Origin of the sequence: Herbaspirillum sp. SJZ106, from assembly GCF_006715495.1 — a bacterium.
Taxonomy (GTDB): domain Bacteria; phylum Pseudomonadota; class Gammaproteobacteria; order Burkholderiales; family Burkholderiaceae_D; genus Herbaspirillum.
In genome coordinates this window covers 978780-1093269 of the sequence record NZ_VFNI01000001.1, presented here as the reverse complement: position 1 = coordinate 1093269, position 114490 = coordinate 978780, and the positions used below count along the sequence as shown (strand labels likewise).

Annotated in this window: 101 protein-coding genes, 2 tRNA genes and 1 riboswitch (1 of these 104 running past the window's edge); of the genes, 48 read left to right on the top strand and 55 right to left on the bottom strand. The window is 64.3% G+C overall.

Annotated elements, in window-relative coordinates; all coding sequences use genetic code 11:
* The 6 genes from FB598_RS04780 to FB598_RS04755 form a co-directional block, all read right to left on the bottom strand.
* Window positions 1-345, bottom strand: partial view of an FAD:protein FMN transferase gene (locus FB598_RS04780; protein WP_141913227.1) — the start only. It extends 669 nt beyond the left edge of the window; 345 of the gene's 1014 nt are visible here — the first part of the coding sequence; the start codon lies at window positions 343-345; its stop codon lies beyond the left edge, outside the window.
* A 114-nt stretch (window positions 346-459) separates the two neighbouring features.
* Complete coding sequence (locus FB598_RS04775; protein ID WP_141913226.1) at window positions 460-1290, bottom strand: DUF4198 domain-containing protein; 831 nt, start codon at window positions 1288-1290, stop codon at window positions 460-462.
* Window positions 1291-1368: 78 nt separating this feature from the next.
* Window positions 1369-1929, bottom strand: coding sequence for a DUF2271 domain-containing protein (locus tag FB598_RS04770; RefSeq protein ID WP_141913225.1), 561 nt, complete (start codon window positions 1927-1929; stop codon window positions 1369-1371).
* A gap of 78 nt (window positions 1930-2007) precedes the next feature.
* Complete coding sequence (locus tag FB598_RS04765; protein ID WP_141913224.1) at window positions 2008-2682, bottom strand: PepSY-associated TM helix domain-containing protein; 675 nt, start codon at window positions 2680-2682, stop codon at window positions 2008-2010.
* Window positions 2683-2805: 123 nt separating this feature from the next.
* Entirely contained in the window at window positions 2806-3786 is a 981-nt protein-coding gene (locus tag FB598_RS04760; RefSeq protein ID WP_141913223.1) for an alpha/beta hydrolase, read from the bottom strand.
* The gene (locus FB598_RS04755) at window positions 3786-5864 is read right to left on the bottom strand and encodes a TonB-dependent receptor domain-containing protein (RefSeq protein ID WP_183405817.1); all 2079 of its coding nucleotides are present in this window, start codon (window positions 5862-5864) and stop codon (window positions 3786-3788) included. Before FB598_RS04755 ends, FB598_RS04760 begins: the two co-directional genes overlap by 1 nt.
* Before the next feature lie 238 nt (window positions 5865-6102).
* Here FB598_RS04755 and FB598_RS04750 point away from each other — a divergent pair, with 238 nt between their 5' ends.
* From FB598_RS04750 to FB598_RS04740, 3 genes are all read left to right on the top strand, one after another.
* Window positions 6103-6855 carry a response regulator gene (locus FB598_RS04750; RefSeq protein WP_141913222.1) on the top strand — a complete coding sequence of 251 codons (753 nt, stop codon included), beginning with the start codon at window positions 6103-6105 and terminating at the stop codon, window positions 6853-6855.
* Window positions 6852-8186, top strand: coding sequence for an ATP-binding protein (locus tag FB598_RS04745; protein ID WP_255463977.1), 1335 nt, complete (start codon window positions 6852-6854; stop codon window positions 8184-8186). The genes FB598_RS04750 and FB598_RS04745 overlap by 4 nt, the downstream gene beginning before the upstream one ends.
* Before the next feature lie 120 nt (window positions 8187-8306).
* Entirely contained in the window at window positions 8307-9749 is a 1443-nt protein-coding gene (locus FB598_RS04740; protein ID WP_141913221.1) for a PLP-dependent aminotransferase family protein, read from the top strand.
* Between the two features lie 140 nt (window positions 9750-9889).
* Here the strand turns inward: FB598_RS04740 and FB598_RS04735 are convergent, their stop codons facing one another.
* The 3 genes from FB598_RS04735 to FB598_RS04725 form a co-directional block, all read right to left on the bottom strand.
* The gene (locus FB598_RS04735; RefSeq protein WP_141913220.1) at window positions 9890-10126 is read right to left on the bottom strand and encodes a helix-turn-helix domain-containing protein; all 237 of its coding nucleotides are present in this window, start codon (window positions 10124-10126) and stop codon (window positions 9890-9892) included.
* A 5-nt stretch (window positions 10127-10131) separates the two neighbouring features.
* Window positions 10132-12456 (bottom strand): FdhF/YdeP family oxidoreductase, encoded by a 2325-nt coding sequence (locus FB598_RS04730; protein WP_183405816.1) that lies wholly within the window; start codon window positions 12454-12456, stop codon window positions 10132-10134.
* A 185-nt stretch (window positions 12457-12641) separates the two neighbouring features.
* Window positions 12642-13130: an Lrp/AsnC ligand binding domain-containing protein gene (locus tag FB598_RS04725; protein ID WP_141913218.1), complete on the bottom strand. Its 489-nt coding sequence runs from the start codon at window positions 13128-13130 to the stop codon at window positions 12642-12644.
* A gap of 108 nt (window positions 13131-13238) precedes the next feature.
* Between FB598_RS04725 and FB598_RS04720 the strand changes: the two genes are divergently transcribed.
* Window positions 13239-14594, top strand: a complete 1356-nt coding sequence (locus FB598_RS04720) for a D-amino acid dehydrogenase (RefSeq protein WP_370454639.1) — start codon at window positions 13239-13241, stop codon at window positions 14592-14594.
* A 170-nt stretch (window positions 14595-14764) separates the two neighbouring features.
* Here FB598_RS04720 and FB598_RS04715 read toward each other — a convergent pair whose 3' ends face one another.
* From FB598_RS04715 to FB598_RS04700, 4 genes are all read right to left on the bottom strand, one after another.
* Window positions 14765-16024: an MFS transporter gene (locus FB598_RS04715; protein WP_370454638.1), complete on the bottom strand. Its 1260-nt coding sequence runs from the start codon at window positions 16022-16024 to the stop codon at window positions 14765-14767.
* A gap of 137 nt (window positions 16025-16161) precedes the next feature.
* Complete coding sequence (alkB, locus tag FB598_RS04710; RefSeq protein WP_141913216.1) at window positions 16162-16812, bottom strand: DNA oxidative demethylase AlkB; 651 nt, start codon at window positions 16810-16812, stop codon at window positions 16162-16164.
* A 234-nt stretch (window positions 16813-17046) separates the two neighbouring features.
* Window positions 17047-18171, bottom strand: a complete 1125-nt coding sequence (ada, locus tag FB598_RS04705) for a bifunctional DNA-binding transcriptional regulator/O6-methylguanine-DNA methyltransferase Ada (protein ID WP_141913215.1) — start codon at window positions 18169-18171, stop codon at window positions 17047-17049.
* A 110-nt stretch (window positions 18172-18281) separates the two neighbouring features.
* Window positions 18282-18800 carry an Lrp/AsnC family transcriptional regulator gene (locus tag FB598_RS04700; protein WP_141913214.1) on the bottom strand — a complete coding sequence of 173 codons (519 nt, stop codon included), beginning with the start codon at window positions 18798-18800 and terminating at the stop codon, window positions 18282-18284.
* 246 nt (window positions 18801-19046) lie between these two features.
* Here FB598_RS04700 and hppD point away from each other — a divergent pair, with 246 nt between their 5' ends.
* The 10 genes from hppD to FB598_RS04650 all read left to right on the top strand — a co-directional run bounded on the left by hppD (window position 19047) and on the right by FB598_RS04650 (window position 30991).
* Entirely contained in the window at window positions 19047-20153 is a 1107-nt protein-coding gene (hppD, locus tag FB598_RS04695) for a 4-hydroxyphenylpyruvate dioxygenase (protein WP_141913213.1), read from the top strand.
* Window positions 20154-20457: 304 nt separating this feature from the next.
* Window positions 20458-21450: a sugar-binding transcriptional regulator gene (locus FB598_RS04690; protein ID WP_141913212.1), complete on the top strand. Its 993-nt coding sequence runs from the start codon at window positions 20458-20460 to the stop codon at window positions 21448-21450.
* The gene (gene glpD / locus FB598_RS04685; protein ID WP_141913211.1) at window positions 21447-23024 is read left to right on the top strand and encodes a glycerol-3-phosphate dehydrogenase; all 1578 of its coding nucleotides are present in this window, start codon (window positions 21447-21449) and stop codon (window positions 23022-23024) included. The genes FB598_RS04690 and glpD overlap by 4 nt, the downstream gene beginning before the upstream one ends.
* 149 nt (window positions 23025-23173) lie before the next feature.
* Window positions 23174-24226, top strand: a complete 1053-nt coding sequence (locus FB598_RS04680; protein WP_141913210.1) for an ABC transporter ATP-binding protein — start codon at window positions 23174-23176, stop codon at window positions 24224-24226.
* A gap of 116 nt (window positions 24227-24342) precedes the next feature.
* Entirely contained in the window at window positions 24343-25638 is a 1296-nt protein-coding gene (locus FB598_RS04675; protein WP_141913209.1) for an ABC transporter substrate-binding protein, read from the top strand.
* A 148-nt stretch (window positions 25639-25786) separates the two neighbouring features.
* A complete protein-coding gene (locus FB598_RS04670) occupies window positions 25787-26662 on the top strand; it encodes a carbohydrate ABC transporter permease (RefSeq protein ID WP_141913208.1) in 876 nt (291 codons plus the stop codon).
* Window positions 26659-27492: a carbohydrate ABC transporter permease gene (locus tag FB598_RS04665; RefSeq protein WP_141913207.1), complete on the top strand. Its 834-nt coding sequence runs from the start codon at window positions 26659-26661 to the stop codon at window positions 27490-27492. Before FB598_RS04670 ends, FB598_RS04665 begins: the two co-directional genes overlap by 4 nt.
* 135 nt (window positions 27493-27627) lie before the next feature.
* Entirely contained in the window at window positions 27628-28503 is an 876-nt protein-coding gene (locus FB598_RS04660; RefSeq protein WP_141913206.1) for an endonuclease/exonuclease/phosphatase family protein, read from the top strand.
* Window positions 28500-29291, top strand: coding sequence for an HAD-IIB family hydrolase (locus tag FB598_RS04655; RefSeq protein WP_141913205.1), 792 nt, complete (start codon window positions 28500-28502; stop codon window positions 29289-29291). Before FB598_RS04660 ends, FB598_RS04655 begins: the two co-directional genes overlap by 4 nt.
* The gene (locus tag FB598_RS04650; protein ID WP_141913204.1) at window positions 29288-30991 is read left to right on the top strand and encodes a Na/Pi cotransporter family protein; all 1704 of its coding nucleotides are present in this window, start codon (window positions 29288-29290) and stop codon (window positions 30989-30991) included. The genes FB598_RS04655 and FB598_RS04650 overlap by 4 nt, the downstream gene beginning before the upstream one ends.
* A 127-nt stretch (window positions 30992-31118) precedes the next feature.
* On the opposite strand, the gene bamE is transcribed toward FB598_RS04650, so the two are convergent.
* Window positions 31119-31640, bottom strand: a complete 522-nt coding sequence (bamE, locus tag FB598_RS04645) for an outer membrane protein assembly factor BamE (RefSeq protein WP_255463976.1) — start codon at window positions 31638-31640, stop codon at window positions 31119-31121.
* An 86-nt stretch (window positions 31641-31726) separates the two neighbouring features.
* Here bamE and FB598_RS04640 point away from each other — a divergent pair, with 86 nt between their 5' ends.
* The 4 genes from FB598_RS04640 (at window position 31727) to FB598_RS04625 (ending at window position 34620) form a co-directional block, all read left to right on the top strand.
* Window positions 31727-31930: a DUF3460 family protein gene (locus FB598_RS04640; RefSeq protein WP_141913202.1), complete on the top strand. Its 204-nt coding sequence runs from the start codon at window positions 31727-31729 to the stop codon at window positions 31928-31930.
* A gap of 10 nt (window positions 31931-31940) precedes the next feature.
* A complete protein-coding gene (locus FB598_RS04635) occupies window positions 31941-32840 on the top strand; it encodes a ScpA family protein (protein WP_141913201.1) in 900 nt (299 codons plus the stop codon).
* 68 nt (window positions 32841-32908) lie between these two features.
* Window positions 32909-33748 carry a pantoate--beta-alanine ligase gene (panC, locus tag FB598_RS04630; RefSeq protein WP_141913200.1) on the top strand — a complete coding sequence of 280 codons (840 nt, stop codon included), beginning with the start codon at window positions 32909-32911 and terminating at the stop codon, window positions 33746-33748.
* A gap of 2 nt (window positions 33749-33750) precedes the next feature.
* Window positions 33751-34620 carry a cobalamin-binding protein gene (locus FB598_RS04625; protein ID WP_141913199.1) on the top strand — a complete coding sequence of 290 codons (870 nt, stop codon included), beginning with the start codon at window positions 33751-33753 and terminating at the stop codon, window positions 34618-34620.
* Window positions 34621-34670: 50 nt separating this feature from the next.
* Here the strand turns inward: FB598_RS04625 and FB598_RS04620 are convergent, their stop codons facing one another.
* From FB598_RS04620 to FB598_RS04605, 4 genes are all read right to left on the bottom strand, one after another.
* Window positions 34671-35348: a porin family protein gene (locus FB598_RS04620; protein WP_141913198.1), complete on the bottom strand. Its 678-nt coding sequence runs from the start codon at window positions 35346-35348 to the stop codon at window positions 34671-34673.
* A gap of 162 nt (window positions 35349-35510) precedes the next feature.
* Window positions 35511-36284, bottom strand: coding sequence for an ABC transporter ATP-binding protein (locus tag FB598_RS04615; protein WP_141913197.1), 774 nt, complete (start codon window positions 36282-36284; stop codon window positions 35511-35513).
* On the bottom strand, window positions 36281-37264 hold the full coding sequence (locus tag FB598_RS04610) for an iron ABC transporter permease (RefSeq protein WP_141913196.1): 984 nt from the start codon (window positions 37262-37264) through the stop codon (window positions 36281-36283). Before FB598_RS04610 ends, FB598_RS04615 begins: the two co-directional genes overlap by 4 nt.
* Window positions 37265-37290: 26 nt before the next feature.
* Window positions 37291-39285: a TonB-dependent receptor gene (locus tag FB598_RS04605; protein WP_255463975.1), complete on the bottom strand. Its 1995-nt coding sequence runs from the start codon at window positions 39283-39285 to the stop codon at window positions 37291-37293.
* A gap of 67 nt (window positions 39286-39352) precedes the next feature.
* Window positions 39353-39635: riboswitch (cobalamin riboswitch) on the bottom strand.
* A gap of 474 nt (window positions 39636-40109) precedes the next feature.
* Here FB598_RS04605 and FB598_RS04600 point away from each other — a divergent pair.
* Both FB598_RS04600 and FB598_RS04595 read left to right on the top strand, forming a co-directional pair.
* Complete coding sequence (locus FB598_RS04600; RefSeq protein WP_141913195.1) at window positions 40110-40841, top strand: protein phosphatase CheZ; 732 nt, start codon at window positions 40110-40112, stop codon at window positions 40839-40841.
* Window positions 40841-42682 carry a chemotaxis protein CheA gene (locus tag FB598_RS04595; RefSeq protein WP_141913194.1) on the top strand — a complete coding sequence of 614 codons (1842 nt, stop codon included), beginning with the start codon at window positions 40841-40843 and terminating at the stop codon, window positions 42680-42682. Before FB598_RS04600 ends, FB598_RS04595 begins: the two co-directional genes overlap by 1 nt.
* A 100-nt stretch (window positions 42683-42782) precedes the next feature.
* Here FB598_RS04595 and FB598_RS04590 read toward each other — a convergent pair whose 3' ends face one another.
* The gene (locus tag FB598_RS04590; protein WP_141913193.1) at window positions 42783-44531 is read right to left on the bottom strand and encodes a chloride channel protein; all 1749 of its coding nucleotides are present in this window, start codon (window positions 44529-44531) and stop codon (window positions 42783-42785) included.
* Between the two features lie 91 nt (window positions 44532-44622).
* A complete protein-coding gene (locus tag FB598_RS04585; protein WP_141913192.1) occupies window positions 44623-45564 on the bottom strand; it encodes a CysB family HTH-type transcriptional regulator in 942 nt (313 codons plus the stop codon).
* Window positions 45565-45741: 177 nt separating this feature from the next.
* On the opposite strand from FB598_RS04585, the gene FB598_RS04580 reads away from it, so the two are divergent.
* The 8 genes from FB598_RS04580 (at window position 45742) to FB598_RS04545 (ending at window position 53233) form a co-directional block, all read left to right on the top strand.
* Entirely contained in the window at window positions 45742-46515 is a 774-nt protein-coding gene (locus FB598_RS04580) for a sulfite exporter TauE/SafE family protein (RefSeq protein ID WP_141913191.1), read from the top strand.
* Between the two features lie 76 nt (window positions 46516-46591).
* Window positions 46592-48292 (top strand): nitrite/sulfite reductase, encoded by a 1701-nt coding sequence (locus FB598_RS04575; protein ID WP_141913190.1) that lies wholly within the window; start codon window positions 46592-46594, stop codon window positions 48290-48292.
* Window positions 48285-48812 carry a DUF934 domain-containing protein gene (locus tag FB598_RS04570; protein ID WP_141913189.1) on the top strand — a complete coding sequence of 176 codons (528 nt, stop codon included), beginning with the start codon at window positions 48285-48287 and terminating at the stop codon, window positions 48810-48812. The genes FB598_RS04575 and FB598_RS04570 overlap by 8 nt, the downstream gene beginning before the upstream one ends.
* Before the next feature lie 50 nt (window positions 48813-48862).
* Entirely contained in the window at window positions 48863-49594 is a 732-nt protein-coding gene (locus tag FB598_RS04565) for a phosphoadenylyl-sulfate reductase (protein WP_141913188.1), read from the top strand.
* A gap of 69 nt (window positions 49595-49663) precedes the next feature.
* Entirely contained in the window at window positions 49664-50599 is a 936-nt protein-coding gene (cysD, locus tag FB598_RS04560; protein WP_141913187.1) for a sulfate adenylyltransferase subunit CysD, read from the top strand.
* A complete protein-coding gene (locus tag FB598_RS04555; RefSeq protein ID WP_141913186.1) occupies window positions 50599-51933 on the top strand; it encodes a sulfate adenylyltransferase subunit 1 in 1335 nt (444 codons plus the stop codon). The genes cysD and FB598_RS04555 overlap by 1 nt, the downstream gene beginning before the upstream one ends.
* A 49-nt stretch (window positions 51934-51982) precedes the next feature.
* Window positions 51983-52744: a uroporphyrinogen-III C-methyltransferase gene (cobA, locus tag FB598_RS04550; RefSeq protein WP_141913185.1), complete on the top strand. Its 762-nt coding sequence runs from the start codon at window positions 51983-51985 to the stop codon at window positions 52742-52744.
* A gap of 117 nt (window positions 52745-52861) precedes the next feature.
* Window positions 52862-53233, top strand: coding sequence for a tRNA-binding protein (locus FB598_RS04545; RefSeq protein WP_141913184.1), 372 nt, complete (start codon window positions 52862-52864; stop codon window positions 53231-53233).
* A gap of 768 nt (window positions 53234-54001) precedes the next feature.
* Here FB598_RS04545 and FB598_RS04540 read toward each other — a convergent pair.
* The 3 genes from FB598_RS04540 to lptF are packed head-to-tail and all read right to left on the bottom strand — an operon-like array spanning window position 54002 to window position 56658.
* Complete coding sequence (locus tag FB598_RS04540) at window positions 54002-54388, bottom strand: sirohydrochlorin chelatase (RefSeq protein WP_141913183.1); 387 nt, start codon at window positions 54386-54388, stop codon at window positions 54002-54004.
* 4 nt (window positions 54389-54392) lie between these two features.
* Window positions 54393-55526, bottom strand: coding sequence for an LPS export ABC transporter permease LptG (gene lptG / locus FB598_RS04535; RefSeq protein ID WP_141913182.1), 1134 nt, complete (start codon window positions 55524-55526; stop codon window positions 54393-54395).
* Window position 55527: 1 nt separating this feature from the next.
* Window positions 55528-56658, bottom strand: a complete 1131-nt coding sequence (gene lptF, locus FB598_RS04530) for an LPS export ABC transporter permease LptF (protein WP_141913181.1) — start codon at window positions 56656-56658, stop codon at window positions 55528-55530.
* Window positions 56659-56787: 129 nt separating this feature from the next.
* On the opposite strand from lptF, the gene FB598_RS04525 reads away from it, so the two are divergent.
* From FB598_RS04525 to xth, 3 genes are all read left to right on the top strand, one after another.
* A complete protein-coding gene (locus FB598_RS04525; protein ID WP_141913180.1) occupies window positions 56788-58308 on the top strand; it encodes a leucyl aminopeptidase in 1521 nt (506 codons plus the stop codon).
* 496 nt (window positions 58309-58804) lie between these two features.
* Window positions 58805-59566: a MipA/OmpV family protein gene (locus FB598_RS04520; protein ID WP_141913179.1), complete on the top strand. Its 762-nt coding sequence runs from the start codon at window positions 58805-58807 to the stop codon at window positions 59564-59566.
* Between the two features lie 77 nt (window positions 59567-59643).
* Complete coding sequence (xth, locus tag FB598_RS04515) at window positions 59644-60411, top strand: exodeoxyribonuclease III (RefSeq protein ID WP_141913178.1); 768 nt, start codon at window positions 59644-59646, stop codon at window positions 60409-60411.
* A 48-nt stretch (window positions 60412-60459) separates the two neighbouring features.
* Here the strand turns inward: xth and FB598_RS04510 are convergent, their stop codons facing one another.
* From FB598_RS04510 to prpB, 7 genes are all read right to left on the bottom strand, one after another.
* Window positions 60460-60729, bottom strand: coding sequence for a hypothetical protein (locus FB598_RS04510; protein ID WP_141913177.1), 270 nt, complete (start codon window positions 60727-60729; stop codon window positions 60460-60462).
* Entirely contained in the window at window positions 60726-61232 is a 507-nt protein-coding gene (locus FB598_RS04505) for an arsinothricin resistance N-acetyltransferase ArsN1 family B (protein WP_141913176.1), read from the bottom strand. The genes FB598_RS04510 and FB598_RS04505 overlap by 4 nt, the downstream gene beginning before the upstream one ends.
* A gap of 85 nt (window positions 61233-61317) precedes the next feature.
* Entirely contained in the window at window positions 61318-62343 is a 1026-nt protein-coding gene (locus FB598_RS04500; protein ID WP_183405815.1) for a porin, read from the bottom strand.
* Between the two features lie 206 nt (window positions 62344-62549).
* Window positions 62550-64436 (bottom strand): propionate--CoA ligase, encoded by a 1887-nt coding sequence (locus tag FB598_RS04495; protein ID WP_141913174.1) that lies wholly within the window; start codon window positions 64434-64436, stop codon window positions 62550-62552.
* 290 nt (window positions 64437-64726) lie between these two features.
* On the bottom strand, window positions 64727-65155 hold the full coding sequence (locus FB598_RS04490) for a hypothetical protein (RefSeq protein ID WP_141913173.1): 429 nt from the start codon (window positions 65153-65155) through the stop codon (window positions 64727-64729).
* 177 nt (window positions 65156-65332) lie between these two features.
* Entirely contained in the window at window positions 65333-66499 is a 1167-nt protein-coding gene (prpC, locus tag FB598_RS04485) for a 2-methylcitrate synthase (RefSeq protein ID WP_141913172.1), read from the bottom strand.
* A 75-nt stretch (window positions 66500-66574) separates the two neighbouring features.
* Window positions 66575-67465 carry a methylisocitrate lyase gene (gene prpB, locus FB598_RS04480; RefSeq protein ID WP_141913171.1) on the bottom strand — a complete coding sequence of 297 codons (891 nt, stop codon included), beginning with the start codon at window positions 67463-67465 and terminating at the stop codon, window positions 66575-66577.
* Between the two features lie 313 nt (window positions 67466-67778).
* Here prpB and prpR point away from each other — a divergent pair, with 313 nt between their 5' ends.
* Together prpR and FB598_RS04470 are read left to right on the top strand one after the other, a co-directional pair.
* On the top strand, window positions 67779-69437 hold the full coding sequence (gene prpR / locus FB598_RS04475) for a propionate catabolism operon regulatory protein PrpR (protein WP_141913170.1): 1659 nt from the start codon (window positions 67779-67781) through the stop codon (window positions 69435-69437).
* A gap of 291 nt (window positions 69438-69728) precedes the next feature.
* Window positions 69729-71012, top strand: a complete 1284-nt coding sequence (locus FB598_RS04470) for an MFS transporter (protein WP_141913169.1) — start codon at window positions 69729-69731, stop codon at window positions 71010-71012.
* A 174-nt stretch (window positions 71013-71186) separates the two neighbouring features.
* On the opposite strand, the gene ntrC is transcribed toward FB598_RS04470, so the two are convergent.
* The 4 genes from ntrC to glnA all read right to left on the bottom strand — a co-directional run bounded on the left by ntrC (window position 71187) and on the right by glnA (window position 76010).
* Complete coding sequence (gene ntrC, locus FB598_RS04465) at window positions 71187-72677, bottom strand: nitrogen regulation protein NR(I) (protein WP_141913168.1); 1491 nt, start codon at window positions 72675-72677, stop codon at window positions 71187-71189.
* 132 nt (window positions 72678-72809) lie between these two features.
* Window positions 72810-73883 (bottom strand): nitrogen regulation protein NR(II), encoded by a 1074-nt coding sequence (gene glnL / locus FB598_RS04460; protein ID WP_141913167.1) that lies wholly within the window; start codon window positions 73881-73883, stop codon window positions 72810-72812.
* A gap of 164 nt (window positions 73884-74047) precedes the next feature.
* Window positions 74048-74482, bottom strand: a complete 435-nt coding sequence (locus FB598_RS04455) for a DUF4124 domain-containing protein (RefSeq protein WP_141913166.1) — start codon at window positions 74480-74482, stop codon at window positions 74048-74050.
* A 112-nt stretch (window positions 74483-74594) separates the two neighbouring features.
* Entirely contained in the window at window positions 74595-76010 is a 1416-nt protein-coding gene (gene glnA / locus FB598_RS04450) for a type I glutamate--ammonia ligase (RefSeq protein ID WP_141913165.1), read from the bottom strand.
* Between the two features lie 123 nt (window positions 76011-76133).
* Between glnA and FB598_RS04445 the strand changes: the two genes are divergently transcribed.
* A complete protein-coding gene (locus tag FB598_RS04445) occupies window positions 76134-76385 on the top strand; it encodes a hypothetical protein (RefSeq protein ID WP_141913164.1) in 252 nt (83 codons plus the stop codon).
* Between the two features lie 41 nt (window positions 76386-76426).
* On the top strand, window positions 76427-76888 hold the full coding sequence (locus FB598_RS04440; protein ID WP_141913163.1) for a rhodanese-like domain-containing protein: 462 nt from the start codon (window positions 76427-76429) through the stop codon (window positions 76886-76888).
* Between the two features lie 95 nt (window positions 76889-76983).
* Here the strand turns inward: FB598_RS04440 and FB598_RS04435 are convergent, their stop codons facing one another.
* From FB598_RS04435 to FB598_RS04425, 3 genes are all read right to left on the bottom strand, one after another.
* Window positions 76984-77667: a response regulator gene (locus FB598_RS04435; protein ID WP_141913162.1), complete on the bottom strand. Its 684-nt coding sequence runs from the start codon at window positions 77665-77667 to the stop codon at window positions 76984-76986.
* A 33-nt stretch (window positions 77668-77700) separates the two neighbouring features.
* Window positions 77701-78393, bottom strand: coding sequence for a response regulator transcription factor (locus tag FB598_RS04430; protein WP_141913161.1), 693 nt, complete (start codon window positions 78391-78393; stop codon window positions 77701-77703).
* A 179-nt stretch (window positions 78394-78572) separates the two neighbouring features.
* Entirely contained in the window at window positions 78573-79832 is a 1260-nt protein-coding gene (locus FB598_RS04425; protein ID WP_141913160.1) for an EAL domain-containing protein, read from the bottom strand.
* A gap of 229 nt (window positions 79833-80061) precedes the next feature.
* On the opposite strand from FB598_RS04425, the gene FB598_RS04420 reads away from it, so the two are divergent.
* The 7 genes from FB598_RS04420 to FB598_RS04390 all read left to right on the top strand — a co-directional run bounded on the left by FB598_RS04420 (window position 80062) and on the right by FB598_RS04390 (window position 88575).
* The gene (locus tag FB598_RS04420; RefSeq protein WP_141913159.1) at window positions 80062-80721 is read left to right on the top strand and encodes a DUF1120 domain-containing protein; all 660 of its coding nucleotides are present in this window, start codon (window positions 80062-80064) and stop codon (window positions 80719-80721) included.
* Window positions 80722-80765: 44 nt separating this feature from the next.
* Window positions 80766-81449, top strand: coding sequence for a DUF1120 domain-containing protein (locus FB598_RS04415; RefSeq protein ID WP_141913158.1), 684 nt, complete (start codon window positions 80766-80768; stop codon window positions 81447-81449).
* A 150-nt stretch (window positions 81450-81599) separates the two neighbouring features.
* Window positions 81600-82331, top strand: coding sequence for a fimbria/pilus chaperone family protein (locus tag FB598_RS04410; RefSeq protein WP_221292363.1), 732 nt, complete (start codon window positions 81600-81602; stop codon window positions 82329-82331).
* A 10-nt stretch (window positions 82332-82341) separates the two neighbouring features.
* On the top strand, window positions 82342-84915 hold the full coding sequence (locus tag FB598_RS04405) for a fimbria/pilus outer membrane usher protein (protein ID WP_255515724.1): 2574 nt from the start codon (window positions 82342-82344) through the stop codon (window positions 84913-84915).
* On the top strand, window positions 84902-85480 hold the full coding sequence (locus tag FB598_RS04400) for a hypothetical protein (protein ID WP_141913156.1): 579 nt from the start codon (window positions 84902-84904) through the stop codon (window positions 85478-85480). Before FB598_RS04405 ends, FB598_RS04400 begins: the two co-directional genes overlap by 14 nt.
* A gap of 271 nt (window positions 85481-85751) precedes the next feature.
* Entirely contained in the window at window positions 85752-87254 is a 1503-nt protein-coding gene (locus FB598_RS04395) for a DUF1800 domain-containing protein (protein ID WP_183405814.1), read from the top strand.
* 7 nt (window positions 87255-87261) lie between these two features.
* Entirely contained in the window at window positions 87262-88575 is a 1314-nt protein-coding gene (locus FB598_RS04390) for a DUF1501 domain-containing protein (RefSeq protein WP_141913154.1), read from the top strand.
* Between the two features lie 86 nt (window positions 88576-88661).
* Here FB598_RS04390 and iscX read toward each other — a convergent pair whose 3' ends face one another.
* From iscX to iscR, 9 genes are all read right to left on the bottom strand, one after another.
* Window positions 88662-88856 carry a Fe-S cluster assembly protein IscX gene (gene iscX / locus FB598_RS04385; RefSeq protein WP_141913153.1) on the bottom strand — a complete coding sequence of 65 codons (195 nt, stop codon included), beginning with the start codon at window positions 88854-88856 and terminating at the stop codon, window positions 88662-88664.
* Window positions 88857-88872: 16 nt separating this feature from the next.
* Complete coding sequence (gene fdx / locus FB598_RS04380) at window positions 88873-89211, bottom strand: ISC system 2Fe-2S type ferredoxin (protein WP_141913152.1); 339 nt, start codon at window positions 89209-89211, stop codon at window positions 88873-88875.
* Between the two features lie 34 nt (window positions 89212-89245).
* Window positions 89246-91111, bottom strand: a complete 1866-nt coding sequence (hscA, locus tag FB598_RS04375) for a Fe-S protein assembly chaperone HscA (protein WP_141913151.1) — start codon at window positions 91109-91111, stop codon at window positions 89246-89248.
* Window positions 91112-91129: 18 nt separating this feature from the next.
* Entirely contained in the window at window positions 91130-91753 is a 624-nt protein-coding gene (locus FB598_RS04370) for a LysE family translocator (RefSeq protein WP_141913150.1), read from the bottom strand.
* Window positions 91754-91773: 20 nt separating this feature from the next.
* Window positions 91774-92289 (bottom strand): Fe-S protein assembly co-chaperone HscB, encoded by a 516-nt coding sequence (gene hscB, locus FB598_RS04365; protein ID WP_141913149.1) that lies wholly within the window; start codon window positions 92287-92289, stop codon window positions 91774-91776.
* Window positions 92290-92375: 86 nt separating this feature from the next.
* Complete coding sequence (gene iscA, locus FB598_RS04360) at window positions 92376-92699, bottom strand: iron-sulfur cluster assembly protein IscA (RefSeq protein WP_141913148.1); 324 nt, start codon at window positions 92697-92699, stop codon at window positions 92376-92378.
* Between the two features lie 67 nt (window positions 92700-92766).
* Window positions 92767-93168: a Fe-S cluster assembly scaffold IscU gene (gene iscU, locus FB598_RS04355; RefSeq protein ID WP_141913147.1), complete on the bottom strand. Its 402-nt coding sequence runs from the start codon at window positions 93166-93168 to the stop codon at window positions 92767-92769.
* Window positions 93169-93250: 82 nt separating this feature from the next.
* A complete protein-coding gene (locus FB598_RS04350) occupies window positions 93251-94504 on the bottom strand; it encodes an IscS subfamily cysteine desulfurase (RefSeq protein WP_141913146.1) in 1254 nt (417 codons plus the stop codon).
* 16 nt (window positions 94505-94520) lie between these two features.
* A complete protein-coding gene (gene iscR, locus FB598_RS04345; protein ID WP_141913145.1) occupies window positions 94521-95015 on the bottom strand; it encodes a Fe-S cluster assembly transcriptional regulator IscR in 495 nt (164 codons plus the stop codon).
* Between the two features lie 312 nt (window positions 95016-95327).
* Here iscR and FB598_RS04340 point away from each other — a divergent pair, with 312 nt between their 5' ends.
* From FB598_RS04340 to FB598_RS04325, 4 genes are all read left to right on the top strand, one after another.
* Complete coding sequence (locus FB598_RS04340; RefSeq protein WP_141913144.1) at window positions 95328-96101, top strand: FadR/GntR family transcriptional regulator; 774 nt, start codon at window positions 95328-95330, stop codon at window positions 96099-96101.
* A gap of 179 nt (window positions 96102-96280) precedes the next feature.
* Window positions 96281-97195 (top strand): 5-dehydro-4-deoxyglucarate dehydratase, encoded by a 915-nt coding sequence (gene kdgD, locus FB598_RS04335; protein ID WP_141913143.1) that lies wholly within the window; start codon window positions 96281-96283, stop codon window positions 97193-97195.
* A gap of 76 nt (window positions 97196-97271) precedes the next feature.
* Entirely contained in the window at window positions 97272-98375 is a 1104-nt protein-coding gene (locus tag FB598_RS04330; RefSeq protein WP_141913142.1) for a mandelate racemase/muconate lactonizing enzyme family protein, read from the top strand.
* An 80-nt stretch (window positions 98376-98455) separates the two neighbouring features.
* Entirely contained in the window at window positions 98456-99733 is a 1278-nt protein-coding gene (locus tag FB598_RS04325; RefSeq protein ID WP_141913141.1) for an MFS transporter, read from the top strand.
* Between the two features lie 105 nt (window positions 99734-99838).
* Here the strand turns inward: FB598_RS04325 and FB598_RS04320 are convergent, their stop codons facing one another.
* From FB598_RS04320 to FB598_RS04305, 4 genes are all read right to left on the bottom strand, one after another.
* A complete protein-coding gene (locus tag FB598_RS04320; protein WP_141913140.1) occupies window positions 99839-101608 on the bottom strand; it encodes a methyl-accepting chemotaxis protein in 1770 nt (589 codons plus the stop codon).
* A gap of 251 nt (window positions 101609-101859) precedes the next feature.
* Window positions 101860-102972, bottom strand: coding sequence for a beta-propeller fold lactonase family protein (locus FB598_RS04315; RefSeq protein ID WP_141913139.1), 1113 nt, complete (start codon window positions 102970-102972; stop codon window positions 101860-101862).
* Between the two features lie 139 nt (window positions 102973-103111).
* Window positions 103112-104677 carry a galactarate dehydratase gene (garD, locus tag FB598_RS04310; RefSeq protein ID WP_141913138.1) on the bottom strand — a complete coding sequence of 522 codons (1566 nt, stop codon included), beginning with the start codon at window positions 104675-104677 and terminating at the stop codon, window positions 103112-103114.
* Between the two features lie 61 nt (window positions 104678-104738).
* The gene (locus FB598_RS04305; RefSeq protein ID WP_141913137.1) at window positions 104739-106082 is read right to left on the bottom strand and encodes an MFS transporter; all 1344 of its coding nucleotides are present in this window, start codon (window positions 106080-106082) and stop codon (window positions 104739-104741) included.
* Between the two features lie 697 nt (window positions 106083-106779).
* On the opposite strand from FB598_RS04305, the gene FB598_RS04300 reads away from it, so the two are divergent.
* Window positions 106780-107841 (top strand): permease, encoded by a 1062-nt coding sequence (locus tag FB598_RS04300; protein ID WP_141913136.1) that lies wholly within the window; start codon window positions 106780-106782, stop codon window positions 107839-107841.
* A 14-nt stretch (window positions 107842-107855) separates the two neighbouring features.
* Here the strand turns inward: FB598_RS04300 and mnmH are convergent, their stop codons facing one another.
* From mnmH to FB598_RS04275, 5 genes are all read right to left on the bottom strand, one after another.
* Window positions 107856-108947 carry a tRNA 2-selenouridine(34) synthase MnmH gene (gene mnmH / locus FB598_RS04295; RefSeq protein ID WP_141913135.1) on the bottom strand — a complete coding sequence of 364 codons (1092 nt, stop codon included), beginning with the start codon at window positions 108945-108947 and terminating at the stop codon, window positions 107856-107858.
* Window positions 108947-109978, bottom strand: a complete 1032-nt coding sequence (gene selD, locus FB598_RS04290) for a selenide, water dikinase SelD (RefSeq protein WP_141913134.1) — start codon at window positions 109976-109978, stop codon at window positions 108947-108949. The genes mnmH and selD overlap by 1 nt, the downstream gene beginning before the upstream one ends.
* A gap of 186 nt (window positions 109979-110164) precedes the next feature.
* Window positions 110165-110240: transfer RNA gene (locus tag FB598_RS04285), tRNA-Asn, on the bottom strand.
* Window positions 110241-110452: 212 nt separating this feature from the next.
* Window positions 110453-110528: transfer RNA gene (locus tag FB598_RS04280), tRNA-Asn, on the bottom strand.
* 135 nt (window positions 110529-110663) lie between these two features.
* The gene (locus FB598_RS04275; RefSeq protein WP_141913133.1) at window positions 110664-111881 is read right to left on the bottom strand and encodes an amino acid aminotransferase; all 1218 of its coding nucleotides are present in this window, start codon (window positions 111879-111881) and stop codon (window positions 110664-110666) included.
* A gap of 332 nt (window positions 111882-112213) precedes the next feature.
* Here FB598_RS04275 and uvrB point away from each other — a divergent pair, with 332 nt between their 5' ends.
* Window positions 112214-114295 carry an excinuclease ABC subunit UvrB gene (uvrB, locus tag FB598_RS04270; protein ID WP_141913132.1) on the top strand — a complete coding sequence of 694 codons (2082 nt, stop codon included), beginning with the start codon at window positions 112214-112216 and terminating at the stop codon, window positions 114293-114295.
* Window positions 114296-114490 lie beyond the last annotated feature (195 nt).

The window sequence follows — 114490 nt, the reverse complement described above, 5'->3', positions numbered from 1 at the left end:
CCCGATGGTCGGGTCGAAAGCGCCGCCGCTGTCGGCCGCCATCGTCAACGCGGCATCAAGCACGGTATGGAAAGCCTCCGGCAAACTGTGCCAACTGCCGGCCGGCGCGCGGTTGAAGCGCGACAGGCTGGAATCTTCCTCCCAGGTGCTCATCTCGCGGATCACCCGCTCCAGCTGCGCCTGCACGGCAGCCGCAATCGATGCGCGCGCCACGCCCTTGGGCGCCAGCGCCTGCACATTCCAGGAAGTCCCCATGGCGGCGCCGGACAGGCGATACTCGACGACGCCCGGCGGCAATACCGGCGGCTCGTCCAGGTCAAGCGGAATCAATACACGGTTGGACATCGGCTGACAAACCCAATGCAAGGGGGAGCGCTTGCCGCGCTCCCCGGAAACAAAAACGGCACCCGCAATGCGGGTGCCTGGAACGATCGGCGCCTCAAGGATTCAAGGCCGGCCTCAGGGCAGCACTTCCACGGTCGCGATGTAGCTGGCGCGGCGCTGCGCGGCCTGCGGCAGCGTGGTTTTCTGGTCGGACACGCTGGCTTGCATCCAGTACATGCCCGGGCCGCCCCACTTCACGCTGAACTTGCCATCGCCATCGGTCGTGACCTTGGTATCTTGCAGCTTGTCGCGGTAACGAATGCCGCCCGGCACCACTTCCACTTCGATGCCCGAAGCCGGCTTGCCATCCAGCAGCAACTGGAAGCTGGCCGTGTCGCCCGCCACCAGGTCGGTCGGATGGGTGACCGGCTGCAATTCGAGGCCGGCGCCGGTGATCGCCAGCGCGGTCCTGGTCGGCTTGCCCGCCGTCACGAAGGTTTCCACGCGGCCGTTGACCTGGGTCACTTTCAGTTCCTGCGCATTGGCCGGAATTTCCTTGGCCAGGGCGTCGGCGCTACCGCGCCAGCGCTTCTGCTGGCCGTCCACCTTGTAGCTGGCAAACACGCCGTTGTTGACCACGGCGATCTTGTAGGTGCCCGGCTGGCTCAACTGCACATCGAACGTGCTGCGATATTTGCCGGTGGCGGCGTTGACCGCCTGCACCGGCTTGCCCTCAGGGCCGGTCACCACCAGGCCATCCAGGCGCAGCGGGAAATGTTCAAAATAGAACAGGTCGTTGGAAACGGCGGCATCCACCGTCACCCAGGCTGCATTGCCCGACAGCACGGTGGACGACGGCAGCAGCCACTGGCGATGCGCATGGGCCGACAGCGGCAGGCTGATCGCCAGCGCCAGGGCGGCGACCTTCATCGAGGCGCGTACGGTGCGTTTGAGGGAAAAATTCATGTTGGCTCCTTGGTCTGGATTCTTTGATGATGGAAATGAAAAACTGGACTCGATTCAGGACTTGAATCGGCGCCGCAATCAGGGTTTCAGTTCGAGCGAGACGGCCCCAAGTTCGCTGCTGCCTTGCGCCCTGGCGGTCTGGAGCGACTTCGGCGGCCACTGGAACGGCAGCTTCACCAGCTCGCGGCCGCCGACTTCGCGCGCGGCTTCCACCAGCAGCACATAGTCGCCCGGCGCCAGGCTGGCCAACGGGCCCTTACCGGAACCGAAGTTCAGTTTCTGTTCGCCGGCCGGACGCGTCGCGCCGCTGACGCCATCTACCGGCATCTGCAGTTCGCGGCCGCTGCGGCGCCACCACTGGCGGATATCCTTGAGCCACTTTTCGCCCTCCTTGTCCTTCTTCTTGAGGTCGTACCAGACCGCCAGGTTGGCGGCCACGCTCTGGTCGGCACGCTCGATCCAGGCCGCCAGGTAAGGACGGTGGTACTCGGCCACATTGAGCGTGGGGATCTCGATCTTCAGGTTCATGTCGGCCGCGCCGGCCGGAGCCGCCGCCGCGAACAGGGCCGCCATGGCCAATGCCAGGACGGTGGGCTTGAGCAGTGCGGATTGTCTTGCCGGATCTTGCTGGTGTTTCATAAGACGGGCCTCGCTAACGGATTCGGATGAAAACGACAGATAAAAAACAAGTGAAACCAGCCCGGCTGCACGCCGGACTCAATGAATAAACAGGATCGCCAGCAACAGCGGCGCCACCAGTCCAAGCACAACCAGCGGCCAGGTGGCAGGACGCTTGCCCGCATGCATCTGCAGCAAGAACAGGCCGGTGATGCAAAACACCAGGCAGGCCATGGCGAAGATATCGATGAACCAGCTCCACGCCGTGCCGGTATTGCGTCCCTTGTGCAAATCGTTGAAGTAGGAAATCCAGCCGCGATCGGTTTTTTCGTATTCGACCTGGCCGTCCTCCAGCGCCACCCTCAGCCAGGCATCGCCACCCGGGCGCGGCAGCGAGACATACACCTCGTCGGCCGACCATTCCGCCGCCTGCGCGCCCACCGTCACCGACAACTGTTGCGCGATCCAGTCGCGCACCGGCGCCGGCAATTCGTCCTTCGCGCCGCCGCCCTTGCTATCGGCAGCTTCAGCCTGCCGCCGCAAAGGCGCCAGCAGCGCCGCGGGCAATTGCGCCTTGCGCTGGCTGACCTGCGGCTTGGCCTCGATCTGCGCCGCATGGTTCAACGTCAACCCGGTCACCGCGAAGGCCAGCATCGCCACCAGGCAGATGCCGGAACTGATCCAGTGCCATTGGTGCAAGTGCTTGAGCCAGAAGGCGCGGCGTTTCTGGTCCGGTAGTTGCTCGGCTGGCTTGGCTGCGTTGGCTTCCTTCATGGCGCGCGATGGCTCCCCGCCACCTCTTTCAAATAATAATGATTCTCAATTGAAACGAAAACACCCGCGCATGGCACGGCCGCGGCCGCTCTTTTACTTTGCGATACATAACGGTACAAACCCCTATTCCCCCGGATAAGGCGGCAACCCGGCGGCAATGCGCAAGGCCGGCTCCAGCGACGCAGGCAGCATCGGCCCATGCGCCATGCCGGGGAAACTGCGCAAGGAAACCTCCAGGCCGCTTTTCCCCTGGAGGCGAGCAATCATGTCCGGCAAGGCCTGGGCCGGCATTGCGCCGCGCGACGCCAGCATGGACTGCGCGCGGGCGTCGGCCTGGGCATCGCCTTGCGAAACAGCCTTGCGCTGGCGCCCCTCCGCTTCCCCCACCATCACCCACAGGCGGACGCCTGGCGCAGCCTTGGCATGCACGAAGTTCTTTTCCTCATCCAGGATCACCCCGCGCTGCCACCATAGCGATGGGCTGGCGGCGATGTAGTTGCGGAACAATTGCCCGCGTGAAAACAGCGTATGCAGCACGAACAATCCTCCGTAGGAGTGCCCCCACAAGGCCAGCCGGCCATCGTCGAGCGGCGCCCTGGCGCGCACGCGCGGCATGACCTGCCGCTCAAGCAGATCGAGGAATACGTCCGCCCCGCCGCCTTTGCGACCGCGCGCGGCTTCCTCATCGACCTGCCCCTGCGGGAATGGCGGGGTGTAGTCGTAGGCGCGCGCCGTGACGTCGAAACGCAGCTCGGTGTCGTAGCCGATGGCCACGATCACCGGCGGCTGCGCGGCATCCAGCGCCTGCAACTGGCGTTCGTCGATGGCGGCCATCGCAGCATTGCCGTCGAGCAGGAAGATCGCCGGATAGCCCGCCGCCGGCGCGGCGCGGCGGGGAATGCCGAGCATCACGCGGTAGCTGCGCCCGCCATCGTCCGAACGCAGATCGAAGCGCTCGAAACGATAGAAGGCCGAGCCGCTGTCGGCGATGGTCGGGCCAAGCTTTTTCGACAAGTCCGGCTGGGCCCGTACCAGGCCGGGAAGCAAGGCGCACAATGAGGCGGCCGCCAGCAGGCGGCGGCGCCAATGCAGGATATCGTTCATCAGAAACGTTGGGTCAGGCTTACCCACAGGCGGCGGCCATCGCCGACGGTGTTGAAGCTTTGCTCGTCCAGGCGCTTGTCGGTGATGTTGTAGATCGCCGCCGCGATGCTGGTGAGCTTGCCGATGTCATAGGTGGTGCCGATGTCGGCCAGCGCATAAGCCTTGTACTCCTTCACGCCGGACGACGAGATGGTGGTGCCGGCGGTCCCCACGCGTGCCGCGGCATTGACTTCCTTGCCGTGGTAATTGAACGCGGCCCACAGCCGCCAGGCATCCGATTGCGTCCAGTCGGCGCGGAGGTTGAACATGTGCCTGGGCGTGCGCGCCAGCGCATAGCCGTCATAGCTGCCGCCCTTCTGGCGCGAGTCGGTGTAGGTGTAGTTGGACTTCAACGCCAGGCGGCTGGTGGCTTGCCAGCGGCCGGTCAATTCCACTCCCTTGATGGTGGCGCGATCGACGTTGTAGCTGTACCAGAGGCGGTAGTTGGGATCCTGCGACCAGCGCGCGATGGAGCCGTCGGCGTTATAGACCAGGGCGTTGCTGACCTTGTCCTTGAAGTCGGTATAGAACAGCGTGGCGCCGCCGGACAAGCCGGCCTTGTTGTCCCACAGCGCGCCCAGCTCGTAGCTGGTGCTGGTTTCCGGCTTCAGGTCGGGGTCGCCGATAATCACGCCGCAGGTGCCGGTGGGGCCATAGGTGCATCCGGCGCCGCCGGTGGTGTAGGCATAGCCCGGCGCGATGGTGCGGATATCCGGCGCGCGGAAGCCGCGCGAGACGCCGCCCTTGACGGTGAGGTTGGCGGTGGTATGCCACACGCTGTAGAGGCGCGGGCTCCAATGGTTGCCGTAGACCTCGTGGTTGTCCAGCCGCAGGCCGCCGGTGAGCGACCAGGCCTCGGCCAGCTTCCATTCGTCCTCGACGAACAGGGCTTTTTGCGTGATGCGGAAACTCTGGTCGATCCCGGTGCGCAGCCCCGGATTCTGGTCGGTCAGCTTGCCTTCGTTCCATTGCCCCCCCAGCACCAGCCAGTGCGATCCCAGCGGCATGCTTAATTTCCCGTCCAGCACGGCATTCTCGATCTTGGGCGCGCGCGCGGCCTGGGCATAGCGATCGCTGCCGGCCGGGCTCTCGGTGTAGCTCTTGCGCTGCGCCTTCTCGTACGAGAATGTCACATCCGATGTCGCCCAGCCATAGCGGCCGGTATGCGACAACGAGAAATGGTCGCGCGGGTTTTCGGTATAGCTGTCGGCAGTCGTCGCGGTGGCCGCCAGCGTATGGTAGGAAGAGGCGTCGCGACGCACCTGGGTGGTGCCGGCTTCCAGCAGGATGTCGTGATCCTTGTTGGGCCTGAGCGCCAGGCGCGCGGTAAAGTCGGTATCGAGCGCCTTGGTGTTGCCGTTGAGGATGCGGTCTTCCTGGCGCTTGTAGACCTTGCCCCACAATTGCAGGCCCAGCACGTCGGCGGCGATCGGCCCGTTCAGGTAGAACTGGCCCTGGTAGGAATCGCCGGAGTCGCCATGCTGTTGCAGCGTGGTGTCGAACGTCACCGCGCCGCCCCACTTGCTGGCGATCTTCTTGGTGATGATGTTGATCACGCCGCCCATGGCGTCGGAACCATACAGGGAAGACATCGGGCCGCGTACGACCTCGATGCGCTCGATGGCTTCCAGCGGCGGGATGTAGGACTGCTCGAAACCGGAGTTGCCGTTGGTGCGCGCGTCGCGCGTGCTCTGGCGCTTGCCGTCCACCAGGATCAGCGTATAGGCGCCGGGCAGGCCGCGGATGAAAATATCCTTCTCGGTCGCGGTGCCGGTGACGGTCACGCCTTCCACATCGGAAAGCGCATCGGTCAGGTCGCGGAATTGCTTCTTCTTCAATTGCTCCTGCGTGATCACGGTGATGCTGGCCGGCGCGTCGACCACTTCCTGCTCGAAGCCGGTGGCGGTCACCACCACTTCCTTGAGCCCCGACGCCGCCGACGCCGACTGCGCCTGGGCCGCGCCCCCTGTCATCGCCAGCGCCGCGGCCACAGCCAGGGCCGCACGGGTCGGCATGAATTCCTGTTTCGATTGTTGCATGGTGCTGTTCCCCCATCGTGTTGGTTGCCCACCCCTCGCAATACGCAGGCGCAAGCGATCCCCTGCGAGGAAAGTCCCCGCAAAGCCGCACCGGCGCCGGATTGTGGTCGGGTTGGAGTTTTATTGCATTTGCAAATGAGAATTATATTCATTTAAAATCAGGAAAAGTTTGTCAATATGTGGCAACTTCCTGCGCCCCTGCGCCAGGCCTCCCGATGCAATACAAGAAGGGCAATACGTGGAATACCCACCCGATGCCGACCGCCACATCCTGGTGGTCGACGATCATCTCGACATCTGCGAACCGCTGGCTGCCTACCTGCGCCGCCAGGGCATGCTGGTGAGCATGGCGTTCAACGCCGCCCAGGCGCGCCGCCTGCTGCAGCGGCAAGCGTTCGACCTGGCGCTGCTGGACGTGATGATGCCGGGCGAAGACGGCCTTTCGCTGTGCCGCCACATCGGCGAGCGATACGGCACCCCGGTGATCCTGCTGACGGCGATGTCGTCCAGCGCGGACAAGGTCAATGGTCTTGAAACCGGCGCCGACGACTACATCGTCAAGCCCTTCGAACCGCAGGAACTGGTGGCGCGCATCAAGACCGTGCTGCGCCGGATCGCGCGCAGCCTGCCGGCCGCGACAAATCCCGGCCATAGCGCCATCCACCGCTACCGCTTCGGCCAATGGACGCTCGACCTCGAACGCCGCGAACTGCGCGGCCGCGACGGCACGGCCACGCCCCTTTCCAGCGTCGAATACCGCCTGCTGTGCGCCCTGGTGGCCCATCCCAATACCGTACTCTCGCGCGACAAGCTGCTGGACCTGACCGCCGGCGCCGATGCGCAGGCATTCGACCGCAGCATCGACAGCCAGGTCAGCCGCCTGCGCAAGAAGCTCGAAGCCGATCCGCGCCACCCCAGCCTGCTCAAGACCGTATGGGGCAACGGCTACCTGTTCGCCGCGCAGGTCCGCGCCGAACCGCACCTCCCATGAGACTGTGGCCGCGCACCATGGCCGGCCAGTTGATCGGCCTGCTGCTGCTCGGACTGGTGGCCGCGCACGCCATCGGCCTGTCGATGGTGCTCACCAATGGGGCAACCATCCACGCCATCTCGCGCGACCAGATGGTCGAGCATGCCGCCGCCGCATGGCGGCTGGGCGCCTTGCCGCAGGCGCAGGCGCGCCGGGCGCTGGAGGCCATACGCGACGACCATTCGGATTACGCGCTGGACAAGGCGGCCGCCATCGACGAAGGCAGCCAGCAAGGCTACGACCAGGATGTCATCAGGGAAAAACTGCAAACCCGGCTGGGCCTGCAAGCGAGCGACATACGCGTGAGCCTGGTGCGCCACAGCGCGCGCCAGGGCGACCTGCGCATCGCCATGCGCGTGCCGGACGGACAATGGATCAACACCTTGCAGCATCCCGTGATGTCGCAGGCATGGATGCGGCCGCTGCGCTTCTCGGTGCCGGTCAGCACGCTGCCGGTGCTGGTGATCGTGTTCCTGTTCGTGCGCCGCATCCTGCGTCCCATCAAGGCGCTGGCGCATGCCGCCGAACGCGTCAGCCGCGGCGAGCAGCTCGGCCCGCTGCCGGTCAGCGGACCATCGGAAGCGCGCGAAGTCACCGCCGCCTTCAATCTCATGCAGGAGCGCCTGACGCGCTTCGTCGAAGACCGTACCCGCCTGCTGGCCGCCATCAGCCACGACCTGCGCACGCCGATCACCTCGCTGCGCCTGCGCGCGGAGATGGTGGAAGATGCGCAGCTGCGCGCAGCCATGATCCGTACCCTGGAAGAGATGCGCGTGATGGTGGAAGAAACCGTGCGCTTCGCGCGCGACGATGCCCGCAATGAAGACACCCGCGAAGTCGACCTGCACGCGCTGCTGCGCGACGTGGCGCAAGAGCAACTGGCCCAGGGACACGACGTGCACTTGCGCAGCGATGCCCCGGGCGCGCTGCCCTACCGCTGCCGCCCGGTGGGCCTCAAGCGCGCCATCGGCAACCTGGTGGACAATGCGGTGCGCTACGGCCAGCGCGCCCGGCTGGCCGTGTTCCCGGCAGCCGGCGGTTCCCTGCTGATCCATGTGGACGACGACGGCCCCGGCATTGCCGCCGACCAGTTGCCGGAAGTCTTCAAGCCCTTCGTCCGCCTGGATGCCGCGCGCCATCGCGGCACGGGCAAGGATGGCGGCAGCGTCGGCTTGGGACTGGCGATTGCGCGCTCATGCATCGAAGCCCACGGCGGACGGCTGGAACTGGAAAATCGCGACGGCGCGGACCGGCCATCCGGCCTGCGCGCGGTGATCAGCCTGCCGGCCTGAGGCGGTATCCGGCCCGTGACGCCACTTGTCACCGGCCGCCATCGTCGCCATGGCCCGCGCCTTGTAAAATACGGGCCGACAGCTCCTGACACTTAACCTCGGTCCCAAGCCCGCCCTGCCATGGCCGCCATCCCCCTGTACCAGCAATTCGCCGACCAGTTGGCGGCTTCCATCCATGACGGCGTGCTGCGCCCGGGCGAGCGCATCGCCTCGGTACGCATCGCCAGCCAGCAGCACAAGGTCAGCGTAACCACCGTGGTGCGCGCCTACGAATTGCTGGAAAGCCGCGGCATCATCGAAAGCCATCCGCAATCCGGCTACTTCGTGCGCGAGCAGGCGCCGACGGGCGACAAGCCGGCCGCCAGGCGCAGCGCGCGCCAGGACAATCCGGCCTACCAGCAATCCACCGAGGTCGACGTCAGCCGGCTGGTGCTGGCCACCTTGAAGACCATCCAGCAAGACGGCACCGTACCGCTGGGTTCGCCCTACCCCAATCCGGCGCTGTTTCCCTCGCAACGGGTGACCCAGTACGCCGGCAGGATCACGCGCAGCGCCAGCCACTCCAGCGTGTTCGACGACCTGCCGCCAGGCCACCCCGACCTGCTGCGGCAGATCGCGCGACGCTACCTGGAAAACGGCCTGAAGGTCAATCCCGAGGAAATCGTGGTGACGGTCGGCGCCACCGAAGCCATCAACCTGTGCCTGCAGGCGGTGGCGCGTCCGGGCGACACCGTCGCGGTGGAGACGCCGACCTTCTACGCCATGCTGCACGCGATCGAGCGCCTGGGCATGCGAGCCCTGGAGATCCCGACCGATCCCCGGCGCGGCATCGATGTCGATGCGCTGGAGCGGATCATGGCAACGCAGCCGGTGGCGGCCTGCATGGTCATGCCCAATTTCCAGAACCCGCTCGGCTTCCAGATGCCCGACGGCGAGAAGGAAAGGCTGGTGCGGCTGGCCGAACGGCGCCAGATGCCGCTGATCGAAAACGCCGTCTACAGCGAGCTGTACTACGGCAATGCCCACCCCTCGTCGCTGAAGAACTACGACCGCACGGGCCTGGTGCTGCACTGCTCCTCGTTTTCCAAAAGCCTGACGTCGGCCTACCGTATCGGCTGGGCCATGCCCGGCCGATACCGCGAGCAGGTGGAAAAACTCAAGTTCCTCAACACCCTGACCACGCCCACCGTCCCGCAACGGGCCATCGCGCAATACCTGACCCAGGGCGGCTATGAGCGCCACCTGCGCCGGGTGCGCCGCGCCTTCGCCCAGCAACGCGACCTGATGCGCCATTTCGTGCTGCGCTTCTTCCCCGCCGGCACGCAAGTGTCGGAACCGGAAGGCGGCTATGTGCTATGGGTGGAATTGCCGGCCGGGGCGGATGCGATGGAACTGTACCGGCGCTGCCTGGCGCTGGGCATTACGGTGGCGCCGGGGCGCATCTTCGCGGCGACCAACCGCTACAGCCATTTCATCCGGCTCAACTACAGCTATCCGTGGTCGCGCGAAATCGAGCAGGCTTTGAAACTGGTGGGGAAACTGGTGGAGGAACTGGCCGCCTGAGAAAGCCTGAGAAATATGGAGCGCCTTCGATACGGCGCTGACGCGCCTACTCAGTCCGAACGGCTATTCTTATCTTCAGTACGATATCGACCGTTCGGGCTGAGTAGGCGCATCGCGCCGTATCGAAGACGCGCCGACAATCAGGCGCCGGGCAGCAACAATTGCACGCTGCCGGTGCCGTCCTCATTCAACTCCACCTTGACCACGCCCGCCTCTTCCAGGGCCGAGAGAAAACGCCGCAGCGTGCTCATGCGCAGCTGCGTGCGCTTGGACAGCCGCGCCAGCGACAACGGCGCGCCGCCGCTGCGCTCATGGTCGGCTTGCAGCTCGCCGAGGATGGCCAGCACTTCCGGCGGCAAGGCCTCTTCGGCGTCCATGGCGATCAGGCCGTGGCCGGCTGCGCCGCCGAGCGCGACAACAGCACCGGAATGGATTTGGAAGTCGGCGTGCGGGCGCGGTCGGCGAAACTTTCCAGCGGCACCAGCGGGTTGGTTTCCGGGTAGTAGCTGCCGATGCAGCCGCGCGGGATGTCGTATTCGACCAGCAGGAAGCCGTCGGCACGGCGTTCCACGCCATCGTCCCATACGCTCACCATGTCGACCCACTCGCCGTTCTTCAGGCCCAGCATCTTCAGATCCTCGGGATGGATGAACACCACCCGGCGCTGGCCGAACACGCCGCGGTAGCGGTCATCCATGCCGTAGATGGTGGTGTTGTACTGGTCGTGCGAACGCGTGGTCATCAGCGTCATCAGCTTGTCGCCATGGATCTTGCGGGCGCGGTGGATCGGCGTGTCCTTGGGAATCGCATGGACGATGAAGTTGGCGCGGCCGGTATCGGTCTTCCAGACGCGCTCGCGCGAGGCCACGCCCAGGTGGAAGCCGCCCGGGCGGGCGATGCGCTCGTTGTAGCCCTTGAAGGCGTCGTACACCTTTTCGATGGCGTCGCGGATGCGCGAATAATCCTCGGCGTACCACAGCCAGTCGATCTTCTTGCCGTTGTGGCGCGACTTCATGGTGGCTTCGGCCATGTGGGCCACGATCGCGGTCTCCGACATCAGGTCGGGCGAAGCCGGCTTGTTGATGCCGTAGGAGACGTGCACCATGCTCATCGAGTCTTCCACCGTCACGCCTTGCGGGCCGGACTTCTGCACGTCGATCTCGGTGCGGCCCATGGTCGGCAGGATCAGGGCATCCTTGCCGTGCACCAAGTGGCTGCGGTTGAGCTTGGTGGTGATGTGCACGGTCAGGTTGCACGAACGCATCGCCTCGAAGGTGCGATAGGTATCGGGCGTGGCCATGGCGAAGTTGCCGCCCAGGCCGATGAAGACCTTGGTGCGGCCTTCCAGCATGGCCATCACCGAACCCACGGTGTCGTTGCCGTGATGGCGCGGCGCCTTGAATTCAAAGACCTGCTCCAGGCGGTCGAGGAAAGCCTCAGTCGGCTTTTCGTCGATGCCCACGGTGCGGTCGCCCTGCACGTTGGAATGGCCGCGCACCGGGCACAGGCCGGCGCCGGGACGGCCGATATTCCCGCGCAGCATCATCATGTTCGACAGCAGCTGGATCGCGCCCACCGCATGCTTGTGCTGGGTCAGGCCCATGCCCCAGGTGGCGATCACGGCCTTGCCCTTCACATACACCTGCGACAGCTTTTCGATGTCTTCGCGCGAGACGCCGGACTCTGCCACGATCTCGCTCCAGCTTTCGGCACGCGCGTCGGCGGCGAACGCCTCAAAGCCAAAGGTATGTTCTTCGATGAACTTGACGTCCAGCACGCGCTCGCGGCCGGCGGCAACGGCTTCGTCGTCCAGTTCGATGGTGCGCTTGATGACGCCCTTGATCAGCGCCAGGTCGCCGCCCAGTTTGGGATGGATGAACATGGAACTGATCCGGGTGCTGCCCAGCGTGAGCATCTCGACCTTGCTTTGCGGATCGGCAAAGCGCTCCAGGCCGCGTTCCTTCAAGGGGTTGATGGCGACGATGGCGGCGCCGCGCTTGGATGCGTGGCGCAGCTCGCCCATCATGCGCGGGTGGTTGGTGGCCGGGTTCTGGCCGAACAGCAGCAGCGTGTCGCACAGGTCGAAGTCGTCCAGCAGCACCGTGCCCTTGCCGATGCCGACCGTGCCCGGCAGGCCGACGCTGGTCGGCTCGTGGCACATGTTGGAACAGTCGGGGAAATTGTTGGTACCGTACTGGCGCACGAACAGCTGGAACAGGAACGCCGCCTCGTTGCTGGCGCGGCCGGAGACGTAGAAATCGGCCATGTCCGGATCGGGCAAGGCATTGAGGTGCTTGCCGATCAGATCGAACGCGCCCTGCCAGTCGATCTTGCGGTATTTGTCGGTGGCGGCGTCGTACACCATCGGATGGGTCAGGCGGCCGTGTTCTTCCAGCTCGTAGTCGGACTGCTGCATCAGTTCGGCGACGGTGTGCTGCTCGAAGAACTCGGGCGTGACGCGCTTCTTGGTGGCTTCGGCCGCCACCGCCTTGACGCCGTTCTCGCAGAATTCGAAGGTGGACGTGTGTTCGCGGTCCGGCCAGGCGCAACCGGGGCAGTCGAAACCGTCGGGCTGGTTCTGCGACAACAGGGTGCGGAGGCCCTTGCCGTCGGCCACGTGTTCCTTGACCAGGTTCAGCGCCACATACTTCAGCGCGCCCCAGCCGCCAGCGGGTTGGTTGTACTGCTCGATTCTCGGTTTAGCCATGATCTCGGTGCGAACGGATTGATTCCAGGATTCATCAGTCTAGGACAGGCGCCCGCGCGGCTGCATGTACAGTCGCGACAGCAGGGACAGAGTACAGTGCGGCCGAACCTGGCGGATCAACTGTCCTTGCCATTGAGCGTATTCTTCCACGCCATTTCTCCATTTCGCCATTCCCTTTCTTGCGCTCACTCGTCGACCGGCAGCGCCAGGGTTTCCTTGATTTCTTCCATCACCACATAGCTCTTTGACTGCGCCGCGCCCGGCAGCTGCAGCAGGATATCGCCCAGCAGCTTGCGGTATTCGGCCATGCCGCGGATGCGCGCCTTGATCAGGTAATCGAAATCGCCCGACACCAGGTGGCATTCCTGCACCTCGGGAATGCGCAGCACTTCGCGCCGGAACTGCTCGAACATGTTGCCCGACTTGTGGTTCAGCGTGATTTCGACAAACACCAGCAAGGTCGCCCCCAGCGACTCGGGATTGACGCGCGCGTAGTAGCCGGTGATCACGCCGTCGCGTTCCATGCGGCGCACCCGCTCGATGCAGGGCGTGACCGACAGGCCAACCAGCTCGCCCAGCTCTTTCATGGAAATACGGCCGTCTTTCTGGAGCGCGGCGAGGATGCGGTGGTCAAGCTTGTCGAGGGTGCGGATCGATTGCTGCTGGGTTCTCATGGGCTTTCTCGCTGGCTTTCTCGTTAATGGTTATTTTTCACTATTTATTCCCGAATTTACAAATAAATATAGAAACAACCACTACATATTCATCAATATCATAGCGGAATACTCTACTCAACAAGCTGTTCTTCAGCACATACACATTCAGCGGGGGTTGCCATGCGTGTCGTCATTCTCGGAAGCGGTGTCATCGGCGTCACCAGCGCCTGGTACCTGGCCCGCGCCGGCCACGAAGTCACCGTGCTGGAGCGCCAGGACGGCCCGGCGCTGGAAACCTCGTTCGGCAACGCCGGCCAGATTTCCCCCGGCTACGCCTCGCCCTGGGCCGCGCCCGGCATTCCGCTCAAGGCCATCAAGTGGATGTTCCAGGAACACGCCCCGCTGGCCATCCGTCCGGACGGCACGCTGCGTCAACTGCGCTGGATGTGGCAGATGCTGCGCAACTGCAATGCCGCCAGCTACGCGGTCAACAAGGAACGCATGGTACGCCTGGCCGAATACAGCCGCGACTGCTTCCGCGACCTGCGCGCCGCTACCGGCATCCCTTATGAAGGCCGCCAGCAAGGCACGCTGCAACTGTTTCGCACGCAGGAGCAACTGGACGGCGCCGCCAGGGACATCGCCGTGCTGGAAGAAGCCGGCGTGCCGTATGAACTGCTCTCTTCCGACCAGCTCGAGCGCGCCGAACCGGCGCTGGCCAAGGTGCGCGGCAAGCTGGCCGGCGGCCTGCGCCTGCCCAATGACGAAACCGGCGACTGCCAGCTGTTCACCACCCGCCTGGCGGCGATGGCGCAAGAACTGGGGGTGAAGTTCCGCTACGGCGTTGCCATCGACGCGCTGGCCATGGCCGGCGGCAAGATCGCCGGCGTGGTATGCGGCAAGGAACTGGTGCAGGCCGATACCTATGTGGTGGCGCTCGGCTCCTACTCGCCGCAACTGCTGCGCGACGTGCCGGCCTTGCCCGAGATCCCGGTCTACCCGCTCAAGGGCTACTCGATCACGGTGCCGATCGTGGATGCCGCCGCCGCGCCGGTGTCGACCATCCTGGACGAAACCTACAAGATCGCCGTCACCCGTTTCGACGACCGCATCCGCGTGGGCGGCATGGCGGAGATCGTGGGCTACGACAAGACCCTGCGCGCCAAGCGCCGCGCCACGCTGGAACTGGTGGTCAACGACCTGTTCCCGGGCGCCGGCGACACCGCCCGGGCCAGCTTCTGGACCGGCCTACGCCCGATGACGCCGGACGGCACGCCGATCGTCGGCGCCACGCCGGTATCGAACCTGTACATCAACACCGGCCATGGCACGCTCGGCTGGACCATGTCGTGCGGCTCCGGCCAACTGCTGTCGGACCTGATGTCGGGCCGCCGCCCGGCCATCGCGTCGGCGGATCTCTCGGTGGCGCGCTACATGGATGGCGCAAGCCACCGCCACACGCCGCGCCTGGCCGGCGCCTGAGGCGCGCCGCGGCAAGGTTTCATCTCTTCTGCTTCCCTCGCAGAACGGTTGGCCGGAGTGCTATGCGCTCCGGCCTTTTTTCTTGCGCGCCGCCCCAAAACAACACGGCCGGGGCAAGGAAGCATCATGCTTCCCCGCACCCGGCCGTGCCGTGCGTACAGGCTTAAACGTCAGGCTGCGGCGGGCGCCGCCTCCACCTTTTGCATCTTCGGCAGGAACGCCGCCAGCAAGCCGATCAGCGGCAGGAAGGCGCATACCTGGTAGACGAAGTAGATGTCGGTCAGGTCGGCCAGCTTGCCCAGCAAGGCCGCGCCGATGCCGCCCATGCCGAACGCGAAGCCGAAGAACAGCCCCGAGACCGTGCCGATCTTGCCCGGCATCAGTTCTTGCGCGAACACCAGGATGGCCGAGAATGCCGAAGCCAGGATCAGGCCGATGATCACCGACAGCACGCCGGTCCAGAACAGGTTGGCATACGGCAGCATCAAGGTAAACGGCGCCACGCCCAGGATCGAGGTCCAGATCACCGCCTTGCGGCCGATGCGGTCGCCGATGGGGCCGCCGGCCACGGTGCCCACCGCCACCGCGAACAGGAAGGCGAACAGGTGGATCTGCGCATCCTGCACCGACAGCTGGAATTTGCTGATCAGGTAGAAGGTGAAGTAGCTCGACAGGCTGGCCATGTAGAAGTACTTGGAAAAGATCAGCAGCAACAGGATGCCGACCGCCTGCATGACCTTGTTTTTAGGCAGCGGCACATAGGCCGGCCCCTTCTTCTTCGCCTTGCCCTTGGCGGCGCTTTGCTGGCGCGCATACCAATGGCCGATCTGGCGCAGCACGACGATCGCCACCAGCGCCGCGATCGAAAACCAGGCGATGCTGGCCTGGCCGCCGGGAATGATGATCCACGCCGCCAGCAACGGCCCCATGGCGCTGCCGGCATTGCCGCCGACCTGGAACAGCGACTGCGCCAGGCCATGCCGTCCGCCGGACGCCATGCGCGCCACGCGCGAGGCTTCCGGATGGAACACCGAAGAGCCGGTACCCACCAGCGCCGCCGCCACCAGCAGCACGCCGAAGTTGGGCGCCACCGACAACAGCAGCAGGCCGCACAGCGTGGAGCCCATGCCGATGGCCAGCGAATACGGCTTCGGATGCTTGTCGGTGTACAGGCCGACCAGCGGCTGCAGCAGCGAGGCGGTGACCTGGAAGGTCAGCGTGATCAGGCCGATCTGGGCGAAGCTGAGATGGAAATTGCCCTTCAACAGCGGATAGATCGCCAGCAGCAGCGACTGGATCATGTCGTTGAGGAAGTGCGAGAAACTGATCGCGCCGAGTACCCGGAACCCGGTCTTCTCGGCCGGCTGCGGAGCCGATGCGGGCGGCATGGCCGGCGGATTGTCCGGCACGTTGTCGAGTGCTGTCTCCATAGTCATTATTTATTTTCCTGCAAGATGGAATGGATGACTCCGTCGCCGGCGACTTGGGCCTTGGATCGGAGGAAAACCGCAATTTTATGCCTGTCGGCGCGACTTGTCTTTTGAGGTCGACATTTGCGCCCGATGCCTCAGCGCGCGCGCCGGAACGTGAGGTTGTAGCGGCAGCGTCCGGTCAACGGATGCTCGCCCTCGGCCAGCGGATCGACGCCATGGAACAGCAGCCGCGCCGGGCCGCCCCACACCACCACATCGCCGCTGTCCAGCCGCATGCGGCGCGGCCGCTCGGAACGCTCCATGCCGCCGAACAGGAAGGTGGCCGGCAAGCCGAGCGACAGCGAGACGATCGGCTGCGCCATATCGAGTTCGTTCTTGTCCTGGTGCAGCGACATGCGCGCGCCGGGTTCGTAGCGATTGACCAGGCAGGCGTCCGGTGCGAAGTCGGCGAAGCCGGCTTCCTGCGTCGCGCTCGCGGCCAGTTGCGCAAACGCCGGCGGCATCGCGGGCCAGGCTTGTCCCGAGAGCGGATCCTCATGCTGGTAACGGTAGCCGCGGCGATCCGTCACCCAGCCGTATTGGCCGCAATTGCTCATCGCCACCGACATGCGAAAGCCGCCCGGCGTCTGCATGTGGCGCAATGGCGACTGCGCGATGACCAGCTCAATGGCTTGCAACAGTTCCCTCGCTTGCGCTGCCGCGAATGCGCGCAGCAGTACCGCCCCTTCCGTGATCGGCTCGCGAGAAGGCTGGGCGGGCAGGTCGGCGAACAGGTCGAAGGTCATCCTAGATCCGGCAGTTGAATGCGTTCGCCGGTGCCGTGATCGGCGTGCCAGGCAAGGCGCGACGACGCGGCGCACCGCTGTGCGCAAGGAGGAGCAACGCCGCATGGTGCGGCGAGCGCGGTGCCGGCGAATGCATAGCGCTCTCTCCATCAAGAGGAACGGTATTGATACGGACAATGCTTGTGTTCATACGGCTCTCCAGGGATAGCAAGCGGTCAACTGCCGGATCTAGGATCACGGCTTGGCGACGCGCTCCTTCTCCAGCAGCGCCTGCTTGCGCTCCACGCCCCAGCGGTAACCGGAGAGCGAGCCGTCCAGCCGCACGATGCGGTGGCAAGGAATCAGCAAGGCGATCTCGTTATTGGCGCAGGCGCTGGCCACGGCGCGCACCGCGGCCGGGCTGCCGATGCGCTCGGCCAGCGCCGAATAACTCAGGGTAACGCCGGGCGGGATGCTGCGCAGCGCTTGCCACACGCGCTGCTGGAACGCCGTGCCGCGCACATCCAGCGGCAAATCCAGCCCGCGCTCGGGCGCCTCGATGAAACCCAGCACCTGCGCCAGCATCCGCTCGAATTGGGCATCGCCGCCCACCAGTTCGGCCTTGGGGAAACGATCTTGCAGTTCCTGCACCAGCACCTCCGGATCGTCGCCCAGCGCGACGGCACAAATGCCCTTGGCGGTAGCCGCCACCAGCAACGCGCCCAGCCAGCATTGCGCCACCGCGAAACAAATGCGTTCGCCGCTGCCGCCCTGGCGATAGGCGCTGGGTTTCATGCCCAGCCGCTCGCCGCTCTGTTCGTAGAAACGGCCGCTGGAATTGAAGCCGGCGTCGTACATCGCTTCGGTCACGCTGGCGCTGCCCGGCAGGCGGCTGCGCATGCGCTCGGCGCGCTGGCCGTCGGCGTAGGCACGGGGCGTGACGCCGGTGTGCGCCTTGAACAGGCGATGGAAGTGGTAGCGGCTCAGGCCCACCGCGTCGGCCAGCGTTTCCAGCGCAAGCGGCGCCTCGGCCTGCTCGATCAGGCGGCAGGCTTGCGCCACCGCCTGCGCCTGGCGTTCTTCCAATCTAGGCTGGTTCGGCTTGCAGCGCTTGCAGGCGCGAAACCCCGCCGCCTCGGCGGCCGCGCAACTGTCATGGAAAGCCACATTCTTGCGCAAGGCCAAACGCGCCGCGCACGAGGGCTTGCAATAGACGCCGGTGCTGCGCACCGAATAATAGAATTGGCCGTCGGCCGCCTTGTCGCGGCGCTGCACGGCTTGCCAGCGCAGCTCATCATCGGCGCAGGCAGGCGCCGCCGCCGGCATTGGCGGGACGGCTGGGGCGTTGCGGCGGGAATGTCGGGTAGCCATGGTATGCATGATGCGCTCCTTTGATCGCGACTGGTGATGCATGCAGTCTATGGATCGCCGGAGCATGCCGCACTCCGGCGCTTGCTTTCAAATTCGCGCCGGGGAAGCGACAATAAAGCTTACTGCGAAAACCGGATGCGCTGGCGCGACTTCACCGGCTGCATCACATGTTCCAGCGGCAGTTCGTGCGATTGCTTGACCTTCTTCAGGGTGATGTTGGACTTCACGTTGGTCACCCCCGGCAAGCGCAGCAACTGGGTCATCATGAATTCGGAAAAGCTCGCCAGGTCGGGCGCCACGATGCGCAGGATATAATCGGCTTCGCCAGTGATGGAAAAACATTCGGTCACTTCCGGCATGCCTTCCACCGACTTTTCGAACAGTTCGCCGCGGGTTTCGCCCTGGCGGTCCAATGTGACGGTGGTAAAGGCGGTCACCCCCAGGCCGACCACGGCGGCATCGAGCACGGCGGTGTAGCGCTCGATCACGTGGGCCTCTTCCAGCCGCTGCACGCGGCGGCTGATCTGCGATGTGGACAGGTGCACCTTCTGCCCCAGGGCGCTGTTGGTGATGTGTCCGTCGCGTTGCAGCTCGGTCAGCAAGGCGAGGTCATAGCGGTCGACATTGATGATGCTCATTTATCTCTCCAATCTCTGAATTTAAGAATTATTTGTGCGTATTATCGGTGTTATTGCGCAAAAAACAATCACATATTGCATCAACGGCACAATAAACTCCCCCCATGGGCTGGCAATATCGCAGCTCTCCCTTTAAAACACAGGGAATCGGCCTGCCGCCACCGCCTATCCATGCCAAAACGGCAATCATGGCGCCCCGCGATCCGGGAAGCGGCTACCCGATTCCCCACCACAAGGAGACAACTCATGGGCCACGCAGACAGCAATCTCATCCCCGCCGCCAAGCCGCAGGACCTGTTCGACAATCCCATGGGCACCGACGGTTTCGAGTTCGTCGAATACGCCGCTGCCGACACCAGCGCCATCTCTTCCGTGCTGGAACTGATGGGCTTCGTTGCCGTGGCGCGCCACCGCTCCAAGAACGTCACCCTGTATCGCCAGGGCCAGATCAACTTCATCCTCAACGGCGAACCCGACAGCAACGCCGCCGCTTTCGCGCAGGTGCATGGCGCCTCGGTCAACGCCATGGCGTTTCGCGTCAAGGATGCGGCCTTCGTCTACAAGCGCGCACTGGAGCTGGGCGCCGAAGGCGTGGAGGCCAAGCTGGGGCCGATGGAACTGAACATCCCGGCCATCCGCGGCATCGGCGGCTCGCTGCTGTACCTGGTGGACCGCTATGGCGATAACGGCAATAGCGGCTCGATCTATGACATCGACTTCCAGTTCCTGCCCGGCGTCGACCGCAATCCCAAGGGCGTGGGCCTGACCTATATCGACCACCTCACCCATAACGTGATGCGCGGCGCCATGGACACCTGGTCGTCGTTCTACACCCGCCTGTTCAATTTCCGCGAGATCAAGTACTTCGATATCGAAGGCAAGATGACCGGCCTGAAGTCGCGCGCCATGACCAGCCCCTGCGGCAAGATCCGCATTCCCATCAACGAGAGCGCCGACGACAAGTCGCAGATCGAGGAATTCATCAAGCAGTACAACGGCGAAGGCATCCAGCACATCGCGCTGGGCACCGACGACATCTACCAGACCGTGCGCAAGCTGCGCGGCCGCGGCGTGCCGCTGCAGGACACCATCGATACCTATTACGACCTGGTCGAGCGCCGCATCCCCGGCCACGGCGAAGACCTGGATGCGCTGCGCGAACTGAAGATCCTGATCGACGGCGCCCCCACCGCCGGCCAGGGCCTGCTGTTGCAGATATTTACCCAGAACGTGATCGGCCCGGTGTTCTATGAAATCATCCAGCGCAAGGGTAACGACGGTTTCGGCGAAGGCAACTTCAAGGCCTTGTTCGAATCGATCGAACTCGACCAGATGCGCCGCGGCGTGATCTGATCCCCGCCCCCCAAGGCGGCGCGAACCCCGAGCGAGGCAAACCGCCTCGCTTTTTTTTCATCGGCTGCGCCGCTTGCGACTTACCCTCAGGAAATTCCAGTACATGGCCACCTGCGGCAAGGCCCGTCCTGCACTGGGATGGATGCCACACTCTGCCCGGAACATCCGTTCATCAAGCCGTAACAAAAGCTCATTACTATCCCCGACTGCTGCACAGCCACATCGATAAGCCTTTACTTATCGCGTCAATTTCATTATTGTTACAAACGTTCAATATTGATGATCATACGTTCAAACGAGAAAAATGGCTAACGGGGACCGCCAGGAAACAGCGTACATGGCCGTGCGCGTCGCGCGCCTGTACTACTTCCAGAACATGACCACCGCCGCGATCGCCGAGGAAATCGGCACGTCGCGCGCCACGGTATCACGCCTGCTGTCCTATGCCCTGGACCGCGGCCTGGTGGAAATCCGCGTGCACGATCCGCAGGAAGTCTCCGGCAACCTCGAAACCGCCATCGCCGAACGCTACAGGCTGCGCTCGATCCAGGTAGTGCCGGTGTCGGCCGCCGCCACCGAGAAGGAAACCCTGCAGCGCGTGGCCGGCCATGCCGCAGCCTACGTCAGTTCGCTGGTGGCGCCGTCCACCGTGATCGGCCTGGCCTGGGGCACCACCGTGGCCGAGATCGCCGACAGGCTGCTGCCCAAGCAGGTGCATGACGTCGACGTGGTGCAGTTGAACGGCTCGGGCACCGGCATCAACTTCGTCAATACCATCGGCGAATCCATCGTCTCGCGCTTTGCGCAGAACTACGGCGCGCGCGCCCATCACTTCCCGGTGCCGGCGTTTTTCGACTACGCCGACACCCGCACCGCGCTGTGGCGCGAAAGAAGCATCAAGTCCATCCGCGCGCTGCAGGACAGCGCCTCCATCCTGCTGTTTTCCATCGGCGCCGAAGCCACCGGCAGCCACGTCCACACCGGCGGCTATTTGTCCGACGAAGAGCGCAAGCAGATCCGGGAAGAAGGCCTGGTCGGCGATATCGCCACCGTGTTCTTCCGCGAAGACGGCAGTTGGCGCGACGTCGCGCTCAACGCGCGCAGCAGCGGCCCCGACATGGATTGCTTCCAGCGGGCCGCGCATTCGATCTGCGTGGTATCGGGCAAGGGCAAGATCCCCGGCCTGCGCGCGGCGCTGCAAGGCGGCTTCATCAATGAACTGGTGATCGACGAGCCGAGCGCGCGCCTGCTGGTGGAGCAGATCCGCGCAGCCGACGGCAAGGAAAGCGCAGCATGAATACCAACACCCCCTACGACATCCTGGTCATCGGCGGCGGCATCAATGGCGCCGGCGTGGCGCGCGACGCCGCCGGACGCGGCCTGTCGGTGGCCCTGTGCGAACAGGGCGACTTCGCCGGCGCGACCTCCTCGGCCAGCACCAAGCTGATCCACGGCGGCCTGCGCTATCTCGAATACTACGAATTCCGGCTGGTGGCCGAAGCGCTGTCCGAGCGCGAACACCTGCTCGACATCGCGCCGCACATCGCCTGGCCGCTGCGCTTCGTCATGCCGCACGTGGCCGGCCTGCGGCCGCGCTGGATGATCCGCCTGGGCCTGTGGCTGTACGACCATATCGGCGGGCGCATCAGCCTGCCCAAATCGCAGGGCGTGCAACTGGACCGCATGGCGCATCCCAGCGGCCTGAAAAAGAGCATCACGCGCGGCTTCGCCTATTCCGACGCCTGGGTCGATGACGCCCGGCTGGTCATCTTCAACCTGCTCTCCGCGCAGGAACACGGCGCCGAGATCATGGCGCGCACCCGCCTGGTCGAGGCGCAGCGCCATGAATCCCAGGACGGCGGCGACAATCATTGGCTCTGCACGCTGGAAAACACCCGCAGCGGCGAACGCCGCACCGTGCAGGCGCGGGCCATCGTCAATACGGCCGGCCCCTGGGTGGCAAAGATGGACCACCTGCTCAATGCCGGCGCCGGCGGCAACGCCAAGCATGCCGCCGTCAAGCTGGTGCGCGGCAGCCATATCGTGGTGCCGCGCCTGTTCGACGGCGAGCACGCCTACATCCTGCAAAACGACGACAAGCGCATCGTCTTCATGATTCCTTATGAAGAGCGCTACACCCTGATCGGCACCACCGACGTCCCGCAGGAAAACATGGACCACGGCGCGCAGATCAGCGCCGAGGAAGAAGCCTACCTGCTGCGCGCGGTCAACCAATACCTGGAACAGCCGATCGGCGCACAAGACATCGCCTGGCGCTACGCCGGCGTGCGTCCGCTGTTCGACGACGAATCCGACAACCCCTCGGCCGTCACCCGCGACTACACGCTGGTGCTGCAGGCCGAACGCGAACTGCCTTGCGTCTCGGTCTACGGCGGCAAGATCACCACCTATCGCCGCCTGGCCGAGTCGGTCATGGACAAGCTGGCGCCGTGGATGCAAAGCCGCGCCCGCCGCGCCTCCTGGACCGCGACCGAAGCCCTGCCCGGCGCAAAATTCAAGCGCGCCGACCGCGCCGATGAAGTGGCGCGGCTGCAAAAGAAATATGCGCAGCTCGATGCCGGCTACCTGGCGCGCCTGTTCTCCCGCCACGGCTTGAAGAGTCACAACATCCTGCGCGAAGCGCAAACCCCGGCCGAACTGGGGCGCGATTTCGGCGGCGGGCTGCGGCAGCGCGAAGTGGAATACCTGGCCATGCATGAATGGGCCTGCGAAGCCGACGATGTGCTGTGGCGCCGCACCAAGTGCGGCCTGCACATGAGCGAGCAGCAGCGGCAGGCGTTCAAGGCCTGGTTTGCCGAGTTCAGCGCCAATCGCTTTTGCCCGAGCCGCATGCAGGCCAGGAACGAATGAGCAGGATTTCACGCCGCGCGTGAAAACGATTACAGCCGTTCAGCGCAGCCCTGCTGCAATGAACGGATCAGCACCAACAGACCCAGGCGGACGCCAGCCAACGGCCGGCCATCCGCTTATTGAGACAGAGATAGCAAGGGGAACGCGGGATGGCAGCAATTTCGTTGCAAGGCATTACCAAGAGCTGGGGCGAAGCCCAGGCCGTCAAAGGCATCGACTTCGAAGTGAAGTCGGGCGATTTCACCGTCCTGCTGGGGCCGTCCGGCTGCGGCAAGTCGACCACCCTGCGCCTGATCGCCGGGCTGGACATCCCCACCACCGGCATCATCCGCATCGGCGAGCGCGACGTCACCAACCTGCCGCCGGCGCAGCGCAAGATCGCCATGGTGTTCCAGTCATACGCACTGTTCCCGCACCTGAACGTGCGCGACAACATCCTGTTCGGCGTGCGCGTGCGCAAGGAACCCAAGCAGGAGTTTGAACCGCGCCTGAAACGCGTGGCCGACATCCTCGGCCTGTCGCACCTGCTGGATCGCCGCCCCGGCCAACTGTCCGGCGGCCAGCAGCAGCGCGTAGCGCTGGGCCGGGCGATCATCGCCGACGCCCCGGTATGCCTGATGGACGAGCCGCTGTCCAACCTCGACGCCCAGTTGCGGCAAGAGATGCGGCGCGAGATCCGCGCCCTGCAGCAGCAACTGAACATGACCATGATCTACGTCACCCACGACCAGACCGAGGCGATGAGCATGGCCGACCAGGTGATCCTGCTGCGCGACGGCAAGATCGAACAGAACGCGCCGCCGGCCGAACTGTATGCGCAGCCGGCCACGGTCTTCGCCGCGCGCTTCATCGGTACGCCGCCGATGAACATCCTGCCGCTGGCGCAGGGCGCGGGCGGCCTGGTCATCGCCGGCAGCGATGGCCCGGCGGTAACGGCCGGCAGCGGCGGCGAGCAATGGCAGTTGGGCCTGCGCCCGGAACACATCGTCCTGGCCGAGACCGGCGTGGCGGCGGTCGTGGAGACGGTGGAATATTTCGGCGCCGACACCATTATCGGCGCCCGGGTCGGCGAGGCCGCCTTGCTGGTGCGCGTACCCGGCCAGTTGTCGCTGCGCGCGAGCGACCGCGTCCGGCTCAACTGGGACGCAAAGGATCAGTATTTCTTCGACAGGCAGACCGGGATGCGACGTCATCCCAATTAAGAACCCGTTTCATTGTGAAACGAGTTCTTTACCGGCCCACGCCGGCAGAGTGAGACCCAACAATAGCAACCGCCAAGTTGCAGCCAACTTTTCAACCTTATGGGAGAGACGCAATCATGCGTAGAGCAATTCTGAAATCCGCGGCCGCCCTGGCCGTCAGTGCCGCTATCGGCGCCTGCTTCAGCACCAGCGCCTTCGCCGCCAACCCGGTCGAAATCAGCTTCTACTACCCGGTCGCCGTCGGCGGCGCCGTCACCAAGACCATCGACAGCATGGTGGCCGACTTCGAAAAGGCCAACCCGGACATCAAGGTCAAGGCGGTCTATGCCGGCACCTACCAGGAAAGCATCGTCAAGGCGCTGACCGCATTCAAGAGCGGCACCCCGCCGACGCTGGCGGTGCTGCTGTCGACCGACCTGTTCACCCTGATCGACGAAAACGCCATCGTGCCCATCGACGGCCTGGCCAACGACAAGGCCTGGATCGACGGCTTCTACAAGGGTTTCATGGAGAACAGCCAGACCGGCGGCAAGACCTGGGGCGTGCCGTTCCAGCGCTCGACCATCGTCATGTACTACAACAAGAACCTGTTCAAGGAAGCCGGCCTGAACCCGGACAAGGCGCCCGCCACCTGGACCGAAATGGTGGAAGCCGCCAAGAAGCTGACCAAGCGCGACGCTGCCGGCAACGTCAGCCAGTGGGGCGTGAAGATCCCCTCGACCGGGTTCGGCTACTGGATGTTCCAGGCCATGACCGCCTCCAACGACACCATCCTGATGAACAACGCCGGCACCAAGACCTACTTCGACAAGCCGGGCGCGGTCCAGGCGCTGCAGCACTGGGTCGACCTGGCCGCCAAGGACAAGGTGATGCCGTCCGGCACGATCGAATGGGGCACCACGCCCAAGGATTTCCTGGAACAGAAGGCCGCCATGGTGTGGACCACCACCGGCAACCTGACCAATATCCGCAGCAACGCGAGCTTCCCGTTCGGCGTGGCCATGCTGCCGGGCAACAAGCACCCGGGCAGCCCGACCGGCGGCGGCAACTTCTACGTCTTCAACAAGACCTCGCCGGAGCAGCAAAAGGCGGCGATGAAGTTCATCCGCTTCGCCACCGAACCGGCGCGCGCGGCGCAATGGTCGATCGCCACCGGCTATGTGGCCCCGCGCCAGGACGCCTGGGATACGCCGGAAATGAAGAAGTACCTGCAGGAAGTGCCGGCCGCCGATGTGGCGCGCGAACAGATGAAGTACGGCGTGGCCGAGTTGTCGACGCATGACAACCAGCGTGTGACCAAGGCGCTCAACGACAACCTGCAAGCCGCCCTGTCCGGCACCAAGACGCCGGAAGCGGCGTTGAAGGATGCCCAGCGCGAGTCGGACCGCATCCTGCGTTCCTACGGCCGTTAAGCCTGTGCCGCACCTGCCGTAAAACCGGCCTGCCGCAGTCCCCGGCCCTTGCGACCGGGACTGCCTGGCGGGCCGGGGTTTCAAACTTTGAATGTTCCGGCGCACGCCGCTGCGCCCTTGCCGTCCGGACAAGGCATAAAGGTCACCGATGAACCGTACCCATTCTTCCGTCACACCCTGGCTGCTGCTGTTGCCGGCCATGGTGCTGCTGGTCGCCTTCACCCACTACCCGGCCGTGGCCACCATCTGGCACAGCTTCTTCTCCACGCCCAAGGGCGCCAACCCGTCGGTGTTCGTCGGCCTGGAGAACTATGCGCTGATGGCCGACGACCCGGTATTCTGGCGCGCCTTCTTCAACAACCTGTGGTTCGCGCTGGGCACCATCCCGGTCTCGATCGCGCTGGCCATCATGATGGCGCTGTGGGTCAACGACCGCCTGTTCGGCCGCGGCCTGCTGCGCCTGGCCTATTTCACGCCGACCGTGCTGCCGATGATCGCGGTGGCCAACATCTGGCTGTTCTTCTACACGCCGCAATACGGCCTGCTGGAACAGATCACCGCCGCGCTCGGCCTGCCCTCGCATAACTGGCTGGGCAATCCCAACACCGTGCTGGGCGCCATGATGGTGGTGGCGATCTGGAAGGAAGCCGGCTTCTTCATGATTTTCTACCTGGCCGCGCTGCAACAGATCTCGCCGGTGCTGGCTGAGGCCGCCGGCCTGGAAGGCGCAAGCCGCTGGCAGTATTTCTGGAAAGTGCAGTTCCCGCTCCTGATGCCGACCACGCTGTTCGTGCTGATCAACGCGCTGATCAACTCCTTCCGCCTGGTCGACCATATCGTGGTGATGACCAAGGGCGGGCCGGACAACGCCAGCTCGCTGCTGCTGTACTACATCTATGAAGTCGGCTTCGCCTTCTGGGACTCGTCCTACGCCGCCGCGCTGACCGTGGTGCTGCTGGCCATGCTGGGCATCATCGCCTTCGTCAAATTCCGTATCCTCGACCGCAGGACCCATTATCAATGATCTCGCAGACCTCCAATCCCTTCGGCGAGCGCAACCGGGCGCTGGAAACGATTTCGGCCTGGGTGCTGGGCTTCCTGTGGCTGCTGCCGCTGCTGTATGCGGTGTGGACCGCCTTCCACCCGTCCGAATTCGCCACGCGCTTTTCGCTCTCGGCCCCGCTGACGCTGCAGAACTTCGCCAACGCCTGGGATGCCGCGCCGTTCCCGCGCTACTTCCTCAATACCTTCCTGCTGGTGACCATGATCCTGGCGGCGCAGATGCTGCTGGCCACGCTGGCGGCCTATGCCTTCGCCCGTTTCGAGTTCCGCGGCAGCAATGTGATGTTCATGCTGGTGCTGCTGCAGCTGATGGTGATGCCCGACATCCTGATCGTCGAGAACTACAACACCATGAACCTGCTCGGCCTGCGCGACACCATCCTGTCGATCGGCCTGCCCTACTTCGCCTCGGCCTTCGGCATCTTCCTGCTGCGCCAGACCTTCAAGACCGTGCCGCGCGAGCTGGACGAGGCCGCCACGGTGGAAGGCGCCTCGGCGCTGCAGGTGCTCATGCAGGTCTACGTTCCGCTGGCCAAGCCGATCTACATCGCCTTCGGGCTGGTTTCGATCAGCACCCACTGGAACAACTTTCTGTGGCCGCTGATCGTCACCAACTCGGTCGAATCGCGCCCGCTCACCGTCGGCCTGCAGGTGTTCTCCTCGACCGACCAGGGCGTCGACTGGTCCATCATCACCGCCGCCACCCTGATGACCTCGGCGCCGCTGCTGCTGGCTTTCCTGCTGTTCCAGCGCCAGTTCGTGCAATCCTTCATGCGCGCCGGCATCCGTTGAGAAAAAATGTTATAAATAATATATATACAAACAATGACGGGCCCGCAGAGGCCCGCTTCGCAAGACCATAAAACGGCATCGCCTGCATCGCGCGACATCGCAACATCGCAGTCGGCAACAGAGCAAGGAAGACCAATGAAACTCATCAGCTGGAACATCCAGTGGGCCCGCGGCATCGACGGCCGCGTGGATCCGGCCCGCATCGTGCGCGACGCGCGCGCCATGGGCGACTTCGACGTGCTGTGCCTGCAGGAAGTGGGCGCCAACTATCCGGCCCCGGGCCTGGCCGGCAGCGCCGGCGAAAACCAGTTCGAACAGTTCGCGCAATTGCTGCCGGATTTCACCCCCGTGCCCATCGCCGGCGTCGACGTGATCGCCGCCGACGGTTCGCGCCGCTGCTTCGGCAACATGGTGCTGTCGCGCTATCCGGTGCAGCGCGTGCTGCGCCACCAGTTGCCGTGGCCGGTCGACCCGAACGTGATCAGCATGCCGCGCACGCTGCTGGAAGTGACGCTGGACACGCCGCTGGGCCCGCTGCGGGTGATGAACACGCACCTCGAATATTATTCCGCGATGCAGCGCAAGGCACAGGTCGAAGCGATCCGCCGCTGCCACGAAGAGACCTGCGGCCGCGCCGCCGGCGAAATGGCCGCGGATCGCCGCGGATCGCCCTATCACGCCTTCCCGCACGCCACCCGGACCATCCTCGCCGGCGATTTCAACTTCCGCCCGGAAGACCCGCTGCATGCGCGCCTGCAGGAACCGTTCGCCGGCCGCGACGGCAATGCGTCGCAACATGTGCCGCGCCTGGTCGACGCCTGGCAGCACCTGCACGGGAACCAGGCGCATCCGATCAATGTCGGTCAATATGACCGCGAGCAATGGCCCGAGGCGTTCACCTGCGACTTCATCTTCGCCAGCGAAGACCTGCTGCCGCATCTGCGCGCCTTCGAAGTCGACGGACATACGCAGTCCTCCGACCACCAGCCGCAATTGCTGGAGCTGCGATGAGACCGCTAGAACAGATGCCGCAGGCGCAAGTCGCCACCGTGTTCACCGATATCGACGATACGCTGACCACCGACGGAAAACTGAGCGCCCTGGCGTATGAAGCCCTGGAGGAATTGCAGCAGGCGGGGCTGCGGGTGATCCCCGTGACCGGGCGTCCGGCCGGATGGTGCGACCAGATCGCACGCCTGTGGCCGGTGGACGGTATCATCGGGGAAAACGGGGCGCTTTATATGTGGCACGACGCGCACACCGGCAAGCTGCGCACCCGCCATCTTCTTGATGAAGAAAGCCGCGCCGGCAATGCCGCGCGCCTGGCGGCGGTATGCCAGCGCATCCTGCGCGAAGTGCCCGGATGCGCGGTGGCGTCCGACCAGTTCTGCCGGCAGTACGACCTGGCGATCGATTTCTGCGAGGATGTGCCGCCGCTGCCGCGCGCTGCGGTCGACCGCATCGTGCAAATCATGGAGGAATCGGGCATGACCGCGAAAATCAGTTCCATCCACGTCAATGGCTGGTTCGGCGATTACGACAAGCTGAGCATGGCGCGCCTGATGATGCGCGAGCGCTATGGGATCGACCTGGCCGACAAGGCCGAGCGCGACCGCTGCGTGTTCGCCGGCGACTCGCCCAACGACGCGCCGATGTTCGCCTACTTCCCGCTGTCGGTGGGCGTGGCCAATGTGCTCGAATTCGCCGACCGCCTGGCGCACGCGCCGCACTTCATCACCCGCCAGCCCTGCGGCGCAGGTTTCGCGGAACTGACCCGGCATCTGCTGGCCCGCCCGTGATTACCCTACTGCACCTGATGTCGGCGCTGGCCCTGCTGGTGTGGGGCACGCACATCGTGCGCACGGATGTCCTGCGGGTCTATGGCGCGCAACTGCGCCGCATCCTCTCCACCAGCATCACCCGCCGCTGGATGGCCTTCGCCGCCGGCGTGGGCGTGACCAGCCTGGTCCAGAGCAGCAATGCCACCGCCGTCATCGTGTGCTCCTTCGTGGCCCAGGGCCTGGTGGGCCTGACGCCGGCGCTGGCCATCATGCTGGGTGCAGACGTGGGCACCGCGCTGATGACGGGCGTGCTCAGCTTCGACCTCTCGTGGGTGTCGCCGCTGCTGATCTTCGGCGGCGTGGTGGTCTACCTGTCGCGCCGCCATACCTCGGTCGGCCGCCTGGGCCGCGCGGTGATCGGCCTCGGCCTGATCCTGCTGGCCCTGGAACTGATCGGCGCGGCCACGCAGCCGATGATGCACGCGGCCGGCATCAAGGTGCTGTTCTCTTCGCTGACCGGCGACGTGCTGCTCGATGCGCTGATCGGCGCGCTGTTCGCCATGCTGACCTATTCCAGCCTGGCCGCGGTGCTGCTGTCGGCCACGCTGGCCACGTCCGGCATCATCTCGCTGAAGGTGGCGCTGTGCCTGGTGATCGGCGCCAACCTGGGCAGCGGCGTCACCGCCTTGCTCTCGGCGGCCAGCCAGAACGTGGCCGGGCGTCGCGTGGCGCTGGGCAGCATGCTGTTCCGCCTGTCGGGCGCCATCGTGGTGCTGCCCTTCATCAACCAGCTTGAGCTGGTGATCGCGCAGTTCAGCCACGACCTGCGCTTCGGCGTGGTGGCATTCCATGTGATCTACAACAGCGTGCGCTGCGGCCTGCTATTGCCCCTGGTGGAACCGATGGCGCGCCTGTGCGTTCGCCTGCTGCCCGAGAACCCGCTGGATGACGATGCCATCCATTCGCGCCACCTCGACCCGGGCGCCATCGATACGCCCACCCTGGCGCTGGCCAATGCCTCGCGCGAAGTGCTGCGCATCGGGGATTTGATCGAAAAGATGCTGCACTGCCTGTTGCCGGTCATTCGTGAAAACGATACCATCCGCGCCCAGCAGATTCGCCGGATCGACGATGACGTCGACAAGCTCTATACCGAGGTGAAGATGTACATGGCGCGCGTCTCGCGCGAAGAGCTGTCGGCACGCGAAGTGCGGCGCTGGACCGATGTCATCACGCTGACCATCAATCTGGAACAGGCCGGCGATATCATCGTGCGCATCGTCAAGGGCCTGGAGAGCAAGAAGATCGCGCCGCAGCGCACCTTCTCCGAGGCCGGCATGCAAGAGGTCTGCGAGATGCATGCGCGCCTGCTGGCCAGCCTGCAACTGGGGCTGTCGGTGTTCCTCGAAGGCGACTTGCGCAGCGCCCAGAAACTGCTGGCCGAAAAGGAATCCTTCCGCGACCTCGAACGCGCCTACGCCCAAAGCCACCTGGTCCGCCTGGCCGGCCAGACCCAGCAAAGCATCGAGACCAGTTCGCTGCACCTGGACCTGATCAGCGACATGAAGCGCATGCACTCCCTGTTCTGCTCGACCGCCTATTCGGTACTGGACGAGGCCGGGCTGCTGCGCCGCAGCCGCATGGAAAACAAGCAGGAAGCCGGGGAACGGCACCGCATGATGGAAAGCCAGGACGGCGACTATTCGCATCCGCCCTGACAGCGGCGGCAAAAACAGCGCGCAACAGACAAGGCCGGCATCCGATGCCGGCCTTTTTCATGTTTTTTATGCTTTTTTTATGCTTTTTCGTGCCTGTTCACCTCTGCGCGCCAACAGGCATTGCATCTCAATGCCCGGAAATCTCGGAGAATGAGGTGCGCACCACCTGCTTCGTGCCGATATCGAAATGCACGTTGAAGAGGCGGTCTTCATGCACATAGCGGTACTTCCAGTCCCACACCTCTTCGTTCTTGCGGACGAACTGCACCACGCTGCGCGGCCGGCCCAGCATGCGCCGCACTTCATCGGCCGACATGCCGGGGCGGATCGTGTCGAAGTTCTCCTGGGTCAGGACTTGCCTGTAGTCAACCAGCGTGCCGGAGGCGCCGATGGCGAACATCCAGGTACGGATGCCTTCCGGCCCCTTGGGATATTCCAGGGTGCGGGCGCCGTTGCCGTCGTCCCAGACGGTGTCGGGCTGGCCCATCACGCCGCGCACGTCGGCCTCGGTGGAAATGCCTTTTTGCAGCTTGTCCAAGCCGAACTCCTCGATAGGATTGCCGTTGCGGTCACAGCCGAACATTGCCACGGCGGCAACAAGGGCGCCCATGGTCGCGGCGCAACGGCGGGTAAATTCGAAAAATCGCATGCTCATTCCTGGCGCATCCTTTTGATTATCCCTGATCAAGAAAGGGTAAAATAAGCCCTCTGTGTTTCATTTGGCTTGAAAATATCATGCTCTTCGGAAAAAAGACCACCTACGTATCTGAAATCACCCAGTTCATCGACGAACTGAAGCAGAAGAATCCGAAGCTGGAAGAGTCGCAGCGCGCCGGCCGCGCCCTGCTGTGGGACAAGGAACCCATCGACCTGGACAAGACCGCCCGCGACAAGGCTTCGCGTGTGGCCCAGCAGCCCTACGTCTACCAGTCGCACTGATCAAGGCGGCATGACGGCACACGCAGGCGGCGGCGATCCGTCCGGCAGCGCCGGCGAGCAACAGCGCAACGCCGACGCCCTGGAAATTACCCCCGCAGGACAACCTGACACCACGCCCGATGTGATCGACGGCGTGGCATTGGCGCGCCTGTACGGCGAGCCGCTGTTCCAGCTGCCCAACGACCTGTACATCCCGCCGGACGCGCTGGAAGTCTTCCTCGATGCCTTCCAGGGCCCGCTGGACCTGCTGCTCTACCTGATCCGCAAGCAGAACTTCAACATCCTGGACATCCCGATGGCCCAGGTCACCCGCCAGTACCTGGAATACGTCGAGCAGATCCGCAAGCAGAACCTGGAACTGGCGGCCGAATACCTGCTGATGGCGGCCATGCTCATCGAGATCAAGTCGCGCATGCTGCTGCCGGCCAAGAAGGCCGACACCGGCGAGGAACCGGAAGATCCGCGCGCCGAGCTGGTGCGGCGCCTGCTGGAATACGAACAGATCAAGCTGGCCGCGCAGGAGCTGGACGCGCTGCCGCAGGTCGGCCGCGACTATGTGCGTACCCAGGTCTATATCGAGCAGACCGTGGTCACGCGCTGGCCTGAGGTCGACATGAACGACCTCAAGGCGGCCTGGGCCGACGTGCTCAAGCGCGCCAAGCTGACCGCGCACCACCACATCAGCCGCGAAGAACTGTCGGTGCGCGAACACATGACCGGCATCCTGCGCCGGCTGCAATCGGCCCGCTTCGTCGAGTTCTCCGACCTGTTCGATCCCTCGCGCGGGGTGCCGGTAGTGGTGGTCAACTTCATCGCCTTGCTGGAGCTGGCCAAGGAGACACTGATCGAAATCACCCAAGCCGAGGCCTTCGCCCCCATCTATGTCAGACTGTCGTACTCGCCGAGCTGAGCGCGACGAGTGCGATTCCCCGCGCTGATACCGGCGGCGCTGCGCCGCCTTCCAACCCGAGAACCCGCATGAAAATCATTTCCTCCATCGAAGAACTCCGCGACCACCTGCGCGGCCAGTTGCGCACCGCCTTCGTCGCCACCATGGGCAACCTGCACGAAGGGCACCTTTCGCTGATGCGCCTGGCGCGCACCCATGGCGACCCGGTGGTGGCCTCGATCTTCGTCAACCGCCTGCAGTTCGGCCCGAACGAGGACTTCGACAAATACCCGCGCACCTTCCAGAACGACGTCGAGAAACTGGAAAAGGAAGGCGTCTACGTGCTGTTCGCGCCGACCGAAAAGGACATGTACCCCGAGCCGCAGGAATACCGCGTGCAGCCGCCCAACGACCTGGGCAACATCCTGGAGGGCGAATTCCGCCCCGGCTTCTTCACCGGCGTATCGACCGTGGTGATGAAGCTGTTCTCCTGTGTGCAGCCGCGCGTGGCGGTATTCGGCAAGAAGGATTACCAGCAGCTGATGATCGTGCGCAACATGGCGCGCCAGTTCGCGCTGCCCACCGAAATCATCGGCGCCGAGACCTACCGCGCCGAAGACGGCCTGGCGCTGTCTTCGCGCAACGGCTACCTGTCGGCCGACGAACGGGCCGAGGCGCCGCTGCTGTACCGCGTGCTCAACGATGTGGCAGAGGAAGTCCGCGGCGGCCAGTTGAATACCTCGGAAGTCGAACGGAAAGCCATGTCGATCCTGACCGCGCGCGGCTGGACGCCGGACTATGTGTCCGTGCGCAAACGCATCGACCTGCAGCCGCCCTCGGCCGGCGACATGGCGCAAGGCGCGCCGCTGGTGGTGCTGGCCGCCGCCAGGCTGGGCACCACGCGCCTGATCGACAACCTGGAAATCTGAAGATGCGCCCTGCGGCGCTTGCCCTGCTGCTCGGCGCCACGCTCGCATCGGCCGCCTGCGCCGCCGTCACCGTCAAGGACGATCTCGGCAATGAGGTCACGCTGGCGCAGCCGGCCCGGCGCATCATCACCCTGGCGCCGCACGTCACCGAACTGCTGTATGCCGCCGGCGCCGGCGACAAGCTGGTCGGCGCCAGCAACTTCAGCGACTTCCCTGCCGCCGCCATCAGGCTGCCTTCGGTCGGCAGCTTCGCCGCCCTCGACCTGGAACGCGTGCTCAACCTCAAGCCGGACCTCATCGTCGCCTGGCACAGCGGCAACAAACCCTCGCAACTGGCGCGCCTGCGCGGCTTCGGCATCCCCATCTACGAAAGCCAGCCGGCGGATTTCGACACGATCGCCGATTCGCTGGAAAAACTGGCGCGCCTGGCCGGCAGCGAAAGCGTCGGCACTACTACCGCACAGGATTTCCGCGCGCGCTGGCAAGCGCTGCAAGCCCGATATGGCAATCGCCCCGAAGTCAGCGTGTTCTACCAGATCTGGAGCCAGCCGCTGATGACGCTCAACGGCCGCCACATGGTGTCGTCGGTGCTGAAGCTATGCGGCGGCCGCAACATCTTCGCCGACCTGCCGCAACTGGCGCCCACCGTCACCATGGAAGCGGTATTGGCCGCCGATCCGCAAGTCATCCTCGCCCCCGGCGATGCCACAGACCAGCCGCTGGAACGCTGGCGCCAGTTTGGACGCCTGCAGGCAGTGCGCAAGAACCACCTGTACCAGGTCAACGCCGACTGGCTCAACCGCGCCGGGCCGCGCATCCTGGAGGCGGCAAGTGAAGTATGCGAACGGCTGGACGCGGCGCGGGCAGACTGACATAAAAAATCCCTCCGCGAAGGAGGGATCGGTCTTGCTGCCAGGCAGGATCAGAAGCGATATTTCAGGCCGGCGCCCAGTACGTTGGCGTTCAGGTTATCTACGCTGCCGACGCGCTGGTAACGGGTGTAGGCAAGATTGGCGCTCCAGTTGCGGGTGAAGTCGTACTCATAGCCCAAGCCCAGCAGGTATCCCATGCCCGATGCGGACTGAGAACCGTCGCTGAACTGAATCCCGGAACCCGATACCTCGGCGTAACTCACACCGGCTTTCAAAAACAGACCGGGTACGCCCGCGGTCAATTTGTAGATGGCCGTGAAGTCTGCGCCGGACGCCTTGTATTTGGCGTTGTAGTTGCTGCTACCGTTGGTGCCGCTCTGCTTGAAATCCCCGGTGCCGAAGTAGCCAAGCTCCCAGGCCCAGTTAGGGGTCAGGTGATACCCCAGCGCGCCACGGATGAAACCGGCATTTTTTGTTTCGGAAGTAACCCGATGATTGGCGGGCGATGCAAGTGACGGGACATTGGCAAAACCACCGTCGACGCCGACATAGACGCCTTGGTTGGACTTGACGGCTTGCGCGGAAGCAGAGACGGAAACAGCCATTGCCAGCATGGCGCCGGCGGTCATCGATACGTATTTTTTCATGGAGAGTGACAGGGAATCTACGGAAGGTTTCAACAAGGCCGATATCGCCATGGAAGGCGACGCTGCAGCCCAGAGCTTCATCGCATGCCATGTTGAGGCTCCGATGAAGTCCGCTGCGGATCATAAGAAAGTATCTGCCGCCAAGTCCCGCGGACCCTGCAATTTCGTGGATTTCCCCATGCTTTCAAAAGAAAGCCCGCCAGTCGGATGAGACGCCTCTCAAAAACCTTTCGATTGCCTTGATCAGTTCGCCTCGGATACGAACAGTTCATGGCCGCCGGCATCCACGCTGCGGAAACGGCAACCGAAGGCCTCTCCCAGCATATCGGCGCGCATGACCTCGGCGACCTTGCCCTGGCTGGCCTGCTGTCCCAGCAACAGCACATGGCTGGCAAATCGGCGCGCAAGGTTGATGTCGTGGCAACTGGCAACCACCGCCTTGCCTTCACCGGCAAGGGAACGCAGCAACGCCATCATCTCCAGCTGGGCGGCAATGTCCTGGTGCGAGGTCGGCTCGTCCAGCAGGTAAAGCTGCGGCGCCTGCACCAGCAAGGTGGCCAGGCCCACGCGCTGGCGTTCGCCGCCGGACAGTTTGAGCAGGTCGGCCTGCGACAGATGCGCCAGCCCGACGCGCGCCAGCGCCTGCAGCGCAGCGCCGCGCGTGTCTTCCTCATCGGCCCAGCCGCCGCCACTGGGAAAACGCCCCGCCATCACGGCGTCGACCACCGGCATCGAAAACGCGTCATGCTGCTGTTGCAGCAACAAGCCGCGATGCTGCGCCATTTGCAGGGCAGACAGCGAAGACAACGGCGAACCGCACAGGAGCATATCGCCCTGCGCCGGCCGCAGCAAACCTGCCGCAACATGCAGCAGGCTGCTCTTGCCAATGCCGTTGCGGCCCAGAACACACCAGAATTCGCCCGCGCGCACCTGCCAGTCGAAATCCTCCAGCAAGCTGCGTCCCGGTACGCGCAAGGCCAGTTGCCGCGCTTGCAGCACGATGTCGCCGGCACTCACATCCGGCTCCGCGCCAACAGCCACAAGAACACCGGCACTCCGACCAGCGCCGTGATGACGCCCACCGGCAGTTGCGTCGGGGCGACCACGGTACGTGCGGCCAGGTCGGCCAGCGTCAACGCCGCGCCGCCGGCCAGCACCGATGCCGGCAGCAGCAGGCGCTGGTCGTTGCCGACCAGCAGGCGCAACGTATGGGGCACTACCAGGCCGACAAAGCCGACGGTGCCGGCCATGGCGACGGCAGCGGCGGTCGCCGCCGACGCCGCGCACAGCGTCATCACGCGCAGGCGCAAGACCGGCACGCCCAGCAGTTGGGCGAAACTGTCCCCGCGCGCCAGCAGGTTCAATGCCGGCGCATGGCGCACGGCCCACAGCAGCGCCAGCAGCAAGACCGTCGCCGCCAGCGGCAGCAGGCGAGCATCGTCCAGATCGCCGATCAGCCAGAACACCATGCCGCGCAACTGCGAATCGGGGGCGATCGACAAGGCCAGGGAAATGATGGCGCCGAAGCCGGCGGCCAGCATCACGCCCGTCAGCAACAGGCGCTGGCTCGACAGCAGCGGCGACAAGGCCAGATGCCGCAGCGACTGGCGCACCAGCCCGAACAGCAGCAGCACCGCCAGCGCGGCGCCGAGCAACGCGCCCGGCGCGGTGACCAGGCGCGGCGGCAAGCCGAACTGCAGCGCCGCCAGCATCGCCAGCAAGGCGCCCGCGGCCGATCCGCCCGACAAGCCCAGCACATACGGGTCGGCCAGCGGATTACGCAACAGCACCTGCATCAGTGCGCCGGCCAGGGCCAGCAGCGCGCCCACCGCGAAAGCGGTCAATGCGCGCGGCACCCGCAGCGACAACATCAGGGAAACGGCATCGGCCGACGCCGATGGACGCAGGCAGCCGCTGCTGCCGCACAGGGCTGCGGCCGCCAGTGCGGACACGGACAGCAGCAGCAAGGCGGATAACGGCCAGAGGTAACGTCGCATCGGCGATAGCGGTCAGGAGTGCATCATCAGAAGTCGTAACGGGCGGTGAATTTTACCGCCCGGCCATTTTCTGGATAAATGCTGCCTTGGCAGGAGAAAGCCTGCGAGTAGTAATCGCGGCCGGCCAGGTTGGTGCCGGTCAGTGCGAACTCCCAGGCATTCACCCGGATTGCATAACGCGCGTCCAAGGTGGTGTAGGACGGTATGCGCGCCGCGCAAGTATTGGAAAAGTCGCTGCCGTAGCGCTGGCTGTCGACCCAGCGCAAGCCAGCGTCGGCGCTCTGGCTTCCAGACTTCCAGTTGACCCGCGTGGACAGCATGTTGCGTGGCACCAGCGCCAATTCCTTGCCGGCATTCACGCCTTCAGTGAACTTGGCTTCGACGTGCTGGTAAGTGGCACTGACGGTGACGGCCTCGGTCACGCGCAACTTGCCCTCAAGTTCCACGCCTTGATGCTTGGTGGGATCGAGGTTGGAATTGGCCCCAAAGCCGAAGGCGCCGCCGGTCGGGTCGTAATAGATCTCGTCACGCACGCGGTGGCGGAACCACTTGGCGGTCAGTTGCCGATCCACCGAGCCCCAGGTCGCACCGATCTCCAGGTCATGCGACACCTGCGGCTTGAGGATCTGGCCAGTCGGCAGGCCGTTGAATCCGTTCTCATCGGCCGTCGCCAGGCGGTAACTCTGCCCGGTCTTGGCGAAGGCGCGCAGCGATGGCACCAATGCATAGCTGGCCTGCAAGTCCCAGGCGTTGACGCCGCTATTCATCCCGTAGACGCCCGATACGCTGCTTTGCGTGAAAATCTCGCGGCGCACCCCTGCGGCGATGCGGGCATTCTTGTCGAATTCGATCTCGTCGCGCAGGTAAAACGCCTTGGAGCGCTGGGCGGCATCGCTATTGCCATAAGAAGCGACGGTATTGAGGTTCCACTCGGCAAGATCGATCCCGGCAATCAGTTCGTTCTTGATCGGCCCGGCTTCCAGCACGTGGCGGATGCGCGGCGAAAATTGCGTGTTGCGCACATTGGTCTGCAACGTGGTGGCCGTACTGGCGTAATTGGCGCGCGCGATCTTCTCGCGGTGCGACAGTTCAGCGGCGACATCGAAGGCGCCGAAACGGCGCTCCAGGAAAGCGGTAATGCTGTCGTTGTCATACGAACCGTAATCGAACGGCGTTTTCGCCTGGCGCGGGTTGGCGTTGAACTGCGCCAGCGAGAGCCCGCCAGCCAGGCCGTAATCGGCACGCGCGATATTGGCGCGCAAGCCGAAACGCCAATCGCTGGCGAACCATTGCACCGTGGTGCTGAAATTCTCCTGGTTGGACTTGGTGTTGTCGCGCCAGCCATCGTTATGCGCCTTGGCGTAGCTGGCGTCGATCGACATGTTGTCCCAGCCGCGTGCAACAAAGGCGCGCCCGGCGCGCTGGCCGTCGGTGCCGACTTCGGCGACGACGGAGCCATGTCCGGCATTGGCCTGCGGGCGCTTGGTGATGATCTGGATGGTGCCGCCGGTGGCGCCGCTGCCGTACAGCACGCTGCTGCCGCCGCGCACGATTTCGATGCGTTCGATGGTTTCAATCGGAATCGAGGACAGCAGCGGCGTGGTCAATTCATTCTCGGAAATGCGCACGCCATCCACCAGCACCACCATGTTCTGGTCGCCGTTGCTGCCGAAGCCGCGCAAGTCCAGTGGAAAGTCGTTAGGACCGGCCGAGCTCTGGCGACCATAGACGCCACCCAGCTTGCGGATCGCCTCATTGGCATTGTCGATGCCGGCTTCGCGGATCTGCTCGGCGGTGATGACGGTGGCGGCCACCGGCGGAAATGCCGGGTCGTTCGGGAAACGCGAAGCCGACACGACCACCGGCGCCAATGCGCCGTCGGCGGCGGCATTGGCGCTGGCCTGGGCATGCGCCGGGGTGTAGCTCCATGCGGCCAACGCGGACAGGGTGAATGAAACGGCGGCGCGCATGGCGGCCGGTTGGCCGGCCGTGCGGCGCGGATTGGATTGGTATCGCTTCATGAAGGGTATCTGAATAAGAATTCTCCGGCCTGCCTCCCCGCAAGCCGGATTCCATGGAAGCCGCTGGGCGGTCTCCCCCTGTCTTGGCCGGTATCCGGGCTTCAGGCTGCGCCATCGTGCCTTCCCATGCAGCAGCTCGCGCCGCAAGCACAGTGGCTTGGAGATGGATGGCCGGCCCTGTTGCCTGATGCATCAACATCCGGGAGCCGGCGCCTGATTACCGTTGCGGGGGCAGCACACGTTATATTTTCGACAATACGGATGCGGGCATCCGATATGCGTCCATTCGTGTTTCCCGTTTAACTGCCGACGCGGACGCGCCAGCGGGCACCAAAACCGCGCAATTGTAAGCGCGATACCCACTGGCAACAAGGTCGGGTACGATCCATGATAAAAATCACGGCAAAGATTGCTTTTAAGAAAAAGCTCGTTAAAATCTGACGCGACGTCGCAAAAGAATGGAAAAATATCGCTGACTGAGCCGGGTCGAGGGGCCCCGGAGCGCCGGAGAAACGGGAACAAATGGGGGATTTCACTCGCTGTTTAGCCGATGACCCGGCTGGCGCGCGTCCTATACTCAACCATCTGCTAACGTGGGATCGGTTCGGCGACAGCCTGTGCCGCCCGACGATGCTGCCGAATCGCTGTCGTGGCCTGTGCGGCCTTCAGACTCCGATGGCTGGTGCCGATAAGCATTGGATACCCTGTCCCCAAACTGGGCCGGGCGGTTCAGGCATGCGGCTCGGCTTCAAGGGACAACCCGCTCGATCTGCCGGAGCGGGCAACATGGAAGTGCACCAAATTTGTAGGGGGAACCAGAAATCATGAGCGACGACGTTGATTTGGAAGCATTGTTCGACGAAATTTCCGCCCAGGCGCTGCCCGCGACGGTTGCCGGCGCGGCCCCTGCCGCCGCCGCAAGCGATGCGCAACCGGCCGCGGCGGAAGACCAGTCCGACAAGCCGATGTACGAGCGCCTGGGCGGCATTGTGCGCCTGCTGCACGACTCCATGCGCGAATTGGGCTACGACCGCTCGCTCACCGATGTGGCTACCCAGATCGGCGATGCGCAAAGCCGCCTTGAACATGTCGCCACCCTGACCGAACAGGCAGCCAACAAGGTGCTCAACGCCCTGGACTCGGGCATGCCGGCGCAAGACCGCCTGCAGGAGCACGCCAAGGACATCAACGACCGCTGGGCCAAGCTGTATGCGGGCCAGATGAGCATCGACGAATTCAAGCAACTGGCCGGCGATTCGCAGAAATTCTCCGCCGCCGTGCTGGAATCGACCGAAGCCGAAAAAGCCCGCATGCTGGAAATCATGATGGCCCAGGACTTCCAGGACATCACCGGCCAGTTGATCAAGAAGATTGTCGGCATCACCACCACCGCCGAACATGAACTGGCGCAGTTGTTGCGCGACAATGCGCCGCCTGAAGTGCGCGCGCAGATCGAAGCGGAAAAACCGGTTTCCCTGCTCAATGGCCCCGCCGCTCCCGGCGCCGCCATGGGCCAGAACGACGTGGACGATTTACTCGATAGCCTGGGGTTCTAATGGATGACGAAATGCTCAAGGACTTTGTCGTTGAAGCGTTGGAGCTCGCCTCCAACGTGGAAGAGCATCTGCTGACGCTCGAACGGCATCCTGACGATCTGGAAATCCTCAACGCGGTTTTCCGCGCATTCCATACCATCAAAGGCGGGGCCGGGTTCGTCAACCTGCCCGCCATGGTGTCGGCCTGCCATCTCACGGAAAACCTGTTCGACGCGCTGCGCACCGGCAAGGCGCCGGTCACGCCGCTGGCGATCGAAGCCGCGCTGCAAGCCAGCGGCTTCGTGGCCGACCAGTTGAACGAACTGTCCAACGGCGCCGCGCCCGACAGCCTGGCATCGATGCCGTCGGACCTCGAAGGCATCCTGACCCAAGCCATCGAAGGCAAGGGCAGCGCCCCTGTCGCCGCTGCCGCCGCGCCCGTCACACCCCCTGCGTCTGCGCCTGCATCGGCCTCCACCGGCGGCGCCGGGGCCAGCGTCATGAAAGACGGCCAGCTGGATTGGGAATCGATGTACCAGGCCGTGACCGGCGCCCCTGGCAGCACGCCGGCCGGCAACTCCCCGGCCGCAGCGCCGGCAGCCGGAGCCGGCGACGAGCCCCGGACTGCCGCGGCGGCGCCGGCCCAACAACCCAACCGCCGCGCCTCGGACAACGCCAAGGAAGAAAGCATCCGTATCGATGCCGGCAAGCTGGATGCGCTGCTGGAAGTGGCGGGCGAATCGGTGCAGGCGGCCAACCAGGCCGCCGTGCTGCTGGAAAAGCTGCAGCAATTCAAGTTCGAAGGCACCGCCGCCGCCTTGATGTCGACGCTGGCCGAGACGCTGGGCCGCGCCTCGCGCTACTCCAGCGAGCTGCAGCGCGCCACGCTGTCGACCCGCATGCAGCCGGTCGGCCGCCTGTTCCAGAAATTCCCGCGCCTGGTGCGCGAACTGGCCAAGGACCTCGGCAAGGATGTCGACCTGGTCATTACCGGCGCCGAAACCGAAGTCGACCGCGTGGTGGTGGACAGCCTCTACGACCCGCTGGTGCACATGCTGCGCAATTCGCTGGACCACGGCATCGAAGTCGATCGCGCCGCCGCCGGCAAGCCGAGCAAGTCGACCATCTCGCTGCACGCCTGGCAGGCCGGCAGCAGCGTCATGATCGAAGTGTTCGACGACGGCAAGGGCATGGATCCCGAAATGCTGCGCAACAAGGCGCTGGCCAAAGGCCTGATCACCGAGCACCAGGCGCTGACCACCGACGAGGCGCTGCAACTGGTGTTCCTGCCCGGCTTCTCAACCAAGGAAGTGGCGTCCAGCGTGTCCGGCCGCGGGGTCGGCATGGACGTGGTCAAGACCGCGGTGGAAAAGCATCGCGGCACCATCCGCATCGACTCCACCATCGGCAAGGGCACCAAGTTCTCGATCCGCCTGCCGATCGAACTGTCGATCATCCCGACCATGCTGGTGCGCTGCGCCGGCGCGCCGCTGGCGCTGCCGATGGCGGTGGTGGAACGCGTGGTCGAGTTGCCGGAAACCTTCGACGAAGTCGGCGGCGCGCCGGTCATGCGCGACCAGGGCCGCCCGCTGCCGGTGCATTCGCTGGCCGGCGTGCTGGGCTACGAACCGGGCAACGAGCGCGTGGGCGTGGTCATGGCGGTGCCCCATCCTTACATTCTCAGCGTGCAATCGGTGGAAGGCACGGCCGACCTAGTGATCAAGCCGCTGACGGCGATCCACACCAGCGGCATCACCGGCACGGCCCGCTCGGCCGAGGGCGAACTGGTGCTGGTGGTGGGCCTGTCCTTCCTGCTGGACGGCTGCAACGACACCGAGCGTTCGGCGGTGGCGCAGGTCTGACGGCCGATCACGCCTTGGCGGCGCCAAACAAAACGGCCGGGTCTGTACAGACCCGGCCGTTTTTCATTGGGCGGCTGGTGGCTGGCTGCCGCCGCTCCCGTCACATCTCGTCGAACAGGTCGCCCTGGCGATAGACCTTCCTGGATGCCCTGGGCGACGGCGGGCCGGCTTCCTCCGGGGGCGCGACGTGCGCATCGGCAGCGCGGGCCGACGGCGCTGCCGGCACAACCGCCGCGGATGGTTGCTCTGTTTTTGCCTCCTGCAGCTTGCGCTTTTGCGTCGGCTTGCCGGGCGCGACTTTTTTATCGGCGCTTGAGGATGGCTCAGAAGCGCCGGCAACCGGCGTTTGCGATGGGATTTGCGCTTGCGGTTCGGCCTGCGCTGCCGCTGCCCCTGCCGCTGCCAATTGCACGTCCGGTTCCTCGCTTTGCAGTACAACGGGTACGGGACCTGCAGCCTGCTGCGCAGGTACTTCCGCTTCCGGCACAACCGCCGGGACAGATACCGGCTCGGCTACCGACGTGGGCGCCGGCACAACATTGTGGGGCTTATGGGAGTAACGCTCCGACAGCGCCTCATACAACGGCGGCGCGAAGAAGCGCGATACGCGGCTGGCCAGCAAGGCGGTGGCCATCAGGGAGATCACCAACGCGTGGCCGTTGATCATTTCCATCACGATCACAAAGGAAGTGATCGGCGACTGCGTCACCGCCGCCAGATAGCCGACCATGGCCAGCGCGATCAGCACCGGCAAGGAAATGTCGCCGAACAGCATGTGCAGCAGGTTGCCGAACCCGGCGCCGATGGACAGCGATGGCGCGAAAATGCCGCCGGGGGTGCCCGGCAGGTAGGAGCCGACCATCGACGCCATCTTGGCCAGCGGATAAATGCCCGACAGTTCCTGCTGCCCGGTGAGCAGCCCCTTGGCTTCGACATAGCCGCTGCCGAAAGTAGCGCCGCCCGCGGCCACGCCGATGACCGCCACCAGCAGGCCGCACAGCGCGCCGAAAACCACCGGGCGCTGCGTGCGCATGTGCAGCAGCGGCGCCGGAATCCATTTCGGCGTATTGAGCAGCAGCCAGCAGAAGCAACCGCCGGCCCCGCCCATGAGCAGTCCGCACAGGATCACCGCCACGATCACCTCGCGCGCGCTGTCGACGCCGGTGGTGATGGTGCCGAAATAGGTGTAGTTGCCGGTCAGGCCCAGGGCCACCACGCCGGCAAAGATGATGGTGGTGATCACCACGCCGCTGGCGCGCTGCTCGAAGCTGCGCGAGAGTTCCTCGATGGCGAACACGATGCCTGCCAGCGGGGTATTGAAGGCGGCCGCCAAGCCCGCTGCGGCGCCGGCCAGGATCAGGCGCTTTTCCAGGATGGCGCTCGGGCGCGGGTAGAAGCGGCGCATGTTGTACATCAGCGCCGCCCCCACCTGCACCGTCGGGCCTTCGCGGCCGATGGTGAAACCGGAGAGGATGCCGAGGAAAGAAATGCCGATCTTGCCCAGCACGATGCGCACGGTCAGCAGTTTTTGCGCCAGCTTGGACGTGTGCTCGCCCTGCTCGGCCAGGGAGGCGATCACCTGCGGGATGCCGCTGCCTTCCGAGCCCGGGAAATACTTGCGCGTGAGCCAGACGCACAGCGCGCCCATGGCCGGCGTCAGCAGCAGCGGCAGCCAGTGGTGGCGGCTTTGCATGCCCTGGAACAGTTCGAAGCCGAGATCGATCAGGCGCGCATACATCACCGCCACCAGGCCGGTGACCACCGCTCCCGTCCACAGGATCCCGTATTGCAGCCACAGGCGGCGCAAATGACGCTGCGGCCGTGATGCGGCCGCCCATACTTTCCTCATTGGTCGATTTTCCCTGTTCTTGCCGCCGCCGTGCCCGCGGGCATGGCGGCTTACCACGCTGCCTCAGCGGATGGCCGGCGGCCTTCCGCGATTACAGCTCGTACATGTCCTTCTCGCCTTCCATCACCTGCGAGATCAGCTTGCGGTTCAGGGTGGGCGTGAGCAATTCGATGAAAGTGTAGACGTAGCCGCGCAGGTAAGCCCCCTGCTTCAGGGCCACGCGCGAGACGTTGGTGCCGAACAGATGGCCGACCGGGATCGAACGCAAGCCGCGGTCGCGTTCGGCATCGAAGGCGATGCCGGCGATGATGCCCACGCCCATGCCCAGCTCGACATAGGTCTTGATGACGTCGGCGTCGATCGCCTCCAGCACCACGTCCGGCTTGAGGTGGCGCAGCGAAAAGGCATGGTCGATCTTGCTGCGGCCGCTGAAGGCCGAATCGTAGGTGATCAGCGGATAGGCCGCGATCTCTTCCAGCGTCAGGCTCTTGGATTGCAGCAGCGGATGCTCGGGCGGCACCACCACCACGTGCTCCCACTGGTAGCACGGCAGCGAGACCAATCCCTCGCCCGAGGCCAGCGTTTCGGTGGCGATGGCGATGTCGGCCTGGTCGTTGCGAACCATCTCGGTGATCTGCTTGGGGTTTCCCTGCAGCAAGGACAGGTGCACCTTGGGGTATTTCTGGGTAAAGGCCTGCACCACCTTGGGCAGCGCATAGCGCGCCTGGGTGTGGGTGGTGGCGATGGTGAAGCTGCCGCTGTCGTGGGCGGCGAACTCCTTGCCGATGCGTTTGAGGCCATCGACTTCCTGCATGATCAGTTCCACCGAACGCAGCACGGCGCGGCCGGGCTCGGTCAGGCCGCGGATGCGCTTGCCGTGGCGGGTGAAGATATCCACGCCCAGCTCCTCTTCCAGCTCGATGATGGCCTTGGAGACGCCCGGTTGCGAGGTATACAAGGCCTTGGCCGCCTCGGTCAGGTTGAAATTCTGGCGCACCGCCTCGCGCACGAAACGGAATTGATGAAGATTCATGGAAAGCCCTCGCTGACTACCAGGCGGCCATCGCCGCTTATTTGCCGGGCGACGCGCATTCATGCGGTCAGCCGCCTCATTTGCATATGCCAAAGGCGTATATAAGCAAATAAATACTATGTAGTTTGGTTTGAAACATAAGTTTATTACGATTCGCAGACTAATGGGCGAGGTGTTATGACTGTTTCTTATGTAGTAAGCGGATTTGCCGTGGGACTGCTGGTCGGACTGACCGGCGTCGGCGGCGGCTCGCTCATGACCCCGCTCCTGACCTTGCTGTTCGGCATCCACCCCAGCGTCGCGGTCGGCACCGACCTGGCGTTCGCCTCGGCCACCAAGACCGCCGGCACCCTGGCCCACCGCTTCAAGGGCACGGTGCGCTGGGACATCGTGCGCCGCCTGTCCTACGGCGCCCTGCCCGCCGCGCTGGCGACCACCTTGCTGCTCAAGCACTTCGGCGCCGTCAGCGACGGCATCAGCCAGGTCATCCGTTATTCGATCGCCATCTCGGTCCTGCTCACCGTGATCGCGCTGCTGTTCAGGGGTAAACTGCAAGGGTGGCTCAATGCCCATCCGGAGCGCCAGTTGCAAGGCGCCGACCTGCGCCATGCGACCATCATCGCCGGCGCCGTGCTCGGTACGCTGGTGACGATCTCCTCGATCGGCGCCGGTGCGGTCGGCGCGACCCTGCTGGTGTTGCTCTACCCCCGCCTGTCGCCGGCGGAAGTCGCGGGCACCGACATCGCCTACGCGGTGCCGCTGACCGCGATCGCCGCCCTGGGCCATTGGTGGCTGGGCTCGATCAACTGGGAACTGCTGGCGACACTGCTCCTGGGTTCGCTCCCGGGCATCACACTCGGTTCGCTCGCAGCGCGCGCGGTGCCGGAGAAATTCTTGCGTGGCCTGCTGGCGATTACGCTGACGAGCGTCGCCGTGAAGCTGATTTGGTAGGCTGGTTTTTCAATGCGGGGCGGCGCCGGACGTGAAGGCGCGGCCTCAATAAGACGTTAACAGGGACTTATATAAGATGTACCGCTATGACCAATACGATCACCAGATCGTCAAAGAGCGAGTTGCACAATATCGAGACCAGGTGCGCCGGCGCCTGTCGGACGAGCTGGTAGAAGACGAGTTCCGCATCCTGCGCCTGCAGAACGGACTCTACCTGCAACGCCATGCCTACATGCTGCGCATCGCCATTCCCTACGGCATGCTGGCTTCCAACCAGTTGCGCAAGTTCGCCGAGATCGCCGTCAAGAACGACCGCGGCTACGGCCACTTCACCACCCGCCAGAACATCCAGTTCAACTGGATCAAGCTGGAAGAGTCCCCCGACATCCTGGCCGAACTGGCCAGCGTCGAGATGCATGCCATCCAGACCTCCGGCAACTGCATCCGCAACACCACCTCCGACGAGCTGGCCGGCGTGGCCGCCGACGAGATCGTCGATCCGCGCCCGTACGCCGAACTGATCCGCGAGTGGAGCACCTTCCACCCCGAGTTCGCCTACCTGCCGCGCAAGTTCAAGATCGCCATCAGCGGCGCCAGGGAAGACCGCGCCGCCACCGCCGTGCACGACATCGGCCTGCACGTGGTCAAGGACGAAGCCGGCGAAGTGGGTTTCCGCGTGCTGGTGGGCGGCGGCATGGGCCGCGCCCCCATCCTGGGCAGCGTGATCCGCGAGTTCCTGCCCTGGCGCCACGCGATGTCCTACCTGGAAGCAATCCTGCGCGTGTACAACCAATACGGCCGCCGCGACAACATCTACAAGGCCCGCATCAAGATCCTGGTCAAGGCCATCGGCCCGGAAGAGTTCGCGCGCCAGGTGGAAGAGGAATGGGCCCAGATCAAGGACGGCCCCTCGACCCTGACCGAGGAAGAACTGCAGCGCGTGGCGCAATACTTCGTGCCGCCCGCCTATGAGACCCTGCCGGCGGTGGACGCCGAGTTCGAACGCCTGAAGGCGCAAGACCGCGGCTTCGCCAACTGGCTGCAGCGCAACGTCAAGCAGCACAAGGTGCCCGGCTACGCCGCCGTAATCCTGTCGCTGAAGAAGCCGGGCGTGCCGCCGGGCGACATCACCGCCGACCAGATGAATTTCGTGGCCGACCTGGCCGACCAGTACAGCTTCGGCGAGTTGCGCGTGACGCACGAGCAGAACCTGGTGCTGGCCGACGTCAAGCAGTCCGAGCTGTACACGCTGTGGAAACTGGCCAAGTCGCACGGCCTGGCCACGCCCAACATCGGCCTGCTGACCGACATCATCTGCTGCCCCGGCGGCGACTTCTGCTCACTGGCCAACGCCAAGTCGATCCCGATCGCCCAGGCGATTGCCGAGAAGTTCGAAGACATCGACTACCAGCACGACATCGGCGACATCGAACTCAACATCTCGGGTTGCATCAACGCCTGCGGCCACCACCACGTCGGCAACATCGGCATCCTGGGCGTCGACAAGGACGGCTCCGAGTGGTACCAGGTCTCGCTGGGCGGCGCGCAGGGCAACACCTCGTCGATCGGCAAGATCATCGGCCCTTCGTTCTCGGCGCAGCAGATGCCCACCGTGATCGACCGGCTGCTGCAGGTGTACGTCAAGCAGCGCACCGAAGATGAACGCTTCATCGATACCGTGCGCCGCATCGGCGTCGCCCCTTTCAAAGAATTCGTTTATGCCACGCCGATCGCAACGTCGGCCGACTATCTCGCAGGAGAAGACGCCAATGCCTGACATCATCAAGAACAAGACCGTCGTCGCCGACGACTGGAGCGTCCTGCGCCTGGCCGAAGGCGAGAGCGCGGAAACCGTGACCGTCCCGGAAGGGAAAGTCATCGTCCCGCTCAAGACCTGGCAGGCGCAGCGCGACACGCTCAAGAACCGCCCCGATATCGGCGTCTGGCTGGCCAGCGACGAACGCGCCGAAGAACTCAAGGGCGAACTGGCCCAGTTCAAGGTGGTGGCGGTGGACTTCCCCAAGTTCGCCGACGGCCGCGGCTACTCGATCGCCTACAACCTGCGCGCGCGCCTGGGCTACACCGGCGAACTGCGCGCGGTCGGCGACGTGCTGCGCGACCAGTTGTTCTACATGCAGCGCGTGGGCTTTGACGCCTTCGCGGTGCGCGCCGACAAGAACATCCACGACGCCGTCAAGGGCCTGACCGACTTCTCCGAGAAGTACCAGACCTCGTGGGACGAGAAGAACCCGCTGTTCCGCCGCGTCAAGCGCGAGACGGTGCAGGCCGCGGACTGAAGCAAACCGCCGGCGGCCAGCGCCGCCGGCAAAATGAAGAAAGCAACATCATGTCGAATCAGGCTTTGCAGGATCTCATCGCAAAAACCCAGGCGACGCTGGAACGCATCGCGGCCGAACACGCCCCCGCCGCACTGGCTTCCAGCCTGGCGGCCGAAGACATGGTGCTGACCGACCTGATCCTGCGCGGCAAGCTGCAGGACAACATTTCCATCTTCACGCTGGAAACCGGCCGCCTGCACAAGGAAACCGTGGACATGCTGGAGCGCATCCGAGCGACCTACGATTACGACGTCACGCCGTATCGCCCGCAGCCCGAAGCGATCGAGGCCTATGTGAAGAACCACGGCCTCAACGCCTTCTACGACAGCGTCGAGCTGCGCAAGGAATGCTGCCGCATCCGCAAGATGGAGCCGCTCAACCGCGCCCTGGCCGGCAAGGCCTCGTGGGTCACCGGCCAGCGCCGCGCGCAGTCGGTCACCCGCGCCGAACTGCATGTGCAGGAGCGCGACGAAGCGCACGGCATGGAAAAATTCAACCCGCTGGCCGACTGGTCCGAACAGGACGTGTGGGACTACATCCGCGCCAACGACGTGCCCTACAACCCGCTGCACGACCAGGGCTACCCGTCGATCGGCTGCGAACCGTGCACCCGCGCCATCCAGCCCGGCGAGGACATCCGCGCCGGCCGCTGGTGGTGGGAAAACCCGGACTCCAAGGAATGCGGCCTGCACGTGGTGGACGGCAAGCTGGTGCGCATCAAGGCGCACGCGCCGGCCTGACGCCGGCGCCTCATCGGCACACAAGACAACCAAGCAACACAACAATACGCAAGCATCGGAAGGCCCGGCATGAACACTGCGGTAGACAAACTTTTTTTGGACAACGCCAGCAACCGCCACCTGGACTGGCTGGAATCGGAAGCGATCCACATCATGCGCGAGGTCGCGGCCGAGTGCGGCAATCCGGCCCTGCTGTTTTCCGGCGGCAAGGATTCGGTGGTGCTGCTGCGCATTGCCGAAAAGGCCTTCCGTCCCGGCAAATTCCCGTTCCCGCTGGTGCATATCGACACCGGCCACAACTTCCCTGAAGTGATCGAATTCCGCGACCGCCGCGCCGCCGAACTGGGCGAGCGCCTGGTGGTGCGTTCGGTGGAAGACTCGATCAAGCGCGGCACCGTGCGCCTGCGCAACCCTCAGACCGACTCGCGCAACGCCGCGCAGGCAGTGACGCTGCTGGAAACCATCGAGGAGTTCAAGTTCGACGCCTGTATCGGCGGCGCCCGGCGCGATGAAGAGAAAGCCCGCGCCAAGGAACGCATATTCTCCTTCCGCGACGAGTTCGGCCAATGGAACCCCAAGGCCCAGCGCCCCGAACTGTGGGACCTGTATAACACCCGCGTGCATCCGGGCGAGAACATGCGCGTGTTCCCGATTTCCAACTGGACCGAACTGGACGTGTGGCAGTACATCGCCCGCGAGAAGCTGGCGCTGCCGCCGATCTACTTCGCGCATGAGCGCGAAGTGATTCCGCGCAACGGCCTGCTGGTGCCGCTGACCGACCTGACCCCGGCGCGCGAAGGCGAGACCGTGGAAAGCCGCGTGGTGCGCTTCCGCACCGTGGGCGACATCTCCTGCACCTGCCCGGTGGCGTCCGACGCCGCCACGGTAGAAGCCATCATCGCCGAAACGGCGGTGACCCAGATTACCGAGCGCGGCGCCACCCGCATGGACGACCAGACGTCCGAAGCCTCGATGGAAAAACGCAAGAAAGAAGGATATTTCTGATGAACGCCGCCGCCACACAAGAACAATTGAGCAACGCCGCCAATGCGCAACCGCATGAGCGCGGCCTGCTGCGCTTCATCACCGCCGGTTCGGTGGACGACGGCAAGAGCACGCTGATCGGCCGCCTGCTGTTCGACAGCAAGGGCATCTTCGCCGACCAGCTGGACGCCATCTCGCGCGCCAAGCACAAGCGCACCGTGGGCGACACGGTCGACCTGTCGCTGCTGACCGACGGCCTGGAAGCCGAGCGCGAGCAAGGCATCACCATCGACGTGGCCTACCGCTACTTCGCCACGCCCAAGCGCAAGTTCATCATCGCCGACACCCCCGGCCACGAGCAATACACCCGCAACATGGTGACCGGCGCCTCGACCGCCGATGCCGTGATCATCCTGGTGGACGTGTCCAAGGTGAAGCTGGGCGACGATGGCTCGGTGGAGCTGCTGACCCAGACCAAGCGCCACTCGACCATCGCCCACCTGCTGCAGATCGAGCACGTGGTCGTGGCGATCAACAAGATGGACCTGGTGGACTACGACCAGACCGTGTACAACCGCATCGTCGGCGCCTACCAGGAATTCGCGCAGCAACTGGGCCTGAAGGACGTGCACGCCATCCCGCTGTCGGCGCTGGCCGGCGACAACGTGGTGACCGCCAGCGACCGGATGCCGTGGTACCAGGGCCCGACGCTGATCGAGCTGCTGGAATCGCTGTCGGTGTACGAAGACGCGCATGCCGAACCGTTCCGCTTCCCGGTGCAGCTGGTGGCGCGCCACAACGGCCATGAGGCCAACGACTTCCGCGGCTACATGGGCCGCATCGAAGCCGGCCGCGTTGCCAAGGGCGACAAGCTGGTGGTGCTGCCCGGCGGCCAAAGCGCCACCGTCAAGGACATCCAGACGCTGGACGGCTCGCTGGAATCGGCTTCGGCCGGCCAGTCGGTCACCATCCTGCTGGATGAATACCTGGATATCTCGCGCGGCGACCTGCTGGCCGCGGCCGGCCAGGCGCCGGTGGCGCTGAAGTCGGTCACCGCCGATGTCTGCTGGCTGTCCGAAGACCCGCTGGACCTGCGCCGCAAGTACTGGCTCAAGCACACCACCAAGCAAGTGGCGGCGCGCGTGGCCAAGGTCGACACCTTGCTCGACATCAACACCCAGGAACGCCGCCCGGCCGAGACGCTCAAGCTCAACGACATCGCCCGCGTGACGGTGAACGTGCAGCAACCCATCGCCGCCGACAGCTACGAAGCCATCCGCGCGACCGGCGCCTTCATCCTGATCGATGAAGTGACCCACCAGACGGTTGCCGCTGGTATGATCCGGATCGACTAAGGGCCCAACGCGCGCCCTTCCCATCGATCCGACTCAAGTACAGCAGGCCATGGCCACCGATCCGGCAGCATCCCCTTTCCTTCCTGACGCCACCCAGCCCGGCCCGGACAATCCGGGCCAGGTGTGGCTGATCGGCGCCGGCCCCGGCGCGGCCGACCTTCTCACCGTACGTGGCGCGCGCATCCTGGCCGAGGCCGATGCCGTATTGCACGACGCGCTGGTGACGGAAGAAATCCTTGTACTGTGCCCGCAGGCGGTGAAGATCCCGGTCGGCAAGCGCAGCGGCCAGCGCTCGACCGCGCAGGTGGAGATCAACGAGAAGCTGGTGGCGGCGGCGCAGCAGTACCGCCGCGTAGTGCGCTTGAAAGGCGGCGATCCCATGCTGTTCGGTCGTGCCGACGAGGAAATGCGCGCGCTGGAAGCGCACCGCATCCCCTACGAAGTCGTGCCCGGCATCACCGCCGCCCTGGCCGCCGCGGCTTCGGCCAAACGCCCGCTGACCCGGCGCGGCATCGCCCGCAGCGTTTCGCTGTTCACCTCCAGCACCGCTCCCGACCAGCCCAACGAAGTGATCATGCCCAACGGCGACACGCTGGTGCAGTACATGGGCGGACGCGAAGCCACCGCCACCGCGCGCCGGCTGCTGGCGCTGGGCTATGCGCCGGATACGCCGGTGGTGGTGGTGGAAAACTGCAGCCGCCCGGACGAGCACATCTACAACCTGCAATTGGCCGGACTGGAAGCCGGGCTGCAGGCCTGCAGCGGGCCGGTGCTGGTGATGATCGGGCCGGCGCTGGCCGACCGCGACTGAGCCGGCTTGGCGTAACCCGCTTCCCCCACTTCCCCCACTTCCTCCACCTCCCCCGCACTTGCCCGGCCGGCGGCAATGATTGCTATCATCGCGGCTTCACTGTCTTGAGGCCTCGCCATGCACCTGCTGCACGACACCAACGCCCCCGCCGCCGATCCCATCGATTTCGATGCCTTTCTCAAGGTCGACATCCGCATCGGCACCATCGTCTCGGCCGAAGCCTTTCCCGAAGCGCGCAAACCGGCCTACAAACTGAAGATCGATTTCGGCTCGGGCATTGGCGTGCGCCAGAGCAGCGCGCAGATCACGGCGCATTATCGGCTGGAAGACTTGGTGGGGCGCCAGGTGGCGGCGGTGGTGAACTTCCCGCCGCGCCAGATCGGCAAGTTCATGTCGGAAGTGTTGACGCTGGGGTTTCCCGATGATGCCGGTGAAGTTGTGCTGTTCAGGCCTGACCAGGTTGTGCCTGACGGTGCTCGGCTGTTCTAAGTAAGAATCTATTTTTGGGGTAGCCTGGTCTTGCTGCTTGTCGGTGTATTGGCTTGATGTTTTTTGGGGATAAGTCTGGGTAGACTGCTCTTGCTTCGTGCAGATGTACTGGCTCTATGCTTATCTTTCTCCGGTCGCAGCGGAGCGCCGGGGGCGGCCCGGCAGCCGCTCACTTTTCTTGTCTCGCCAAGAAAAGTAAGCAAAAGAAGGCGACGCAACTACCCAGCCCCTTCGGGGTTCCCGACGGATCGGGCAAAAAAATGGGCAAGGCAGAGTCGCTTCGCTCCGACTGCCTTGCTGATCCATTTTTTTGCCCGATCCGCCGGCTGGTTAGATGCGACGTCTTATCCGGCTCGCCTTCGGCATCGCGGTGCTTGCGACTGGCTTGGTTCAAGGAATGGCGCCAATGCGCAACTCCCCTCCCAATCCCGATGCCGTAGGCGAGGCGTTCAGGTTTTCTCCCCTTGTGGGCCAGCCGTTGGAGTGCCATGAAAAATGGATCAGCGAGGCAGTCGGAGCGCAGCGACTCTGCCTCGCCCATTTTTCATGGCGCTCCAACGGGTACCCCGAAGGGGCTGGCACTTAGGGGTCGCCTTTCTTTGCTTACTTTCTTTGGCGAAGCAAAGAAAGTGAGCGGCTGCCGGGCCGCACCCGGCGCTCCGCTTAGACCGGAGAAAGATAAGCATTAAGCCAGTACATCTGCATGAAGCAAGAGCAGACTACCTAAAAAAACATCAAGCCAATACACCGACAAACGGCGAGACCAGACTACCCAACAACAACAGCCCTAACACAATAAGCAGAAATAGCCCGCAATACAGCATCATCCTCACCAGCAGCCGGTACATCATCGATCTGCACTTGCGGATAAGCCTGCCGCAGTTGCGCCAGCAATTGCGGCAAGTCCCGCCGCACATGCCCCCCCTGCCCCAAAAAGACCGGCACGACGGTAATACGCTGCGCGCCGCCAGCCACGGCCTGCGCGGCGGCGGCTGGCAAATCCGGCTGCATCAGCTCCAGAAAAGCCAGCTGCACATCCACGTCAGGCGCGGCGGCCTGCACCAGCACGCGCAAACGTTCGAACGGCGCCGCCCAGGCCGGGTCGCGCGCGCCGTGGGCAAACAGGATCAGGCTTTGGGCAATGGAGGCAGGCATGATGTCAGGTACGTTCGACCCACCACAACGCGCCGATGGCCAGCGCCATGAACAGCAGGCTGGGCAGCGCCGCCGTCACGAAGGCCGGCCAGGTGTTGAGCAGGCCGAGGTGCGAGAACAGGCTGTTAATGAGCTGGAAGCACACGCCGATCATGATCCCGGTGAAGATCTTCAGGCTCACGCCGCCGGCGCGGAAATGCAGGTAGGCGAACGGCAGCGCCAGCGCCATCATCACGAAGATGGACAAGGGATAGACGATCTTCTTCCAGAAGGCAATTTCGTAACGGTCGGTGCGCTGGTTGTTGGCTTCCAGGTGCCTGGTGTAAGCGAGCAGGTCGTAGGCCGACATGTGATCCGGATCGGCAAACAGCACCGACAGGATTTCCGGCGTCACCTCCGACACCAGCCGCATGCTGTCCAGCCTGGTGGTCTTGATCGGCTCGGTGATCTTGCGGTCCTTGTTGCCGTCGGCGAAATCCGATTGCAGCACGCCGGAGAGTTTCCAGACATGGTCGCCCTGATAGTCGCCGGAGGTTGCCGTGATCATGCGCGCCATGTGGAAATCCGTATCCAGCTCGTACAGCTTGACGCCTTCGATGCGGCCGTCCGGCTGGATCGACTGGATGTTGATGAAGCGGCTGCCGGTGACATTGCCGTCCAGGCCGTTGTCCTTGATCACATCCTTGGCCCACATGCCGGAACGGAACTGCGACGACAGCGAAGCCCCCTGGGCCTGCAGCTTGAGTTTCTCCCCCCATTCGGAAGCCTTGGGGGCGATGATTTCACCGAACACGATGGTCAGCACCACGAAGCCGATGCCGATGCGCGCCAGTACGCGCGCGGCCATGCCGGTGGACATACTGGACACGCGCATGATGGTGAACTCGGAACGCGCCGCCAGTTGCGACAGCGTGTAGATGGTGCCGATCAGCACCGCCGTGGGCATCAGTTCATACACGTTGCCCGGCAGCCCCATGACTACATAGAGCACCGCCTGCTGCAGCTGGTAGCCGTTGCGGCCGACCTGCTCCAGCTGGCCCATCATCTCGAAGAAGGCGAACAGCGCCAGGAAGGCCGCCAGGGCGAACAGCACCGAGCGGGTGATTTCTGTTCTGAAATAACGTTGGATGACGCGCATGTCAGGCCTCGCGCTTGAAGATCAGGGCACGGCGCATGGCCGACCAGATGACCGCCGGATGGCAGCGGCTGTTGATATTGAGCCGCAGCGCGAACATGCCCACGATCAGCAGCGCCACTATCGCATGCACCGGCCACCAGCCCAGCATGAAGGACATGCGCCCCTGCGCCACCGAGGCCTGGAAGACGCTGACCGTATTGCTGTAGACCACGAACAGCAGCAACGCCACCAGCAGGCCCAGCGAACGGCCCGCGCGCGGGTTGACGAAGGACAACGGAATCGCCAGCAGCATCAGGGACAGCCCCATCAGCGGCAGCGCGATGCGCCACAGCAATTCGCCGCGCGCGAAACCGTCGTTCTTGACCAGCAGCTCGTTCATCTGCATCGCCCGCGCCGAGCGGTCGCCGGCGGCGGCCTGCGACTGGTTGCCGATCAGCAGGCCGTAACGCTCGAAATCGACGATCTGGAAATCCGGCAGGCCGGGGGCCCCGTCATAGCGGCGGCCCTTGCTCATGACCACGAACTTCTCGCCGTCCTTGTCGACCACGGTCTCGCCTTCCTTGGCCACCACCACGCTGTTCTTGCCGTCGGCGCCGATGGTGTTGACGAACACATTGCGCACCTTGGAAGCGTCGCCGGAAATGCCTTCGACGAAGAAGATGCGGTTGGCGCTGGCCGACTCCTGGAACTTGCCGGGCGAAACCCGCGCGATATCCTCGCGCTTTTCAAAGCGTTCGCGGTATTCGCTGCTCTGCTGGTTGGCCCAGGGAGTGACGACGAAGGAAAGCACCGCCACCAGCAACACGATGGGCCAGCCGAACAGCAGCACCGGCTTGACCCAGCGCGTCAGGGAAAGCCCGGAGGAGAACCAGACCACGATTTCGGAATCCTGATAGCTGCGGGTCATCACCAGCAACACTGAAATGAAACCGGTCAGCACCAGGATCACCGGCATGTAGTTGAGCGACTGGAAACCGATCAGGGCGATCACGTCCTGCGACGCAACCTGGCCGCCAGCGGCCTGGCCGAGGATCTTGATCAGCATCACGGTGAGCGTAATGGTGAAGAGCGTGGTGAAGACGGCGCCTGCGGTGCTCGTCAATTCGCGTCGAAGTGCGCGCTGGAAAATCATGCGAAGCCGGGAACTTGTGTAATGGGTGGGCGTAAGGGTCCTGTCCGGCCCGGCAAGCAACGCATCTGCACGCACGTGGCGGCGAAATGGGCTCTATAATCGCCGGGTAAATCAAACAAAGGACGAACGATGGACTTTAGCACAAAAACATTGGACGCAAAAAACGCTGTAACCGCTGTCAAGACTGGCGCATTGGTGGTCGGCATCCATGAAAACCGCAAGCTGACCAAGGCCGCCGCCGCGCTGGACAAGCTGGGCGCCATCAGCGCCGCGCTGAAGTCCGGCGACATCTCCGGCAAACCCGGCTCGACCCTGCTGCTGCGCGGCGTCACCGGCATCGCCGCCGAACGCATCGTGCTGCTGGGCCTGGGCGCCGAAGAAGAGATTTCCGACAAGAGCTTCGCCGCCGCCGCCCAGGCGCTGGTGCGCACCCTGGCCACGCTGGGCTGCGACAACGCGGCGCTGGCGCTGCCGTTTGCCGGCGTCAAGGGCCGCGACCTGGCCTGGGCCGTGCGCAACGTGGTGCTGGCCGGGCGCGATTCGGTCTACCGTTCCGACACCCTCAAGAGCAAGAAGGACCCCGCCCCCACCGGCGTGAAGAAAATTGCCTTCCTGACATCGGCGGCCGAGGCGCCGGCGGCCAAGGCCGCCGTGGCCGAAGCCGTGGCGCTGGCCAACGGCATGGCGCTGACCAAGGAACTGGGCAACCTGCCCGGCAACGTCTGCACCCCGACCTATCTGGCCAACACCGCCAAGAAACTGGCCAAGGAATTCAAGCTGGGCGTGGAAGTGCTGGACCGCAAGCAGCTCGAAGCGCTGAAGATGGGCAGCTTCCTGTCGGTCACCAACGGCAGCGACCAGCCGCCCAAGTTCATCGTCCTGAAGCACATGGGCGGCAAAGCCAAGGATGCGCCGATCGTGCTGGTCGGCAAGGGCATCACCTTCGACACCGGCGGCATTTCGTTGAAGCCCGGCCTGAACATGGATGAAATGAAGTACGACATGTGCGGCGCCGCCTCCGTGCTGGGCACCTTCCGCGCCATCGCCGAACTGGGCCTGAAACTGAACGTGGTCGGCGTCATCCCGACCTGCGAGAACATGCCTTCCGGCCGCGCCACCAAGCCGGGCGACATCGTCACCTCGATGTCGGGCCAGACCATCGAAGTGCTCAATACCGATGCCGAAGGCCGCCTGATCCTGTGCGACGCGCTGACCTACGTCGAACGCTTCAAGCCGGCCGCCGTGATCGACATCGCCACCCTGACCGGCGCCTGCATCGTGGCCCTGGGCCACCACAACTCCGGCTTGTTCACGCGCGAAGACGAGGCCCACGACCAACTGGCCAACGACCTGCTGGCGGCCGGCCGCGCCACCGGCGACACCGCCTGGCGCATGCCGGTGCAGGACGCCTACCAGGAGCAGTTGAAGTCCAACTTCGCCGACATCGCCAACATCGGCGGCCAGCCCGGCGGCAGCGTCACCGCCGCCTGCTTCCTGGAGCGCTTCACCCGCAAGTACACCTGGGCCCACCTGGATATCGCCGGCACCGCATGGAAGAGCGGCGCCGCCAAGGGCGCCAGCGGCCGGCCGGTGCCGCTGCTGACCACGTACCTGCTGAACCAGGCGCGCGGCAAGTCGTCGCGCGCCTGATGCACGGCGGCGCGCCTCGCATGCGCAATGTCCCGCACCTTGCATGCGATGGCGCCGCCTGAGAAACGGCAGCGTCAACGGCAGCACCGCAAGCCACCGCATCGCCAGTAATGCCGTTCAGTTAAACGCTGAACGGCATTTGTGTTTGTGGAGGCTTGTGGAGGTTTGTGGAGTCCAGGCGCCGTTCGTCCTGAGTAGCTGCGCAGCAGCGTATCGAAGGGCAGGCAAGACCGCTAACAATGATACGCTGACACGCTGGCTTCGATACGGCCCTGGCGAGCCTACTCAGCCCGAACGGGCCAGGTGATGAGTGCTTCAGAATTAGCCTTCACTGAACGGCATTACCGCACCGCCGGTGGTTTTTTTCTTGCCTTTCCGGCGGCGCCGGCGCTACTGCCACCGGAATCCCCTGCCAACCCGGCGGGTTCGATCCGGATACAATGGCGCGCTATACAGCCATGTTCCAGACTCATACAGTCCTTCAACCGGAAATAAAATGAAGACGTCTATCGCGTTCACCCTGTCCTTGTTGTGCGCCGCACCCGCCATGGCGCAACAAGCCGCCCCCGACAGCATCGGCAGCGCCGCGCTGCCGGATCGCATCGTCGGCGACCTGGGCGCCGGCGTCTATCACCTCGAACGCAATGTGCTGGACAAGAGCGCCCACAACACCCTGCTGCCTTATGCCTATTTCGATTACGGGCGCTTCTTCGCCCGTCTCGATACGTTCGGCATCAAGACCGCCAGGATCGGCGCCGGCTACCTGGAGCTGGCCGCACGCGTCAGCTTCGATGGATTCGATGCCGAACGCGGCTTGCAGCATCGTTCCAATCCGATCCCCCTGGGCATCGGCACCTTCCAGGAGACGCCTTACGGCGCGTTCTTCCTGAATGCCTTCTACGACTTCAACCAATCGCACGGCACCCTGGCCGAAGCGATCTATGCGGCCCAGGTCGATGTCGGGCCGGTCAGCATCTATCCCCAGGTCGGCGTGGAGCGCCGCAGCGCCAACTACAACAATTACTTCCTGGGCGTGAGCGCGGCCGAATCGGCCGCCAGCGGCTATCGCCAATACCATGCCGGCGCTTCCAACAACGCCATTGTCGGCCTGAGCGCCGATATCCCCGTCAATGCCGACTGGCGGCTCAACGTCACCTGGCGCCGCAAATGGCTTGGCAGCGGCGCCGCCGACAGCCCGATCCTCAATCACAAGATCGAAGACATGGGACTGGTCGCGCTGAACTACCACTTCAAGTAAGCGCGGGCGAATACGGTAAGATGGCGGACTTCGCCCGCACGGGCGGAACTGTCCGTTCATCACCTGCCATCGCTACCATGAAAATCGCCACCTGGAACGTCAACTCCCTCAAGGTCCGCCTGCCGCAAGTGCTCAAATGGCTGGAAGAAAACCCGGTCGATGTGCTGTGCCTGCAGGAAACCAAGCTGACGGACGACAAGTTCCCCGCGGCGGAGATCGCGGCGGCCGGTTACATGGTCGAATTCAGCGGACAGAAAACCTACAACGGCGTGGCCATCCTGTCGCGCCATCCGATGAACGACATCATCAAGAACAACCCGCTGTTCCCGGATGAGCAGCAGCGCATCATCGCCGCCACCATCGAAGGCGTGCGCTATGTGTGCGCCTACATCCCCAACGGCCAGTCGCTGGAGTCGGAAAAGTATCCGTACAAGCTAAGCTGGCTGGCGGCGCTGCAAGAGTGGCTGCAGCAGGAGCTGGCAACGCACCCGCGCCTGGCGCTGCTGGGCGACTACAACATCGCGCCGGAAGACCGCGACGTGCACGATCCGGTGGCCTGGCAAGGGCAGGTGCTGGTGTCGGAACCGGAACGCGAAGCCTTCCGCAAGCTGCAGGCGATGGGCCTGACAGATGCGTTCCGGTTGTTCGAGCAACCGGAAAAAATATACAGCTGGTGGGATTATCGCCAGATGGGTTTCCGCCTCAATCGCGGCTTGCGCATCGACCATATCCTGCTCACGCAGGCATTGAAAGAACGCTGCACCGCCTGCGTGGTCGACAAGGTTCCGCGCAAATGGGAACAGCCGTCCGACCATGCGCCGGTCGTCGCCACGCTGGCGGACTGAGCCTTGAGAACCCGTTTCACAATGAAACGGGTTCTTAAAAACAGGTTCTTAAGAAGCGTCTTCTTTCTTGTTGCGCATGTTTTTCTCGAACTGCACGTCCAGCTTGCTGACCCGCCTGGGCGTCTGCGGCCCATAGGCGTTGACGAAAGCGACAAAGTCATCCAGCTCCAGCGCCTCGCTCAATTTCTCCATCGGCTTGCCCGCCACGCGCTGGACCAATTGGAAACGTTCGTCCGAAGTGCGCAGCATCGAATACTGCTTGGTCTCGGCACGCCTGTTGAGGCGTTCGATGGCGCTGGCCGCGCGGGTCGATCTCATTGTCCCTGCTCCTCCAGGTTGAGCTGCCAGTAAGCGACATCCAGCCAGCGGTCGAATTTGCGGCCGACCTGGCTGAAATGCGCGCATTTGACGAAGCCCATGCGCTCATGCAAGGCCACGCTGGCGGCGTTGGGCTGGGTAATGCCGCCGATCACCAGGTGTACGCCCTGCGCTTTCAACATCTCGAACAGGCGCGCATACAGGCGCTTGCCGGCGCCGCGCCCGGCCGCATCCCGATGCAGGTAGACCGAGGCTTCGACGGAATGGCGATAGGCCGCGCGCGGCTTCCACTTGCTGGCATAGGCATAGCCCAGCACGACGCCGTCCTCCTCGTACACCAGCCAGGGAAACTGCGCCTGCACCTCGGCCATGCGCGCCTGCATGGTCTCCACGCCGACCGGCTCGGTCTCGAAGCTGATGGTGGTGTGTTCCACGTAGTAGTTGTAGATATCGCAGATGGCTGCGGCATCGGAGGCCAGGGCGTGGCGGATGGGATCGGGCATGATGGTCGGGCGAGCGTGGCGGCAAAGCAGGTAGTTTAACCAAAAGCCGCCGCCTGCGCCTGCCGCGCGAGCTGCCCGGCGACAATCAGAAACGATGCAGCATGCCGATATTGAGGCCGGCCTGCTTGCCGTTCTCGGCATACAGCCGGGGCGAATTTCCGATCCCGATCGCATCGCCGCTGGGAATCCAGGCATAGGCCGCCGTCGCATACAGTTCGGTACGCGCGGACATCGTGTGCGTCAGGCGCATGGCCAGCAGGTTGGGATCGCCGCTGCGGCCCCTGGCCGCATTCCGCACATCGACGTGGTAATAACCGAACGACAAGGTATTGCGCCCATCCAGCGGCAGCGCCAGCCCCAGCCAGACAAAGTCGCTGCGCCGGTCGGGACGATCGCCGATGCCATGCTTGACGTGGCGGCGATAGCCCGCATAGGTCTTCACCTTGCCAACCGGGAGCACGCCGGACAGCGACACGTTTCCGGCGCGGCTGTAGCCCTGCTCCAGGGTATCGCTGTTTTCCCGGTCGTAGGTCAGCGTCCAGCCGAAGCCATCGTTGCGGTAATCCAGCGCCGCCGCGTATTTGGCCCTGGCGGAAGCCTGTCCGGCCACCTCGCCCAGGCCATAGCTGGCGCCGAACTTGTAGCGGCCGGCGTTCCCCTCGTACTTGACCAGATTGGATATGCGCCCCAACGTACCGTCGCGCCGGCCGCCGCGCAGATGGGTGCTTACGCCCGACCACGAGTAATTGTTGGCGAGCGCGTCGTTGAGCATGAAGTCGCCGGTGGTGCTGTCGCTGCGCCCCACCAGCAGGCGCCCGTATGCGCCCTGGATGCCGACATTGGCCTGGCGGTTAAAAATCGAATGCGGATCCGCCATGCCTCCGGTATCGGGACGAAAACCGCTTTCCAGCTGCACGAAGGCCTTGTTGCCGCCGCCCAGGTCTTCCTCGGCGCGCAGGCCGATGCGCGAAGTGGAAGTGCCGCTCGGGGACATGCGCAAGATGGCGCCGCCGTCCGGCCCCGCATTGTTGATGTATTCGACGCCGAGGTCGATCCGGCCGTACAGCGTCACGCCCTGGGGACTGGCTGCGGCCGCGGGCGCAGCCAGCATTGACAAGAAAACGGCACATGGCAGGGCCAGCCCGGAAAAGAAAACATTTCGCATCGGATTCGTCCATTGATTAAGGAAACGTCCGGCGCTGCAAACGCAGGGCCGGACGCGAATCGATGCTAGGAAGGCTATATGACCACCCGGTTACCGCCCGGGCCGTCAACGGCAATCTTTATATAACTCTCAAATATTTTCCAAAGCCTGTACTACCCGCGCCACACCTGCTTCACCTGCTCCAGGGCGGCGGGATCTTCAATGGTCGGCAGGTCGCCCGGATCGCGCCCTTCGCAGATGGCCTGGATGGCCCGGCGCAGCAGCTTGCCCGAACGCGTCTTGGGCAGCAGGCCGACGAACAGCACGCGGGAAGGCCGCCCGACGGCGCCGATCTGCTTGTCCACCACGCCCATGATCTCGCTCTCCAGCGCCAGCTTCTGCTGCGGCGTGGCGGCGGCATCGGCATTCTTGAGGATGACGAAGGCGTAGGCCGCCTGCCCCTTGAGTTTGTCTTCCACGCCGACCACCGCCACTTCCGAGACATTCGGATGGCTGGAAATGCTCTCCTCGATTTCGCGCGTGCCCAAGCGGTGGCCGGCCACGTTGATGACGTCGTCGGTGCGACCGAGGATGAAGTAGTAGCCGTCCGCATCGCGGATACCCCAGTCGAACGTGGAGTAGGTCTCGCGCGCGAAGTTGCGCCAGTAGGTATTGACGAAGCGCTGGTCGTCGCCGTACACGGTTTGCATGCAGCCCGGCGGCAAGGGGCCGTCGATCACCACCACGCCCTTTTCGTTGGCGCCGCATGCCTGGCCGGTGGCTTCGTTGATGATGGCCATCTTGTAGCCGGGCATCGGCACGCCCGGGCTGCCCAGGCGCGTGGGCTTGTCGTCCACGCCGCGGGCGATGGAGATGATCGGCCAGCCGCTCTCGGTCTGCCAATAATTGTCGATTACCGGCACGCCCAGCTCGCCGGCGATCCAGCTGGAAGTGGTTTCATCCAGCGGCTCGCCGGCCAGGTACAGCGCCTTGAGCGAGGAAGTGTCGTGCTTCTTCATGCATTCCGGCGGCTGCTTTTTCAGCACGCGGATGGCGGTCGGCGCCGAGAACATGCGCGTGACCTTGTATTTTTCGACGATGCTCCACCAGATGCCGGCATCGGGCCGGATCGGCAAGCCTTCATAGAGCACCGTCGCCATGCCCTGGATCAGCGGGCCGTAGACGATGTAGGAATGCCCGACCACCCAGCCGATGTCGGAGGTGCAGAAGTAAGTCTCGCCGGGATTGCCGCAGAAGATATGCTGCATCGACGACGCCAGCGCCACCGCATAACCGCCGACATCGCGCTGCACGCCCTTGGGCTTGCCGGTGGTGCCCGAGGTGTAGAGGATGTAGCTGGTCTCGTTCGATTCCAGCCAGGTCACCGGCACCTGCGTTCCCAGATATCGCTCGCGCAGCGGCGCGTAATCGACGTCGCGCTCAAGCGTGCGCGGCATTTCCGCCAGGCCGCGGTCGGCCAGCAACACATGCGCCGGCTTGTGCGCCGCCATCCGGATGGCCTCGTCGAGCAGGCCTTTGTACGGGATCACCTTGCCGCCGCGCGAACCGGCATCGGCCGAGACGATCAGGCGCGGCCTGGCATCGTCGATGCGCGAAGCCAGGCTGTTGGAGGCGAAACCGCCGAACACCACCGAATGCACGGCGCCGATGCGCGCGCAAGCCAGCATGGCGAACACCGCTTCGGCAATCATCGGCATGTAGATCAGTACCCGGTCGCCGCGCGCCACGCCCAGCGACTGCATGGCGGCGGCCATGGCCATGACCTCCTGCTGCAGTTCTGCGTAGGTATAGGTGCGCTCGCTGCCGGTCTCGGTGGAAATGGCGATCAGCGCGGGCTGCTGCGCCCGCTGCGGGAGATGGCGGTCGACCGCGTTGTAGCAGAGATTGGTCCGCCCGCCAATGAACCAGCGCGCGAACGGCGGCTGCGAATAATCCAGCGTCTGGGAAAACGGTTGCTCCCAGTGGATGCGTTCGGCCTCCCTGGCCCAGAAGAGCTCAGGCTGCTCGATGGACTGCCGATAGAATTCCTCGTATTGCATGACGTCTCCTCATGTCTTCGAATTGGAATCTGGAATCTGTTATGTGCCCGCTGTTGTTGGTTGGTGTTGCGGGTATCGCGACGATGGCCTCAGTGTGGCATCCCAAACTTACTTGCTGCTGAATTGCGTGCGTCCGAACCGGACAGCGTCTCGCGCGGCGCCCGCATCCGATACCCGCAAACAGGCATCGGGGGCATCAGGCATCGGGCATGGCGATCGGGCGGCGAACGCCGCCCGGGAAGGAAAGGCGCGCATCCGTTACCCGCCGAATGCGCCAACCGGAGCCGGACTTACCTGGCCTTGCAGTCGTTGGCCAGCTGCTGCCCGATTTTTGAATTGAGCAACATCGACTTGGACGGAATCTGGATCCACACCAGCCCTTCGCTCTTGTTCTCCAGGCGTACGGCGCCGGTCGACGTGCCGACCGGGTTCATCAGGTACGAATTGCCCTTCCACACCAGCGTGACGCCGTCGGTAACGCGGCCGTCCATGCGCAACTCCACCTTGTTGCCCAGCTCGCAGTTGAAGTTGCCGGTGACCAGTTGCGTGGCCCAGGTGGGCTGGCTGGCGGCCGGCGCCTTGATGATCTGCGGCAGCACCGGCTTGGTGTCGGTGACCGGCATTTTCTCCGAAGCGCAGGAGGCCAGCACGGCGACGACGGCAAATACGGAGCAAGACTTGAAGACGAAGGAGAGGCGCGAAGCGTTCAATACGGTCATCGGGATATCCAGGAGTGATGTCGGATCCGGATTCCGCAATGCAGCGAACCGGATCGGGAATGGCAAAACTGATCCGCCCGCATCTTAGCAATTAATTGCAATTCGCTCGACTTCTTCGCATGCTTGTTACAAATATCCACATCGGCCGACGACGCATGGGCCGCCGGCCGGCGCTCCTCATTTGCGCTTGGAGATGGGCACGAACTTCAGGTCTTCCGGGCCGACATAGTTGGCCGACGGGCGGATGATCTTGTTGTCGACGCGCTGTTCGATGATGTGCGCGGCCCAGCCCGAGGTGCGCGCGATCACGAACAGCGGGGTGAACATCGCGGTCGGCACGCCCATCATGTGGTAGGACACGGCCGAGAACCAGTCCAGGTTGGGGAACATCTTCTTGATGTCCCACATCACCGTTTCCAGGCGTTCGGCGATATCGAACATCTTGGTCGAACCGGCGTCCTTGGACAGCTTGCGCGCCACTTCCTTGATCACCTTGTTGCGCGGGTCGGAAATGGTGTAGACCGGATGGCCGAAGCCGATCACCACTTCCTTGTTCTCGACGCGGCGGCGGATGTCGGCTTCGGCCTCGTCCGGATTGTCGTAGCGCTTCTGGATCTCGAACGCCACCTCGTTGGCGCCGCCATGCTTGGGGCCGCGCAGCGCGCCGATGGCGCCGGTGATGGCCGAGTACATGTCGGAACCGGTGCCGGCGATGACCCGGCCGGTGAAGGTGGAGGCATTGAATTCGTGTTCGGCGTACAGGATCAGCGAGGTATGCATCGCCTTTTCCCATTGCGCGGACGGCTTCTCGCCGTGCAGCAGGTGCAGGAAGTGGGCGCCGATCGACTCGTCGTCGGTCTCGACTTCGATGCGCTTGCCGTTGTGGCTGTAGTGGTACCAGTACAGCAGCATGGAACCCAGCGACGCCATCAGGCGGTCGGCGATGTCGCGCGCGCCCGGGATATTGTGGTCGTCCTTCTCCGGCAGCACACAGCCCAGCGCGGAGACGCCGGTGCGCATCACGTCCATCGGGTGCGATGCGGCCGGCAGCCATTCCAGCGCCGCCTTCACATTGGCCGGCAGGCCGCGCAGCGCCTTCAGTTTGGCCTTGTAGGCGCGCAGTTCGGCCGCGGTGGGCAACTTGCCGTGCACCAGCAGGTGGGCGATCTCTTCGAATTCGCAGCTGTCGGCCACGTCCAGGATGTCGTAGCCGCGGTAATGCAGGTCGTTGCCGGTCTTGCCGACGGTGCACAGCGCGGTGTTGCCGGCCGTCACGCCGGACAGCGCCACGGATTTCTTGGGCTTGAAGCCGCCTGCTGTCGGGGTTGTCTGCTGCTCGCTCATCGTGTTCTCCTCAGGGGTTTCGGTTATGCGTTGATGGCGCCCGGCTCGCCGCGCGCCATGTGATGACGTTTTCTCTTATTTGTTCTTCTGCTGCGCGAACAGCGCATCGAGCTTCTGCTCGTAGGTGTGGTAGTCGATGCGGTCGTACAGCTCCATGCGCGTTTGCATGGTGTCGACCACATTCTTCTGCGTGCCGTCGCGGCGGATCGCGTTGTAGACGTTCTCGGCCGCCTTGTTCATGGCGCGGAAAGCCGACAGCGGATACAGCACCAGGCCGACGTCGGCGCCCTTGAGTTCATCCACGGTAAACAGCGGGGTCGAGCCGAACTCAGTGATGTTGGCCAGGATCGGCACCTTCACCGCATTGGCGAATTTCTTGTACATCGCCAGGTCGGTGATGGCTTCCGGGAAGATCATGTCGGCGCCGGCTTCGACGCAGGCCACCGCGCGCTCGATGGCCGCCTCCAAGCCTTCGACGGCCAGGGCATCGGTGCGCGCCATGATCACGAAATCATCGTCGGTACGGGCATCGACGGCAGCCTTGATGCGATCCACCATTTCCTGCTTGCTGACGATCTCCTTGCCGGGGCGGTGGCCGCAGCGCTTGGCGCCGACCTGGTCTTCGATGTGGATGGCGGCGGCGCCGAACTTGATCATCGACTTGACGGTGCGGGCGACGTTGAAGGCCGAGGCGCCGAAGCCGGTATCGACATCCACCAGCAGCGGCAGGTCGCATACGTCGGTGATGCGGCGCACGTCGGTCAGCACATCGTCGAGGTTGGAGATGCCCAGGTCGGGCAAGCCCAGCGAGCCGGCCGCCACGCCGCCGCCGGACAGGTAGATCGCGCGAAAGCCGGCGCGCTTGGCCAGCAATGCGTGGTTGGCGTTGATCGCGCCGATGACCTGCAGCGGGGATTCTTCCTGGACGGCCTTGCGGAATGCTGCGCCTGCGGAGTGGAGAGCCATGGTGACACCTTCTGGATGGGTTGCTGGATACGCTGAAGCGGGCGCCAGGCAATGGCGGCGACGTTTCAGCGGACAAACTGGCAGACTGCATTGCAACGCCCGTGCCATCCCCCGGCCCGAAAAGCGAACCTTGCTGGCCGCCGCCCCCTCCCCGAACGCCAAACGCAGCAAAATCAATGACTTAGCCCCCTCCTCGCCCTGCCCGCAACGCGACGCAGGCGTGTTCCCCCGTGCCTCTGCCAGGCAGCAAAAGTGTTTCACATGTGTTACATTTTTGTTCCATGAGACACTAAATGAAACACATCTCCTTTCAATGAAACGCCCCGCCTATCGCGATGCCGACCGCCCGTCCGACAAACCGGTCATCTGGACGGTATCGGTTTCCCGCCTGTCCGAGCTCTTTCGCGACATCACGCTGGAGTTCGACGAGCTGGCCGACATCGAACCCATCCACCTCGGTTTCGACGAGGCGGTGCGCCACATCCGCGAACGGCTGGCGACCGAGCGCTGCGACGCGGTCATCTCGGCCGGCTCCAACGGCGCTTATCTCAAGAGCCGCCTGCCGGTGCCGGTGATCGTGGCCCGCGCCAGCGGCTTCGACGTGATGCAGGCGCTGGCCCGCGCGCGCAAGCTCACGCCGCGCATCGGCCTGATCACCTATCAGGAAACCATGCCGGCACTGGCCGAATTCCAGCAGATGTTCGGCCTGGACATCGTGCAGCGCACCTACGCCACCGAGGAAGACGCGCGCGCCCAGGTCAACGACCTCAAGGCCGCCGGCATCAAGGCCATCGTCGGCGCCGGCCTGATCACCGACCTGGCAGAAGAAGCCGGCCTGCAAGGCGTCTTCATCTATTCCTCGGCCTCGGTGCGCCAGGCGTTCGAAGACGCGCTGGAACTGGCGCGCCTGACCCAGCTGGAATCCGGCCGCTGGCGCAGCCTGCCGGTGGCCGATACGCTGCGCGCGCGCCATCACATCAACGACCTGCGCGGCGAGTCGCCGGCGATGGAGGCGGTGCGCCAGTCGATCACGCTGTTCGCGCGCTCGCCAGCCACCGTGCTGATCCAGGGCGAAACCGGCACCGGCAAGGAACTGGCGGCGCAGGCGATCCACCGCGCCCATCCGCTGATGCAGGGCAAGGTACAGGCGGCGCATCCCTTCGTGGCGGTCAATTGCGGCGCGCTGGCCGAGTCGCTGCTGGAGTCCGAGCTGTTCGGCTACGAGGAAGGCGCCTTCACCGGCTCGCGCCGCGGCGGGCGCGCCGGCCTGTTCGAAGCGGCCAACCGCGGCACGCTGCTGCTCGACGAGATCGGCGAAATGCCGCTGCCCTTGCAGACGCGCTTGCTGCGCGTGCTGGAAGAACGCGAGGTGGTGCGGGTAGGCGGCACCCGCCCCATCCCGGTGGATGTGCGCATCATCAGCGCCACCCACTGCGACCTCGATGCGCGCGTGCGGGAAGGCCGTTTCCGCGCCGACCTGTATTACCGGCTGGGCGTGCTGCGCCTGCAACTGCCGCCGCTGCGCGAGCGCCGCGAAGACATCGCGGCGCTCGCCGAATGGCACCTCAAGCACGCGCTGGCGGCGCTGGATGTGCGCCCGCACGCCAACCTGCACGCCGAGATCGCGCATTGCGCGCCGCTGCTGGGCGCCTACGCATGGCCGGGCAATGTGCGCGAGCTGCGCAACATGATGGAAAGGCTGGCGCTGTTTCTCGCCGCCGAACCGCTGCAGGCATTGACCCCGGCGCTGATCCAGGCCGTCGCACCTGAAATCGCCGCGTCCGGCATCCGGCAAGCGATGCCGGCATCATCGTCATCGCCCGTGGCGTTGCAAGAACCGGCGCTGCCCGATATCCGTACCGTCCTGCAGCGCTGCGGCGGCAACCGGGCGGCGGCGGCGCGCCAACTCGGGATCAGCCGCACGACGTTGTGGCGCAAGTTGAAAGAGGCCGGCGAACCCGAGCTGCCATGACGACATGGCAACGGCGCCCCGCCGGCAAATTCATCAACCGGCTCGCCCTCGCCTTGCCGTAAATTATTTACGCCGCATGGAATTTCAAACACCTTCCCAGCGCCTGATAATCGGGAGAACTCGCTTCTTGACAGCGAGTTCTCCCGCCGCCTATGCTCGGCCGCTGTAGCGGCATATGCCATACCCGGAGCAAGCAGACACATACCCAAGCAGCCGCTGTTCGCCCATTCCGGTGAGGCCATCGAGCTCCGCGCTTTCATCCACAAGCGTCATTCAAAAAAGGGAAAACCCATGACCAGCACAACCGTTTCGCCGACGGCCGAACATACGCATCCGCAGGCCAGGCGCGCCATCATTTCCTCGTCCATCGGCAATGCGCTCGAATGGTTCGATATCCTGATCTACGGCGCCTTCGCAGTCGTCATCGCCAAGCAGTTCTTCCCTACCGGGAACGACACCGTCTCGCTGCTGCTGACCTTCGGCACCTTCGGCGTCTCGTTCTTCATGCGTCCGCTGGGCGCGGTGGTGCTCGGCGCTTACTCCGACCGCGTCGGCCGCAAGTCGGCGCTGATGCTGTCGATCATGCTCATGACCATCGGCACCGCGCTGATCGCGTTCATGCCCAACTATGAAAGCATCGGCCTGCTGGCACCGGCCGGCATCGCGCTGGGCAAGATGATCCAGGGCTTTTCCGCCGGCGGCGAATTCGGCAGCTCGACCGCCTTCCTGGTGGAACACGCGCCGCACCGCCGCGGCTTCTTCTCCAGCTGGCAAGTCGCCAGCCAGGGCGTGAGCCTGCTGCTGGCAGCCCTCTTCGGCGCCGTGCTCAACAACATGTTGACCGCCGACCAGCTGGCCTCGTGGGGCTGGCGCGTGCCGTTCGTGTTCGGCCTGCTGATCGCGCCGGCCGGCATCTACATCCGCCGCCACCTGGATGAGTCGCCCGAGTTCAAGGATTCCGACGAGAAGACCGACGCCCCGCTGCGCGACACCTTCTCCAGCCAGAAGCTGCGCCTGCTGATCGGTTCGGGCAGCGTGATCATGGCCACCGTCTCGGTCTACCTGTCGCTGTACATCCCGACTTACGCGGTCAAGCAGCTCGGCCTGCCGGCCTGGTCCTCGTTCGCCGCCATGTCGGTGGCCGGCATCATCATGGCGCTGGGTTCGCCGCTGGTGGGCGCCTGGTCCGACAAGATCGGCCGCACCCCGTTCATGATCGCCAGCAGCGCGCTGTACATCGTGCTGACCTATCCGATGTTCGTGTTCCTGACCAATTCGCCGGGCTTCCTGCAATTGCTGTTGCTGCAGACCGTGATCGGCGTGCTGATGACCATGTACTTCGCCGCGATGCCTGCCTTGCTGGCCGACATCTTCCCGGTCGCCACGCGCGGCACCGGCATGTCGCTGGCCTATAACATCGCCGTGACCATCTTCGGCGGCTTCGCCGGCCTGATCATCACCTGGCTGATCGACTTCACCGGCGACAAGCTGTCGGTGAGCTACTTCGTCATCTTCGGCGCCGTACTGAGCCTGTTGGCCAGCCTGTCGGCGCGCCTGGTGCTGCGCCTGCGCTGACGGCTTCGCCGGGCCGGCCTGCGAATGGCTGGCCCGGCGCACCGATGGCGCACCGGCAGCGCCAATGAAAATGGCCCGCATGCAACGATGCGGGCCATTTCTCTTTTTCTTTCCGTTCTGCTGTTTCCTCCCTCCCGGCAACGCCACGCAGCAGCCCGCGCGTCGCCGTCCCCTTCAATCGTCTTCGGCGCCGCCAATGCCCAGCTCCTGGATCTTGCGGGTGATGGTATTGCGTCCGATCCCCAGGCGCACCGCCGCGTCGTTCTTGCGGCCATGCGTGTGCTTGAGCGCGATCTTGATCAGCGCCGCCTCGAACTGGCGGCCCAGGATGTCCATCACTTCCGGCTGTTCCTGCGCCAGCATGTGCGCGGCTTCGGCTTCCAGCAGGGAAATCCAGCTGGCGTGACTGGCTTCGGCAGGCGCCGGGTAGCCACCCTCGCCGCCCGCCGGCTGCGACATGGCCGCCGAGGCCGGGGCCGAGACCGTCTGCGCCGGCTGCGGCGCATGCACGCGCTCTTCCACCAGGTCCTGCGGCAGGTCCTTGATCTCCACCGTCTGGCCGGGCGCCATCACGGTGATCCAGTTGCACAGGTTTTCCAGCTGGCGCACGTTGCCGGCGAACTCCAGTTGCGACAGGAACTGCATCGCCTGCGGCGACAGGCGCTTGGCCTCCACGCCCAGCTGGCGCGCGCTCTGCGAGAGGAAGTGGCGCGCCAGGATCGGAATGTCTTCGCTGCGCTCGCGCAGGCTGGGCAAGCGCAGGCGGATCACGTTCAGGCGATGGTACAGGTCTTCCCGGAACAGGCCTTCGCGCACGCGTTGTTCCAGGTTCTGGTGCGTGGCCGCGATCACCCGCACATTGGCCTTCAAGGACTGATGGCCGCCGACGCGGTAGAAGTGGCCGTCCGACAGCACGCGCAACAGGCGCGTCTGCAAGTCCAGCGGCATGTCGCCGATTTCATCGAGGAACAGCGTGCCGCCCTCGGCCTGCTCGAAGCGGCCGCGGCGCATCGCTTGTGCACCGGTAAAGGCGCCGCGCTCATGGCCGAACAGTTCGGATTCCAGCAGGTCCTTGGGGATCGCCGCGGTGTTCAAGGCGACGAAGGGCTGGCTGGCGCGCGGGCTGTGCTTGTGCAATGCGCGCGCCACCAGTTCCTTGCCGGAGCCGGATTCGCCGGTGATCAGTACCGTCACGTTCGATTGCGACAGGCGGCCGATGGCGCGGAACACGTCTTGCATGGCCGGCGCCTGGCCGAGGATTTCGGGGGTCTGCGCAGCCGACTGTTCGACATCGATTTCGCGCAGGCTTTCGTCGAGCGCGCGGCGGATCAGTTCGACCGCCTTGTCGACGTCGAAAGGCTTGGCCAGGTATTCGAAGGCCCCGCCCTGGAACGCCGAGACGGCCGAATCCAGGTCGGAGAATGCGGTGATGATGATGACGGGGATGCCGGGATGCTTGGCCTTGACGGTCTGCAGCAGCTCCAGCCCGGACGCGCCCGGCATGCGGATGTCGGAAACCAGGACCTGCGGCGTGCCGCTTTGCAGGGCTTGGATGGCGTCGCGCGCGCTGGAAAAGCTTTGCGTGGCGAGATTTTCTCGGGCCAGGGCCTTTTCGAGAACCCAGCGTATCGATTCGTCGTCGTCAACAATCCAGATTGGCTTCATAAATAACTGTTCCTGCGTTGGTCATGCTGTTAATGCTTCTGTAGTGCAGCGTGGCGGCACACCGCAACGACAGCCCCCGATGACGAAATGCTTCCATCACACTGGTTTGGCGCGCCGCCTGCGGCCATCGGCTCACGGCAGCGGTATTAGTATTCTGAAATCGGTGCATCCCGGCCGGCTCTCGCATTCGATCACGCCCATGTGCTGGTGAACGAAAGTCTGCGCCAGCGTCAATCCGAGCCCGCTGCCTCCCTCGCGTCCCGATACCAGCGGATAGAAAATCCTTTCCTGGATGTCGGGGGGGATGCCCGGGCCGTTGTCGATGATATGCAAGTCTAGTGCCAGCCGGTATCGCACCTTGGATAGCGTCACTTGCCGGCTCACGCGGGTGCGCAAAATCAGTTCGCCGTCGCCGGCGCGGATGCGTTCGGCCAGGGCTTGCGCCGCGTTGTGGACGATGTTGAGCAGCGCCTGGATAAGCTGCTCCTTGTCGCCGCGGAATTCGGGAATGGAAAGGTCGTAGTCGCGCTTGATGGTCAGGCCTTGCGGGAACTCGGCCACGATCAGGCTGCGTACCCGTTCGCACACTTCATGGATATTGACGTCGCCCACGATGTGCGGATGGCGGTGCGGCGCCAGCAGGCGGTCGACCAGCGTCTGCAGCCGGTCGGCTTCCTTGATGATGACCTGGGTGTATTCGCGCAATTCCTTCAGGTGGCGCTCGGGCAGCTCCAGCTCCAGCAATTGCGCCGCGCCGCGGATGCCGCCCAGCGGGTTCTTGATTTCGTGCGCCAGGTTGCGGATCAGTTCCTTGTTGGCCTGGCTCTGGTCGAACATGCGCTCTTCGCGGTCCAGCTTGAGTTGCTGCACGTTTTCGCGCAGCTCGAGCAGCACCGGCATGTCCGGGTTGTCCAGCGGCGTGACGATGGTATGCACCTGCAAGGGCTCGCGGTTGGCGCGCTCCAGCACCAGGTCCAGGCGCTTGTCGGCGAACTGGTGTTCGATGGCCTGGGAGAACAGCGCCGACAGTTCCGTGCCGTTGAGGAAGATCTCCGACAGCTTCTGCTGCGACAAGACCTTGAACGAGCTCTCCAGCAGGTTCTCGGCCGCGGCGTTGGCGTACACGATGCCGCCCCGGGCATCCAGAATGATCACCGCCGAAGCCAGCAGGTCGAGGCCGTCAAGCGAGGGGAAATTTGTCTTCATTCGGATAATCGTTGACCCTGAAATCGTTGGTGGCGCTGGCGGCCATTGCGCCAGCGCGCTTACTCATCGCAAAGGCGGGGGCCTTGCGCCCTGCATTTGCCACTCATGCCCTAGCAAGTTTCGGGCGAGCCCGCATGCCGCTGCCTGCCACCGCATTTCGCGCCTCAATCCCTGAGCGCCTGCTCAAGCGCGGCGACTGCCGCCGCGCTTTGCCCGATCGCCGCCTGCAAGGCGGCGCTGCGCGCCTGGTAGCGGGCGTAATTGCGCTCGTCGCCGCGTCGCTCGGGTTCACCGCCGTTATATTCGCGCCTGAGCGCATCGAGCCTGTTGCGCTCCGCGACCAGACGTTCGCGCAGCGCGATGCGGGAGCGTTCTTCATCGGCCGGCGCCGCCGGCGGCAAATCCTTCCGCTCCGTGGCAATGCCATTGCCGCTGACCGCGCCCAGCGGCGCCAGCACGCTCTTGCGGCAATGCGCCGCGCGCGCGTCATCGCGGTATTCGACGCCGCCGCTGCCGACGCACACATAGATGTCGGCAGCTTGCCCGGCCGCACAAGCCAGCAGTGCCGCCGCCCATCCCAAACCATACCTGCGCCTCATCGCGTCCTCCGGAAAACCTCCACCGCCTTATGACAAGGAGAGGGGCATTCCGGCTGCGCGCAAACAAAAAAGGGGAAGCAAGCTTCCCCTTTTTTTGAAGACCCGTCTTCGATTACAGCGAGTAGTACATATCGAATTCGATCGGGTGAGTGGTCATGCGGAAGCGTTGGACTTCCTGACCCTTCAGTTCCAGATAGGCATCGATCATGCTGTCGGTGAAGACGCCGCCGCGGGTCAGGAACTCGCGGTCCTTGTCCAGGTGGTCCAGCGCTTCTTCCAGCGAGGCGCAGACGGTCGGGATCAGCTTGTCTTCTTCCGGCGGCAGGTGGTACAGGTCCTTGGTCGCGGCTTCGCCCGGGTGGATCTTGTTCTGCACGCCGTCCAGGCCAGCCATCAGCAACGCGGCGAAGCACAGGTACGGGTTGGCCAGCGGATCCGGGAAACGAGTCTCGATGCGGCGGCCCTTCGGGTTGGCCACGTGCGGGATACGGATCGATGCCGAACGGTTGCGGGCCGAGTAGGCCAGCTTGACCGGGGCTTCGAAGCCGGGAACCAGGCGCTTGTACGAGTTGGTGCCGGGGTTGGTGATCGCGTTGAGCGCCTTGGCGTGCTTGATGATGCCGCCGATGTAATACAGCGCGAATTCCGACAGGCCGGCGTAGCCGTCGCCTGCGAACAGGTTCTTGCCGTCCTTCCATACGGACTGGTGCACGTGCATGCCCGAACCGTTATCGCCGACCAGCGGCTTGGGCATGAAGGTTGCGGTCTTGCCGTAGGTGTGGGCGACGTTCCAGATCACGTACTTCAGGGTCTGGGTCCAGTCGGCGCGCTCGACCAGGGTCGAGAACTTGGTGCCCAGCTCGTTCTGGCCGGCGCCGGCCACTTCGTGGTGGTGCACTTCGACGGGGATGCCCAGCGATTCCAGGATCAGGGACATTTCCGAACGCATGTCCTGGAAGCTGTCGACCGGCGGAACCGGGAAGTAGCCGCCCTTGACGGTCGGACGGTGGCCGGAGTTGCCGCCTTCGATCTTGGCGCCGGTGCTCCAGGAAGCTTCTTCGGAATCGATCTTGACGAAGGAACCGGACATGTCCGCGCCCCAGCGCACGCCGTCGAAGATGAAGAATTCGGGTTCCGGGCCGAAGTAGGCGGTGTCGCCCAGGCCGGAGGACTTCAGGTAGGCTTCAGCGCGCTTGGCGATGGAACGCGGGTCGCGGTCGTAGCCCTTGCCGTCGGACGGCTCGATCACGTCACACTGCATGAACAGCGTGGTTTCTTCCATGAACGGGTCGATGTTGGCAGTGTTCGGATCCGGGATCAACAGCATGTCGGAGGCTTCGATACCCTTCCAGCCTGCGATCGACGAACCGTCGAAAGCGTGACCGGATTCGAACTTGTCGATGTCGAAATGCGAAACAGGCACGGAAACGTGCTGTTCCTTGCCGCGGGTGTCCGCGAAACGGAAGTCAACAAATTTGACTTCGTTGTCCTTCACCATCTTCAAAACCTCTGCGGCCGTCCTTGCCATGCGAATCTCCTAAAACGAGGAAGTAGTATAAATTTGGGGGTTGAGCCGTTTTCTGCGACTGGATCTTTGCAATTGATACAACGGTCTTGCGCCGGAACTCAGACGCGGATGATAGCAGATTCCATGCCACCGCCCTTTCAGGGGCGGCAATTATGGAATATTTTAGGGAGCAGAGGCTGGACGGCCGTTCCCTTCAGTGCATGCGGGGTGAATTTGCGCATTATTTTAGTGCATTTTACCCGTATTGCACCAACGTTGAACATATTGGTGCATATGGTGACTGATGCGCACTTATTTGGTGCTTTTATGCCGATAAGCGATCCAGAGCGATACATCCGCTGCGCCAAAAGAATTAATCTTTTAATTTATTTATAATTTTTAGCCATTTCCACCCCAGATAACCCAGCGAGGCGCCGATGACCCAAGAACAGATCCTCACCATTGCCGGCCAGCGCGCCCAGGACGGCCAGCTCCCCTACCGCGGGGCCGTCACGCCGCAGGAAGCCTTCGCCCTGATTCAGGGCAACCCCGCCATCAAGCTGGTGGACGTGCGGACCAAGGCTGAACGCGACTGGGTCGGGATGGTGCAAATCCCGGCCGGGCAACACCTGTTCGTGCAATGGAATTTGTATCCGGAAGGCAAGCCCAATCCGCAATTCCTCGAGCAGTTGCAGCAAGCCGCCGGCCCCGACGAGATACTGCTGTTCCTGTGCCGCTCCGGGGTTCGTTCCAAGCATGCCGCCAAACTGGCGAGCGAAAACGGCTATCGCAATTGCTTCGACATCGTCGAAGGCTTTGAAGGCAACAAGGATGCGGCCGGGCACCGCAAGACAGTGGAAGGATGGTGCAAGGCCGGCCTGCCCTGGGTAGGCGCCTGAAGCGCCTCTCGGCAACCGGCGTCGGCGGCATTATCGCGGCCCGGCCATTGTTCTTGTCTGCAAGACTCCCCGCCGCGGGGCAGCCGGATTGCCGCTCAGGTCCCCAGGGGGACCTCCAGTTGCGCCATCAATCCAACGATGGCGGCAAAGCCGGCGGCGCCATTGCGCGTGGCATCTTCGATGCGCTCCAGCGTCGTAACGATCTCCTCCCGCTGCATCGTCAGCGCCGCGCCTTTCATCCGGTGCGCCAGGCGCTGGACGGCTGCGACATCGGATGCGGCATGGGCCGTGCGCATGGCCGCCAGGTCCTGCAACGAGGTCGTGCGGAACAAGGCGTCCAGATCCACCGATTGCACATCCACCGGAGCGCTGGCGACCGGTTCGTCCACATCGTAATCGCACCATAGCGACAGCATTTTCTTGAACTCCCCGATCGGCAGCGGCTTACCCAGGATGCCGTCCATGCCGCTGTCCAGGCACAGCTGCACATGGGCCGCGTCAGCCTCGGCCGAGATGCCGATGAGCGGGGTGTAGCCCGCATCCGGGTCGCCCTCTTCGGCCTCGCGCACGCGCCGCGCCACTTCGTAACCGTTCATGTCCGGCATGTAACAGTCGAGCAGCACCAGGCCGTAGCGTTGCGCCTGGATGGCAGCCAGGGCCGACCTGCCATCTTCGGCGCCGGTCACGCGGCAGCCGAACTTGCGCAACTGCTTTTCGATCACCATGCGGCTGGTCGCCGAATCGTCGACCACCAGAATCCAGGGTCCTTTTTCGCTCATTGGTCGCTCCGTCCTTATCTCGGTCTCTTGGTCTCAGAGGTCTTCCAGCTGATGCTGGATCTTGAACAGCTCGCTGTCGTTGCGGACGCCAAGCTTGCGAAATGCCGACTGCTTCTGGCCGCTGATGGTCTTGACGCTGCGCGCGAACTTTTCCGCTATCTGCGTCACCGTCATGCCATCCAGGCAGCAACGCAGCACCTCGCGCTCACGCGGCGACAGCTCCGAGTTTTCGGAAAGGGAATCCGATACCGCTTCCCCTTCCCGGCCGCCCGTCCCCGGTTCGGCCGACAGCATCGACGACAATTCGGCTGCCATGTTGTTGTTGAGGTGGACACGGCCAAGGGAGACGGTGCGTATCGCCTGTATCAGTTCCGAGAGCTCCTGCGACTTGCCGACAAAACCGCGGGCGCCGGCCTTCATGGCCAAGGCTACCGTGGCGGGGTTGTAATGGGAGGAAGAAACCAGGATCTTGCTGTCCGGAAAACGCACCTTCAAGGCGCGGATCAGGTTCAGGCCGTCGATATCGTTGACCCCCAGGGCATAATCGATCACCAGCAGATCGGCCGGCGTGGTGCGCAAGGCGGCCATCATCTCCTTGCTGGTCGCAAACGAGCCCACGACCTGAAAGTCCGGCTCTTCGGACAGGCGGCCCGCCAGCCCGTAGCGGACCACTGCGTGGTCGTCCAGCAAGGCGATGCGAACCGTCGATACAGATGACCATGTCATCATGGATTCCTTTTTTGGCTGATGGCCCCGGCAGCCGCGGCGTCCCGGCTCCGCCCCTTCCCCCAGCAGCGAATGCCGTCCCATGCGCCGCGCGCCGGATGGCCGCGGTTGATCCCGCTCCAAGTGTACCAATAGCGCTTCGCGTCAAACGGGCGAATAAGGCCATGATTTCCCCGGCTTCAGGCAGGCGCCGGCCCGGCATCGCAAGATGGCGCGTGCATGCCGCCGCGTATGGCGCGCAGGAAGTCGGCCGCCTTCATCGACGGCGCGACATCGCCCTGCATCATGCGGCATCCCATTTTGCGCAAGGCTTCGGATGTTTCCGGGTCGTCCACGCCGCAGGCGACGACTCCCAGCCCCAGGCGCCTTCCGATGTCGAAGATGCTGTCGACCATGCTGCGCGAAAGCTCATGGCGCAGCAGTTGCCCGATCAGGCCGCCATCGATATGGATGCCGGTGAACGGCGCCTCGGCAAGCATGCTGATATTGGCGCTGCCCGCCCCAAAGCCGTTGAGCGACAGGCCGAATCCCTTGATGCGCAAGCGGTTGAGCGAGGCCGACAATGGCACCGGCAGTACCGGCGCGCCGACTTCCGTCAGGACGATGGAGACCTGTTCCGGGCTCAACTGATGCTGCCTCACCCGGTCGGCGAGATAGTCCACGATTTCCGGCGTCTGCAGCGTCTGGGCGGAGGCCTTGATGCTCAACGGCAGGCAGTGGCCGGCAGCCTTCAGTTTTTGCTGCACCCGCAGCACATGGTTGACGGTGCGGTAAAACAACACCAGTCCCAGCCCCTGCTGCTCGATCAAGGCCGTGAATTGCTCCGAGCGCAGTTTGCGGAATCTGGGATGGTTCCAGCGCACTTCGGCCGCGGCCGCGCCCATACGCAAACTCTCCGGCGAGATCTGCGGGCAATACCACACATCGAATTCGTCGACATCGCAGATGGCCCTGAGCAGATCGTCGTCGCTGATATTGCGCAATGCATCTTCGGCGCCGGCGCGGCGCTGGCGGCGCGGCTTGCCCAAGGCAATCGCCAGCTCGACCACATAGCACAGGGCGATATTGGACAGCGGCTTAGGCAAGGCCTCCACGGCCGCAAAACCGGCGTTCCTGGCCAACCTGATATGCGAATCCAGCATGCCCGCGCCTAGCACGCTCACCCACACCAGCATCGGGAACTGCCGCGGCGGCCCTGGCCGGTTGCGCGCCTGCTCCACATGGCGGACGATGAATTGCGGGCCGTCCATGTTGGGCATGCCGATGTCGCAGAAAATCAGGTCGACCCCATGCTCCTCCATGAGCCGGATCGCCTCCCGGCCATCGGCGGCTTCCAATACCTTTTGCGCCCCCATGCGCTTGAGATTGCCCGCCAGAACCGCCCTTTGCAGCGGCTCATCCTCCACCACCAGGATGGATAAGTCCGAGATCGATTTCATGATGTTTCAGGTTGTTTCAGCGCCGTTACCGGTCATGCCCCAACCTGCGATTCTGTGCCCGCGGCACATCGCCTCAAATAAGAATCGTCTGGAATGCCTCCCGAAGAATTATCAAAATACGATGCAATCCGGTTTCGCCACGGCCATGCAAACGATGGCGATATTCCCCACCGTCGCCGACGGACTGCATTAGAATCGAACAGACCAATCTCCCATCCCCCCATCGATCATGAAAAGATGGATTTTCTGCATATTCTGGGCACTCGCCGTCCCTGCCGCGGTTCTCGCCGGGACGACGGCGCAATTGCGCGTCACCGGCCGCATCGTGCCCAATGCCTGTGTGCCCAATTTCATCGGCGGCGGCGTGATCGACTACGGCGCCATCCCTTCCGGCGCGCTCTCGCCGCACGCGCCGACTTTGCTGCCTGCCAGGTCGGTCGGCCTGCAAGTGTCTTGCGGCATTCCCGCCAGCGTGGCGCTGCGCCTGGTAGATAACCGCCCGCTGACGGCAACCGAGGGCATGGTCAAGACCTCGGCCCGCCCCAGCATGCTGCGCGACGGGCGTTATTTCGGACTGAAAAACGAACAAGGCCTGCGCGTCGGCGGCTATGTGCTGCGTTTCGAGCCGCGCGGCGATGCCGCCTCTCCCAACCTGCAAATGAGTGCGCCGGGCAACGCCGCAAGCGGCGCCTGGACGGCGCGCACCGACGGCATGCTGCTGCAGGACACGCTCTACACCTGGGCCGCAGGTCAACGGAACATCCCGGCAAAGATGCAGCAAATGGACGCCACGCTGAGCATCCAGCCCGTCATCGACGCCCGCAATGGCGGCCTGGCAGACGAAATCCCCCTGGACGGGTCGGCCACTTTCGAGCTGGTCTACCTCTGAAATCGAACCGTCCCTGCCACCGCTGTTCCGTCCTCGATACCACCATGCCAACCTTCCCCTTGCGTTCCCGTCCGCTGCTGCGCCTGATGCTGCTTTGCGCGGGATTGGCCCATGCCGGCGGCAGCGGCGCAGCCAGCATGGCGCCGCTGGAAGTCATGGTCACGCTGACGCCGGCCGCCTGCACGCCGACGCTGTCCAACGGCGGCGTGGCCGACTATGGCGCCATGAATGCCAATATCCTGCGCCAGGGCCAGGTCACGGCGCTGCCGGTCATAAGCATGACCTTTTCCATCAACTGCGACGCCGCCGCCAAATTCAGCATCAGGGCCATCGACAACCGCAGCGCCTCGCTGGTATCCGGCATCGTTGCCGCCGGCTCGGGCGACGGCGCGCTGGGCGACGACTACAACTTCGGCCTGGGCAAGGTCGCCGGCCGCAACATCGGCGGCTATTCCATCCGCCTCATGCCCAATACCTATACCGGCGACTACCGGCCGGTGAAGCTGATGTCCTCATCCGATGGCAATATCTGGAACGATGCCGGCAACGGGGCCGTCTCCAAACGGCTGCGTTTCTCATGGGGAGCCGACAACGGCGCGGTCGACGCCTACAAGGCGATATCGGGCCGGCTGTCCGTGCATCCCTATGTCAACAAAGCGGAAAACCTGCCGCTGGGCCAGGACATCCCGCTCGACGGTTCGGCCACGCTGGAGCTGCATTACCTGTAGCGCCGGCTGGCCGGGCACGGCAAAAAAACCGGAGCGGCGCGAAACGGCTAAAACAGCCATAAACCGCCTGTTGTTCGATCGCTTGCCGCCGGACGTGATCGGCGATGATAAAAAGACAGACAGTTTCGTTATCGGGGGAGGGGAAACGGGATGTACGCTTTAACTTTAACCATGCAGCAAAAACACATGCGCGGGCTGGCATGCCTGGCGCTTCTGGCAGCGGCCTGCGCTGCCGCGCCCGGCGCCCGCGCCAGCGGCATGCTGCCGGAAACATCGGTGGTCATCGTCAACGAAGCCGACGGCGAAGCCAGCATGAACGTCAAGAATACCGACGCCGCCGCCACCCTGCTCTACACCTCCATCCAGAACCTGCCGGAAGACCAGGAGTCGCTGCTGGTGGTTTCCCCGCCGGTGGCCCGGGTGGAAGCGGAGCAGACGCAACTGGTGCGCTTCATCCTGCAACTGAAGGAACCGCTCAAGACGCAGCGCCTCAAGCGCGTCATTTTCGAGGGCATCCCGCAGAAAGGTCCCGATGGCGGCGTCAAGGTGACCATGAACGTGCGCCAGAACCTGCCGCTGATCATCCATCCCAAGAACCTGCCCCTGAACCGCGAACCCTGGAAGCTGCTGAGCTGGTCCATCAGCGGCGATTCGCTGGTGATGCGCAACGACAGCGCCTATGTGGTGCGCTTCGCCCAGGCGGTGGCGCTGCTGCCGTCCATGACCGAAGTCGACATGAGCCGCACCTATATCTTGCCGGGAGAAAAACTGAGCGGCCAGATCAAGGGCAACGCGGCGGGCACGACGGCGGTGCGCCTGTCGCCGGCGACGGTGTACGGCTTCTCCGTCGACACTTTCGACGCGCCGCTGGCCAAACCCTGAGCCCTCACGGGTGGCGACCGCGGACAACGGCCTGTCTTCTTCCGGTACGCGGCAACGGCATACCGGAGGGACAGTCGCGCCGCGCCTGTCGCCATGCTGCCTCCGTCTCCTGCTCGCGCTCGGCGGCCTGGCCGCGGCGCTCCCGGCATGGGCGCAACTGCCGGCCGGGTTCGACCTGGACATGCTGCGCGAGCGCGGCATCGACCCGCAAATCGCCGAATACTTCAAGGACGCCGCCCGCTTCCGCCCCGGCATCAACATCGTCACGCTGTTCGTCAACGGACAGCCGCGCGGGCGCATCGATGCGCGCTTCGACGACAAGGGCGAACTCTGCTTCGACCGCAACCTGCTCAACAAGGGTGGCCTGAAGACGCCGGAAAACACCCTGCCGGTTCCCGCGGCGGCAACCGGGCCATGCTACGACTTCATGGCCGCCTATCCGCAGACCGGGATCGAACTCAGGCCGGGCAAGGAAGAAGTCGCGCTGGTGGTGCCGACCGATGCGATACGGCCCAATGAAAGCGATTTTTCCGGCTTCGCCACCGGCGGCAGCGCCGCCCTGCTCAACTATGACATCGTGAGCTCGCGCAGCCAGTTCGGCAGCAGCTCCAGCCAGTTCCTCAGCGCCAACCTGGAATACGGCTTCAACGCGCGCGACTGGATCGTGCGTGGGCGCACCATGTATGCGCGGCAAGACCAGTCCTCGCAGCGCCAGCACTTGTACGCCTATGCGCAGCACACGCTGGTGGACTACAAAGCCATCTTCCAGGGCGGCCAGGTCAACATCCTCAATACCGCTTTCGCCGCCGGCCCCATCACCGGGCTGCAGATCGTGCCGGAGACCGCGTTGTCGTCCGGCTCGATCAACAACGTGATGGTCGAAGGCATCGCGCAGACCCAGGCGCGGATCGAGGTGCGCCAGAACAACGCATTGATCTACTCGACGGTGGTGCCCAGCGGCCCCTTCGCGCTGGCCGACCTGCCGCTGCTCAACGGCACCAGCGACCTGGAGGTCACCCTAACCGAAGCCAACGGCGCGCAACGCCGCTTCACGGTGCCGGCGGCCTCGCTGCACGGCGGCAACCTGGGCATGCAGCGCGGCTATTCCTTCGCGCTCGGCAAGCTGCGCTCGCTGGGCAACTCTACCGGCCGGCAACCCTGGGTCGCCACCGCCGCAGGCGGCTGGCCGCTGGGGCGCAACAGCACGCTCAGCGCCGGCCTGATGGGCGCCACCGGCTACCAGGCCGCAAGCTGGGGCGCCGACACCCGCATCGGCGACAATAACCTGAGCATTCAGCACAAGCTCTCGCGCGCGCCCCGCGAGGGCGAACGCGGCACCCAGTTCACCCTCGCCAGCAGCAGCATCCTGGCGCAAAACACCTCGCTGGGCCTGTCCACCACGCAACAGACCCTGGGCTATCGCGACCTCAGCGACACCACCATCGACCAGCAAAAGGAGCTGGCCGAGCAATTGCTGCTCACGCCGGACCAGACGCCCACCACGCAATACGCGCGCTACCGCGCCCAGTACACGGCCTCGCTCAGCTGGAGCAATACGCTCCTGGGCGGCTTCAATGTCTCCTACTCCCGGTCGACCCAGTTCTACGGGCAAAACACCCAGCGCGTCATGGCCTCGTGGGGACGCAACTTCGATACCGTCAGCGTCAACCTGAACATCGAGCACCAGATGGGCGGCACCGGCGCGCTGGGAGGCAACGCCAACGCTTTCTACCTCACCGTCAGCATCCCGCTGGGCAGGCGCAACGTGCGCACCTACGTCAACAACAGCAGCGGCTACCAGCGCCTGGGCGCGTCGTATAACGAGCTGTTCAACGACTACGTCAACTACACCGTCGCCGCCGAACGCAACCAGGAGACCAAGAACCACGACCTGTCGACCCAGGTCTCGATGCTGCCGCGCTATGCCCAGGTCAACCTCGGCTACGCGCGCTACGGATCGGGCAGCACCGCCTACAACGGCGGGCTGCGCGGCGCGATGGTGCTGCACCAGGGCGGCTTGACGCTGTCGCCCTACGCGGTGCAGGACACCTTCGGCATCCTGCGGGTAGGCGATGTCGCCGGCGTCAAGGTCAGCACGCCCTATGGCCCCGTCTGGACCGACTGGAAAGGCCAGGCCGTGGTTTCGCAGTTGCCGCCCTACGCCAGCACCCGGCTGGAAATCGCCACCAAGAGCCTGCCCCGCAACGTCGACATCAGGAATGGGCTCAAGCTGCTCGACCCGGGCCGGGGCTCGGTCAGCCATATCGACTTCGATGTGCTCAAGGTCAGGCGCATCCTGCTCAACGCCAGGTCGCCCGATGGCCAGCCCTTGCCCAAGGGCGCTTTCGTGCTCGATGACGATAACCAGTTCGTGACCACCGTGGTCGACGATGGCCAGGTGTTCCTGCTCAACGGTACGCCAAGCGGGCCGCTGCGCGTTACCCTGCCGGACGAGAAGAGTTGCGTGCTCCAATACAGCTTGCCATCAGCCGCCGATCCCAATATGTTCTACGAGACGGCCGATGCGATATGCCGGCCCGACTTGCACGCGCAACCGAAAGGACTTCCCTATGCGCCGGTCTGATCTTGTCTCTGCGCTGGCCACGCTGGCGGCCATCCTGCTGGCCGCGCCAGCGGCCTATGCCAGCGGCGCCGACAACTGCCAGATGCTGATCAGCAACCCCAGCGTGGACTATGGCGCCACCACGCGCGCGGAGCTGCTGAAAAGACAAGTCTCGCCGCTGATGATGAGCCTGGGGCGGCAAAGCGTGACGCTCACCGCCACCTGCAGGGTGCCAACGCTGATGACGCTGTTCTTCCGCGGCAGCGCCGCCGACACCGACGCCCACGCCTACCGGCTCGGCAATGGCGGCGCGTTCACCCTGCGCGTACTCAATGCCCGGCTGGACGGCCGTGCGGTCGGGCTGGGCAGCGTCCTGGTGCCGGGCCAGCCGCCCGAGACCCAGGCCGATAGCCTGGTGCTGTCGCCCAACACCGGCGCGGTGCCCATCATCAACGACGTGCCGGTCCGGGGCAGCTCGCTGCAACTGCAAATCGACATCGATGCCGGCATCTCGACCACCGCCAGCCGCATCAACGACCGCACGGTATTGCGCGGCGATGGCAGTTTCGAGCTGGTCGAGCATTGACGTCATTTTCCCTCTACCCTCCCCGCCTCCATTCCTGACAACCGCATCAGCTTTGTAACGCCGTGTAACGCTGCCGGATTCTGCCAACCTTAATCGGGCACGCGGCGTTATGGAACGAGTCATGCGCCATTTCAGTCCGTCGGGACGAGGCATCCCCGTTGAAAGTTTCCGACAGGCCAACATCCATTATCGAGGCCGATTTATGCGTCCATTGATGCAACCATTCATGCGTCCATTCATGCGCCCGTTTCGCCAAGCCCTCCGCCCGGCCATGTCGCCGGCTACCCTGCGCCAACGCTGCCTGCTGGTATTGCTCGCATGCTGTGCCGCCTCGGCGACCGGCGCCGAGCTGTCGCCGCGGGAGCAGGCCTTGCATGTGCTCGACCGCCTGGCCTACGGGCCGCGTCCGGGCGAGCTGGAACAGGTCGAGAAAATGGGCGCCAGGCGCTACATCGAATTGCAACTGCATCCCGAGCGCATCCCGCTGCCGCCAGACCTGCAGGCCCGGCTGGCCGCGCTGCCGGCCCTGCAGATGACGCCGGCGCAATTGTTCGTCGACTATGGCCCGCCCTCGTTCGACAAGAACGCATCGAAAGAAGAAAAACAAGCCGCCCGCCAGCGCGCCGCGCGCGAACTGACGCCGCAATTCCACCTGGCGCGCCTGCTGCAAGCCACCGAAAGCCCGCGCCAGCTGGAAGAGGTGATGACCGAATTCTGGGCCAATCACTTCAACGTCTTCGAAGGCAAGGAATGGGTGCGCTACTGGGTCGGCGACTATGAAAAAAACGCCATCCGCCCTTATGCGCTGGGCAATTTCCGCGATCTGCTGGGCGCCGTGGCGCATCATCCGGCGATGCTGTACTACCTCGACAACTGGCTTTCCAGCGGCGTCGGCACGCCGGGCGCGCGCGGCCGCTTCAAGGGGCTCAATGAAAACTACGCGCGCGAGCTGATGGAGCTGCATACGCTGGGCGTGGACGGCGGCTATCGGCAAGCCGACGTCATCACGCTGGCGCGCATCCTGTCGGGCTGGACCATCGACGTCAACGCCATGAAAGGCGGCGCCGCGCCCTTTTCCTTCGACGCCGCGCGCCACGATGCCGCCCCCAAGGTGTTCCTCGGCAAGCCGCTCGCGGCCCGCGGCTACCAGGAGGGCGAGGCCGCACTCGACATCCTCGCCAGCCATCCGTCGACGGCACGCTTCATCGCCACCCAGCTGGCGCAGTATTTCGTCGCCGACCAGCCCGATCCGGCACTGGTGCAAAAACTGTCGCAGACCTTCCTGGCCACGCACGGCGATATCCGCGCGGTGCTGCAAACCCTGTTCGACAGCCCGCAGTTCTGGTCGCGCGCCAATTACCAGACGCAATTCAAGACGCCCTACCAGTTCGTGGTCTCGGCCCTGCGCGCCAGCGCCACGCCGGTGATCAACCCCAGGCCGGTCAACGGCGCGCTGGGCCAGTTCGGCATGCCGCTGTACGGCTGGCTCACGCCCGAGGGCTACAAGTATTCCCAAGCGGCCTGGCTCAATCCCGACGCGCTGCTGCGCCGGATCAATTTCGCCGGCGGCCTGGTGAACGGCAAATCGCCCATCGCCCGCGCCGAAGGTGCGCCGCCGCCCGCCAATGCCGACGCCCGCCCGACCGACCCGCAACAATTGCTGGCCACACTGGGGCCGGCCATTGCACCGGACAGCGTTCAGAAGATCAACGCCGCATCGCCCAACCTGCAGGCCGGACTGATTCTGGGCAGTCCCGACTTCATGAAACGCTAGGACCAATATGAACCGCCGTGACTTCATCCGCTATCTCGGCGCCGCAAGCGGCGGCGCCATCCTGCTGCCGGTCGGCCTGTCCGGTTGCGCCGTGGCGCCCATCGGCGACCACAGCATCAGCCGGGCCGGGCCGGCCAAGCTCGCCTACGGTTCGCCCAGGCCGCGTGCGCACGCCGCTGGCGATGGCGCGCCGCGCATGGTGGTGGTGTTCCTGCGCGGCGCCGTCGACGGCTTGAATGTGGTGGTGCCGCATGGCGATCCCGAGTATTACCGGGCCCGTCCGACCATCGCCGTGGCGCGCCCCGGCCAGGCCAACGGCGCCATCGACCTGAGCGGCTACTTCGGCCTGCACCCGGCGCTGCAGCCGCTGATGCCTTACTGGGAAAGCGGCCAACTGGCCTTCGTCCACGCCTCCGGCTCGCCGGATGCATCGCGTTCGCACTTCGAGGCGCAGGACTACATGGAAACCGGCACGCCCGGCCAGCACAATACGCGCGACGGCTGGATGAACCGCCTGATGGGCTACCTGCCGCCGTCGGAATCGCCACTGCAGGCGCTGGCGATGGGCGACGCCACGCCGCGCATCATGAGCGGCAGCAACGTCGTGGCCAACCTCCAGACCGGCCGCGCCGCCGCCCGCCCCAGCCTGATCGACCAGCCGCGCATGATGCAGGCCTTCGCGCCGCTGTATGCCGGCGACGACCCGATTGCCCGCGCCTACCGCGACGGCATCGCGGCGCGTCGCGAACTGATGGCCGACATCAACAGCCAGGAACAGCAGATGGCCAACAACGGCGCGCCGCTGCCAGACGGCCTGTCGCTCGATACCGCGCGCCTGGGCCGCCTGATGCGCAACGACCCGCGCATCCGCCTGTCCTTCCTGGCCGTGGGCGGCTGGGACACGCACATCAACCAGGGCAACGGCGCCGGCCAACTGGCGGGGCGGCTGGCGCCGCTGGCCGCCGGCCTGGCGACGCTGGCGCGCGAACTGGGGCCGGCGTTCAACGATACGGTGGTCGTGGTGCTGTCCGAATTCGGCCGCACCTTCCGCGAGAACGGCAACGGCGGCACCGACCACGGGCATGGCAACGCCATGTGGCTGCTGGGCGGCAATGTGCGGGGCGGCAAAATCCACGGGCAATGGCCGGGGCTGAACCAGGCCGCCCTCAACGAAGGCCGCGACCTGGCCATCACCACCGATTTCCGCGCGGTGCTGTCGTCGGTGGCGGAGCGCCATATGCGCATCAGGGATCAGGAACTGGAAAAGATCTTTCCGCAATATGCGGCCGGCGGACATGGGGTGCCGGATCTGTTGATATGACGATGGGAGGATGGCCCTCTCCCCGCCCATAAAAAATGCCGTTCAGGTTTGCACCGAACGGCATTTTTGCTGCCACTGCCAAAGACTTATTCCGCCTCTTCGATCCACGCCGCCTGGATCGCCTCCAGGATGCGCTCACCCGAGCGGTTCGGGTCGTCGTCGAAACCGTCCAGCTCCATCACCCAGCGATGCAGGTCGGTGAAGCGGATGGTCTTGGGGTCGATGTCGGGAAACTTGTCGTACAGTTCCTCGGCGATCAGCTGGGTGTCAGTCCATTTCATGTGCGGTTCCCCCGGATCAGTGGTTTTCGGAAGCGTGGTTGATCGTGTACTTGGGGATTTCGACGGTCAGGTCATCCTCGCCCAGCACCACCTGGCACGACAGGCGGGAAGTCGCTTCCAGGCCCCAGGCCATGTCCAGCAGATCCTCTTCCTTGTCGGAAGGGTCGTTGAGGGTGTCGAAGCCCTCGCGGATCACCACGTGGCAAGTGGTACAGGCACAGGATTTTTCGCAGGCGTGCTCGATGTCGATGTCGCTGTCGAGCAGCGCGTCGCACAGGGTCTTGCCGGCCGGGGCGTCGATCACCGAGCCTTGGGGGCACAGTACCGGATGGGGGAGGATGACGATCTGAGGCATGGGATGACTTTCGGGTATGCGGTATTCGGTTAAATTACGCGACTTCGTCGAGCTTCTTGCCGGCCAGCGCGGCATGCACGCTGCGGTCCATGCGGCGCGCCGCGAACTCTTCGGTGCCGTGCGCCAGCGCGTCGACCGCCGCCTTGATGGCGAGGTGGTCGCTGCCTTGCGCGGCGGCGGTCACGGCCGCCAGCTGCTGCTCGATGGCGGCGCGCTCCTGCTCGCTCAGCAAGGCGCTGTCGACATTGAGCGCCGACTGTGTCGCCAGCACAATGCGTTCGGCCTCGACCTGCTCTTCGCGCAGCGCGCGGCGCTGCATGTCCTCGTCGGCCGAGCTGAAGGATTCCTGCAGCATGCGCGCGATCTCGTCGTCGGCCAGGCCGTAGGACGGCTTGACGCTGATCGACGCTTCCACGCCCGAGGTGATTTCGCGCGCCGACACCGCCAACAGGCCGTCGGCATCGACCTGGTAGGTCACGCGGATGCGCGCCGCGCCGGCCGCCATCGGCGGGATGCCGCGCAGCTCGAAGCGCGCCAGCGAACGGCAGTCAGCCACCAGTTCGCGCTCGCCCTGCACCACGTGGATCGCCATCGCGGTCTGGCCATCCTTGAAGGTGGTGAACTCCTGCGCGCGCGCGCAGGGGATGGTGGAGTTGCGCGGGATGACCTTCTCGGCCAGGCCGCCCATGGTCTCGATGCCCAGCGACAGCGGGATCACGTCCAGCAGCAGCCAGTCGTCGCCCGGCGCGCGGTTGCCGGCCAACAGGTTGGCCTGCACCGCCGCGCCCAGCGCCACCACCTTGTCGGGGTCGATGTTGGACAGCGGGTTGGTCTTGAAGAACTCGCCCACCGCGCGGCGAATGGTCGGCATGCGGGTGGCGCCGCCGACCAGCACCACGCCGTCGACGTCTTCCACGCTCAGGCCGGCGTCGCGCAATGCCTTGCGCATCGGCGTGATGGTCTTGGCCACCAGATGCTGGGTCATCTCCGCGAATTGATCGGCGGTGATCGACAGGTGCACCTGCTCGCCCGACTTCAGCGCGGCGTCGATATGCACTTCGGCCTTGGTCGAGAGCAGTTCCTTGACTTCGCGCGCCTTGACCATCAGCAGCCGCGTATCTTCATCCGACAGCGGCTGCAGTTGCGCCTCCTGGCTGATCCAGCAGAACAGGCGATGGTCGAAGTCGTCGCCGCCCAGGGCCGAGTCGCCGCCGGTGGCCAGCACTTCGAACACGCCGCGGGTCAGCTTGAGGATGGAGATGTCGAAGGTGCCGCCGCCCAGGTCGTAGACGGCGAAGATGCCTTCGGAATTGTTGTCCAGGCCGTAGGCGATGGCGGCGGCGGTCGGCTCGTTCAACAGGCGCAGCACGTTGATGCCGGCCAGTTGCGCGGCGTCCTTGGTGGCCTGGCGCTGGGCGTCGTCGAAATACGCCGGCACGGTGATCACGGCGCCGACCAGGTCGTCGCCGAGCGCGTCTTCGGCGGTCTGGCGCAGCGTCGCCAGGATCTGCGCCGAGATTTCCACCGGGCTCTTCACGCCGGCCACGGTCTTGATCTGCACCATGCCCGGCGCATCCTGGAAGTCGTAGGGCATGTTCTCGGCGTGGGCGATGTCTTTCAGGCCGCGGCCCATGAAACGCTTGACCGAGACGATGGTGTTGCGCGGATCGGTGGTCTGCGCGGCTTGCGCCTTGTAACCGATGTTGGCGTGGCCGTTGGGCAGGTAGCGCACCACCGAGGGCAGCAGCACGCGGCCTTCGTCGTCGGCCAGTACTTCGGGAATGCTGTTGCGCACGGTAGCCACCAGCGAATTGGTGGTGCCCAGGTCGATGCCCACCGCCAGGCGTCGCTGGTGCGGCGCGGTGGACATGCCCGGTTCTGAAATCTGGAGTAAGGCCATAAGGGTTGGATCGGTTCGTTATTCAGGTAAAGCCATCCGGATGCCGAGGCCGATGAAGGCGCAGCCTGCGAGGCGGTTCAGATGGACGGAAGCGGAAGCGCGGCGGCGGAAGTAAGCGCCCACTGCGCCGGAAAACAGCGCAATGGCGCTGAAGATGACAAAGGCCTGGGCGATGAACACCAGCGCCAGCAGCAGCATCTGCAGCGGCACGCGGCCGGCTTCGGCATGCACGAACTGCGGCAGGAAGGCGATGAAGAACAGCGTGACCTTGGGGTTGAGCATGTTGGCCAGCACGCTTTGCCAGTAGATGCGCTTGAGCGGCACGCCCGGCGCGCCCTCTTCCGAGGCCAGCGCGATGCCGGCCGAGGCCGAGCGCAGCGTGCGGTAACCGAGGTAGGCCAGGTAGGCCGCGCCCGCGTATTGTAGCGCGTGGTAGGCCGGCGGATACGCCTTGATCACGGCGGCGAAACCCAGCACCGCCAGCAAGGTATGGAAAATCAGCCCGGAAGAGAACCCGGCCGCCGCCACCAGCCCGGCCTTCTTTCCTTGCGCGATGCCGCGCGTGAGCACGTAGATGTTGTCCGGCCCCGGCGCCAGGGTCAGCGTCATGGCGGCCAGCAGGAACAGGAAGATATCGGGCATGTCGTCTCCGCTCTTTGGCCTCAGCCTTCGATCAGGGCGAATGCGTCGCCGATCTCGCCGCCGAACTTGTCGAGGAACATCAACTGGCGCACCAGTTGCGCGGCCTGGGTGTAGTCGCCTGCATCCAGCAGCTTTTCGATGCGCGCCACCTCGGCCTTCTTTTCGGCCGTCAGCTCGCTGTTGAGCCGCTCCAGCGCGTCGATGTCCTTGCCGGCCTTGGCATCGTCCAGGGTCTCGCGCCATTCCATCTGCTGCATCAGGAAGGCCGGCGCCATCGAAGTGTTCGATTCGGTCTGTAAATCCACGCCGTTGAGTTCGCACAGGTAGCGCGCGCGGCGCAGCGGGCTTTTCAGGGTCTGGTAGGCCTCGTTGGCGCGGATGGCCCATTGCATCGCCACGCGCTTCTCGGCGTCGCTGGCGTGCGCGAACTTGTCCGGATGCGCCCGGCCCTGCACCTGGTGGTACGCCTGCTCCAGCGCCTTGATGTCGACGGCGAAGCGCTGCGGTAACTGGAACAGGTCGAAATGGTTTTGCATGGCTGAAAAATAAAAAGCCTGTCGGACTTCAACAGGCTTGGCTCATCAACGACTGCGAGGAATGCCGCCCGACGCGAAGACGGGCATCAGATGCGGAAGCTTTCGCCGCAGCCGCATTCGTCCTTCACGTTCGGGTTCTGGAATTTGAAGCCTTCGTTCAAACCTTCGCGGGCGAAGTCCAGCTCGGTGCCGTCAATGTAGGGCAGGCTCTTGGGATCGACGAAAACGCGGATGCCGTGCGATTCGAACACGGCGTCTTCCGCCACCTGCTCGTCCACATATTCCAGCTTGTACGCCAAACCGGAACAGCCGGTGGTGCGCACGCCCAGGCGCAGGCCGATGCCTTTGCCGCGGCGCTCCATGTACCGGCTGATGTGTTTTGCTGCCTTCTCTGTCAATGTGATTGCCATGATGCCTGCCTTGCTGCTGTCAAAGATGCTCCCAATGCCCAAGACCCCGTCCTGAGCAAGTCCTGCCTCAGGCCGCGGCTTTCTGTTCGACGCCGTGCTTGGCCTTGTAGTCCTGCACGGCGGCCTTGATCGCGTCTTCGGCCAGGATCGAGCAGTGGATCTTCACCGGCGGCAATGCCAGCTCTTCGGCGATCTGGGTGTTCTTGATCGACAGCGCCTGGTCCAGCGTCTTGCCCTTGACCCATTCGGTCACCAGCGACGACGAAGCGATCGCCGAGCCGCAGCCGTAGGTCTTGAACTTGGCGTCCTGGATCACGCCGTCGGCGCCCACCTTGATCTGCAGCTTCATCACGTCGCCGCAGGCCGGCGCGCCAACCATGCCGGTGCCAACCGTTTCGTCGCCCTTTTCAAAGGCGCCGACGTTGCGCGGGTTCTCGTAGTGGTCGAGTACTTTTTCGGAATAAGACATGTTGTTGCTCCTTGAAGATGTTTCCACCGCAACCAGTTTCCAACTCCTGATGCATGCTGGCGGCGGCTGGCAGAATCCTGGTTTAGTGGGCCGCCCACTGGATCGTGGAGAGGTCGATGCCGTCCTTGTACATGTCCCACAGCGGGGACAGTTCACGCAGCTTGCCGACCTTGCTCTTGATCAGGTTGACGGTGAAATCGATATCTTCCTCGGTGGTGAAACGGCCGATGGTGAAACGGATGGAGCTGTGCGCCAGTTCGTCGCTGCGGCCCAGTGCGCGCAGCACGTATGACGGCTCCAGGCTGGCCGAGGTGCAGGCCGAACCGGACGACACCGCAATATCCTTGATCGCCATGATCAGCGATTCGCCTTCGACGTAGTTGAAGCTCACGTTCAGGTTGTGCGGCACGCGGTGTTCCATGTCGCCATTGATATAGGTTTCCTCGATTTCCTGCAGGCCGCGGGCCAGGCGGTCGCGCAGCGCGCGGATGCGTTGCAGCTCGCTGTCCATCTCTTCGCGGGCGATGCGGAAGGCTTCGCCCATGCCGACGATCTGGTGCGTGGCCAGCGTGCCCGAGCGCAGGCCGCGCTCATGGCCGCCGCCGTGGATCTGCGCTTCGATGCGCACGCGCGGCTTGCGGCGCACGTACAGCGCGCCGATGCCCTTGGGGCCGTAGGTCTTGTGCGCCGAGAAGCTCATCAGGTCGACCTTCCAGTTTTCCAGGTCGATCTTGACCTTGCCGGTCGCCTGCGCGGCGTCGCAATGGAAGATGATGCCCTTGGAGCGGCAGAATTCGCCGATTTCCGGAACCGGCTGGATCACGCCGATCTCGTTGTTGACCAGCATGACCGAGACCAGGATGGTGTCGGGCCGCACGGCGGCGGCGATCTGCTCGACCGTCACCAGGCCGTTGTCCTGCGGCTGCAGGTAGGTCGCCTCGAAGCCCTGGCGCTCCAGCTCGCGGAAGGTATCCAGCACGGCCTTGTGCTCGGTCTTGATGGTGATGAGGTGCTTGCCCTTGGTCTTGTAGAACTGCGCCGCGCCCTTGATCGCCAGGTTGTTGCTCTCGGTGGCGCCGGAGGTCCAGATGATTTCGCGCGAGTCGGCATTGACCAGTTTGGCCACTTCCTCACGCGCCTCTTCCACCGCTTTTTCGGCCGACCAGCCGTACATGTGGCTGCGCGAAGCCGGATTGCCGAACTGCTCGCGCAGGTAGGGAATCATCTTGTCGGCCACGCGCGGATCGACCGGCGTGGTCGCCGAGTAGTCCATGTAGATCGGGAAGTGGGGAGCCTTGATGGTCTCCAACAGGCTCTTTTCCAAAGGTGCGTTCATGAGTTAAAGCTCCAAATCAGGCTGCGGCTTGCGGGCGGTGCATCACCACCACGCTTTGCTTTTCGGCGGAGCGGGGCTCCGCCAACTTGTGTTCCTTCTGCTGGTCGACCAGGTCCTGCAAGGACACCGAGTCCAGGTATTCGACCATCTTCTCGTTCAGGGTCGACCACAGGTCGTGCGTCATGCAGCGCGGGCCGCCCGGATGGGTGGCGCTGTGGCAATTTTCCTTGCCGCCGCACTGCGTCGCATCCAGGGGCTCGTCCACCGCGATGATGATGTCGGCGACCGACACCTCGGCGGCCTTGCGGGCTAGGTTGTAGCCGCCGCCGGGACCGCGCACCGACTCCACGATCTGGTGGCGGCGCAACTTGCCGAACAGTTGCTCCAGATATGATAAGGAAATTTCCTGTCGCTCGCTGATGGCGGACAACGTGACCGGGCCGTTGCCCTGGCGCAAGGCCAGGTCAATCATCGCGGTCACGGCAAAACGGCCTTTGGTGGTCAGACGCATGAAATTCCTGCTCCAGAAACGAATTGAATCCCGGTTCCCTGAATTCCCGAATATTTGAGTCAAGTATATCAAACCCGAGTAATCCTGTCAGGTACTAATTGCTGCCGGGAAGCCGGTTGGCAAGGGCGGGAAAAGCCCCAAACATGCGAATGCCCGCCAAGTTCAGGCTTCCGGCCGGCATTCTCCCGTTATCGGGCATTAACGATCTGGTAAGATGTCCCAACTCTTTTTTCATCTGGCGCCAGCAGAACTGGCAAGCCTGCAACAACGGCCCAGCCAGACATCCCCCACCGGCATTTCAACGATAACGACATGGATGCAAGCGATACCCCCAACCCGCTGCTGCGCCCGCGCCGCAAGACCCAGAGCCTGTCGCAGGAAGTGGTCGCCGCGCTCTCGCAGATGATGGAAAACGGCAGCCTCAAGCCGGGAGACAAGCTGCCCACCGAATCCGAAATCATGCAAAGCCAGGGCGTATCGCGCACCGTGGTGCGCGAAGCCATCTCGCGCCTGCAGGCCGCCGGCGCGGTCGAGACCCGCCACGGCATCGGCACCTTCGTGCTGGAGCCCAGGAAGGGCTCCAACATCAATATCGACCCGGCCACCATCACCACCATGCGCGACCTGCTGGCGCTGCTGGAGCTGCGCATCAGCCTGGAAACCGAAACCGCCGGCCTGGCGGCGGCGCGCCGCAACGACGAACAACTGCGCGAGATCCGCGCGGCGCTGGACGCCTTCCGCGCCAACCAGTTGTCCGGCGGCGACACCGTCGATCCCGACTTCCGCTTCCACTTCGCCATCGCCAACGCCACCGGCAACCGTTACTTCATCGAGATCATCAGCCACCTCGGCATGGGCGTGATCCCGCGCAAGCGCATCAACACCGCCGAACTGGCGCACGACCAGCAAGCCAGCTACCTCGACCGGGTACAACGCGAACACGAAGACATCTACGAAGCAATCGCCCGCGGCGATACCGAAGCGGCGCGCGCAGCCATGCGCAACCACCTGACCAATAGCCGTGAGCGCCTGCGCCGCGCGCAAATGGAAGCCGAATCCGGCGCCGCCGGCTCCCCCGCCGCCTGACCGCCCCGGCCGCATGGCCGTTTCCTCCACGGCAACACCCGAAAGCCAGCACCTAAAAAATGCTGGCTTTCTTAAAATCCATGTTATACGATGACTGATATCCTATTTGGATACGTACCGACAACCAGAACAAGCAGCACCTCCATCCAATTCTTCATGCTTAACGGCGTAGCGAAATCATGTACACACCCCAAGACCTGAAAACGATCCTCTCCTCCGGCCTGCTGTCGTTCCCGCTGACCGACTTCGACGAGCAAGGCGACTTCCGTCCGAAGACCTACATCGAGCGCCTGGAATGGCTGGCCCCCTACGGCGCCAGCGCCCTGTTCGCCGCCGGCGGCACCGGCGAATTCTTCTCGCTGGTGCCGGGCGAGTACAGCGACATCATCCGCACCGCGGTCGAGACCTGCCGCGGCAAGGTGCCCATCATCGCCGGCGCGGGCGGCTCCACCCGCGCCGCCATCGCCTACGCCCAGGAAGCCGAACGCCTGGGCGCGCACGGCATCCTGCTGATGCCGCATTACCTGACCGAAGCCAGCCAGGACGGCATCGCCGCCCACGTCGAAGCGGTCTGCAAATCGGTCAAGTTCGGTGTCATCATCTACAACCGCGCGGTCTGCAAGCTCAACGCCGAGACCCTGCAAAAGCTGGCCGACCGTTGCCCCAACCTGATCGGCTTCAAGGACGGCGTCGGCGAGATCGAACCGATGGTGGCGATCCGCCGCAAGCTGGGTGACCGCTTCACCTACCTGGGCGGGCTGCCGACCGCGGAAGTCTATGCCGCCGCCTACAAGGCGCTGGGCGTGCCGGTGTACTCGTCGGCGGTGTTCAACTTCATCCCCAAGACCGCCGTGGAGTTCTACCAGGCCATCGCCAGGGACGACCACGCCACCGTCGGCCGCCTGATCGACGAGTTCTTCCTGCCCTACCTGGCGATCCGCAACCGCAAGGCCGGCTACGCCGTCTCCATCGTCAAGGCCGGCGCCCGCATCGCAGGCCACGATGCCGGCCCGGTGCGCACTCCGCTGACCGACTGCACGCCGGAAGAACACGAAGAACTGGCCGCGCTGATCAAGAAGCTCGGCCCGCAATAAACCAGCTATCGCAACACCAGCCCGCCAGGCCCGGAGACAGGGCCTGGCGGCGCTGTTCCATTTGGACAAGAAGATCATGCATATCCGCCAAATCGAAGGCATGCGCGTCGCCATCGCATGCGACACCGGCAAAGACCCGTCGGCCCCCGGCAACCCCTGGAGCCGCATGGAAACCTTGCTGGTCAAGGTCACCACCGACGACGGCATGGTCGGCTGGGGCGAAGCCTTCGGCCACAAGCTCAATCCCGTCACCATGACGGCGCTGTCGCAACTGGTCGCGCCGGCGCTGATCGGCAAACCGGCCGATGCCGCCGCCACCTTGCTGCAAGCCCAGCAGGACTTGCACGGCTTCGGACGCACCGGCCCGGTACTCTACGCCCTCTCCGCCATCGACATCGCCCTGTGGGATATCGCCGCCCAGCGCGCCGGCCAGCCTCTGCGCGCCTTGATGGGCAACCACCGCAATGTGATCGAACGCTACGCCAGCCTGGTCAGCTACGACAACCACCCGGCCGAAGTAGCGCGCCACGCGTGCCGCGTCCACGCCATGGGCTACCGCAAGATCAAGCTGCACGAAACCACCCTGCCCGCCTTCCTCGCCGCGCGCGAAGCCTTGCCGCCGGAGGTGGACCTGATGCTGGATGTGAACTGCCCCTGGTCGCTGGCCGAAGCCGGCGAGGTGGCGCGCCAGCTCAAGGGCAGAAACATCGCCTGGCTGGAAGAACCGATCTGGCCGCCCGAGGACGTCGACTCGCTGGCGCGCGTGCGGGCGCTGGGCGACGTTCCCATCGCGGCCGGTGAAAACGTGATGGGCTTGGAAGGTTTCCGGCGCCTGTTCGAAGCCGGCGCCATCGATTACGCCCAGCCCAGCGTCACCAAGATCGGCGGCATCACGGCCATGCGGGAAGTCATCGCGCTGTCGCGGCAGTTCCCGGTCAAGGTGATGCCGCACTGCTTCTACTACGGCCCCGGGCTGATGGCTACCGCGCAGATCGTCGCCACCCTGCCGGCAGACATCCACCTCGAAGTGCCGTTCGTGCATTTCGAACAGCGCTTGCATCCGTATCTCGACTTCAGCACACCCGAGATGCGTCTGCCCGACATCCCGGGCCTGGGCTTCGCGCCCGACCTGGCGCTGCTGGCGACCAACACGGTCGACAGCTTCCGGCTCGGCCAATAACGTCCGGGCAGCCCCGTGCGCCCTAGCGCACGGCAGTATCTTCATTAAAAAAACAACATCGCACCTTGGAGAAGACCACCATGAAATACCCCTATCGCTGGAACGTCGCCGCGCTGCTGTTCTTCGCCGGCATGCTCAACTATCTCGACCGCGCCGCCCTGGCCGTGGCCGCGCCGCTGCTCAAGACCGAACTGCAGCTAGATGCCGCCCAGATGGGCATCCTCTTCAGCAGCTTTTTCGTCGGCTATGCCGGCTTTTGCTTCATCGGCGGCTATGCCTCCGACCGCTTCGGTCCCAAACGCGTCTTCACCTTCGCCGCCGGTTTCTGGTCGCTGTTTTGCGGCGCCACCGCGGTAGTCACCAGCTTTGCCCAGCTGATCGTCTTCCGCATCTTCTTCGGCATCGGCGAAGGCCCGATGGGGTCGACCACCAACAAGACCATCAACAACTGGTTCCCGCGCAAGGAAGCCGGCACCGTGGTCGGCATCACCAATGCCGGCCAGCCGCTCGGCGGCGCCCTGGCGGCGCCCGTGGTCGGGCTGATCTCGCTGGCCTTCGGCTGGCGCGTATCCTTCGTGGTGATTGCGCTACTGGGCCTGGCGTGGCTGCTGGCCTGGCAACTAATCTTCCGCGACGACCCGCTGCAACACCCCAAGGTCGGCGCCAGTGAACGCGAAGTCATCGCCGAGAGCCGCAAGTTCGTCGCCACCACCAGCGACATCAACGACCGCGGCATGCTGCATTACATCAAGTCGCCCCAGGTGCTGGCTATCGCGACGGCTTTCTTCTGCTACAACTACGTCCTGTATTTCTTCCTGTCGTGGTTCCCCAGCTATCTCACCGATTACCAGCACCTGCCGGTCAAGGAAATGAGCATCATCGGCATCATCCCCTGGCTGGGCGGCGCCATCGGCATGATCCTCGGCGGCGTGATCTCGGACCGCATCTTCCGCCGCACCAAAAATGGCCTGTTCGCCCGCAAGAGCGTCCTGATCGCGGCACTGGGCATCGCCGCGCTGTGCGTGGTGCTATCGACCCAGACCACCTCGATGGCGGCGGCCGTGGCCCTGATCGCAGTGGCCAACCTGTTCTTGCTGATGGCGCCCCAGGCTTGCTGGGTGCTGATCCAGGAAATCGTGCCGCCCTCGCGGGTGGGCGGCACCGGCGGCTTCGTGCACTTGCTGGCGAACCTGTCGGGCATCGTCGGCCCGGCGCTGACCGGATTCATCATCCAGTACGGCGGCGGCTACCATGCGGCCTTTTTGCTGGCCGGCGGCATTGCCGCGCTGGGCATGCTGGTGGTGATCGTCGTCATCCGCAACCGCGCCACGCCGGCCCCGGCGGTACTCACGGCCTGAGCGATTGCCGGCGCAAGCGGTAACCGATTACCGCTTGCCAAAACAAAAAAACCTTCGTCTCGCAACGAAGGTTTTTTTATGGGCATACCCGCCATCCCGGCCGGATCAGAACTCTTCCCAATCCTGGCTATCGTCCCTGGCGCGGCTGCTGCCGCCTGCCGGCTGCGGTGCGGCCCCGGACAGCTTGGGGGCGCTGGTCGGCGCCGCTTTTCCTGGCGCCGGGGCCGATGGCGCAGCCGGCGTTGCTGCTGGCGCCGCCGCCGGGACGCTCTTGGCTGCGACCTTGGCCGCAGGCGCCGGGCGCACCGGCACGGCCTGGTGGTTGGCATCGATCTTGAAGATGCTCACCGCCCCCACCAGGTTGGTCGCCTGCGACTGCAGCGATTGCGCGGCGGCGGCGGCCTGCTCCACCAGCGCGGCATTCTGCTGGGTCACCTCGTCCATCTGCGCAATGGCCTGGTTGACCTGCTCGATGCCGGTACTTTGCTCACGGCTGGCCTCGGCGATCTCGCCGACGATGTCGGTCACGCGCCGCACGCTGTCGACCACATCGCTCATGGTCATGCCGGCCTGCTCCACCAGTTGGCTGCCGGCGTCCACCTTGGACACCGAATTGTCGATCAGGGTCTTGATCTCCTTGGCCGCCGCTGCCGAGCGCTGCGCCAGCGAACGCACTTCCGAGGCCACCACCGCGAAGCCGCGCCCCTGTTCACCGGCGCGGGCCGCTTCCACCGCCGCGTTCAACGCCAGGATATTGGTCTGGAATGCGATGCCGTCGATCACGCTGATGATGTCGACGATCTTGCGCGAAGATGCATTGATGGCCTGCATGGTATCGACCACCTGCGCCACCACTTCGCCGCCGCGGCTGGCGGTGGTCGAAGCCGAATGCGCCATCTGGTTGGCCTGCATGGCGTTCTCGGCATTCTGGCGCACGGTGCCGGTGAGTTGCTCCATCGATGCGGCAGTTTCTTCCAGCGAGCTGGCCTGCTGTTCGGTGCGCGAAGACAAATCCAGATTGCCGGCCGCGATTTCCCTGGCGCTGGTATCGATGCTCTCCGAACTGCTGCGCACGCGCGAGACGGTATTGAGCAGGCTTTGCTGCATGCTGCGGATCGCCGAGAACAGGCGGCCGATTTCATTGCTGCTATGGACATCCACCCTGGCGGTGAGGTCGCCGTTGGCAACCTGGTCGAGCAGGTGCACTGCGCGATTGAGCGGCGTGAGCACGATGTTGCGCAACATGAAATGCACCGCCAGCACCAGCGCCAGCGCGCCGGCCAGGCCCACCGCCACCAGCCACAGCACCAGCTTGTATTCCTTGTCGCGCTGGTCGGCGGTCTGGTCGTTCAATTGCATCGCCAGCGCCTGGTACTTCTCCAGCGCCGCCGAGAAGCGGCCGCCGCCCGGATTGATCTGCTTGTCGTTGAGTTCGAAATAGCCGGCGGCGTCGTCCGCCCTGAGCAAGTCGCCGGCTTTCTTCAACAGATCCGACAAGGTCTTGGCCGAGTCGATCAGTTCCGCCTTGAGCGCCGGATCCTGGCCCGGCAGGTCAGGCAACCTGGCAAAGTCATCCATGGTTTTTAAGCCGCGTTCATACGTGGCCTGCGCACTCTTGAAAGCCGACTCCCTGACGCTGGCCTCGTTCTTTTCCTTCAGGTTGGCGTAGGCGCGCGTCAACGCCGAACGCGTGCGCGTGGTGTCCTTATAGGCATCGTTGACGAGCAAGGTGCGCTCGGCAATCAGATGCACGAACTCGGTCGCCTGGTTGGCCCGGCCCAAGGCAAAGATGCCGACGCCGGCGCCCACCACGATCATGCATGAAAACAACGCCAGCGCGCCCATCAGGCTGAAGCGAACCGTTACATTCCGCATTCCCACTCTCCACTTAATTTTTTGGCAACAAGATTGATCAAGGACCTGGCAGCAGAAGATATCGCAAGCCCCCGTCCCCCAATATCACGGTCAACTGGTGAAAACGCCCTTGTTTCCCCATTAGGCGCGTTATGCCGCGGGCGAACGTCCCCCGCATCGATTTTGCAATGCGGATTCGCGCCCCGACCTGTCCTGGATCAAAGCGCATGCAGATAGCCCGCAAAGAGTTGCAACCGCAACCGGAGGATGGCTCAGGGCAGGTCGATGATTTCGACCCAGTTCGGATTGCGCCCCAGCGTATAGCGGAACAAGGGCGTCAGCGCGCCGCTGGCGCGGTCGATGGCGTAGCTGGTCAGCGCGTTGGACTTCTGCCCCACCGCCAGCAGGAAGCGCCCTTGCGGGTCGATGTTGAAACCGCGCGGCTGGGTTTCGGTCGGGAGGTTGGCCAGGCGCGTCAGTTTGCCGCTGGCGGCATCGACGCCATAGCTGGTCAGCGTGCTGGAGGTGCGTTCGCTGGCGTAGAGGAAACGGCCGTCGGGCGTGAGGTGGAGGTCGGCCGTGGCCAGTTGCTCGCTGCTCTTGAAACCGTCGGGCAAGGCCGAGTCGGTCGCCGCCAGCTTGAGCGTGCCGGCCTTGGCATCGTAGGCGTAAGTGTTGACGGTGCCGTCCAGCTCGTTGGTGGAATAGACGAAACGCTTGTCGTTGGCGAACACGAAATGGCGCGGGCCGGCGCCAGCTTTGGTGGCCACCGCTGGCGGGTCGTTCGGCGCCACCTTGCCGGTGGCGGCATCGAAGCGGAACTGCAGGATCACATCGCTGCCGAGATTGGAGGCGAACAGGAACCGGTTGTCGGGATCGACCTGGGCCGAATGCGCATTCTTGCCGGTCGGGATCACCGCCAGCGCCGGCGCCTGCACCGCGCCATCGGCGCCGATGGCGTTGACCGAGATCTTGTGGCCGGTGTACGAAGCCGCGAACAGGAACTTGCCGCTCCTGTCGGTGGCGATATTGGCCATGTTGTCGGCCAGCGGCGCCGTGGCCAGCGCCTTGAGCTTGCCGCTGGCCTGGTCGATCGCATAGCTGGTCACCGAATACGGCTGCCCGCGCAACGAAGCGTACAGGAAGCGATGGTTCGGGCTGATCGCCAGCGGCATCACGGTGCTGCCAGTGGCGACCTTGTCGACCAGGTTGAGGCTGCCGTCGGCGTTGAGCTGCAGCACGTAGATGTCCTGGCTGTCGGCGTTGGCAACGTAGGCGATGGTTGCCGCGCCGGCCTGGGCGGCCGCCAGCGTCAGGGCCGACGCCGCAAGGGCGGCGGCAAGGCGGCGGGATGTGCTGGATGTGGATGAGGCGTGCTTGGACATGGCGTCTCCTTCAAGGATGCTTGTTGTTGGCGTACGCAAACCTCTGCGCGCAATGGCCGCGCATGGCTTGCTGCTTTCTTCTCTGCTGCTGGAACGGATAATAAAAAAGGATCCGCAAGCGGATCCCTTTTCTGGCACATCAAGTCACCGGCGCCGGATTGAACAGGGTCAGCGCATTGTGCAGCTTCCATTGCTCGGCCCAGGTCTTCTTGCCGCTGGCCACGTCCAGCATCAGCTGGAACAGCTCCCAGCCGACGTCTTCGATGCTGGCCTCGCCGCTGGCGATGCGGCCGGCATTGACATCCATCAGGTCATGCCAGCGGCGCGCCAGGTCGTTGCGGGTGGCGACCTTGATCACCGGCACCGCGGCCAGGCCGTAAGGCGTGCCGCGGCCGGTAGTGAAGATGTGCAGGTTCATGCCGGCGGCCAGCTGCAGCGTGCCGCAGATGAAGTCCGAGGCCGGCGTGGCGGCGTAGATCAGGCCCTTCTGGCGCAACTTGTCGCCCGGCGCCAGCACGCCCGAGATCGGGCTGCTGCCGGACTTGACGATCGAACCCATGGCCTTCTCGACGATGTTGGCCAGGCCGCCCTTCTTGTTGCCGGGCGTGGTGTTGGCGCTGCGGTCGACGCCGCCTTGCTTCAGGTAATTGTCGTACCAGTCCATCTCGCGGATCATGGCCTGCGCCACTTCCTCGTTGACGGCGCGCGAGGTCAGCTGGTCGATGCCGTCGCGCACTTCGGTCACTTCCGAGAACATCACCGCGGCGCCGGCGCGCACCAGCAGGTCGGTGGCGAAACCCACGGCCGGGTTGGCAGTCACGCCGGAGAAGGCATCGCTGCCGCCGCACTGCACGCCGACCACCAGGTCGGAGGCCGGACAGGTTTCGCGGCGGCGCTTGTCCAGCTCGGCCAGGCGCGCCTCGGCCATGCGCATGATGGAATCGATCATGGAGTGGAAGCCGACGTGTTCCGCATCCTGCAGGCAGACCACGTAGGGTTCGCCTTCCTTGTGGATCGGGATCATGTTTTCCGGCAGCAGGCGGTTGGGCTGCAGCTTTTCGCAACCGAGGCTGACCACCATGGCCTGGCCGCCGAAGTTGGGGTTGAGGCTGATGTTGCGCAGCGTGCGGATCGGAATGCCGGCATTGGGCGCGTCGATGGCCACGCCGCAGCCGTAGGTATGCTCCAGCGCCACCACGTCTTCCACGTTCGGATACTTGGGCAGCAGTTCGGCGCGGATGCGCTTGACCGCATGCTCGACCACGCCGGCCACGCACTGGACGGTGGTGGTGATGGCCAGCAGGTTGCGCGTGCCGACCGAACCGTCGGCGTTGCGGTAGCCCTCGAAGGTATAGCCTTCCAGCGGCGGCTGCGGCGCCGGCTTTCTGGTGGCGATGGGCAGGTTGTCCAGCTCGCGCGCCGGCGGCATGCGCACCAGCGATTCCTCGATCCAGCTGCCTTTGGGGATGTCGCGCACGGCGTAGCCGATGGCCACGTCGTAGCGCACAATGGGCTCGCCCTGCTTCAAGTCGCGCAGCGCGATCTTGTGGCCTTGCGGCACGCGATCGACCAGGGTCAGGCCGTCGGGGAACACGGTGCCGGCCGGCAAGCCGCCGTCGTTGACGACGATGGCGACGTTGTCGGTGTCGTTCATCATGATGTAACGCGGGCTGGCGGCGGCGCTGGCGATGGTATCGGTGCTCATGCTGTTTTCCATTAAAACGAAAAAGGCGGCCCGGCTTTGCAGGGGCCGCCGATATTGCGGATCAGGCGTCTTTCAGTTCAACGCGCTTGATTTCCTTGACGATGACAAGGTAGCTGATCACGGTGATCAGGGCATTGACGCCGACAAACACCAGCGCGCCGGCAAAGGAACCGGTTTCCTTGACGATGTAGCCGATCACGATCGGGGTGGTGATGCCGGCCACGTTGCCGAACATGTTGAACAGGCCGCCCGACAGGCCGACGATCTGCTTGGGCGCGGTGTCGGCCACCACGGCCCAGCCCAGCGCGCCCACGCCCTTGCCGAAGAAGGCCAGCGCCATGATGCCCACCACCATCCACTGCGCATCCACGTAGTTGCACAGGATCATGGTCATCGACAGCAGCATGCCGCCGACGATGGGAATCTTGCGCGCCCAGGTCACCGAGAAGCCGCGCTTGATCAGGCGGTCCGAGATGAGGCCGCCGACCACGCCGCCAATGAAACCGCACACCGCCGGGATCGATGCCACGAAACCGGCCTTGAGGATCGACATGCCGCGTTCCTGCACCAGGTACACCGGGAACCAGGTCAGGAAGAAATAGGTGATCACGTTGATGCAATACTGTCCGATATATACGCCCAGCAGCATGCGGTTCGACAGCAGTTGCTTGATGTACCCACGGCCTTTGGTCGAGGGCGCCGCCACCTTCCGGTTATCCATGTCGACCAGGCCGCCGCCCTGCTCGATATGCGCGAGCTCGGCCTGGTTGATCATCGGATGGTCCTTGGGGCTGTAGATGATCCTGCTCCAGATCCCCGCCAGCACCAGGCCGAAAATGCCCATCACGGTAAACACATGGTGCCAGCTGAACGCATGGACGATCCACGCCATCAGCGGCGTAAACAGCACCGCCGCGAAATACTGCGCGGAATTGAAGATGGCCGAAGCGGTGCCGCGCTCATTGGTCGGAAACCAGGCGGCGACGATGCGGCCGTTGGCCGGGAACGACGGCGACTCCGCCAGCCCCACCATGAAGCGCAGCAGGAACAGCGACACCACGGCCGCGGCCGTGCCCATCCAGGTCACCCCCGCCTGCAGGATGGTGAAGACCGACCACAGGGCGATGCTCCACATGTAGATCTTCTTGGAACCGAAACGGTCCAGCAGCCACCCGCCCGGCAATTGCGCCAGCACGTAAGCCCAGCTGAAGGCTGAAAAGATGTAGCCCATGGTCACCGGGTCCAGGCTCAGCTCGGTCTTCATCGCCGAACCGGCGATCGACAACGTGGCGCGGTCGGCATAGTTGACCGTGGTCACGATGAACAGCATGAACAGAATCAGATAACGGACATGGCTGGCCTTGACCGCTCCCGCGGCAGCCGCCGTGATATTGCTTTGCGCCACTTTTTTCTCCAGATCTCGTCTCGCCTTCAAGGATTCGCTGCCAAGGCTCCGCGGCTGTCCCATGCATGCGGCGCCGGATCATGCCGGGCAACCATGACTGGGAAAACGGACGAGGATGGGCGGGCGTCTCTCTTTAGCGTTTTGTTTTAATGAAGGAATATTAATTGTTATAAGACATCGTACAACAATTGGAGCGAGTATATCAGGAGTCCATGCTTTGGCAATAGGCTTGTGGGGACACCCTCGAAAAATGATCGAATGGCCCGATTCGCTTGCTGGAAAGGCTCTGCAGCGTTCCACCCCAGCCTTTCCCCAAGGGCATTGAAGCACCAGGATGCATGCGTGGCAAACCGCGTAGCCATCCGTAAAACAACGCTTGGCCAGGTATGCCTCCGAAGTTGTATGACAAGATCTATACATGGCCATCCGCATCTCCAGTTGGAGACATGCGCACTGCGCGATACCCCGGCAGGCAATAATCAGGCTCATCATCACCGGGATCAGGAAACCGAAGGTGCCCAGCAGGTTCACCGCGAGCACGCCCTGGCGGAAAGCGGTAGCGTCATCCTGCATGCGCGCCCGGCGTCGGTCAGCGCCATGCCGAACTGCGCCTCGAACTCCTGGATGCGCCGCCGCCAGCCGCACGCCGGGCTGGTATCATGCGCGCATTCTTATATCCGCCAAACCGCAACACGACATGAACAGCTCTCCTTCCCTGCAGCCGCCCGCAGCGCGCGGCGCTTCCGCCTGGCTCAAACCCGCCCTGTTCCTGCTGGTGGCAGCAGTCGGCCTGTACTACGTCAAGTGGTCGCCTTACTACCTGAAGTCCTTCATCGCCGCCGACAAGCACAGCATCGGCAGCTCCATCCTGGCCAATGCGCCGGCGTCGCCATGGGCGGCGGCGCTGGAATATGCCGGCGTGTATTTCCTGGCGATCTGGAAGGCGGCCGTGCTGGGCGTGCTGCTGGGGTCGCTGGTGCAGGTGCTGGTTCCGCGCGACTGGCTGTTGCGCATGTTCGGCCGCGCCGGCCTGGGCTCGGTTCTGCGCGGCGGCCTGTTCGCGCTACCGGGCATGATGTGCAGCTGCTGCGCCGCGCCGGTGGTGGCCGGCATGCGCCGCCAGCAAGTGTCGGTGGGCGCCGCGCTGGCGTTCTGGATCGCCAACCCGGTGTTGAATCCGGCCACGCTGGTGTTCATGGGCTTCGTGCTGGGCTGGGATTTCGCCGCGCTGCGGCTGGTCGCTGGGCTGCTGCTGGTGGTGGGGGTATCGCTGGTCGCGCAACGCATTTCGCAACCGGAAGCGTTGCCGCAGGCAGCGCTGGAAGCGGTAGCGCAGGCAGATGCATCCGAACCGCGCGGCTTCCTGGCGCGCTGGGCGCAAAAGCTGTGGCAGCTGTTCTGGAGCACCGTGCCGGTCTACATCGTCGCCGTGCTGGCGCTGGGCGCGGCGCGCGTCTGGCTGTTTCCGCAGGTGGACGCGGCGATGGGCAACAGCCTGCTGTGGATTGTCGCGCTGGCGGTGATCGGCACGCTGTTCGTGATCCCTACCGCGGCCGAGATTCCCATCGTGCAATCGATGCTGGCGCTGGGCCTGGGCGTCGGCCCGGCGGTGGCGCTGCTGCTGACGCTGCCCAGCATCAGCCTGCCTTCGCTGCTGATGCTGCGCAAGTCGTTCACGCCCAAGGTATTGGTGACGGTGGCGCTGCTGACCATGCTGGTCGGCGTGGCCAGCGGCCTGGTCGGGATGCTCGTCCTTTAAATCCCTTACATCCTTTAAGGACGGTAGCGGCGCAGGAAATCCACCACTTCGGACTGGTTTCCTGCGAACAGCAGGCGCGAGCGCCTGGACTCCCTCTGGTAGTCGTACATCGGATCGTAGTACTCGCTCAGCAGGCTGCCGATCCAGGCGCGGTGCAGGTCGATCGCGCCATCCTTCTCCTGGCGCGCAAGCGCGTCCTCCATCAGTTGGCGCAAGCGCCGATAGCGCTCGTCGCCGAGACGCCTGGACAGCTTGCCCAGCGCCGTCAGCAGATGCTCGCGGTAGCGCGCAAAACCGTTCTCCGCATCCAGCCCAGCATATTCGGCGCTCAGTCCGCTGACATAGTCGCGCAGGATGCGCTCGATACGCCCCTCGCGGCTGTCTTCCAGCCACACCAGGGGGAATTTCTGCATGCCCTGGTGCAGCGACAGCGGCAAGGCGCAGGTGCCGATCAGGCGGCTCTCGTCTTCCAGCGCGAACCAGGCGTGGCCGCGCGCCTGCTGCTTGATCAGCGCAATCGCAAGGCGATGCTCGAAGTCGATCGGCGACGGCTGGGCGGTGGCATGCTTGCCGAAGCTGGAACCGCGATGATTGGCGTAGGCCTCCAGGTCCAGCGCGTTGTCCAGCTGGGCCAGCACGTCGGTCTTGCCGCAGCCGGTCATGCCGCCGACCACCACGAAACCGGCGCTGGCTACCGCCTGCTCTACCGCCTCCATCAGGAAATGGCGCATCGCCTTGTAGCCGCCGGCCACGCGCGGATAGGCGATGCCGGCCTCGGACTTCAGCCATTGCTGGGTGATGCCCGAACGCAGGCCGCCACGAAAGCAATACAGGCAGCCCTCGGGATGGGCGCGCGCGAAGTCGGCCCAGGCCTGGATGCGCGCTTCCTTGACGGCGCCGCTGACCAGCTCGTGCCCCAGCTTGATGGCGGCCTCCTGACCCTGCTCCTTGTAGCAGATGCCGACCGCCTGGCGTTCGTCGTCGTTCATCAGCGGCAGGTTGGCCGCCGTCGGAAAGGCGCCCTTGCCGAACTCGACCGGGGCCCGCGCGTCCAGCATCGGCGTGTCGCCGGTGAACAGGGCGCGGCTGGGCTGGATATCTTCCATCAGACGACCTCGACCGCGTAACGCTGTCGCTCCACCAGCTCGCCGATTGGCGCCAGCTCCAGGCCCAGCGCGGCGGCGGCCAGGAATTCGGGATTGGCGTCGGGCTTGACCGCCACCAGCAAACCGCCGCTGGTCTGCGGATCGCACAGGAGGTTCTTCTGGGTTTCGCCGATGGGGCCGATCTTGGCGCCATAGCTGTCGTAGTTGCGGCCGGTGCCACCCGGCACGCAGCCTTCGGCCAGGTAATGCGCCACGCCCGGCAAGCTTGGCACGCGCGCGTAGCTGATGCGGGCCGACACGCCGCTGCCCTCGCACATCTCGACCAGGTGGCCGAGCAGGCCGAAGCCGGTGACGTCGGTCATCGCCGCCACCCCGGGCAACTTGCCGAAGCGGCTGCCTGCCTTGTTCAGCACGCACATCCAGTCGCGCGCCGCGCCCACGTCTTCGGCGCGCAGCTTGCCCTTCTTCTCTGCGGTGGTGAGGATGCCGATGCCCAGCGGCTTGGTCAGGTACAGCAGGCAGCCGGCGCTGGCGGTGTCGTTGCGTTTCATGTGGCGCTTGTCGACCACGCCGGTCACGGCCAGGCCGAAGATCGGTTCAGGCGCATCGATGGAATGGCCGCCCGCCAGCGGGATGCCGGCAGCGTCGCAGGCGGCGCGGCCGCCGCGCACCACTTCGCGCGCCACTTCCGGCGCCAGCACGTTGACCGGCCAGCCAAGGATGGCGATGGCCATCAGCGGGTCGCCGCCCATGGCGTAGATGTCGCTGATGGCATTGGTGGCGGCGATGCGCCCGAAGTCGAACGGATCGTCGACGATGGGCATGAAGAAATCGGTGGTGGAGACCACGCCGCGTTCGTCGTCCAATGCATAGACGGCCGCGTCATCGCGCGAGGCGTTGCCGACCCACAGCTTGGGATCGAGATTCTGCGCGCCGCTGCCGGCGAGGATGACTTCCAGCACCTGCGGCGAGATCTTGCAGCCGCATCCGGCGCCGTGGCTGTACTGAGTGAGGCGGATGGGGTCACCCATGGCAATGTCCTGAAAGGTCGGGGGGATGCCGATTCTAGCAGCGTTTGCGGGTGCGGGCAGGCGCCGCGCATGGATGCGAACCGTGCCCCAAGCACACGCCAACTGCGGGATCATTGAATGTCGTCCCGTCGGGACGAAAAACAAAAAGCCCCGCAAGACGATGGTCTTGCGGGGCTTCGAATTTCGTGGCTCCCCGACCTGGACTCGAACCAGGGACCTGCGGATTAACAGTCCGTCGCTCTACCGACTGAGCTATCAGGGAACAGCTGAGGGCGCGATTATGAACGAATTTTTCTTTCGCCGCCAGAGTGTGCGGAAGAAATTTTTTACATCATTCGACAATCGCCGCTGCGCTGAAGCCGGGGGCTTCACCCATGCGCAACCGATGACTTCATCCCGCCCGGAAACCTCGCGCTCCGGATGGCGGATGAATTGAAAAAGCCCCGCAGAAGACTGCGAGGCTTTTGAATTTTTTGGCTCCCCGACCTGGACTCGAACCAGGGACCTGCGGATTAACAGTCCGTCGCTCTACCGACTGAGCTATCAGGGAACAGCTGAGAAAAAGATTATGACCGGATTTTCACTTCCTGTCAAAAACTTTTTTCAGCCGGGCCGCTGTTTCCCTATGAAACCGGGGCAGCGGCGCCGGCAATTCCTTGTCTCAAGCCCTTGCCTGCCGAACGGCTTAGAGCACCTTGGCGATGGCGTCAGCCACCGCGTCGATGTTCTTGGTGTTGAGCGCGGCCACGCAGATGCGGCCGGTGTCGACGGCGTAGATCGAGAACTCGTTGCGCAGACGATCCACTTGCGCCTTGGTCAGGCCCGAGTACGAGAACATGCCGCGTTGCTTGATGACGAAGTCGAAGTCATGGGCCGGGGCCTTTTCCTTCAGCTTGGCCACCAGCAGCTGACGCATTTCACGGATACGCACGCGCATTTCGGACAGTTCGTCTTCCCACAGCTTGCGCAGTTCGGGCGAGGCCAGCGCGGTGGCCACGACCTGGCCGCCGTGGATCGGCGGGTTGGAGTAGTTGGTGCGCACCACGCGCTTCAATTGCGACAGCACGCGGGCCGCCTCTTCGGCGCTGGCCGCGGCGATCGACAGCGCGCCAACGCGCTCGCCGTACAACGAGAACGACTTCGAGAACGAGTTGGAGACGAACAGCGGGCCGCCGGCTTCGGCGAAGCGGCGCACCACCTTGCCGTCTTCTTCGATGCCGTCGCCGAAGCCCTGGTAGGCCATGTCCAGGAACGGCACCAGGCCGCGCGAAGTCACGACTTCGATGACCTGGGTCCACTGGTCGGCGGTCAGGTCGGCGCCGGTCGGGTTGTGGCAGCAGGCGTGCAGCAGCACGACCGAGCCGGACTTCATGGTCTTGAGGGCATCCAGCATGCCGGCGAAGTTCACGCCGCGGGTGGCGGCGTCATAGTAAGGATAGGCATTGACCTTGAAGCCGGCCATTTCGAACAGCGCGCGGTGGTTTTCCCAGCTCGGGTCGCTGATCCAGATTTCGGTGCCGGCCGGCGAGAAATGCTTCAGGAAGTCGGCGCCCAGCTTCAGCGCGCCGGTGCCGCCCAGGGCTTGCACGGTGATCGCACGCTTTTCCGTCACCACGGCGCTGCCGGCGCCGAACACCAGTTCCTGCACGGCGCGGTCATACGTCGCCAGGCCGTCGATCGGCAGGTAGGTACGCGGGGCCAGCTTGGCCGCCAGTTCCGCTTCCGCCTTCTTCACGCATTCCAGCAGCGGCACCTTGCCGTTGTCGTCGTAGTAGACGCCCACGCCCAGGTTGGTCTTGGCCGGGTTCTTGTCGGCGTTGTAGGCTTCGGTGACGCCCAGGATGGGGTCGCGCGGCGCCATTTCGATGGCGGAAAACAGGGAGGCGGAGACAGGTGCGTTCATCGTGATAACATGAAAAGTTAGCTGCAACGGAGCGCTGCAGGAGTGGATGGGTGCATGGCCGAGCTTGCCAGCCCTGCACCGTTTTGCAACATCGCATTCTAGCAAATCCCGATGCCTAATCACAGATACAGGCAGGTGTAAAACCAGGCTGAATCTGCATGCTTTCATGCAGAAATGACATATCCGCCGCCATTGCGCCTTGAAGACGGCGCCGCCGCCTGCATCTGTGACGCATTCACGCGTCCGGTATTTCCGGCCTGCAACGCCCTCTTTTCAGGCATGCGGCCGCACCGGAGCAGGCAAACCTCAACCGAAGCGGGTTACCGACCACCATGGCTGAACTGACAACGATTACCCCCGAACTCGACGACAGCAAGTTCGTCACCTTCCCCGATTCGCCCTACAAGCTCTACCAGGTGTTCCCGCCGGCCGGCGACCAGCCCGCCGCGATCGAAAAGCTGGTCGAAGGCGTCAACGACGGCCTGTTCTTCCAGACCCTGCTGGGCGTGACCGGCTCCGGCAAGACCTACACCATGGCCAACACCATCGCCCGCCTGGGCCGGCCGGCCATCGTGTTCGCCCCCAACAAGACGCTGGCCGCGCAGCTCTACAGCGAGTTCCGCGAGTTCTTCCCGCATAACGCGGTGGAATACTTCGTCAGCTACTACGATTACTACCAGCCGGAAGCCTACGTGCCGCAGCGCGACCTGTTCATCGAGAAGGATTCCTCGATCAACGAGCACATCGAGCAGATGCGCCTGTCCTGCACCAAGTCGCTGATGGAGCGGCGCGACGTGGTGATCGTGGCGACCGTGTCGGCCATCTACGGTATCGGCAATCCCAACGAATACCACCAGATGATCCTGACCCTGCGCGCCAGGGACAAGGTGGCCCAGCGCGACGTCATCGCGCGCCTGATCCAGATGCAGTACAAGCGCAACGAGACCGACTTCGGCCGCGGCACCTTCCGCGTGCGCGGCGACACCATCGACGTGTTCCCGGCCGAGCACGCCGAGCTGGCGGTGCGCATCGAGATGTTCGACGACGAGATCGACAGCCTGCAACTGTTCGACCCGCTCACCGGCCGCGTACGCCAGAAGATCCCGCGCTTCACCATCTATCCCGGCTCGCACTACGTGACGCCGCGCTCGACCGTGCTGCGCGCCATCGAGACCATCAAGGACGAGCTGCGCGAGCGGCTGGAATTCTTCCGCAAGGAAAACAAGCTGATCGAGGAGCAGCGGCTGGAGCAGCGCACCCGCTTCGACCTCGAAATGATGACCGAGATCGGCTTCACCAAGGGCATCGAGAACTACTCGCGCCACCTCTCCGGCGGCAAGCCGGGCGACCCGCCGCCGACGCTGGTGGACTACCTGCCGCCGGACGCGCTGATGTTCCTGGACGAGTCGCACGTGCTCATCGGCCAGTTGAACGGGATGTACAACGGCGACCGCGCGCGCAAGGTCAACCTGGTGGACTATGGTTTCCGCCTGCCTTCGGCGCTGGATAACCGGCCGCTGAAGTTCGACGAGTTCGAAAAGAAGATGCGCCAGACGATATTCGTCTCCGCCACCCCGGCCGATTACGAAAACAGCCGCGCCGACCAGGTGGTCGAGCAGGTGGTGCGCCCGACCGGCCTGGTCGACCCGATTATCTCCGTGCGCCCCGCCACCACGCAGGTGGACGACCTGATGCAGGAAATCACCGACCGCGTGGCCAAGGACGAGCGCGTGCTGGTGACCACGCTGACCAAGCGCATGGCCGAGCAGTTGACCGAGTTCCTGTCCGACAACGGCATCAAGGTGCGCTACCTGCACAGCGACATCGACACGGTGGAGCGCGTGGAAATCATCCGCGACCTGCGCCTGGGCACCTTCGATGTGCTGGTCGGCATCAACCTGCTGCGCGAAGGCCTGGACATTCCGGAAGTCTCGCTGGTGGCGATCCTGGATGCCGACAAGGAAGGCTTCCTGCGCTCCGAGCGCAGCCTGATCCAGACCATCGGGCGCGCCGCCCGCAACCTCAACGGCATGGCCATCCTGTACGGCGACAAGGTCACCGACTCGATGCACAAGGCGATCGGCGAAACCGAACGCCGCCGCGCCAAACAGGTGGCCTTCAACGAGGCCCACGGCATCACGCCGACCGGCATCAAGAAAGAAATCCGCGAACTGATCGACGGCGTGTTCAACCCGTCCGAGGCGCGCGCCGAGCTGATGGTGGCGCAGGAGCAGAAGAACTACGAAGCCATGAGCGAGAAGCAGATCAGCAAGGAAATCAAGCGCCTGGAAAAGCAGATGCAGGAGCACGCCAAGAACCTCGAGTTCGAAAAGGCGGCGGCCGCGCGCGACCAGTTGCACCTGCTCAAGCAGCAATTGTTCGGCGCGCCGGGGAGCGATACGGCGGTGGCTTGACGCCACGCACAGCGAACTTTCGATACGCCCTTCGGGCTACTCAGTCCGAACGGCATTTGGAATGCGAGGCTTGCCGGATTGGCTACCGTTCGTCCTGAGTAGCGCCGCAGGCGCGTATCGAAGGCGCGCCACCGAAGGCGGTATAAAATGCCGCCACTTTCCCGAACCGGCCGCCTACATCAACACAAAAGATCC

What these genes read in the sequence shown, in the direction of transcription:
- FB598_RS04775 (WP_141913226.1), bottom strand. Translation starts at nt 1,290, where the DNA reads ATGAATTTTTCCCTCAAACGCACCGTACGCGCCTCGATGAAGGTCGCC.
- FB598_RS04770 (WP_141913225.1), bottom strand. Translation starts at nt 1,929, where the DNA reads ATGAAACACCAGCAAGATCCGGCAAGACAATCCGCACTGCTCAAGCCC.
- FB598_RS04765 (WP_141913224.1), bottom strand. Translation starts at nt 2,682, where the DNA reads ATGAAGGAAGCCAACGCAGCCAAGCCAGCCGAGCAACTACCGGACCAG.
- FB598_RS04760 (WP_141913223.1), bottom strand. Translation starts at nt 3,786, where the DNA reads ATGAACGATATCCTGCATTGGCGCCGCCGCCTGCTGGCGGCCGCCTCA.
- FB598_RS04755 (WP_183405817.1), bottom strand. Translation starts at nt 5,864, where the DNA reads ATGCAACAATCGAAACAGGAATTCATGCCGACCCGTGCGGCCCTGGCT.
- FB598_RS04745 (WP_255463977.1), top strand. Translation starts at nt 6,852, where the DNA reads ATGAGACTGTGGCCGCGCACCATGGCCGGCCAGTTGATCGGCCTGCTG.
- FB598_RS04740 (WP_141913221.1), top strand. Translation starts at nt 8,307, where the DNA reads ATGGCCGCCATCCCCCTGTACCAGCAATTCGCCGACCAGTTGGCGGCT.
- FB598_RS04735 (WP_141913220.1), bottom strand. Translation starts at nt 10,126, where the DNA reads ATGGACGCCGAAGAGGCCTTGCCGCCGGAAGTGCTGGCCATCCTCGGC.
- FB598_RS04730 (WP_183405816.1), bottom strand. Translation starts at nt 12,456, where the DNA reads ATGGCTAAACCGAGAATCGAGCAGTACAACCAACCCGCTGGCGGCTGG.
- FB598_RS04725 (WP_141913218.1), bottom strand. Translation starts at nt 13,130, where the DNA reads ATGAGAACCCAGCAGCAATCGATCCGCACCCTCGACAAGCTTGACCAC.
- FB598_RS04715 (WP_370454638.1), bottom strand. Translation starts at nt 16,024, where the DNA reads ATGGAGACAGCACTCGACAACGTGCCGGACAATCCGCCGGCCATGCCG.
- alkB (WP_141913216.1), bottom strand. Translation starts at nt 16,812, where the DNA reads ATGACCTTCGACCTGTTCGCCGACCTGCCCGCCCAGCCTTCTCGCGAG.
- ada (WP_141913215.1), bottom strand. Translation starts at nt 18,171, where the DNA reads ATGCATACCATGGCTACCCGACATTCCCGCCGCAACGCCCCAGCCGTC.
- FB598_RS04700 (WP_141913214.1), bottom strand. Translation starts at nt 18,800, where the DNA reads ATGAGCATCATCAATGTCGACCGCTATGACCTCGCCTTGCTGACCGAG.
- hppD (WP_141913213.1), top strand. Translation starts at nt 19,047, where the DNA reads ATGGGCCACGCAGACAGCAATCTCATCCCCGCCGCCAAGCCGCAGGAC.
- FB598_RS04690 (WP_141913212.1), top strand. Translation starts at nt 20,458, where the DNA reads ATGGCTAACGGGGACCGCCAGGAAACAGCGTACATGGCCGTGCGCGTC.
- glpD (WP_141913211.1), top strand. Translation starts at nt 21,447, where the DNA reads ATGAATACCAACACCCCCTACGACATCCTGGTCATCGGCGGCGGCATC.
- FB598_RS04680 (WP_141913210.1), top strand. Translation starts at nt 23,174, where the DNA reads ATGGCAGCAATTTCGTTGCAAGGCATTACCAAGAGCTGGGGCGAAGCC.
- FB598_RS04675 (WP_141913209.1), top strand. Translation starts at nt 24,343, where the DNA reads ATGCGTAGAGCAATTCTGAAATCCGCGGCCGCCCTGGCCGTCAGTGCC.
- FB598_RS04670 (WP_141913208.1), top strand. Translation starts at nt 25,787, where the DNA reads ATGAACCGTACCCATTCTTCCGTCACACCCTGGCTGCTGCTGTTGCCG.
- FB598_RS04665 (WP_141913207.1), top strand. Translation starts at nt 26,659, where the DNA reads ATGATCTCGCAGACCTCCAATCCCTTCGGCGAGCGCAACCGGGCGCTG.
- FB598_RS04660 (WP_141913206.1), top strand. Translation starts at nt 27,628, where the DNA reads ATGAAACTCATCAGCTGGAACATCCAGTGGGCCCGCGGCATCGACGGC.
- FB598_RS04655 (WP_141913205.1), top strand. Translation starts at nt 28,500, where the DNA reads ATGAGACCGCTAGAACAGATGCCGCAGGCGCAAGTCGCCACCGTGTTC.
- bamE (WP_255463976.1), bottom strand. Translation starts at nt 31,640, where the DNA reads ATGCGATTTTTCGAATTTACCCGCCGTTGCGCCGCGACCATGGGCGCC.
- FB598_RS04640 (WP_141913202.1), top strand. Translation starts at nt 31,727, where the DNA reads ATGCTCTTCGGAAAAAAGACCACCTACGTATCTGAAATCACCCAGTTC.
- FB598_RS04635 (WP_141913201.1), top strand. Translation starts at nt 31,941, where the DNA reads ATGACGGCACACGCAGGCGGCGGCGATCCGTCCGGCAGCGCCGGCGAG.
- panC (WP_141913200.1), top strand. Translation starts at nt 32,909, where the DNA reads ATGAAAATCATTTCCTCCATCGAAGAACTCCGCGACCACCTGCGCGGC.
- FB598_RS04625 (WP_141913199.1), top strand. Translation starts at nt 33,751, where the DNA reads ATGCGCCCTGCGGCGCTTGCCCTGCTGCTCGGCGCCACGCTCGCATCG.
- FB598_RS04620 (WP_141913198.1), bottom strand. Translation starts at nt 35,348, where the DNA reads ATGAAGCTCTGGGCTGCAGCGTCGCCTTCCATGGCGATATCGGCCTTG.
- FB598_RS04610 (WP_141913196.1), bottom strand. Translation starts at nt 37,264, where the DNA reads ATGCGACGTTACCTCTGGCCGTTATCCGCCTTGCTGCTGCTGTCCGTG.
- FB598_RS04605 (WP_255463975.1), bottom strand. Translation starts at nt 39,285, where the DNA reads ATGAAGCGATACCAATCCAATCCGCGCCGCACGGCCGGCCAACCGGCC.
- FB598_RS04600 (WP_141913195.1), top strand. Translation starts at nt 40,110, where the DNA reads ATGAGCGACGACGTTGATTTGGAAGCATTGTTCGACGAAATTTCCGCC.
- FB598_RS04595 (WP_141913194.1), top strand. Translation starts at nt 40,841, where the DNA reads ATGGATGACGAAATGCTCAAGGACTTTGTCGTTGAAGCGTTGGAGCTC.
- FB598_RS04590 (WP_141913193.1), bottom strand. Translation starts at nt 44,531, where the DNA reads ATGAGGAAAGTATGGGCGGCCGCATCACGGCCGCAGCGTCATTTGCGC.
- FB598_RS04585 (WP_141913192.1), bottom strand. Translation starts at nt 45,564, where the DNA reads ATGAATCTTCATCAATTCCGTTTCGTGCGCGAGGCGGTGCGCCAGAAT.
- FB598_RS04580 (WP_141913191.1), top strand. Translation starts at nt 45,742, where the DNA reads ATGACTGTTTCTTATGTAGTAAGCGGATTTGCCGTGGGACTGCTGGTC.
- FB598_RS04575 (WP_141913190.1), top strand. Translation starts at nt 46,592, where the DNA reads ATGTACCGCTATGACCAATACGATCACCAGATCGTCAAAGAGCGAGTT.
- FB598_RS04570 (WP_141913189.1), top strand. Translation starts at nt 48,285, where the DNA reads ATGCCTGACATCATCAAGAACAAGACCGTCGTCGCCGACGACTGGAGC.
- FB598_RS04565 (WP_141913188.1), top strand. Translation starts at nt 48,863, where the DNA reads ATGTCGAATCAGGCTTTGCAGGATCTCATCGCAAAAACCCAGGCGACG.
- cysD (WP_141913187.1), top strand. Translation starts at nt 49,664, where the DNA reads ATGAACACTGCGGTAGACAAACTTTTTTTGGACAACGCCAGCAACCGC.
- FB598_RS04555 (WP_141913186.1), top strand. Translation starts at nt 50,599, where the DNA reads ATGAACGCCGCCGCCACACAAGAACAATTGAGCAACGCCGCCAATGCG.
- cobA (WP_141913185.1), top strand. Translation starts at nt 51,983, where the DNA reads ATGGCCACCGATCCGGCAGCATCCCCTTTCCTTCCTGACGCCACCCAG.
- FB598_RS04545 (WP_141913184.1), top strand. Translation starts at nt 52,862, where the DNA reads ATGCACCTGCTGCACGACACCAACGCCCCCGCCGCCGATCCCATCGAT.
- FB598_RS04540 (WP_141913183.1), bottom strand. Translation starts at nt 54,388, where the DNA reads ATGCCTGCCTCCATTGCCCAAAGCCTGATCCTGTTTGCCCACGGCGCG.
- lptG (WP_141913182.1), bottom strand. Translation starts at nt 55,526, where the DNA reads ATGCGCGTCATCCAACGTTATTTCAGAACAGAAATCACCCGCTCGGTG.
- lptF (WP_141913181.1), bottom strand. Translation starts at nt 56,658, where the DNA reads ATGATTTTCCAGCGCGCACTTCGACGCGAATTGACGAGCACCGCAGGC.
- FB598_RS04525 (WP_141913180.1), top strand. Translation starts at nt 56,788, where the DNA reads ATGGACTTTAGCACAAAAACATTGGACGCAAAAAACGCTGTAACCGCT.
- FB598_RS04520 (WP_141913179.1), top strand. Translation starts at nt 58,805, where the DNA reads ATGAAGACGTCTATCGCGTTCACCCTGTCCTTGTTGTGCGCCGCACCC.
- xth (WP_141913178.1), top strand. Translation starts at nt 59,644, where the DNA reads ATGAAAATCGCCACCTGGAACGTCAACTCCCTCAAGGTCCGCCTGCCG.
- FB598_RS04510 (WP_141913177.1), bottom strand. Translation starts at nt 60,729, where the DNA reads ATGAGATCGACCCGCGCGGCCAGCGCCATCGAACGCCTCAACAGGCGT.
- FB598_RS04505 (WP_141913176.1), bottom strand. Translation starts at nt 61,232, where the DNA reads ATGCCCGATCCCATCCGCCACGCCCTGGCCTCCGATGCCGCAGCCATC.
- FB598_RS04500 (WP_183405815.1), bottom strand. Translation starts at nt 62,343, where the DNA reads ATGCTGGCTGCGCCCGCGGCCGCAGCCAGTCCCCAGGGCGTGACGCTG.
- FB598_RS04495 (WP_141913174.1), bottom strand. Translation starts at nt 64,436, where the DNA reads ATGCAATACGAGGAATTCTATCGGCAGTCCATCGAGCAGCCTGAGCTC.
- FB598_RS04490 (WP_141913173.1), bottom strand. Translation starts at nt 65,155, where the DNA reads ATGACCGTATTGAACGCTTCGCGCCTCTCCTTCGTCTTCAAGTCTTGC.
- prpC (WP_141913172.1), bottom strand. Translation starts at nt 66,499, where the DNA reads ATGAGCGAGCAGCAGACAACCCCGACAGCAGGCGGCTTCAAGCCCAAG.
- prpB (WP_141913171.1), bottom strand. Translation starts at nt 67,465, where the DNA reads ATGGCTCTCCACTCCGCAGGCGCAGCATTCCGCAAGGCCGTCCAGGAA.
- prpR (WP_141913170.1), top strand. Translation starts at nt 67,779, where the DNA reads ATGAAACGCCCCGCCTATCGCGATGCCGACCGCCCGTCCGACAAACCG.
- FB598_RS04470 (WP_141913169.1), top strand. Translation starts at nt 69,729, where the DNA reads ATGACCAGCACAACCGTTTCGCCGACGGCCGAACATACGCATCCGCAG.
- ntrC (WP_141913168.1), bottom strand. Translation starts at nt 72,677, where the DNA reads ATGAAGCCAATCTGGATTGTTGACGACGACGAATCGATACGCTGGGTT.
- glnL (WP_141913167.1), bottom strand. Translation starts at nt 73,883, where the DNA reads ATGAAGACAAATTTCCCCTCGCTTGACGGCCTCGACCTGCTGGCTTCG.
- FB598_RS04455 (WP_141913166.1), bottom strand. Translation starts at nt 74,482, where the DNA reads ATGAGGCGCAGGTATGGTTTGGGATGGGCGGCGGCACTGCTGGCTTGT.
- glnA (WP_141913165.1), bottom strand. Translation starts at nt 76,010, where the DNA reads ATGGCAAGGACGGCCGCAGAGGTTTTGAAGATGGTGAAGGACAACGAA.
- FB598_RS04445 (WP_141913164.1), top strand. Translation starts at nt 76,134, where the DNA reads ATGCCACCGCCCTTTCAGGGGCGGCAATTATGGAATATTTTAGGGAGC.
- FB598_RS04440 (WP_141913163.1), top strand. Translation starts at nt 76,427, where the DNA reads ATGACCCAAGAACAGATCCTCACCATTGCCGGCCAGCGCGCCCAGGAC.
- FB598_RS04435 (WP_141913162.1), bottom strand. Translation starts at nt 77,667, where the DNA reads ATGAGCGAAAAAGGACCCTGGATTCTGGTGGTCGACGATTCGGCGACC.
- FB598_RS04430 (WP_141913161.1), bottom strand. Translation starts at nt 78,393, where the DNA reads ATGACATGGTCATCTGTATCGACGGTTCGCATCGCCTTGCTGGACGAC.
- FB598_RS04425 (WP_141913160.1), bottom strand. Translation starts at nt 79,832, where the DNA reads ATGAAATCGATCTCGGACTTATCCATCCTGGTGGTGGAGGATGAGCCG.
- FB598_RS04420 (WP_141913159.1), top strand. Translation starts at nt 80,062, where the DNA reads ATGAAAAGATGGATTTTCTGCATATTCTGGGCACTCGCCGTCCCTGCC.
- FB598_RS04415 (WP_141913158.1), top strand. Translation starts at nt 80,766, where the DNA reads ATGCCAACCTTCCCCTTGCGTTCCCGTCCGCTGCTGCGCCTGATGCTG.
- FB598_RS04410 (WP_221292363.1), top strand. Translation starts at nt 81,600, where the DNA reads ATGTACGCTTTAACTTTAACCATGCAGCAAAAACACATGCGCGGGCTG.
- FB598_RS04400 (WP_141913156.1), top strand. Translation starts at nt 84,902, where the DNA reads ATGCGCCGGTCTGATCTTGTCTCTGCGCTGGCCACGCTGGCGGCCATC.
- FB598_RS04395 (WP_183405814.1), top strand. Translation starts at nt 85,752, where the DNA reads ATGTCGCCGGCTACCCTGCGCCAACGCTGCCTGCTGGTATTGCTCGCA.
- FB598_RS04390 (WP_141913154.1), top strand. Translation starts at nt 87,262, where the DNA reads ATGAACCGCCGTGACTTCATCCGCTATCTCGGCGCCGCAAGCGGCGGC.
- iscX (WP_141913153.1), bottom strand. Translation starts at nt 88,856, where the DNA reads ATGAAATGGACTGACACCCAGCTGATCGCCGAGGAACTGTACGACAAG.
- fdx (WP_141913152.1), bottom strand. Translation starts at nt 89,211, where the DNA reads ATGCCTCAGATCGTCATCCTCCCCCATCCGGTACTGTGCCCCCAAGGC.
- hscA (WP_141913151.1), bottom strand. Translation starts at nt 91,111, where the DNA reads ATGGCCTTACTCCAGATTTCAGAACCGGGCATGTCCACCGCGCCGCAC.
- FB598_RS04370 (WP_141913150.1), bottom strand. Translation starts at nt 91,753, where the DNA reads ATGCCCGATATCTTCCTGTTCCTGCTGGCCGCCATGACGCTGACCCTG.
- hscB (WP_141913149.1), bottom strand. Translation starts at nt 92,289, where the DNA reads ATGCAAAACCATTTCGACCTGTTCCAGTTACCGCAGCGCTTCGCCGTC.
- iscA (WP_141913148.1), bottom strand. Translation starts at nt 92,699, where the DNA reads ATGGCAATCACATTGACAGAGAAGGCAGCAAAACACATCAGCCGGTAC.
- iscU (WP_141913147.1), bottom strand. Translation starts at nt 93,168, where the DNA reads ATGTCTTATTCCGAAAAAGTACTCGACCACTACGAGAACCCGCGCAAC.
- FB598_RS04350 (WP_141913146.1), bottom strand. Translation starts at nt 94,504, where the DNA reads ATGAACGCACCTTTGGAAAAGAGCCTGTTGGAGACCATCAAGGCTCCC.
- iscR (WP_141913145.1), bottom strand. Translation starts at nt 95,015, where the DNA reads ATGCGTCTGACCACCAAAGGCCGTTTTGCCGTGACCGCGATGATTGAC.
- FB598_RS04340 (WP_141913144.1), top strand. Translation starts at nt 95,328, where the DNA reads ATGGATGCAAGCGATACCCCCAACCCGCTGCTGCGCCCGCGCCGCAAG.
- kdgD (WP_141913143.1), top strand. Translation starts at nt 96,281, where the DNA reads ATGTACACACCCCAAGACCTGAAAACGATCCTCTCCTCCGGCCTGCTG.
- FB598_RS04330 (WP_141913142.1), top strand. Translation starts at nt 97,272, where the DNA reads ATGCATATCCGCCAAATCGAAGGCATGCGCGTCGCCATCGCATGCGAC.
- FB598_RS04325 (WP_141913141.1), top strand. Translation starts at nt 98,456, where the DNA reads ATGAAATACCCCTATCGCTGGAACGTCGCCGCGCTGCTGTTCTTCGCC.
- FB598_RS04320 (WP_141913140.1), bottom strand. Translation starts at nt 101,608, where the DNA reads ATGCGGAATGTAACGGTTCGCTTCAGCCTGATGGGCGCGCTGGCGTTG.
- FB598_RS04315 (WP_141913139.1), bottom strand. Translation starts at nt 102,972, where the DNA reads ATGTCCAAGCACGCCTCATCCACATCCAGCACATCCCGCCGCCTTGCC.
- garD (WP_141913138.1), bottom strand. Translation starts at nt 104,677, where the DNA reads ATGAGCACCGATACCATCGCCAGCGCCGCCGCCAGCCCGCGTTACATC.
- FB598_RS04300 (WP_141913136.1), top strand. Translation starts at nt 106,780, where the DNA reads ATGAACAGCTCTCCTTCCCTGCAGCCGCCCGCAGCGCGCGGCGCTTCC.
- mnmH (WP_141913135.1), bottom strand. Translation starts at nt 108,947, where the DNA reads ATGGAAGATATCCAGCCCAGCCGCGCCCTGTTCACCGGCGACACGCCG.
- selD (WP_141913134.1), bottom strand. Translation starts at nt 109,978, where the DNA reads ATGGGTGACCCCATCCGCCTCACTCAGTACAGCCACGGCGCCGGATGC.
- FB598_RS04275 (WP_141913133.1), bottom strand. Translation starts at nt 111,881, where the DNA reads ATGAACGCACCTGTCTCCGCCTCCCTGTTTTCCGCCATCGAAATGGCG.
- uvrB (WP_141913132.1), top strand. Translation starts at nt 112,214, where the DNA reads ATGGCTGAACTGACAACGATTACCCCCGAACTCGACGACAGCAAGTTC.